Raw genomic sequence first — 98,790 nt, 5'->3', positions numbered from 1 at the left:
CTGTCAAGGCTTTCGTCGCCTCGCCAACGCTCGGCGAGAAACCCAAAACCCCAACGGCAACAAGGACTTGCCTCACTCTCCACCGCCTGCAACGTGTGCTCGTCGCTGGCAGCGGAGGCGTACTTTACGATCTGACGGACGCGAACACAAGCCCTGGCGGTGAAAAAAGTCGCGAAGTTTCAGCGCGCCGGTCGGAAGCGCCCGTGGGCCGCCCATCGCCCCGGCGCAGCGCGGGCCCTAAAACCCGTGGCAATAACGCCAACGCCCGCGCAGGGCGGGCGTCAATGAGAAAGAGAGCAGGCTTCAGTGCTTGGGCTTTTTCACTTTGCGCATCAACGCCATGAGCGGGCCCGACACCACATAGCTGCCAAACAGAATCAGCAACATCACCGAAGGCTCCAAGGAAATCACCACGAACCCCAATACAATCGCCAACAGGGCCACGAAGGGGACGGGCCCTTTCAGATCGATCTCCTTAAAACTGTAATAACGGATGTTGCTGACCATTAGTACACCGGCTGCCGCCACCACCAAGGTCATCAGTAACTTGAAGCCGAAGCCCTCTGCATCGAAGTTATGGAATACCCAGACACAGCCAGCAACAACCGCCGCCGCCGAGGGGCTGGGCAGGCCGATGAACCACTTCTTGTCGGTCGAGCCGATCTGGACATTAAAGCGTGCCAACCGCAAAGCCGCACAGGCCACGAAGATGAAGGCGGCAATCCAGCCAATCTTGCCGACATCCTGCAGAATCCAGGTGAACGCTACCAAGGCGGGCGCCACACCGAACGACACCATATCCGCCAGGCTATCGTACTCTGCACCGAAGGCGCTTTGCGTATTGGTCATACGCGCCACTCGCCCGTCGAGGCCATCGAGTACCATCGCCACGAAAACGGCGATAGCCGCAGCGGCGAAGTCACCGTTCAGGGCCGCCACCACCGAAAAGAATCCCGAGAAAAGTGCGGAGGTGGTGAACAGGTTGGGCAGCAGGTAGATACCTCTGCGCCTGACTCGCTTACCGTTCTCGACGGTTTCCTCAATGACTTCGGTGTCCTGCTGGAAGGAACTGGCACTGCCAGCGAAGAAGGCCTCCTCTCGTTCCTGTCCGGCACCCTCGCTTGAGTCTGGCCCAGCACTTTCGCTGATGTCTGGCTCGGTATTGCGGGAATCTTGAATCATAGGTCTCGTCCATTGCCACGGGAGAAGCAAGCTCTTCGTATTATCGATTCTACACTCTAGGAGCATGGACGACAGTGCGCCTGCAAAGCCAGCGTCTTCAGACACCATAAAAAAAGGGCGCGGAATCCGCGCCCTTTCGATCACCCCGAGAGGATCAGTTCTTGCTCTTGTCGACCAGTTGGTTGGCGGCGATCCACGGCATCATGGAGCGCAGCTTTTCACCGACTTGCTCGATCGGGTGCTCGGCATTAAGGCGACGACGAGCGGTCATCGACGGATAATTGGTGTTGCCTTCCTGAATGAACATCTTGGCATATTCGCCGGTCTGAATGCGCTTGAGTGCATTGCGCATCGCCGCGCGAGACTGGTCGTTGATGACTTCCTGGCCAGTCACGTACTCGCCGTACTCCGCATTGTTGGAGATCGAGTAGTTCATGTTGGCAATGCCACCCTCGTACATCAGGTCGACGATCAGCTTCAGCTCGTGCAGACACTCGAAATAGGCCATTTCCGGCGCGTAGCCCGCTTCGGTCAGCGTCTCGAAGCCGGCCTTGACCAGTTCAACGGCGCCACCGCACAGTACCGCCTGCTCACCGAACAGGTCGGTTTCGGTCTCATCCTTGAAGGTGGTTTCGATGATCCCGGTACGTCCGCCGCCGACGCCAGCAGCATAGGACAGGGCAATTTCCTTGGCCTGGCCGGAGGCATCCTGGTGAATGGCGATCAGGTCGGGAATCCCCCCGCCCTTGACGAACTCGGAGCGTACGGTGTGGCCCGGCGCCTTGGGCGCAATCATGATCACGTCGAGATCGGTACGCGGCACGATCTGGTTGTAGTGGATGTTGAAGCCGTGGGCGAAGGCCAGCGTCGCACCCTCTTTCAGGTTCGGCTCGATTTCCTGCTCATAGATGGCTTTCTGATTTTCGTCGGGAGCGAGGATCATGACCACGTCGGCGGTCTTGCAGGCTTCGGGCACGGAAGCGACCTTTAGACCCGCCGCCTCGGCCTTGGCGGCGGAGGAAGACCCCTGGCGCAGGGCGACGGTAACCTCGACGCCAGACTCCTTGAGGTTGTTGGCATGAGCATGCCCCTGGGAACCGTAACCGACGATGGTGACCTTCTTGGCCTGGATCAGGGAAAGATCGCAATCCTTATCATAATAAACGCGCATGTCGAACTCCGTAGCGAAACGTAAAAGTGAAGGGATGTCAGCGTTGATGGCGTGCGCCGTCTATCGCGGCGCTGATGAGGCCACCTTACGTCAGCCCATGCATTGCGTAAAATGCTATATTTGCAACATTATATTTCATGAGAAGAAATGCTCAGCATGGACCTTCGTTCCTTGAAGCAGTTCCTCAACCTGGCCGATACCTTGCACTTCGGCCGGGCCAGCGAGGCCTGCCACATCAGCCCCTCGACGCTTAGCCGCACGATTCGCCAACTCGAGGAGGCAACAGGCGCAACGCTTTTCGAGCGCGACAATCGCAGCGTGGTGATGACCGCCGAAGGTCGCCTGTTCCAACAGTACGCCAGGGAAACGCTGGAGCACTGGGAGCTGTTCCGCCATTCGCTGATGGAAGAAAATCGCGAGCTGGCCGGCGAAATCAGCATCTACTGTTCGGTGACCGCCAGTTACAGCTTCCTGTATGAATTGCTCAGCGAGTTTCGTCTGCAATATCCACGAATCGAACTCAAGCTGCATACCGGCGACCCGGCGGATGCCATCGTGCGTGTCATGAGCGGCGAGGAAGACATGGCAATCACCGCGCGCCCCGAGCACCTGCCCACGCAGCTAGCCTTCAAGCCCATCGCGACCTCGCCCTTGGTATTCATCGTCCCGGGCGAGAAGGCCGATTGGCTGCCAGCTACGCTGGCAATGCCGCGCGCAGAAGAGTGGGCAGAGACGCCCATGATCCTGTCGGAATCGGGGCTGGCGCGCGAACGTGCGGACCGGTGGTTTCGCGACCTCGGCATCAAGCCGCACATCTATGCCCAAGTGGCGGGCAATGAAGCGATCGTCAGCATGGTGGGGCTGGGTTTCGGTGTCGGCGTGGTGCCCAAGATCGTGCTGGACAACAGCCCCTTGGCCGATCGCGTGCGCATCCTCGAGGTGCAGCCACACCTCTCGCCCTATGACGTCGGGTTATGCGTGCTGGAGAAAAAGCTGCGCAACCCGCTGATTCGCGCCTTGTGGGCCCAGGTGCACTGAAAAGTTCGCCAAGCACAAAAAAGCCGCTCCGAAGAGCGGCTTACAGACAGGGATAATGCTTAGAGGCTCAGCACCTTGTCGCCGCGGGCGATGCCCGAGACACCGGTACGCGCCACTTCGAGGATGCCCACCGGCCCCATAGCCTGCAGGAAGGCGTCGAGCTTGGCGCCATCGCCAGTAATCTGCACGGTATACAAACTCGGGGTCACATCGACGATCTGCGCGCGGAAGATATCCACCGTCCGCTTGACCTCGTCGCGGCTCGCACCGAGCGCCTTGACCTTGACCAGCATCAGCTCGCGCTCGATATGCGTGCCTTCGGTCAGATCGACCAGCTTGACGACATCGATCAGCTTGTTGAGCTGCTTGGTGATCTGCTCGATTACCCGGTCGTCGCCCTGAGTGGTAACGGTCAGGCGCGACAGCGTCGGGTCCTCGGTGGGGGCGACGTTGAGCGTTTCGATGTTGAAGTTACGTTGGGAGAACAGCCCCACCACACGTGACAGGGCGCCAGGTTCGTTTTCCAAGAGTATCGAGATGATGTGGCGCATCAGGTCCGCTCCGTCTTCGAAAGCAGCATGTCACGCATGGAGCCGAGTGGCATATGCATCGGATAGACGTGTTCGCGCGGATCGACATAGATGTCGAGGAACACCAGCTCGTTCTTGTCGGCAAACGCCCGCTCCAGCGCCGGCTCGAGATCCTCGTGACGCTCGACCTTGATGGCGGTGAACCCGTAAGCCTCGATCAGCTTCTGAAAATCGGGCAGCGACTCCATGTAGGAATGGGCATGACGCGACTTGTAGTTGAGGTCCTGCCACTGGCGCACCATTCCCAGCGAGCCGTTGTTGAGGTTGATGATCTTGACCCCGATAGCGAACTGCTTACAGGTCGACAACTCCTGCATCATCATCTGGAAACTGCCTTCGCCGGTAAAGCACACCACATCATCGTCCGGGTAGTTGAGCTTGATGCCCATCGCCGCCGGAAAACCGAAGCCCATGGTGCCCAGGCCGCCGGAAGTGATGAAGCGGTTGGGCTTGTCGAACTTGTAATACTGGGCGGCGAACATCTGGTGCTGACCCACGTCGGTGGTCACAAACGCCTCGCCACGGGTGACGCGGCACACGGCCTCGACGACCTGCTGCGGCTTGAGCGGCTCGCCCTCGGTGGCGGGATCGTAAAGCTTGCCCACACGTTCGGCCCGCCAGCCCTCGATCTGTTCCCACCATGCCTGCACGGCCTCGGCATTGGTAACCTCGTGCCCCTGCAGCAGGCTGATCATCTCGTTGATGACGCTACCGGCCGGCCCGACGATGGGAATGTCGGCACGTACGGTCTTGGAGATCGAGCTGGGATCAATATCCACATGAATGATCTTGGCGGTAGGACAGAACTTGGAGGTGTTGTTGGTCACCCGATCGTCGAAACGCGCGCCGATGGCAATGATCAGATCGGCATGATGCATGGCCATGTTCGACTCATACGAGCCGTGCATGCCCAGCCAGCCCAGCGACTGACGATCGCTTTGCGGATAGGCGCCGATCCCCATCAAGGTGGTGGTAATCGGATAACCGAGACGCCGCACCAGATCGGTCAGCCCCTCGCTGGCGTCCCCGGTGACCACGCCGCCGCCGGTATAGAACACCGGGCGTCGCGCCTTGAGCATCATGTCGACGGCTTTCTTGATCTGGCCGGTATGGCCGCGCGTCACCGGATTGTAGGAGCGCAGCTTGACCTTCTTGGGGTAGCTGTACTCGTAACGCTCGGTGGGCGCAGTCATATCCTTGGGAATATCCACCACCACCGGCCCGGGACGGCCGCTCGCGGCGAGATAGAAGGCCTTCTTGAGCACCGCCGGGATTTCCGACGGATGCTTGATCGAAAAGCTGTGCTTCACGATCGGCCGGGTCACGCCGACAATATCGGTTTCCTGAAAGGCGTCCTCGCCGATCAGGTGGCTGGCGACCTGGCCGCACAACACCACCATCGGAATCGAGTCCATGTAGGCGGTGGCAATGCCGGTGACGGCATTGGTCGCGCCGGGTCCGGAAGTGACCAATACCACACCCGGCCTGCCCGAGGCACGGGCATAGCCGTCGGCGGCATGAGTTGCTGCCTGTTCATGACGTACGAGAATGTGTTTGACATCGTCCTGGCGGAACAGTGCATCATAAATATGCAGAGCTGCACCACCTGGATAACCATAGATATATTCAACGCCCTCATCCTTCAGGAAGCGAGCGAGCATATCGGCGCCGGAAAGCAATTCCACTGATGAGTCTCCCCTGGAGGTCTCGAGTGCATTCACGGTGCAGTACGCACCGGAGTTCGAGGGCGACAACGTCGCCTGCCGCGGCCCGTGGCCAGCGACACCCTGATGCCAGACCCTGGCGTTCTTCAGTCCGGTTAGGACCTGCACTCTTTCGCGCATCAGATCGATGCGTCGGGGCAATAGTCAGACGAGGCGGATGACGCCTTGCCCGGTAAGTCCTTCGACAGGTGGATAGATATCGCTTCTATCCTGCGCGCGGAAGCCGGGGATCGCCCGGAGCGCTCCGCGCCCGAAATCAGGAACGTTAAGATTCCATTAGCCTTCATAGGGTGTCAACCGCGAATGCATTATCTGGGCATTAAAACGCCGCTTGTTTCCCATATTGAACCCGCGTTACCACGGCATGATGCTTGAAAGGAAGCACCACTCCCCATACGTCTCTAGACTCATCCGTATAGACTAAAGTTTGAATCCGAACGGAGATGCGCAATGCGAGCTCTGACGCACAATACATGGCCGCTTCTGTCGCCGGCCCTCTCCTACGCCGGCGTTGCGTGCGCGCCAGAGTACGCTCAGCACGCAGACGCATGCATAAAGCCGCTGTCGTACCTGATGACCCCGCTGGAGACCCAGATCACCCTGCCTCCCAACTTGCTGTGGGGCGAACTTTTCTATGCCGTGCAGGGCCGCCAGATCTTTGCCGACAGCAAGACCTTCGTGGACCTGGTGCCGCGCGAGCTGCCGGATACCATCCTCCAGGAATACCAGCGGCTCAAGGTGCAGCCGGGCTTCGATGACGCCGCATTGCGCGCCTTCGTCGAGGCTCACTTCGAGTCCGAGGCGCCACCGCGCGAGGCCTATCGCGCCACGCCCGAGCGCGATGTCATGGCGCACATCGATGACCTCTGGTCGGAACTGACACGCCAGCCGCTGCTCGAATCGCCGCCTCTGACGTCACGCCTGCGCTTGCGCTATCCCTATCTGATTCCCGGAGGACGCTTCAACGAAATCTACTATTGGGATTCTTATTTCATCATGCTCGGGCTCGAGGAGAGTGGCCGTCACGATCTGGCGTGCAACCTGGTGCACAACCTCGCGCACCTGATTCAGGAATATGGCCACGTGCCCAACGGCACCCGCACCTATTACCTGACGCGCTCGCAGCCGCCCATGTTTTCCAGCATGGTCAAGCGTCTTGCCGATTATCACGATCAGCACGCCTACCAGCGTTTTCTGCCCGAGCTGGAAGCGGAATACGCTTATTGGATGAGCGGTGAAGCGACTCTTGCACCCGGCCAGGCGCATCGCCGACTGGTACGGCTCAGCGATGGCACCTTGCTCAACCGCTACTGGGACGACGTATGCACGCCGCGTCAGGAGTCCTATCACGAAGACGTCTGCACCGCCGAAGCCGATTCACGGCCCAACGTCGATGTCTGGCGCAGCTTGCGTGCCGCCACGGAAAGCGGTTGGGACTACTCTTCGCGCTGGTTCGCCGACGACGAAACCCTGTGTACTATTCGTACCATCGATATCTTGCCGGTGGACCTGAACACACTGCTCTACCATCTCGAAACCACGCTGGCCCACGCTCAGGCACTCAACGGCAACGATGAACGCATGCAGTTCTACCGCGCACGAGCTGATGCCCGCCGTGAAGCGCTCCTAACCCTGTGCTGGGATGAAGAGCGCGGCCTGTTCGGTGATTATCTATGGCGCGAGGGCAAGCTGACCAATAGCATCAACGGCGCCATGGTTTTCCCCCTGTATTATGGCGTTGCCTCGCCATACCAGGCCGAGCGTGTGGCGCGTACCCTTGAGCGTGAACTGCTCAAGGCGGGAGGACTCGCCGCGACCACTCGGGAAACCGGGCAGCAATGGGACGCTCCCAATGGCTGGGCACCGCTGCAGTGGCTCGCCATCATGGGATTGCGGGACTACGGCGAACACGAGCTGGCCCGCCGCGTCGCCGAGCGCTGGATCGCCACCAACCTGCAGCGCTACGTGCTGGAAAACAAGCTGATCGAAAAGTACGACGTGATTACCAACAAACACGCCGGTGGCGGCGAATATCCCGCCCAGGATGGTTTCGGCTGGACCAACGGCGTATTGCGCAAGCTGATGTCCCTCTATCCTGCCGCTCCGGTACCCTCAGGACTGGTGGCCACATCCGCCGAAGGTCACCGCTAGCCCCCATGCTCCCAGGGTCACCATGTGACCCTGGGATTTGCCCTCCCCCAGCCACTCCTGTCCGCCGAACCACACCCGCAATACGCGGCTTATGGCGACCGCACGCCGGCGTGTCACAAGTGTCATTTCATTGGTTCCGTGCGTCCCGCTCGCATCACTTGTCGCCTACGCTAATGTGACGAAGCTGAAATAGAGAGAGGGATTGTGATGCCAATATTCTCAGCAATGCGGCGTGATCGGAGGATCCTGTTGAGTCTCGGCTACCTTGCATGCCTGAGCCTTGCCAGCCCGGCGGCGGCGCTAGCCAACGCCACACCGACGGCCCAGCCCGACAGCCAGGAGGCGGTGGCCTCGGGGACGATTCCCCAAACGCCGGCAACGTCGTCTTCGCCAACGCGCCAGGTGCCACCGCCGCCCGACCTGCTCTGGGGCGATCTCTTCTATGACGTACAGACCCAGGCGATATTCGAGGACAGCAAAACCTTCGTCGACCTGATTCCCCAGGACACGCCGCAAGCCATTCTGCAGGCGTATGAACAGGCCCAATTAGCGCCCGGTTTCGATGAGCAGGCCCTGCGCGACTTCGTCGATGCGCACTTCACCTCGGAACAGGCCGGCAATCAGCACTACACTCCCGCCCCCGGCCAGGATGTACGTGCCCACATCGATGCCCTGTGGCCCGTGCTCACCCGCCAACCGGATGGCAAGGAGAGTCCTTACTCCTCGCGCCTGCCACTGCCCTACTCCTATGTGGTGCCGGGGGGCCGCTTCAACGAGATCTATTACTGGGATTCGTACTTCACCATGCTAGGCCTGATCGAGAGCGGCCGCGCAGACAGCGTCCGCGACATGGTGAACAACTTCGCCTACCTCATCGACAGCTACGGTCATATTCCCAACGGCAACCGCACCTACTATCTGACGCGCTCGCAGCCGCCCTTTTTTGCCAGCATGGTCGACCTGCTCGCCACGCTCGACGGGAATGGCACCTATCTGCGCTTGCTGCCCGAGCTGGAAGCGGAATACGCCTACTGGATGGATGGCGCCGAATCGCTTACCGCCGGCCAAGCCTATCGTCGTGTGGTAAAACTGGACGATGGCACGCTGCTCAATCGCTATTGGGATGATGCCAACACTCCGCGCCAAGAGTCGTTCCGTGAGGACCTTGCTACGGCGGAGCGATCTGCGCGGCCCAAGACCCAGGTGTGGCGCGACCTGCGCGCCGGCGCGGAAAGCGGCTGGGACTTTTCCTCGCGCTGGCTGGCCGACGGAGAAACGCTGGCGACGATTCGCACCACCGACATCGCCCCGGTGGATTTGAACAGTCTGCTCTATCATCTCGAGGCGACCCTCGCCAAGGCGCACAAGCTTGCGGGACACACTGATCAGGCCCAAGCGTATCAGGCACGCGCCGACCAGCGCCGGCACGCCATTCAAACATTGCTGTGGAATACCCGGACAGGCGCCTTCGGCGATTATCTGTGGCGCGAGGACCGGCTCACCGATAGCCTGAGCACGGCCACGGCATACCCGCTGTTCTATGGCATCGCCACTCCGCAGCAGGCCGCCCAGACCGCCATCACCCTGGAGCGAGAGCTGCTCAAGCCCGGCGGTCTTGTCACCACCAACCGCGACACCGGCGAGCAGTGGGACGCCCCCAATGGCTGGGCACCCCAGCAGTGGCTGGCGATCAAGGGATTGCGCGACTACGGCAACACCCGCCTGGCGCGCATGATTGCCGAGCGCTGGATCGCCACCAACCGGTCGCAGTACCAGCAGGAAAACAAGCTGGTCGAGAAGTACAACGTGCTCGCCGGCACCCGCGGTGGCGGCGGGGAATACCCCGCCCAGGACGGTTTCGGCTGGACCAACGGCGTGCTGCGCAAACTGATGGCACTTTATCCGCAGGCCGATAGCGCCTCGAACTGACCCCGCGCAGTGCTGACACGGAAAGGCCCGCACGCAGCGGGCCTTTGATCGATACCGTGGCAAAGGGAAAGTTACGCCTTGTCGAATACCAGGCGCCCCGCTTCGGTCGTGACCTTGATGGTATCGCCGGGGCTAAAGCGTCCTGACAGCAGATCCTGCGCCAAGGGGTTTTCCATCCGGCTCTGGATCGCGCGCTTGAGCGGACGCGCCCCGAAGACCGGGTCGAAGCCGACCACCGCCAGTTGAGCCATGGCATCGTCGCTGACTTCCAGCTTGAGATCGCGCTCGGCCAACCGCGCGCGCAGGCGGTCGAGCTGGATCGCGGCGATTGCCTGGATCTGCTCTTGCCCCAGGGCATGGAAGACCACCACTTCGTCGATGCGGTTGATCAGTTCCGGACGGAAGTGGTTGCCTACCACGGTCATTACCGCCTCCTTCATCGACTCGTAATCGCTCTCATCCCCGCCCATGCGCTGGATGATTTCGGAGCCCATGTTGGAGGTCATCACGATCACGGTGTTGCGAAAATCCACCGTGCGTCCCTGGCCATCGGTCAGGCGGCCGTCCTCCAGTACCTGCAGCAGGATATTGAATACATCCGGATGCGCCTTCTCGACCTCATCGAGCAGCAGCACCGAATACGGTTTGCGGCGCACCGCCTCGGTCAGATAGCCCCCCTCCTCATAGCCGACATAGCCGGGAGGCGCACCGATCAGCCGGGCCACGGAATGCTTCTCCATGAATTCCGACATGTCGATGCGGACCATGGCTTCCTCGGTATCGAAGAGGAAATTGGCCAGCGACTTGCACAGCTCGGTCTTGCCCACCCCGGTCGGGCCCAGGAACAGGAACGAGCCATTGGGACGATTGGGATCGGCCAGCCCTGCGCGCGAACGGCGCACCGCATTGGCCACCGCGGTCACTGCCTCGTCCTGCCCGATCACTCGCTCATGCAGCGCCTCCTCCATGCGCAGCAGCTTGTCCCGTTCCCCCTCGAGCATCTTGGCCACCGGAATGCCGGTCCAGCGCGACACGACCTCGGCGATCTCCTCTTCGGTAACGTTGGAGCGCAGCAGCTGATGGCGCGAGGTATCGGCCTCATCGCTCTCTCCCGCCTCGGCGATCTTTTTCTCGAGGTTGGGAATCACCCCATATTGCAGCTCGGACATGCGCCCCAGATCACCCTGGCGGCGTGCTGCCTCGAGATCGATACGTGCCTGTTCGAGGTCGGCCTTGTACTGCGCCGCGCCCTGAATGCTGGCTTTCTCAGACTTCCACACTTCTTCGAGATCCGCATACTCGCGGGAAAGTTCGCTAATCTGCTCCTCAAGGCTCTCCAGACGCTTGCGCGACGCCTCGTCGGTTTCCTTCTTGAGCGCCTCACGCTCCATCTTGAGCTGAATCAAGCGTCGGTCGAGGCGGTCCATCTCCTCGGGCTTGGAATCCAGTTCCATGCGAATGCGCGACGCCGCCTCGTCGATCAGATCGATGGCCTTGTCGGGCAGCTGGCGGTCGGTGATATAACGAGTCGACAGCTTGGCCGCGGCAATGATCGCCGAGTCAGTGATATCGACACCGTGGTGCACCTCGTAGCGCTCCTTCAAGCCACGCAGGATGGCGATGGTGTCCTCCTCGCTCGGCTCGTCGACCAGCACCTTCTGGAAACGGCGCTCCAGCGCAGCATCCTTCTCGATGTACTGACGATACTCGTTGAGCGTGGTCGCGCCCACGCAGTGCAGCTCGCCGCGCGCCAAGGCCGGCTTCAACATGTTGCCGGCATCCATGGCGCCCTCGGCCTTGCCGGCGCCGACCATGGTGTGCAGCTCGTCGATGAACAGGATCACCCGGCCCTCCTCCTTGGAGAGCTCGTTCAACACCGCCTTCAAGCGCTCCTCGAACTCGCCGCGAAACTTGGCCCCGGCCAGCAACGAGCCCATGTCGAGTGCCAGGACGCGTTTGTCCTTGAGCCCCTCGGGCACCTCGCCGTTGATGATGCGCTGAGCGAGCCCTTCGACGATGGCGGTCTTGCCCACCCCGGGCTCGCCGATCAGCACCGGGTTGTTCTTGGTGCGCCGCTGCAGGACTTGGATCGTGCGACGGATCTCGTCGTCACGGCCGATCACCGGATCGAGCTTGCCGTCGGCGGCCCGTGCAGTCAGGTCGGTGGTGTATTTATCCAACGCCTCGCGGTTCTCCTCGGCACCGGCGTCGTTGACACTGGCGCCGCCCCGCAGGCTGTCGATGGCCGTGACAACCGCCTTGCGAGTCAACCCGGCCCGGGTCAGCACCTTGGTCACCGCGTGGTTCATTTCCAGCGCCGCCAGCAATACCAGCTCACTGGCGATGTATTGATCGCCCCGCGCCTGGGCCTCGCGATCGGCGAGGTTGAACAGCCTCGCCAGATCCTGCGACATCTGAACATTGCCGTCGAACTGGCCAATCACGGGCAAATTGCTGAGATACTCATCCAGACCGCTGCGCAACTGACCAAGGTCACCGCCGGCTTTCTGAATCAGTCCCTTGAGCCCGCTGTCTTGGGCGTCGAGCAGTGCCAGCAGCACGTGTCCGGGATCCAGCTGTCCGTGACTGCGCCCCACCGCCAACGACTGAGCGTCGGCGAGCGCGTTCTGCAGCTTGCTGGTCATTTTATCGATTCGCATCGAATTCCTCCCTTGGGGCACGGCGGCGTTCGGACGCGCCGGCCCGGTCATTTAGCATTGACACAAAAATGGAGGTATGTTGGGGGACTTTCAAGGCGGGACGCGTGGAAAACTCACGCACCTTGACGCAACGCAAGCCATGACGGGCGTACCCGTCTGATCAGTCAGGGCCGGCCGACGCGCAGCAGACCGTGAACGCGGGATCTCAGCGCAACCAGATCACGCTGGCCATCCGCCCGGTTCTGCCGTCATCGCGCCGATGGGAGTAGAAGCGCGGTTCGCTGGCGGTGCAGAAATGTCCGCCACTGATATGCCCCACTCCCAAACGCTCCAGGCGCAGGCGCGCCAGGCGGTAAAGATCGGCCATGTAGTGCCCAAGCCGATAGGGGCTGGGTTCGAAGGCGCTGGCCGCCTCTTTCTGGACCGCGACGAAGGCGTCATAGACCTCGGCACCGACTTCGAACTGGGCATTGGAAATGGCCGGCCCCAGCCAGGCCATGAGGTGCTGCGGCTCGCAGCCCAACGCCGCCACACTGGCCTCGACCACCCCGCCCGCCAGACCGCGCCAGCCGGCATGAGCGATGCCCACTCGTGAGCCCCGGCGATCACACAGCAACACCGGCAGGCAGTCGGCGGTCAGGACCACGCAGGCATACTGCTTATCGAACGCCACTGCAGCATCGGCCGGGGGCGTCGTGGCCTGATAGCTCTGCTGTACCCTTGCGCCATGCACTTGATCGAGCCACAGCAACGGCCGCTCGTCATCGAGCTGCTGGGTCAGTAGCTCCCGGCAGCGCGCCACGCTTGCGGCGTCGTCACCGACATGCGAGGCCGGATTGAACGCCGCGAAATCGCCTTGGCTGGGCCCCGTTTCACGGGTGGTGACGAAGGCTCCCACCGTACTCGGCGCCGGCCAGTCGGGTAGAATCAGGCTCGGTTGTGCACTCATTTTCGCGCCTCGCTATCGTCACGCAGGTAGTCGAGCAGCATCAGCAGATCATCCGGCAAGCCCGCCTGGAATTCCACCCGCTCCCCACTCGCCGGATGAATGAAGGCCAGCTTGCGCGCATGCAGAGCCTGGCGCGGAAACTCGCGCAGGATCTCCTTCAACGTCTGCGAGGCTCCCGCCGGCACCTTGAGACGCCCGGCGTAAAGCGCATCGCCGATCAGCGGGAATCGCTTGTGCGCCAGATGCACGCGGATCTGATGGGTGCGCCCCGTCTCCAACCGACACCGCACGTAGGTATGGCCACGAAAGCGCTCCACCACCCGGTAGTGCGTCACGGCCGGCTTACCCGAGGCCGTCACCGCCTGACGCTTGCGGTCCTTGGGGTGGCGGCCAATCGGCGCGTCGACGGTGCCGCCCGAGGTCATCACACCGATGACGATGGCGTCATACTCGCGGGACACGGTGCGGGCCTGGAGCTGTTCGACCAGCGCGGTCTGCGCCGCCAGCGTCTTGGCCACCACCATCAATCCCGACGTGTCCTTGTCGAGTCGGTGCACGATACCCGCCCGCGGCACGGCGGCCAGTGCGGCGCAATGATGCAATACGGCATTGAGCAGCGTGCCGTCGGGGTTGCCCGCGGCAGGATGCACCACCAACCCCACCGGCTTGTTGATCACCAGCACATGGTCGTCTTCGTAAACGATATCCAGATCGATGGCCTGGGGCTCCCAGCGTTCGCTCTCCTCCAGCACCGCATCGAGGATCAGCTGTTCGCCACCAAAGACCTTGTCCTTGGGCCGCGCCTGGCCGCCATCGAGAGTCAGCGCCCCCTGGTTGATCCAGCTCTTGAGACGCTCACGGGAGAACTCCGCGAACAATTCGGCGGCCGCCTGGTCCAAGCGCATGCCCAGCATGGAATCGGGGATGCGTTCAACGCGGTGCAGGATATCTGGCATAGGAGAGAATCTGTCCCATTTCGCCGACGCGGGCGTTTGCTTTATAGTGGGTCGAATTTGGCGGATTGTAGCAGCCTGCTGCATGTGACGCTGCCCCTGAACGACGGGTTTCCCTCGCGGGCCTTGAGACAGGCCAGCGGCACGTTTTTTCATAATACCGTCGGGGGCCGTTCACATCGGGAACGCTGCCGGTATGGCCGTCTTGGAATGTTTGACACGAGGATGACGATGCGACTCTCTTCCCTTGGCGCGCTGGTGCTCGCCAGTGCGCTGCTTGCCGGCTGTGCCAGCAATGAGCCTGCGCCCGACCTGCAGGAGCAGGATCTCTATCAACAGGCCCAGACTGCGCTGGACGCCGGACGCTACACCACCGCCGTGGAGCAGCTCGAGGCCCTCGACACGCGCTTCCCGTTCGGCCGTTATGCCGAGCAGGCCCAGTTGGAACTCATCTACGCTTACTATCAGGTCGAGAACTGGGAGGCTGCACGCGCCGCCGCCAGCCGCTTCATCCGTCTGCAGCCCGACCACCCTCAGGTGGACTATGCCTATTACATGCGCGGCCTGGCGGCATATCAGGCGGGACGTTTCAGCCTCGAGGGACTTGAGCTGATCGACATTTCCAAGCGCGATCTTGGCGCGAGTCGTGATGCCTATGTGGACTTCGGCGAGTTGGTGCGCCGCTTTCCGGACAGTCGCTACGCTCCCGACGCCCGCCAGCGCATCATCTATCTGCGTAATGTCCTGGCCCGCCACGAGTTGCAGATTGCCGACTTCTATCTGCGCAAGGGCGCCTACGTCGCCGCAGTGCAACGGGGTCGCTGGGTGATCGAGCACTACCCCAAATCCCCGGCGACGCGCGATGCGCTGGCAGTGATGGTCGAAGGCTATCTGGGGCTCGACATGCGCGATCGCGCCCGTGACGTCCTGGCCACGCTGATCGAGAACGACCCGGACAACAAGCGCCTGCGCGGCACGACCTTCCGCCCGCTGCATGTCGATGCCGAGCCACTGCGCCTGAACAACTAAGCTGTTGGCATAATCCTATCGACTACAGGGCCCCGCGTATGCGGGGCCCTTGGGTATTGGGCGGTCTTCCCGCTTATTCGCCCGGCTGCCAGCCGTTGACGATGGGATAGCGCCGGTCGCGGCCGAAACCGCGTAACGACACCCGCACCCCGACCGGCGCCTGGCGGCGTTTATACTCGGTACGATCCACCAGCTTCACGACCCGGTAGACATCCTCGCGGGAATAACCGGCCGCGATGATCGCCTCGGCGCTCATGTCACCTTCGATATAACGCTCGAGGATCGCGTCCAGCGTGTCATAGTCGGGCAGGGAATCGCTGTCCTGTTGATCGGCTGCCAGCTCGGCGGAAGGAGGCCGGTTGATGACCCGTTCGGGAATCGCCGGCTCCTGGGTATTGCGCCATCGGGCCAGCCGATAGACCCAGGTCTTGTAGACATCCTTCAGCGCGTTGTAGCCGCCGACCATATCGCCATAGAGCGTGGCATAGCCCACCGCCATCTCGCTCTTGTTGCCGGTGGTCAGCACCATCAGGCCCTTTTTGTTGGAAAGCGCCATCAGCAGCACGCCACGTACCCGCGACTGTAGATTTTCCTCGGTGGTATCACGTTCGGCCCCCGCAAAGCTTTCCGCCAGCGTCTCGGTAAAGGCCTCGACCATCGGCGCGATCGGCATCACCTCGTAATGCACGCCAAGCAGACGAGCTTGCTCGGCGGCATCCTGCTTGGATATCTCCGCCGTGTAGTGATAGGGCATCATCACCGCATGCACCCGATCCGCGCCGAGGGCGTCCACCGCAATCGCTAGCGACAATGAAGAGTCGATCCCTCCCGAAAGCCCCAGCACCACGCCGTGAAAGCCGCTCTTGTTGACATAATCACGCAGCCCCGTGACCAGCGCGCAATACAAGCCCTCCTCGGCGCCGAGTAGCGGTTCGCGTTCGCCGACCTGAGGCTGCCACCGGCCTGCGCCGCCGACGAAATGCACCGGCATCAGTCCCACCTGCCAGGAAGGCGCCCGCACACAGACCTCGCCTTGACTGTCGAGGGCCAACGAGCCGCCATCGAAGACCAGCTCGTCCTGTCCGCCGATCTGGTTGACGTATACCAGGGGGCATTGCACCTCGCGGACCCTCTCGGCGAACAGCCGTTCACGCTCGGCCGACTTGTCGCGATGGTAGGGCGAGGCGTTGAGGGTGACCAAGATGTCGGCCCCCGCGTCGGCGGCCTGGCGCACCGGCGCACCATCCCATAGGTCCTCGCAGACCAGTACGCCCAGCCGTGCACCTTTATGCTCGACGACCAACGGCGTATCACCGGAGGCAAAATAGCGACGCTCGTCGAAGACCAGATAATTGGGCAACGCCTGCTTGGCGTATTCGCCGATCCATTCGCCGTTACGCAGCACGCCGGCAAGGTTGTAGAGCCGACCGTCACGCCGACCGGGATAACCGACGATGACCATCACCTCGCGATTGACCTTCTGCGCCAGGCGTTCCCGAGCTTCGCTCAGGCGTGCTTCCATCGACTCGCGCAACAGCAGGTCCTCCGGCGGATAACCGGTCAGAAACAGCTCCGGCAGCACCACGATATCGGCTCGGTGCTCAATGCACGCCTCGCGAACCACCTCGATGGCACGCTGAGTATTGCCGGGAATGTCACCGACCAGCGGGTCAAGCTGGGCCATTACCAGAGTCAGGTCTTGCATGGGCGGGAATTCTCTCGATTGGCTGAGCGACACGGGGCCTATACACTGCCCCCTTGACCCTCATTGTCCCGCAAGGTCGCTGTCGAGGCAAAATGCCGCTGACCGCCACCGGGAGTAGAAAGGATGAACCTCTTGATCATTCGCCTGATCATTTTTGTGCTGTTGTTCTGGGCCGGGCTCAAGCTCTATCGCATGTACCGCGAATGGCAAGCCGACCGCGAAGGGCTGGACCGCGGCTCGCCGCCACCCAGCGAGCGCATGGTGCGCTGCGCTTACTGCCGCCTGCATCTACCCGAGAGCGAATCGATCCACCATGAAGCATTGACGTTCTGCTGCCGCGAGCATCGCGCGCACTTTCTCGAGCACGGCCCGGCCCGTGAGGATGAGACGGAACGCTGAGCCGTGCTCGGGTAGCGTCGCTAAAGCCAGTACGGCGCAGGGTCGAGAATCGGCTCGCGCCCCAGCAATTGATCGACCAGCAGTCGGGTCGAGGCCGGCGCCAGCACCAGACCATTGCGGTAGTGACCGGCATTGACATGCAGTCCGGCGATGCCGGGCACCGCACCGATCACCGGCACGCCATCCGGCGAACCGGGGCGCAGCCCTGCCCAGTGATGCTCCACCTCGCATTCGGCCAATCCCGGCACGATCCCGATCGCGCTTGCATACAGCGATGCCTTGGCCTCCTCGGTGGTGGCCTTGTCGAAGCCCACCTCCTCGAGCGTCGAGCCTGCCACCACCCGCCCGTCGCCCCGTGGAATCACATACCGCCCATCCATCAGCACGACACGCTCCACCAGCCCCGGTGGCGCCTTGAACAGGATCATCTGGCCGCGTACCGGCCGCACCGGCAATGCCACCTCGACACTTGCCAGCAGTTCACGCGCCCAGGCCCCCCCGCAGACGATGACGCGATCCGCCGTGACCAGGCCCTCCCGTGTCTCGGCACCTTCGATGCGGCCGCTGGTAGCGCGCAGCCCCGTCACCTCGACCCCTTCGCGTAAATCGACCCGAAGCATGGCCTGCAATCGGGCCCTCAGCGCCTTGCTCAAGCGCGGGTTGCGGATACTGCCCAGGGTGGGCATCCATAGCGCTTCTTCGAAACCCGGCGCCGCGTGGGGCTCCTTGGCATACAGGAAATCGGCATTGACCCGCTCCAGCGGCTTACCCACCTCGCGGGCCCACTCAAGCGCTCGCGCCTCGTCATCGACGCGCAGATAGAGCAATCCCTTCTGGCGGTACTCCGGATCGATGCCCGTCTCCTCCAACAAGCGCAACGCCAGTTCGGGATAAAAGCCCTCCGACCACGAGGAAAGTGCCGAGATCGGCGCGCTGTAGCGCCACGGGTAGAGCGGCGAGACGATGCCACCACCCGCCCAGGACGCCTCGCGCCCGCACTGGCCACGCTCCAGCAGCGTCACTTGGTGACCGGCATCGGCCAATTGCAGCGCCGTCATCATACCGATGACGCCGCCGCCGATAATGAGAAAGTCTGCGCTCGACACACCGACGTAGCTAGGATCCATCACGTCTGGCCATCCTTTACGAAATGTCACACATCGCTTGAAGCTTCACGGCGTTTCCCGGAAGCTTTGCTATCACTCACCAGTCTACTGCAAAGAGTTCTGACCACATGAGCGCGCTCCGCCTCCGAGGCTTCACCTTGATCGAGTTACTGATCGTGATCGCGATCGTCGCCATCCTCGCCACTTGGGCAGTGCCGAGTTTCACACAACTCGCCGCCCGCAGTGCTCTCGACCGTCAGAGTGATCGCCTTTGGCAGGCACTTTCCGCAGCACGCTTGGAGGCGGCAGAACGGCGTACCAAGGTCCATCTCTGCCCCACTCAAGATGGGAGGATATGCACCAGCAATTGGCAAGACAGCCTGATGCTTTTCATGGATGAAGACGGCAATGACAAACTCGACGGCTCGGAAGAGCTGATTCATCACTATCCCGCCATCAACGGCAAGTTCGCCATTAGCGTGAGTGGCAACGCTCTGCTCAATGGCCTGAGCTATAGACCGGACGGTTTCACCACCGAGTGGGGTACCTTCTCGCTCTGTCACCCCGATCTTGTGGCGCCGCCACGAGAAATTGTCATCAGTGCAGGTCGTCAGATTCGCCAGACCGGCACTACCAACTGTCCTACCAGCAGCTAGCCGGAGCCCGATTGCCGCTTTGACTGAACGTCAGCGTACCGCAGCTGTCGCTGGCCTGGCCTCCCTGCGGCGTTGCAGTGATGATGAAGTCGCCGCCCCCATCGGTGATATCGACGCTGATCTGATAGCGCACCATACCACTGGCCGGCACGGTATCCGGTGAGAGCGTCGGTACCATTTCAGAGGGCTTGCCGCTTTTTTCCGTACCATAACTGTAGGTCTGGCTATAGCGCCGCTCCAGGCGCTGGGCCATTTCCTGCATTGTCGCCTGCGCCTCGGTACGATGAGAACGCAACACGTAGCGCTCGTATGAGGGCCAGGCGATGCCCGCCAGAATGCCTATGATCGCAACGCAAATCATCAATTCGATAAGCGAAAAACCGTGTTGTCTGGCCATCAATGCTCCAATTCTCTCCAGGATACCCGCCCCAGCTTCAAGGGATTGACGGGCTTCCCATCATAGCTTTGCTTCTGCGCGGAGGTACTCACCGACACCAGATCCTCACTGTCGGCGTCAAGATCAGTATTGATAACCGGAGAGAACAGGGCTCCTTGAGTAGCGATACCGGCCGGGACGATACCGCCGGGCATTACGTCACCGTCATCCACGTCCCCGTCGCCATTGATATCGAACCCGGCCGAGGATAATGCCGTGCCAGTGAAGGCGGACAGTTCATAGAGATAGCCGCTATCCTCGGCGCCACACATCCCGTACCCTGGTATCAACGAGGTCAGTATCAGTCGCTTGCCAGACAACGTCGGCGTCTCGACCATACGCTCATTCCCATCGGGAAAATCGAAATACCAGCCACTCGCAGCCTCGCCTGTCGCGCTGTCGAAGTAGCGTACCGATACGGTGCTGCCACTCACGCCCTGTGTCTGGGCACTGTACAGACTCCGTGCCGCCAGGTCTTCACGGTCAAGCGGCAGGTTCTGGTCGGCATTCCACGTATCGCGAATGGCGTAGACGCTATCGACTGCACCACGCGATTGGGAGGTAGGCAGCGAGCGCCCGGGGCGACTGCCCGTGCCGAGGAATACCATCAGCCCGCCGTCAGAATGGCGCCCCACGTCGACGGCAGCGGTAATGGCCTGATTGACGCCGTTCTGCGTGGCCTTGAATAGCAGCGAGACTCCTGCCGTCCATGCGTCTGGCTGTTCGGCGCCAAGGTCGAAGCGCCACAGATTTCCCTGAAGGTCGCCGCCATAGGCGGCATCCATGCGTCCGTTCCCGTCACGATCAACCAACGACACCGTGGACAGACCGTTCTCGCCGGTATTGGCTACATCGTCAGGCACCAGGCGCAGGACATCGCCCGCCCCCAACACGCCATCAGCGGCGCCGTAGAGGAAGACGATGTATAGGGCGGCCTTGCCGGAAGGGCTGAAATAACCGTTGCCGAAGACTACGGCGAACCTGCCGTTCTCAAGTTGCACGATACTGGGCTGGCCATACACGTAGCCGAGATGCAGTTCGGCATTGTCACTCCCGAACAACGCCTGATCGACACGCGGCCCGTACTCGAACAAGGCGATGTTGGCGGCATTGTTTTCATTGAACGCCTTGGGGTCGGTGACATCCAACGCGAATATGCCCCGGCCGCCGGCCCCCAGGCCGCTAGCAAGCACCGAATGCCAGCCATCCTTACTCCCCCAACGCGCATCGAGAACCGTGGGACTGCCATCGACATAATAGCGATGCTTATATGCGGGGTCGGCCAGTTCACTTAGCGAGCCGAGCAGCATGCCGGGTACGTAAGCGATCGCCTCGCGGCCACTGCTAACCTCGAAACCATGTAGCATGCCGTCGTTAGCACCGACATAGACTATCGCGGGGCGGCCGGCATGTTCAGCGACAAAATTGGCATAAGAACCGTCCGTGGCGTTTTCTGGCACATAATAGCTGTCAGGTTTGCCGATCACGAAGGGGCGCGAGTCGATGATGTCACCTAGCACGGCATGCTTTCCATCCAGCCACAGCCGATCGCGATAGGTGCCGCCCTCGCTCTGCTCGTTGCTGCTGTCGCCACGCAGATAAGCGGCCAGTCCGGATAGTGTATCGTCGCCAGTATCCGATAGACTGCTGGTATTGAAGGGCACGCCCTGCCCGGTCGTTACGTCGAAGGTGATGATCTGACGAGCACCGATATTTTTCTCCAACAGCTCGCGGGCACTTTTACCACCCCAAGCTCGGCTCTTCATACCGCTGTCTAACGTGTAAGCGATCAAATCGCCCGACCAGCTGTTAAGATTGTTGTAGACGGTCTGGAAGACCAAGTTATCGATGTTGGCGCTATAGCCTAGTCCGGCGCCGGTTTGATTGTTAGTGCTCAGCACTTCGTCGAGTACTTTCTGCAATGAATTGGCGAGGTCACCGATATTGTTGACCTCGAAGTAGGCCTCGAGCCCCTTGTCGTTGCCATTTATGGCAGCGTAATAGAGCGGCGGTTCGAGGGCCGAGGCACCGGATGAAGCAAGAACTTTATAGCTTCGTTCGGTAGCACCATCCTCAGCATAGCAGCCGCTGCCGCAAAGTGACCTATTGTAGCCGTCAATCCCCGAATGCGCCGTGAAACCGTCACTGCTTTCGTCGATAATCTGGTTAGGATTGTTTAATTCATAACGTCCCCAAGTGCCGCTAAGGATGTAGCCAACCCCAGTCTTGCGACTGGAGGAATCATCGGTCACTTCGGTGGTTATAGTCAGCCGGTTATCGTTATCGTTCAGGTCGTAACTGAAATTCATCTCGATGTCTGAGTCGTAATCACCACCAAACTCGGCTACTTCCCAGGTAATCTCGAATTCTCCAGATTTGTCACTGATTGATTTCTGTCGGAAATCGACAATCGCACACTTGCCGTTATCGGTAACGTTCTCACAGGCGGGGACAATCTTGACCTTGCCGAGATCGATGATTGGAGTATTCGCCGACAGCCTGACCGCGTAAGTGCTAACCTTTCTGCCATCGCTGTCATCCTTATTTCTCACTATCTCTTTATCGTGGGCGTACTTGGCTAGCCCGGCAACGTTATAACTCCCCTCAAGCCCCGGCGCGCCGGGGCAGATTCCCTTGGCCTCCCCCAGATTGTCGATGGTCTTGGCGGTGCAAAGCTTGTTGTTATCGCCGCCCGCCTCGCCAATGAAATATTTTCCTGCAATTTTTTCTCCTTTTTCATTGACGATCTTGTTGGTCCAGTCCGTAACGCTACCATCACCAAGCAGATCGATATTGCTCAATTGGTCACTGTCGAAGGAGACCTCGCTGGAATTCATCAGAATCATGGTCTGGGCGGCGCACCAGGTCGAATCGGTGTCGTTTTCCCATTCCGGCGAGGTCAATCCGGTGACGTACTCGCTTTCGACACTGCCGGCACCAACGCTGAATGCCGAGGTTCTCTCGCCGCCGGTCAGATAGTTGAGAGTTTCCTCGACCATTTCGGCGAAAGGATTACCCCAGCTTGAGCATTCGCCGTTTTCGATGTCGCTTAGTTTCTTTCCCCAAGGGCATCCGTCATTGTCATACGTCCCATCAGAGTATCGGTAGCGTGAAATGCGAAACGCATCGAGGTTACTGACGATGCCGGTAACCTTGGAATCGAAGACCCCCGTATTGGCGTTAATCTCCTCATTGAAACTACGGATGTTCGCACGTAGCACACCGCCACTGAGGTTATTTTCATAGGATCCCGATACCAAGCCGAAGTCGATGCTATCGGCATATTCATGAAGCAACCCGGTAGGCTTCGACTCATTGGAACCAGGGTAGCTCTTGCAATTTTCCTCGTCGTGGGCACATACCTCGACGCGGGCGACATATTCCTTCTGGCCGAGCCCCGCACTATTTTTTTCTGGCCGTTTGCTGGCATATCCCGCGCTACGCCCCGACTCGTTACGCCAGGTACATTGCCAACGCTCGTTGGCAGCCCAGTTGGGCCACTCACCGGTGGCGACGCGAATCAACGGCGGCGCATCAACATCCTTTGACTCGCCACTGGTACGGTTATAGCCAGTGGTATTGCAGAACGACACCGCCGATGCACTACCGAAAGGCGTGAAATGACTGAGTACGCTTGAATCGTTCACCACCTTGACAAACGAATGCGCGTCATAGGGCAGATAGGCACGCTCCAGTATCGTCGAATGATCGGTATCGTCGCGATAACGCTTGCCGCCGTAGAGGACCTTGCGAACGATATCCATCCGGGTCATGGACAACCAGTTGAGGAAATTACCGCTCCACTGGCCGGAGCAAGTCCCATCATTGTCGGCTTCTGAGGCATGCTTAAAAGCACCCTCGGTCAGCGATTCGTCGTAGCTGTAGCAGGCCTGGTTGTCGAAATAGCCGTAATAGCGAACATCTTCGTTGAAGCTATCGTCGATATCCCCGTCGCCGTCGATATCACTCCAGTCGGTGTAGGCCTTGAAGAACAATTGATGATCATTGGACATCACGACCATCGAGCGTGGATTCACATCGGCCTGGGCATTTGCCGGCGTCTGATAGGGAATATCGGGATAGGTCTCGACCCACTCATCGGATGTACCGCTACTCCCGCCCCCACCGCTTACCGTTCCGCTGTCATCTTGATCATTTGCGGTTCCGTCACCGTCGCCTGCCGCCCCACCGCTATCGCCATCATTTGTTGCTCCGCCGCTATCGCTGTCGCTTACCGAATCACCATTATTCTCGTTATTGTCAGTCGTGCCATCTTCACTTTCATCGCCAGTATGGGTATTACCATTATCGCCATTGCCAGACCATGGAAAGCCGCTCATGGCATGGACTTGGGGAACGACACAAGCTTGCATCAACAATGCCGTCATCAGTGCGCAAATCAGTCTGTTACCCAATCCAATCTCTCCTCGCGCATTCAGGAAAACTGGCGCACGATACACTGATGGCTTGTATTCATGCCGCGTCAGCAGCCCATCAGAAGACATAACGCGCCTCGATTATTCGAGAAATATCGCCAGCCGGTCCGAATCCCTGGGCATAGATGCGAAAGAAGTGATAATCGTTGGCGGCAGTCTCGTTCTGGCCTTCAACCATGCTTGTCGTTGCGGTATAGCCCTCGATAGTCTCTTCATTGATGCAAGAGATAACATAGCGAGGCACTATGCTCAGTTTCACCCCCTGACCATCGCCCAGCAAGAAGTCTACCGTGACACCCTGCTTCAGGGCCGCCTCGATCGCTGCGTTGTTGTCATCGTAGAATTTACCGGTGCTGTCGATGGTGTAACGCTTTATGTTGTTGAGACAGAAGCCGGCCAATTGCGGCGCCGATTCGATCTCGTGCAACGCCTCGCGCAGTGCCGCTTCAGCCGCCTGGAAGGCTATTTCGCCGGACTGATCATTTCTGGCCAGGCGCTGCTGGAGTCGGGTCGTTTCACTACCGGAGAAGGCAAGCAAAGCCAGCAAGGCGATCAGCACAAGCGTGACCAGAAGCGCTACGCCACGTTGCCGTTGGGAGAAGCCTGAAGTCGTCACTACCCGCCCCTCATCCACTCTCGACATTACGCAGGGTGACGACGCGGGTGAGACGTGAACGCATCTTGCGATCATCGAACTTCTTCGCCCCGCCCGGCCAAGAGTAAGACTGTGCTATCGACTCGTCGTAGGTAAAATCCGGCGTCTCGACCAGCAGATCGATCTGCACGGCCCGAACCGTTGACCAGTCGGTGGCGCTCGGCGCCTGGAACTGGCCGGAACTATCCAAGTACGAAAACGCCAAGGCATTGACGCCATCGAGCAACGGTACGGTACTCATGTCCGTGCCGATAGATTGGCATTTCAAGCGACCCTGATCGTCGACATAGAGGCGCACCATGGCAATGCTATAGCCTTCCTTCACCTCTTTGTTACTGCAGGTCATGAGGGGGTGAGTAATATAATCGTTCGGCCGAGATCTCCGATAGCGAATCCAGACTTCATCATCCGCGTCGCTAGTGATCACCTGGCCATCAGCGAAGCTGGGAGCGTCATCCTGACCGCCATCGCTGGGGAAGACTTCGTTCGGATTCATCCAAGAGTCGCTGTAACCGGCCAGCATCAGCTGCCGCGCAAGCGCCTGCAGGACATAGCGCTGTGAATCGTTGAGTTCACTGGTCACCACAGTGGTCTGATAGCTCTGCCGGCTGGAGAGATAGTAGCTGGTCACCAATGTCACCAGTACTAGACCGATGGTAATCGAGATCATCAGCTCGACCAGTCCCACGCCGCGCTGGATGGCCGGCAGCCCTCCCGGTACTTGATGGGTCATAGACGAGACTCCAAGATCACGCACCCTCCCGAGTCGCTATCGACGCCACAACTAGGCAAGGGATCCTCATTGCTCGGTGCCGCCTGTCGCCATTGTAATGAAATCGTCACATGGTATACGCCGTTGGCTCCATTAACGGTGACTGCGGCCAGCCCATGCGGCAACTGGGTCGACACCGCGTTGAGCCAGTCCGCCACGCTATTACAGATATCGGCATCACTACCGCATGCTGCGGCCTGCGTGTCTCCGGAAGCGACCGCGAAGCCCGCAACATTGTTGGGACTCGCCCGGACACGCTCGAGCAGGCCAGCGGCCAAAGATACGGCCTCTATGCGCCAGCGTGCATCACGCGCATCTCGCAGCGTCGTCAGCTGCAACGCAGCCACACCCAGCAGCGCGATGCTGATCAGCAGCAAAGCAATCAAGGATTCGATCAGCGAAACGCCAGCCTGACGCAAGCAGCCTCCATAACTCGCTGGTAAGTATTGTTTCAGTATGTATCAGTAAACCACTTTTCTATAGAGGACAGACGTAAAAAAGCCGGGCTTTGCCCGGCTATTTCGTAGAGAAGCGTTCAGACTATCGGCCTACCCACTGGCAATCACCTTTTCCCGCAGCTCCTTGGGCATGGAGAAGGTGATGGTCTCCTCGCGTCCGGCGAGTTCCTCGGGAGCCTTGGCGCCGAGGCTCTGCAGCCGCTCGATGACGCCCTTGACCAGCACCTCGGGGGCGCTGGCACCGGCGGTGATACCGATGGAGTCGACGCCTTCCAGCCATTCGGGGCGAAGCTGCTCGGCATCGTCGATCAGATAGGCCGGTGTCCCCATGCGTTCGGCGAGTTCGCGCAGACGGTTGGAGTTGGAGCTGTTGACGCTGCCGACCACCAGCAGTAGATCGCTTTCGCTGGCGAGCTGGCGCACCGCGTCCTGACGATTCTGGGTGGCGTAACAGATATCGTCCTTGCGCGGTCCGTTGATGGCGGGAAATTTTCCACGCAGTGCGTCGATAACCCGGGCGGTATCGTCCATGGACAGCGTGGTCTGGGTGACAAAGGCCAGTTGCTCGGGATTGTTCACTTCCAGCTTCGCCACGTCCTTCTCATCTTCGACGAGATAGATATGGCCACCATGGGAAGTGTCGTAGCGCCCCATGGTGCCCTCTACCTCGGGATGGCCGGCATGGCCGATCAGGATGCACTCCTGGCCGCGCCGGGCATAACGCAACACTTCCAGATGCACTTTGGTGACCAACGGACAGGTGGCATCGAAAATCTTCAGCCCGCGCTGCTCGGCCTCTTGCTGTACGGCACGCGACACGCCGTGGGCGGAAAAAATCACGATAACGTCGTCGGGCACCTCGTGCAGTTCCTCGACGAAGATCGCCCCACGCTCACGCAGGGTGTCGACCACGAAGCGGTTGTGGACAACTTCGTGGCGCACATAGATCGGCGGCCCGAACACATCCAGCGCCCGATTGACGATTTCGATGGCACGGTCGACACCGGCGCAGAAGCCGCGCGGGTTGGCCAGCTTGATTTGCATGACTTACCTCGGTCGATGCGAAGTGGAGTGCCGTAAGGGCAAGCGAACATTTGCACTAAGTCTAGTGCGTGGTGGCGGGACGCACCTCGATGATTTCAACCTCAAACGTCAGGGTACGCCCCGCCAGCGGATGGTTGAAGTCGACTTCGACATTACGCTCGTCGAAGGATCTGACCACACCCGGCAACTCACCGCCGGCCGGGTCGGCGAACGACATGACCACGCCTTCCTCGAGCTCCTCATCGCCGAAGTTGTCACGCCCCAGCGTCTGCACATTCTGCGGATTGTGCTGGCCGAAGCCGTGCTCGGGACTGATGGTATAAGCGCCGCTGTCGCCATCGGTCAGTCCCTTGAGCGGCGCCTCGAACCCCGGCGGCAAATTGCCGTCGCCGACCTGGAAAGTGGCCGGCGCCTTGTCGCGCGTCGAGTCTACCACGGTGCCATCTTCAAGCTTGACGGTGAAATGCAGGGTCACCTCCATGCCATCGCCGATACGATAATCGCTCATGTCTTGTCTCCTTGGCGGTGCAGATGCTCGCTTGTCTCCACCCTAGCGCTCAGGTCGCCGGGCGGCGAGCATCACGCACCGAATCGATAATCAGGCCAATCGCCCCCAGGGTGATCGCGGTATCCGCCAGATTGAAGGCGGCGAAATAGTACCCACCCCAGTGGAACGAGAGAAAGTCGATGACGTAGCCATGTACCACTCGATCATACAGGTTGCCCAGCGCCCCGCCGATTACCAAGGCGAGGGAGACCGCCGTCAGCCGCTGATCGGCCTTGAGCCGGGACAGCCATACCGTCAGCCCGATGCTCGCGCCTATCGCGATGACGGCGAATAGCCAGCGCTGCCAGCCGGTATGCTCGGCCAGAAAGCTGAACGCTGCGCCGGTATTGTGCAGCAGCGTCAGGTTGAATACCGGCAGGACCTCGAGCGGGCGACCATAAATCAACTGGGTGCTCGCCAAGGCCTTGGCGCCGAGGTCGAGCACGATCACCAGTGCCGACAGCCATAGCCAGCGCAGCGGATGAGCCATCGGCTTGGCCTGGAACTCAGGCATAGTGCCGCTCTTCACCAGGGCCGTCCGGCAGGTTGGCGATCGAACGTGCCGATAAGGTCGGATGCTCGGGATGTGTGCCTACGTCGGGACGGCGCTCCCAACTGCGCTCATCCTTCTCGTAGGGACTCATGCGCACCGCAACCTTGAGACCGTCGAGTTCGGTGGCATTGGCATCGGTCGCTTCCGCCAGCGGCTTGAGTGTCGCCTCGGAGGTGATCAGCACGAAGCGCAGCTCGTCCTCGAGACGCGTCAGCAGATCATGCAACTCGCCATTGACGAAGAGCGTCACTTCACTGTCCAGTGCGCCCTTGATGATGCCTGCGTTGCGCGCATCCTCGAGCTGCTTGTTGACCGCTTGCTTGACCGTCATGACCCGCTCCCAGAACTGGCGCCCCATCGGCTCATTCTCCGGCAGGGTGACAAGCCGCTGATAATAGGTCTCCAGCAGCACGCTCTCGCCACGCTCCCCCGGGATGTGCTCGTAGATCTCCTCGGCGGTGAACGAGAGAATCGGCGCCACCCAGCGCGCCAGCGCTTCGATGATGTGATAGAGCGCAGTCTGGCAGCTGCGCCGCGCCAAGGAGTCGACCTGAGTGGTGTACTGGCGATCCTTGATGATATCGAGATAGAAGCCGCCCATATCCCGAGCGCAGAAGTCGTGGACCTGCTGATAGACGTCGCGGAAACGGTAGTCGGCATAAGCCGTCTCGATGCGCTCCTGAAGCACCGCGGCACGATCCACCGCCCAGCGATCGAGCGCCAGCATGTCGTCGAAGGCAACGGCATGGCTGGCCGGATCGAAGCCGGTCAGGTTGGCCAGCAAAAAGCGGGAAGTATTACGGATGCGCCGGTAGACGTCGGCGGTACGCTTGAGGATTTCGTCGGAAACCGCCATCTCGCCGGAGTAGTCGGTGGAGGCGACCCACAAGCGCAGGATGTCGGCACCCAACTTGTCCATGACTGCCTGTGGCGCCACCACGTTGCCCATCGACTTGGACATCTTGCGCCCCTGAGCATCGACGGTGAAGCCGTGGGTCAGCAGGCCCTTGTACGGCGGATGACCATCGATGGCGCAGCCGGTCAATAGCGAGGAGTGGAACCAGCCACGGTGCTGGTCGGAGCCTTCCAGGTAGAGATCGGCAGCCGGCCCTTCGCCCTGTCCGGGATGGTCGAAGACGCCCGCATGCGACCCGCGCAGCACGTGCCAGTGGGTGGTGCCGGAATCGAACCAGACATCGAGCGTGTCGGTGACCTTCTCGTAGTCGGCCGCCTCGTCGCCCAGCAGTTCGGCGGGATCCAGACGGGACCAGGCATCGATGCCTTCCCGTTCGATACGGCCTGCCACCGCCTCCATCAGCTCCACGGTGCGCGGATGCAGCTCGCCGGACGCCTTGTGCAGGAAAAACGGAATCGGCACGCCCCAGTTGCGCTGACGCGAGATGCACCAGTCGGGACGGTTGGCGATCATCGAATGCAGGCGAGCCTTGCCCCAGGCAGGGATGAACTGGGTCGCCTCGATGCCCTCCAGGGCGATCTCGCGCAGGGTCCGGCCATCCTCGCGCTGGCGGTCCATGCCCACGAACCACTGCGCCGTGGCGCGATAGATCAATGGCGTCTTGTGACGCCAGCAGTGCATGTAACTATGCGTGATGGTCTCGTGGGCCATCAGTGCACCGGCCTCGTCGAGTTCGCGGATGATCGCCGCGCCGGCCTTCCAGATCATCTGTCCGCCGAACAGCGGCAGATCGTCGGCGTAGACGCCATCGCTCTGTACCGGGCTGAGGATCTCCTCGAAGTCCATGCCGTAGGCACGGCAGGTGACGAAGTCGTCCACGCCGTAAGCCGGTGCCGAGTGCACCACGCCGGTACCGGCGTCGGTCTCGACGTAATCGGCAAGATAGACTGGCGACACTCGGTCATAAAGCGGATGGCGAAAGCGGACATGCTCAAGACTTGTCCCCGGCGCCGTCGCCACGGCTTCGCCTTCCAGCCCGAAGCGCTGCAGGCTGCTCTCCACCAGCTCCTCGGCCAGGACCAGCAGACGCCCACCCACGTCGACCAGCGCATAGCTGACCTCGGGATGCACGTTCAACGCCTGGTTGGCGGGAATGGTCCAGGGTGTGGTGGTCCAGATCACGATGGCGGCCGGCTTGGCCAGGCTATCCAGGCCGAAGGCCTCGGCCAGCGACTGCGGCTCATCGGCCGGAAAGGCCACGTCGATGGCATCGGACTTCTTGTCGGCATATTCGACTTCGGCCTCGGCCAGCGCCGAGCCGCAATCGAAGCACCAGTTGACCGGCTTGAGCCCCTTGAACACGAAGCCGCCCTTGACCATTTCCGCCAGCGCCCGGACCTCGCCCGCCTCATTGGCGAAATCCATGGTCCGGTAGGGATGCTTCCAATCGCCGACCACGCCCAGGCGGATGAACTCCTGACGCTGCCCATCGACCTGCTCGGCGGCATACTCCCGGCACAGCGCGCGCGCCTTGTCGGCCGGCAGATGCTTGCCATAGGTGGTTTCCACCTTGTGCTCGATGGGCAGACCGTGACAATCCCAACCCGGCACGTAGGGCGCATCGAAACCCGCCAGGGACTTCGACTTGACGATGATGTCCTTGAGGATCTTGTTGACCGCGTGCCCGATGTGGATATTGCCGTTGGCGTAGGGAGGGCCGTCGTGCAGCACGAAGGTCTTGCGCCCCTGCCCCGCCTCGCGCAGACGCCGGTAGAGATCGATTTCATCCCAGCGCGCGATACGTGCGGGTTCCCGCTTGGGCAGGTTGCCACGCATGGGAAAGTCGGTTTCGGGCAGATTCAGGGTATGCTTGTAATCGCTCATTGGGGTCCGTCATCATCGCGTCCGGCGGCCGGTGGGCCTGCCGAGGAATCGGTGTTCACAGGCTCGGGTGCCAGAGGCGCCGAGGCCAGCGGGAGTGTAGAACAGAACGCTGCTGCAGGTTGGCGGGTGCCGCACGCTGCGGCCTCGCGGGGAGTCGCCTCGAAGTAGCGGCGCGCCTGGGCCAGGTCGGCGTGAATCTGACGCGTCAGTGCCGCGATCCCGTCGAAGGTCACTTCCCCGCGCAGCCGCGCGCAGGGAATGACGACGAGACGCTGGCCATAGAGATCCTCGTCGAAGTCGAAGAGATGCACTTCGAGTACCGGGCGTGACGATCCCACCGTGGGACGCCAGCCGATATTGGCCACGCCCCGGCATTCGCGGCCGTCAGGCAGGCCCGCCATCACGGCGTAGACACCGCGCAGCGCCAGGGGACGCGGCGGCAACGGAAGATTGGCGGTGGGTACGCCGATGGTTCGCCCCAACTGGCGGTCCGCGACCACGCGCCCGGTCAACTGGTAGGGACGGCCCAGCATGCGCGCCGCCTGGGCAAAATTGCCGCTGGCCAGCAAGGTACGCACCCGGGTGCTGGAGACCCGCTCGTCATCGAGGGTAAAGGTTCGGGTGTGCTCCACCCCAAAACCGCATTCAGGTCCGACCTGCTGCAACAGGGCAAAGTCGCCGGCGCGATCGCAGCCGAAGCGGAAATCGTCACCCACCACCAGATGCCGGACACCCAGCCCATCGACCAGCACGCGATCGATGAACTGGCGTGCGGTCAGGCTTCGCAGGGCGGCATTGAAGGGCAGGCAAAGGATACGCTCGGCACCGTTGGCCGCCAGCAGTTCGACCTTATCGCGCAGCCGCGTCAAGCGTGGCGGCGCCTGGTCGCCGGCGAAGTACTCACGGGGCTGCGGCTCGAAGACGACAACCGTCACCGGTAGCCCGAGCGCCACGGCGCGGCCCTTGAGCTGATCCAGAATCGCCTGATGGCCACGATGCACCCCATCGAAGTTGCCGATGGTGGCGACACAGCCCCGGTCCGTCCGGTGTAGATTGTGCAGTCCCCTGATCAGTTCCATGCGCAGTTCACGGTTGAGTAAAGTGTTCGATTATAACCAAGGGGCCCCGCCCTGACAGTAGATGGCACAGGACTGGCTTATCCTTGCAAGCGAAAGTGTCTCAGGCGTACACCACAGATGGCCAGCCATACGAAGTACGCCGCGCCGCCGCCAAGTACCAGCCCCGCCAGGTGCCAGATACGCTGCCACACGTCCCACTCCAGCCAGACATGCCAGTCAGGCGCCCCCCAGATCAGTGCCAGGGCCAGCACCCCGCAGGCACTGCCCAACTGCCAGGCAAAACGCCCCCAACCCGGCTGGAAGCGCAACACCTTCTGACGCCGCAACCCGCGCGCCAGCAAGCCGGCATTGAGATACGCCGACAACGCCGTGGCCAACGCTAAGCCGGCATGCGCCAGCGGCCAGATCAGAATGAGGTTGAAGACCATGTTGGCCCCCATCGCCAGCATGCCGATGACCACCGGCGTGCGCGTATCCTGTCGTGCGAAGTACCCCGGCGCCAGCACCTTGATCAGCATGAAGGCCAACAGACCGGCGGCATAGGCGCGCAGGCTCTGGGAGGCCATGGCGATGTCATGATCGGTCATGGCGCCATAGTGGAACAGGCTGATCAACAGCGGCTCGGCCAGCAGTTCCAGCGCCAGGGTTGCCGGTAGCCCGATGATCAGCACCGCCCGCAGCGACCAGTCGAGCATGCGCGCGAAGTGCTCGGGCGACTTTTCGGCATGGCGTTTCGACAGTGCCGGCAGAATCACGGTGGCAATGGCGATCCCGAACACCCCCAGCGGCAATTCCACCAAGCGATCCGAGTAATACAGCCAGGACACGCTGCCTGCCGCCAGGAACGAGGCCAATACGGTATCCAGCAGCAGATTGATCTGCGAGACCGAAACCCCGAACAGCGCCGGCGTCATCAGTTGCAGGATACGCCGCACCCCCGCATGGCGGAAATTCGGCCATGGCCGAGGCAGCAGCCCCAGGCGCGCCAGAAACGGCACTTGGAACACCAACTGTGCCGCGCCGGCGATCAGCACGCCCCATGCCAGCGCCAGTGATGGCGTCTCCATCCATGGCGTCAACCAAAGCGCAGCGCCGATCAGACACACGTTCAGTAACACCGGCGTAAAGGCCGGCACCGCGAAACGCTCCCAGGTATTCAGCACACTGCCCGAGAAGGCCGTCAGCGAAATCAGCAGCAGATAGGGAAAGGTCAGCTGCAGCATATCGGCGGTGAGTGCCAACTTGCCCGGATCGTCACTGAAACCAGGCGCAAACAACCAGGCCAGCCAGGGCGCCATGACGATGGCCAGCGCAGTGATCAATGCCAGTACCACTGTCAGGCTGCCGGAAACTGCATTGAGCAGCTCGCGCACTTCGGCGCGGGAACGCTGAGTGGCGTATTCCGACAACACCGGCACGAAGGCCTGGTTGAAGGCGCCCTCGGCGAACAGGCGGCGCATGAAGTTGGGAATCTTGAAGGCCACGAAGAAGGCATCGGCACCACTACCGGCGCCAAGCAACGTGGCGATCACCATATCCCGCGCCAAGCCCAGCACTCGCGAGACCAGCGTCATGGCACTGACGATCAGCCCAGACCGCAGCAGCCCGCCACGCCTGGGCCCTGGCGTCCGGCTGGCGCGAGCCGCGACGGGATCGTCTCGACTTTCCTCCGCTACGTTTGCCGCGGGTTCTTCCGACACCAGCCTCTCCTTACCCTGAGCTCTCGCCCCATGTCCGCCGGATGCAACCCATGCCACACCACCGACGCAGCGCCCTCTTCACTCGGCCACTCGGCATATTCGATTCGGATCGACATCCACAAAAAAACCGGCCGAAGCCGGTTTTTTTGCAGGTAGCAACCGGCTTAGGCAGCCAGCGCCTTAATTCGCTTGTTCAGACGGCTCTTGATGCGCGCCGCTTTCTTCTTGGAAAGCGCATCCTTGTCGGCCACACGGTCGATAACCGGCTGGGCCGCCTGGAACTCGCTCATCGCCGTGGCGTGATCGCCACCCTGGATAGCCTTGATGACGCGCTTGATATGGGTACGCACCATGGAACGCTGACTTGCGTTGTGCTTGCGGCGCTGTTCTGACTGGCGCGCGCGTTTTTGAGCCTGCTTGGTATTCGCCACCGTCTACTCCCTGGAGTTTTGGACAGTAATTTCGATAAAAGATTGATTTAACCGAGCTTTAGCACCGCTCGATCAATCGGCCATAATCGCTGCCGAAGCTTTTCAGCGTCAGCTTTCAACGGGCCATGTCTGAGAGGATGCGGCATTCTATCATGCAGTCCCCGCCCTTGCTACAGCCCGCACCGCTCCTGAGCGACACACCCGCGAGGCGGGGCCTTACGAGAGCGCCCCAACGGCTGCTTGCCGGCAATGATCCACAACGCTTTTAAAGCACGACCAGATTGTCGCGATGAATCAATTCCGGCGCCTCCATATAGCCCAACAGCGCCTCGATCTGATGGCTGGGCTTGCCGAGGATTTGCCGGGCCTCGTCGCTGCCGTAATTCACCAGCCCCTTGGCCACCCGCTCGCCGTTCTCATCGACGCACACCACCATATCGCCGCGCCTGAACGCCCCACTGAGCGCCTTCACTCCGACAGGCAGCAGGCTCGACCCGCGCGCGCGCAGCACATTCACCGCCCCGGCATCCAACGTCAGCGTGCCACGCACCTGAAGCCGCCCAGCCAACCAGCGTTTGCGCGCCGCCAGCGGTTCATGCTCGGGCCGCAGCAACGTCCCCAGTCGCTCGCCTGCGGTCATCAGGCGCAACAGCACCTCAGGCTGACGGCCACTGGCGATAGCGGTCACCGCACCGGAGCGCGCCGCCAGCTTGGCGGCGCGCATCTTGGTGGCCATGCCACCGCGCCCCAACACGCCACCACCTCCCGCCATGGCGGACAGGGCGGGATCATCGGCGCGCCCTTCGTGGATCAAGCGCGCCCCGGGATTGTGTCGCGGGTCGGCATCGAACAGCCCCTCCTGGTCGGTCAGGATGACCAATGCGTCCGCCTCGAGCAGGTTGGCGACCAGCGCGCCGAGGGTATCGTTGTCGCCGAAGCGGATCTCGTCGGTAACTACCGTATCGTTCTCGTTGATGACCGGAATGACGCGCAGATCGACCAGCGTGCGCAGCGCCGAGCGCGCATTCAGGTAACGCTTGCGATCGGAGAGGTCGTCGTGAGTCAGCAACACCTGTGCGGTACGCAGGCCGTGGCGGGCAAAATACTGCTCGTAGCACTGCGAAAGCCCGGTCTGCCCCACCGCTGCGGCGGCCTGCAGCTCGTGCACCGCCGACGGTCGCACCCGCCAGCCCAGGCGTGCCATGCCCTCGGCCACGGCGCCCGAGGACACCAATACCACTTCCACACCGCGCTCATGCAGCGTGGCGATCTGCTCAACCCATCCGGCAATGGCCGCCTCGTCCAGGCCGCGCCCGTCATTGGTCAACAGGGCGCTGCCGATCTTCACCACCACGCGCCGGGCTTGAGTCAACGCGCTACGCTCGGGGACCTGTTCGCTACCTGTCATGCCCGCATCCGCTCCTGCTCAAGGCGCATATTCTACTTCGACGTCATAGTCGTCATCGTCGAAATCTTCATCGTCGTCATCATCCTTGCGCCGGCGCCCCAGACGCGTCTCGGCACGTGCCACCGCTTCAGATTCCATGCGCACGCGTATCTCGCGCTCGCGCTCGGCGGCGTCTTCATCCTCGGCTTCCAGTTGGCGCTGCTCGGTTAACCAGCGATAGGCGGCCTGTACCAGCGCATCGGTACCCTCGCCACTGATCGCAGCGATGCGGAACACCGGCCCTTCCCAACCCAAGCGCTCGACAATGTCATTCGCCCGCGCCTCACGCTCTTCCTCGGGCAACAGATCGAGCTTGTTGAGCACCAGCCAGCGCGGCCGCGCGGCCAGCGTCTGCGAGAACTGCTCGAGTTCACGGGCGATGGCCTGCGTCACTTCCACCGGGTCGGAGTCATCGAACGGCGCCACATCGACGACATGCAGCAACAGGCGGGTCCGGGTCAGGTGCTTGAGAAAACGTAACCCCAGGCCGGCCCCTTCCGATGCGCCCTCGATCAACCCCGGCACATCCGCCATCACGAAGTGCTGATGCGTGCCCAACTTGACCACGCCCAGATTGGGCACCAGCGTGGTGAAGGGGTAATTGGCGACCTTGGGCTTGGCGGCCGAGACGGCTCGGATCAGCGTCGACTTGCCGGCGTTGGGCATGCCCAGCAGCCCTACGTCGGCCATCACCTTCATCTCCAGACGCAGATTGCGACGCTCGCCATCGGTACCGGTCGTCGTCCGGCGCGGAGCCCGGTTGGTCGAGGATTTGAAATGCACGTTGCCCAGCCCGCGGCGACCGCCTTGAGCCACCAGCACGACCTGACCGAGCTCGGTCACATCGGCAATCACTTCGAGAGTATCCTCATCGATGACGGTGGTTCCTACCGGCACCTTGACGTGTAGATCGTCCCCCGCCTTACCGCTCATCTGACGCCCCTGCCCCGGACGCCCGTTCTGCGCCTTGTAGAAGCGCTGATACTTGAAGTCGATCAAGGTGTTGAGCGCGTCGTCGCCGATCAGGTAAACGCTGCCACCATGGCCGCCGTCGCCACCGTCCGGGCCACCCTTGGGCACGTATTTCTCACGCCGAAAACTCAGGCACCCGCTGCCGCCATTGCCGGCTTCCACGATGATCGAAGATTCGTCGACGAATTGCATGTGACATTCTCCCGACGGCTGACATGCCGCCATGATACGAAAAAGCCCCGCCTGAGCGGGGCTTTTCTCGGCTTAACTTCACCGATGCCGTGCGTGGCGCCTCAGGCGGAAACGACACTCACGAACTTGCGGTTCTTGGGACCCTTGGTCTCGAACTTGACCACACCATCGCTCAATGCGAACAGGGTATGATCACGACCGATGCCCACGCCAGTGCCGGCATGGAACTTGGTACCGCGCTGACGGACGATGATGTTGCCGGCGGTGATGGCTTGACCACCGAACAACTTGACGCCCAAACGCTTGGATTCTGAATCGCGACCGTTACGGGAACTACCGGCTGCCTTCTTATGAGCCATTGCAAATACCTCGCTCTTTCAGGGGGTGGTTCCGCTTAGGCGGAAATCCCGGTGATCTTAACTTCGGTGAACCACTGACGGTGGCCCTGACGACGCATGGAATGCTTGCGGCGACGGAACTTGATGATGGTGACCTTGTCGCCACGGCCGTGGGATACCACTTCGGCAGCGACCTTGGCGCCATCGACGATCGGCGCGCCAACCTTGACGTCATCACCATCGGCAACCAGCAGCACCTGGTCAAATTCCAGCGTCTCACCCGTCGCGATTTCAAGCTTTTCGAGCTTCAGGGTCTGGCCTTCCTGGACGCGGTACTGCTTGCCGCCACTTTTGATTACTGCGTACATATGACTCTCCAAACACTCATCGGGGTGGGCTCTTCATCGGCCTGCTGCGAGTGGCGCCCCTTTTGACACCATCTGACAGGGAGCAGGATGAGTTGGGCCGCGGATTATAACTGCGACGACCCTCATCGGGCAAGCATCGGTCGCCTTAATGTGCTAGCCATTCATTTCACCATTTCTCATACTGCCTCGGTGCCTTGACGCCCTCAAGAGCGCCCCCTAGCATAGCGGCAGCCCAAGGCCCGCCTTCGCGAGGCCCAACCTTCGTGACAAGACGACTCATGCAGCCTGACGCATCGCCTATCCATGCGGCGGTGGCTGAGGATTTCGCCGCCGTCGATCGCACCATCCTCGCCCAGCTCGCCTCCCGGGTTCCGCTTGTCGAGACCATTGGCCATTATATCATCGAGAGTGGCGGCAAACGTCTGCGCCCCTTACTGGTGCTGCTTGCCGCACGCGCGCTGGGTTATGCAGGCGACAAGCACGTTACGCTGGCTACGCTGATCGAATTCATGCACACCTCGACGTTGCTGCACGACGACGTGGTCGACGAGTCGGGCATGCGTCGCGGCAAGGCCACTGCCAACGACGCCTGGGGCAACGCGCCTTCGGTATTGGTCGGCGACTTCCTCTACTCACGCTCCTTTCAAATGATGGTGGAAGTCGGCTCGATGCGGATCATGGAGATCCTCTCGGCGGCGACGTGCACTATTGCCGAGGGCGAAGTCCTGCAACTGACCAATGTCGGCAACCCCGACGTCGACGAAGCGGCCTACTTCGAGACGATTCAGGGCAAGACGGCGATGCTCTTCGAAGCCGCCTCTCACAGCGGCGCAGTGATTGCCGGCGCCACCTCTCGCGAAGAGGAAGCCCTGAAACTGTACGGTCGCTATCTCGGCCTGGCCTTTCAGCTGGTGGATGATCTTCTCGATTACCAGGGCGATGCGGCAACCATGGGCAAGAATGTCGGCGACGACCTTGCCGAAGGCAAACCCACCCTGCCACTGATTCAGGCCATGGCCACCGGCAACGCCGAGCAGGCCCAACTGATCCGACGCGCCATTCGCCAGGGCGGCCTGGAGCAGTTGCAAGAGGTGCTCGCCATCGTGCATGAAACCGGCGCCCTCGAATACACCCGCGCCCGTGCCGAAGAGATGGCAAGCCTGGCGCTCGCCCAGCTCGATACTCTGCAGGACAGTCCCTATCGTGACAGCATGATCCGGCTGGCGCATCTAGCTGTGGAGCGTCAAGCCTGACATGGCGCGCCGGGGATATTTTCTGCGGGAAGCCCTGACGAGGGTTGCATGCCACGGCATGATGGGTATAATTCTCCCCCGTCGAGCCAAGCGCTCGACAGCGTCGGAGTGTAGCTCAGCTTGGTAGAGCACTGTCTTCGGGAGGCAGGGGTCGTAGGTTCAAATCCTATCACTCCGACCAGTAACACTAGAGGCCTGCGAGCAATCGCAGGCCTTTTTTATTACCCAGATTCAGCGCACCCACACCATCAGGCCAACGCTGGCGGCAATCTCAGCGCTCCGAGCAGCCCCCTCTGTTAGCCTAATCTTCATCCCGCAGCCAAACGAAAAGCCCCAGTGATTTGGCCAGGATTTGGAATTCATGCGACACCATTTATAAAAAACCAGGCGGCTCAGACTGCATTATTCAATATCATCCATTCGATGATCAGCCTGTCTTCGAAGTTGTGACATTCGCTGTTGATCAACACAGGAATCTCGACTCCCTCCTTGGAGAGCAGGGTCAGGTGAATTTTCTCAGCCTTTCCATGCAAGCGGATCATTTGAAAAAAGTACATTTGATAAAACAATATACTCGACGCCGTCAGGATCGAGTCGACTGACCGGCCTTGAACCTCCTCGCCGCGATAACCAAGCCACTGCAGCAACTTGTCGTTTAACGCTAAAATCTTTCCATCCAGATTAAACGACAGGAAACCACATGGCAGCTGCCATTGCTCGCTTAGCCTTCCTGCCGCCGAAGGCGGCCTGCCGGGCAGGTATTCTCTCATCAGGTCAATGATTTCCTGAGGGTGACTCATGTGCGGGCAGTGCCCCGTTGCCTTCAGGAGCTTAAAGGTACTCTGCGGCATATGCTGGTGAACATACTCACCCACCGCAACCGGAGCGATGGTGTCTTCGGAGGACTGCAGCACCAGCGCCGGAGCAGTCGCCTTGGGCAGGTCATCGCGGTTATCGGAAAAGAAGGTCACTTTGGCAAAGTTACGGGCAATAGCAGGATCAGTCGCGCAGAAACTCTCTTCCAACTCTTGCGTCAGCGCCGGACGCTCGGAGTTCCTCATGATGACAGGCGCTAGAAAGCCAGCCCAGCCAACTTTATTCTTCTCCATCATCTCCAGCAGGCCTTCCAGAGAATCCCGCTCAAAGCCTCCCTGGTAGCCGGACGCCTCGCTCAGATAACAGGGAGAAGGGCCGATCATAATGATCCGCTCAAAACGCTCAGGCTCTTGAATCGAAGCGAGCAAACCGATGATGCAGCCCACCGAATGCCCTACGAAGATCACTTTATTGGCGTCCAGCGCGGCGAGCACATCAAGCACATCCTGGGCATAACCGTGAAGATCAGCGTACTTTTGAATATCATAAGCTTCTACATCGGAGGCACCGGCGCCGACATAGTCGAACAACACGACGCGGTAGTCATCGGCAAACGATGGAGCCACAAACCGCCACATGTTTTGGTCGCAACCAAACCCAGCGGCAAAAATCATTACTTGCGTACCATGACCCGTGACCTTGACATTATTTCTTAAAATGATGTTTCTTTTTATGTCCTGCTGCACCCGCAAAGCCTCTTTGTGATTAGCCCTAGCCAGGGCTGCTTCCCCTAGGCGTAATGGATTGCTCTAGGCAAGGCCACAGCGCGATTAGCGACCAATGGATAGATCTCCATCACCATAAAGCAGGCAGTAAGCATATTCTGCTCATCGCGCTTGATGGCTACTGCACTGCAACAATTTTTTCTTTATATGGCTGCGCTGTGGCATCGTTCTCATTGATGTCCTGCACGACCCCTTCGCGCTGGATACGCTGATAAATTTCTTCGCGATTAACGGCAACGTTCCTCGGAGCATTGATGCCGATTCGCACCTGACTGCCTTTTACTCCTAGCACAGTGACGGTGATGTCATCGCCTATAACCAAGGTTTCCCCAACACGGCGGGTTAAAATGAGCATGTGATCTCCTTTTCAATATGGCTTTGCCGAGGCGCTCTTGGGTCGTATACCAAGCTGCTGCCAACGGCCCTTTAGCGGATGCAGGCCTGCTAGGCATTTATAAAAGTTTCCATCCAGAACAGACCGGTTAATACCTTTTCGTTAATACGTGAACTTACGCCACTGGCGAGGCATGCCTTCAAGGAAACCGGCATGAAAGTTCACTCACCGCACCCAAGGGGTCGTGACGCGAGAAGAACGTGCAAGTAGCGACAAGCGCAGCAGAGCCCAACCTCAGCACCAGGCTGTCCGGTGTTGCGGAGCAACCTCTTCGGTGGCGGCGCGGTTGTCATCAGGCATCCTTGTTTGACCGCTAGCGGGAGGGAACCCTTCCAGAAGAGACATAACGCAAGCACCTATAACCTCATAAGCAACATCCATGCCAGGCCGATCCCATACACGAATCTAATGATCAATACGCTGTAGCGCTGAGGTCGCGGGGCTTACAGCAGCCACGAAGCGCCTGAGGCGATTGTGATCCCGGCTCCCGGATGTGAAAATGACAGATCAATTTGACAGCCCAGCGCCCGAAGACATCAAAATGACATCCTTTCTCCTGACATTACAGGACCTGCTCGCTCGACTTAATGCAGGCCAGCCTGCAGAGGCGCTTCGTGTCCCGTGGACACGCTTACTCGAGGCGCTGATCGGCGGATACCCTGCCGATGCCAGCATGTTGATGGTCGCAAATGACGACGGCCTGCACCCGGTCGCGGCCCTCGGCCTGCCCAAGGACGTCTGGGGCCGGTGTTTCACGCTACAAGCACACCCCCGCCTGGCCGCAATCGCTCAGCAATCCGGCGTCTGCCGTTTCACCCCGGATTGCGCCTTGCCTGACCCTTTCGACGGCCTGATCGATGAGTATCTGACCCAGGTGCACGATTGCATGGGAGTGGCGCTGCGTGACGGTGACCGTCTCATTGGCATATTGATCCTGGGCGCACTCGAGTGCGATCAGCTCAACGGGCTCAAAGAACACGAGCTCCATGCAGCGGCAAGCCTACTGGCCACTTGTCTATGTCTGGCCACTCAACTCAGCATGACCCGCTCCCGACTCAGCGAAGCGCTGACGGCCCAGCATCCATCGCCTGCGCCGTCTCAGTGGTACAGCCCGGCCATGCGCCGGCTCAGCGCGGCCCTCGACTTGGTCTCGCCAACCGACATGAGCGTCCTGCTGCACGGTGAAACCGGCGTCGGCAAGGAGCGTGTCGCGCGCCAGCTCCATGCACTGTCGACACGTCATCAAGGACCGCTGGTCCAGGTGAATTGTGCAGCCCTGCCCGAACACCTGATCGAAAGTGAGCTATTCGGCCATCATCGAGGCGCCTTCTCCGGGGCCATCAAGGATCATCGTGGCCATTTCGCCATGGCCGACGGCGGTACGCTGATGCTCGACGAGATCGGTGAGCTGCCGCTGGCACTCCAACCCAAGCTGCTGCGTGTACTTCAGGAAGGCGAGATACAACCGTTAGGCAGCGAACGCCCACAGCGGGTAGACGTGCGCATCGTGGCTGTCACCAACCGCGACCTCGCCGCCGAAGTGGCCGCCGGGCGTTTTCGCGAAGATCTTTTTCACCGGCTTAGCGCTTTTCCCTTGCAGGTACCGCCGCTGCGCGAACGCCGCGAGGACATTTTGCTGCTCGCCGGCAGCTTCCTCGAGGAGAACCGCATCCGCCTGGGCTTGGCCAACCTGCGCCTGGCGGCAGAGGCCGAAGCGGCACTTCTGGCATGGCACTGGCCCGGTAACGTTCGCGAGCTCGAGCACACGCTGAGCCGTGCCGCGTTACGAGCGCTGGGCGAAACGCTGCAAGAAAGGCCTGCCCCCCCAAGTCAGCATCGCCATTGGATTACCGCACGCATCACCTGTGATCATCTGGATCTGCCCCAGGAGGCCTCGCGAGGGTGTGAGGATTCCGCGGCCTCGACAATCGCCTCGCCTCTCAAGGAGAAGCATGACTGGAGGGCTCTGCGCCAGGCAACCGACGACTTCCAGCGCCAGTACATTCATCATGCCCTGGCCAGCCATGGCGATAACTGGGCGGCGACGGCCCGCGTCCTGGCTACCGACAGCGGCAACCTGCACCGCCTGGCCAAGCGCCTAGGGTTGAAATAAGCGCCCCGGCCCCGGCAACCCTACCGCTTCGCCTTGCTGAAAACTTAACCTATGCCCCTCGTCCCTTGGGGTCGGGGCGTGTTTCAGTTCGCATCCCGGCCAGCTATATTCGACTTCTCTTACCCAAGAACATGCCCGCGACCTTACGCCTCGAAGACTGGCGAGGCTGGAGCGCTACCCCGGACTGTGCCGCGGGGATACGCCTTACGCTGCATCGCGGTCAGCACGGCCAGCGTCTGATCGCGAGCCGACGTATCCTTTCATAGCCAGATACGATTGAAGGCATCGGCAAAATCTTCCGGCATCCGCCGCCAAGCCACCGCATACTGGGGCAAAAGCTTTGGCGATGGGAGCCTGACCATGCAGCGCCTTTCTCTTGGTGAATCCGTGCTGCGTGTCCTCGACCTTGATGGCATGCAGCAATTCTTCAGTAACACACTGGGCCTCGAACTGCTGTTACGTACCCCAACGGCGGCGTGCTATGAGCTGGGACAGCATGCCAATGGCAACTCTCAGGTGTTGATGATAATAGCCAACGGCCTGCGGACACCGTCGCAGCATCTCAGCCTCGAAGTCTCCGCCGACGAGTTCGACGCCCTCCGCCCACGCCTCTGCGAAGGTGGCGCGCATCTCTTCGAGGGATTGCATAGTGCATCACGCAGCTGTGCCTGGCGGGTACTGCGCTGCTCGCTACCGGAGGGCCATAGCGTGGCGGTGGCGAGTATCGATCCGCGTCGTTGCTCGCCCTCGGTGGCAAGCTCCGCAGGCGCCTTTTGACGGCATCAATCACAATACGATGCAGACCCGCGATACCCGCCGGTTTCCTGTCCTTGCCAACTCTCACCGTGCCTTGCGGGCACGCTCATGGGCCGCCTTGCGCATCTTGTTGCGGCGATAATGACGTACCAGGGCCAACCACAAGGCGATGATCAGCATGACGGCAAGCGTCACGCCTTGCCAGACACGGGCCGCATCGCCTAGCCAGGTTTCGAGCAGGATGATCAGAGTGAAGCCGGTGGCCTGACTGGCAATCGCCATTACGCGAAGGCGGTCCGATCCGCGACCGGGAAAGTGGACCATAGAAGCTCCCTTGTCTCGTGCGGCCATTGCACCGCAATGCCATTATACGGCTTGGCATTGTATCCTGACCGCCAGTCAGAACCGACCCTTACTGTTCCCAACAAGAGCCCAGCCCCACTGATGGATGCCCTTGCCCTTGGCCCGCTGCTCATCTCCCTGCCGCGCGTCTACGCCTTTGCCGCCGCCCTCGCGCTGCTATTGTCCAGCGTGGTGATTTTGCGGCTACCTCGCAGCCTGCACGCCCGCTGGTACAACGGCCTGCTGCTGACGGCCATCGTGGGGGCGCGTCTCGGCCATGTTGCGGCTCACTTGGCGGCGTACATGGCAGCCCCCTGGGACATCCTCAAGTTCTGGCAACCCGGTTACAGTCCTGTCGGTGGATTGGTCGCCGCCGCGTTGTGGACAGTCTGGGTACTGCGCCGCCGGCTGATCGCCCTGGCCGAAGCCCTGCTGCTGCTGCTGAGCGCCGGCGTGGTATGGATGCTGCTAATGATGTGGAATCCGCTGGCTGACGAGATGCCCCTGGCCGAGTTGCCCGACCTGACGCTGGAGCGGCTCGATGGTCGCCAGGTCAACCTGAGCGACCTGGCCGGGCAACGACTGGTGATCAATCTTTGGGCGACCTGGTGTCCGCCCTGCCTGCGCGAGATGCCGCTGCTCGCCGAGGCGGATGCTCGCGACGACGTAAGCGTGATCATGATCAACCAGGGCGAGTCACTGTTGCAGGTGGTCCGCTTCCTGGATGATCAGGGCTTGAGCTTCGAACACTCGCTGCTCGACCCACGCCAGCAATTGATGGCCCTGACTCAATCACCAGGCCTGCCTACCTCGCTGCTGTTCGATCGCCAAGGACGGCTGCAGAATCGCCACGTCGGCGAACTGTCCCGCAGCCAACTGCAGGAATGGTTAGCCCACTGACGGCCGACCTCTCACGAATGGCACAAGCATTCCGCGGGTACACGCAAAAGCCGGGCCTGCCCCCTTAAGCAGAGCCGCGCTTTCCGGTAAGATACCGCGCCCTGTTGTCGGGACACCCGGCCGGATAACGTTTCCTTCCGGGTGACGACCGCCATGCATCGTTTCACCACATCCCGAGGCACAATGAGCGAATTCATCCCCGGCCAGCGCTGGATCAGCGATGGCGAGGCCGAACTGGGCCTGGGTACCATCCTGAGCTGCGATTTCCGTACTGTCACCGTCCTGTTCGCCGCCAGCCAGGAAACTCGCACCTACAGCATTCGCCAGGCACCGTTGACCCGCGTCGCTTTCGGCAGCGGCGACCGTATCGAGTCGGCAGACGGCGGCACCTTGATCGTCGACGACACCAAGGAAGTCGATGGACTCATCGTCTACATCGGCGAGGACGCCGACGGCACGCTGCGCGAGCTTCCCGAGGCCCGCCTCAACGACAGCATGCGCTTTCACCAGGCACGCGATCGCCTGCTGACCGGGCAGGTCGACCGCAACGATTGGTTCGATCTGCGCTATCGTACGCTGCACCACCATCACCGCATCGAACAGCACCCTGCTCTCGGCCTGGCCGGGCCGCGCATCGACCTGATCGAGCACCAGTTGTACATCGCCGACGAGGTTGCGCGCCGGCATGCCCCGCGGGTAATGCTGGCCGACGAGGTGGGGCTGGGTAAGACCATCGAGGCCGGGTTGGTGCTCCACCGCCTACTGCTCAGTGGGCGTGCCGAACGGGCCTTGATACTGGTGCCCGACAGCCTGACCCATCAGTGGCTGGTGGAGCTGTTGCGGCGCTTTTCGCTAGAAGTGACGCTGCTCGATGAACAACAGAGCCAGGCCCATGGCAGCGCCAACCCCTTCGAAACGGGCCAGTTGATCCTCGCCAGCCAGCAGTGGCTGTTCGCCAACCCGCATCGTCAGGAGCAGGCCGAGCGCAGCAGCTGGGATTTACTGATCGTCGACGAGGCACACCACCTGGAATGGACCCCACAAGCCAGCGATACGGGATATGCCTGTGTGGAGCGTCTCGCCTCGGCCGTCCCCGGCTTGCTGCTGTTGACCGCCACGCCCGAACAGATGGGCCTGGAGAGCCATTTCGCCCGCCTGCGTCTGCTTGACCCGGACCGTTATCACGATCTGGAGCGTTTCAAGGCCGAGGAGAGCGGCTATGTCCAGGTGGCCGAGGCGATCGATGCCCTGGATCGGCTGCCGGGCAATGCCGCCGAGCGCGACGCCGTGGGTGCGGTCATCGACGACGCTGACAGTCAGGCCCTGCTCGACACGCTGATCGAGCCGGAAAGCGATGAGGCCCAGCGCGACGCCGCCCGCCAGCAGCTACGCGAACAGCTCCTCGACCGGCATGGTACCGGCCGGGTGATGTTCCGCAACAGCCGGCGCCACGTCGGCGGCTTTCCCGAGCGCCACTTGCATATCAGCCGTCTCGAGCTGCCCTCATCCTACCGCCGCGTGTTGCGCCGCTTGGCACGCGACGAGGACTACCTCGACGAGTTACTGATCGAGACCGGTCTCGACCATCCCGATGTGGTGCTCTATCTCGATGCCATGTATCGCGCCCTGCCCGAGGACCCGCTCAACACCGAGCCGTGGTGGCAATTCGACCCCCGCGTGACCTGGCTGCTGGAGCAACTCACCGACAGCGGGCGCGACAAGATGCTGGTGATCGCTCACGATCGCGAAACGGCCATCGAACTGGCCGAAGGCCTGCGTGTGCTCGGTGGCGTGCATGCCCCGGTATTCCATGAAGGCATGAGCCTGGTGGAGCGTGACCGGGCAGCGGCCGCTTTCGCCGACGAGGAGGAAGGCAGCCAACTGCTGGTATGTTCCGAAATCGGCTCCGAAGGACGCAATTTCCAGTTCTGCCGACATTTGGTGATGTTCGATCTGCCGGTGCATCCCGACCAGCTCGAGCAGCGCATCGGCCGCCTCGACCGTATCGGCCAACGCCATGCCATCGAGATCCATGTCCCGGTATTCGCCGACAGCCCCGGTGAACGCTTGCTGCGCTGGTATCATGAAGGCATGGATGCCTTCAGCGCCCCGCATGGCGTCGGTAGCGATCTGTATGCCGCCTTCGGCGACACGCTGGCCGACGCCCTGCTCGATGCGGAGTCCCTCGATGAGATCATCACCGAAACCCGCACGCTGTTCGAAACCCGGCTGGGCGAGCGCGATGCCGGACGCAACCGGCTGCTGGAACTCAATGCCTGTCGCCCGCAGCGCGCCCGAACGGTGGTTGACGCGATCCGCGAGCTCGACCAGGACCCCGTTCTGCCGCGCTATATGGAACAAGCGCTGGACATCTTCGGTGTCGATAGCCAGGAGATCGGCAACGAACTCATGCACCTGCTGCCCGGTTCGCACATGCTCGACGGCCTGCCAGGCCTGGCCAAGGGGGAAGAGGGGTTCACGGCCACCTATTCGCGCTCCCGGGCACTGGCACGTGATGACGTGCAGCGGCTCTCCTGGGAACATCCGCTGGTCCGCGAGATGATGGGACGTATCCTCGAGGGTGCCATGGGCAACACGGCGCTGGCGCTGCTGGCGCATCCGGCGATTCCCGGCGGACGACTGATGGTCGAGCTGGTGTTCCGTACCTACTGCCCGGCCCCGTCACGCCTGCACATCAGTCGCTTCCTGCCGGCAACCGCGGTGCGCGTGCTACTCGATGAGTCAGGCACCAACCTGTCCGCCAAGGTCTCCTTTGGCGGGCTGGCAAAGAACCTCAGAAAGGTCAAGAAGGCCGTGGCCCGCGATCTGATCAAGTCGCGCCATGATCAGCTGCGGGAGTTGATGAGCCAGGGCGAAAGCGAGGCAGAGCGTGAACTGCCGAGCATCATCGAGGCGGCCCAGCAGCGTATGCGCGATACGCTGGATACCGAGCTTTCCCGTCTGCGCGCCCTGGCACAGCACAACCCGGCGGTGCGCGATACGGAGATCGAGGCGCTCGCGAATGAGCGCCAGGCACTCGACACGGCCATCGACGGTACCCGCCTGCGGCTCGATGCAGTACGGGTGATCGTGACGGTCGATCCCGAGCGCTGATTTGCATCAGGTCCGGCCCAGCCGGACCTGCCGTTTTCAATCGCCGAGAATCGCATCTAACGCTGCATCCAGCGTCGGATAACGAAAACTGAATCCGGCATCCTCGAGACGCGCCGGGTACATCCGCGCGCCGGTCAGCAGTAACCGCGACATTTCGCCCAACCCCTGTTCCAGCATGAACGCCGGCACCGTGAACAGTGCCGGACGGTGCAGATGACGGGCCAAGGTACGGGTAAACTCGGCATTGGTGACGGGATGGGGAGCCGAACCATTGAAAGGGCCGACCAGCGTCTTGCGCTCCAGCAGGAACAGGATGATGCGTACAAGATCCTCACGATGAACCCAGGGCATGTACTGGCGCCCGCTGCCCAGTCGTCCTCCCAGCCCCAGCTTGAAGGGCCATTGCAGTTTGGCCAGGGTACCGCCGCCTGCGTCGAGAACCAGTCCTGTCCGCAATAGGGCGACTCTGACCCCCAATGACTCGGCCTCCTGAGCGGCGCTCTCCCAGTCGGCACACAAGCGGTGCGCGAACTCATCGTGAGGGGGTGTCTGCTCGGTGACATCACGGCTACCCTGATCGCCGTAATAGCCCATGGCCGAACCTGAAATCAGCACCTCGGGCGGGGTTTCCAGCGTTTGGCAAAGCTCGACCAGTTGATCCGTGATAGCGACGCGGGATTCCCGCAACCGGTATTTTTGCGCCTCGCTCCAGCGCTTGCCGGCAATCGGCTCGCCGGCCAGATTGATGATGCCCTCGGGACGCGCCGCGGCGAAAGCCATGACGGAGTCGCGCACGTCGCAGCCCTCCGGCAACAAGGCGCGCGTATTCTCGGGACGGCGCGAGACCACCAGCAGAGCATGGCCGGCCTGATGCAAACGCTGGCACAGCAGCTGCCCGACGAAGCCGCTGCCACCGGTAATCAGAATCCGCATGCTTCGCCTCCTGCAAGGTGTCCAAGGCGCTCTAGGGTCTTGCTAGTCTAGTCAAGGAACCTCGCGATTACGCCATTGCCCACCAATCGAGCCCCTGTCGGCGTATCTTCCCAGCGACGCCCGCTGGCGCGAGCCCTTTGAAGATTTAGAAGCCTCGCTTCAGCCACGCCTGGCGATGCCGGCGCGCGCAGGCGCTTCGCAAGCCTCCACTGAGAACGCGCGGTTTGCCGCCTCCCAAGCCGACGATCAAGGCTAGGACGAAGAAAGCTGCTCCATGAGGCGGGCCTCGACATCGGCGGCCGGCTCCGGACGCGCATACAGGAATCCTTGTACCAGCGGGCAGCCCTGGGCTATCAGGAAGTCCCGCTGCGCCGGGGTTTCCACCCCTTCCGCGACGACTTCGAGCTTGAGCCCGCGCGCCATGGCCAGCACCGCCGAAGTGATGGCCGCATCCGCGCGGTCCTCGGGCAACGCTCGCACGAAAGCCCGGTCGAGCTTTAGCTTGTCGACCGGTAAGCGCTTGAGATAGGCCAGCGAAGAGTAACCGGTTCCGAAGTCATCGATGGCGATCTGGTGGCCATTGGCACGCAGCGCCCCCAGCCGGGGGGAAATATCGCCCGCCCGCTCATCCAGCAGGACGGACTCCGTCAGTTCCAGCCCGAGCATGGCTGCCGGTACGCAATGCCGGGTCAGGGCAGCGGCGAGGCGCGCCTCCATATCGCCCTGAATCATCTGCAGTGCGGAAATATTGATCCATAAAGGAACCTGCGGCATGCCGCTGCCACGCCATGCCGCCAGCTGAGCCACCGCCTGGTCGATGACCCAGTTGCCCAAGGCGGGCATCAGGCCGTGACGTTCGGCGAGGGGGATGAAGTCCGCAGGCGATACCATGCCATGCTGCGGATGTTTCCAGCGCAGCAACGCCTCCATGCCGACCAGGCTACCCTCCACGAGGCGATGCTGGGTCTGGTAATACAGCTCCAGTTGGCTTCCGTGGGCCAGGGCCTGGCGCAACTCGTTGAGTAGCGCCAACTGACGGTCGCCTTCTATGTCCAAAGATGGCCGAAAGCGCCGATCATGGTTGCGGCCATGGCGCTTGGCGGTATACAACGCCGACTCCAGGCGCTGAAACAGCACCCCCGACTCGTTACCATCTTCCGGAGCGCGGCAACTGCCGATGGTTAGTCCCAGGCGCATCGAGGCGTCATTGATCTCGAACGGCTCGCTCAGGTGAGCGCGCAACCCCGCGACCCACTGTTCGTGATCGTCGAATGTCGTGGTGCGGATCACCATGAACTCGTCGCCACCCAGCCTTCCTACGACGCCTCCGGCGACATGCGACGCCAGACGCTGACCGAAGCGAGCTAACAGGCGGTCGCCATTGTCGACGCCGAGACCGTCATTGATCGATTTGAAACCGTCGATATCGATCAACGCCATATCGAGGACTTCACCGGCGCGCAGCCGGCGCAGGCGCGAAGCAAGCAGATCGTGCAGGCGGCGGCGGTTGGGCAGACCGGTGAGCGGATCCTCGAAACCGATGCGGCGTAGATCCTGCTCGCGCGCCTTATGGCGGCTGATGTCGGTAAACAGCGCGACATAATGCGTGACGCGACCTTTATGGTCCTGATAGGCCTGCACCCGCAGCCATTCGGGATATTGATCGCCATGCTTGCGCTGGTTCCATATCTCGCCCTCCCAGCGTCCGGTGGCTTGCAGGGACTGCCAGTAACGCTCATAGAAGACCTTGTCGTGACGTCCCGAGGAGAGTACCGACGGATCAAGCCCCAGCACCTCCTCACGGGTGTAACCGGTAATCTGGGTAAAGGCGGGATTGACGGTGACGATGCGGTTGTCGGCATCGGAAATCACCACCCCGTCATGCGACAGCTTGAGCGCCTCTTCGGTCAGGCGCAGACGGCGGCTTTCGCGGCAGACCTGACGCCAGGCGTCGTACAGCCCTACCGCTACCAGCAGCAGCGCTACCAGGCGCAGCACCGGGCCGGGTAGCCAGCTCAACGCCACCAGCGCCGCCAGGGCGATCCAGATGGAGGGACGATTAAGTGAAAAGGGAGGCCACATGGCATCTCATCGATCGAGGGGTCTCTGTAGTCTTTTTAGAGATGAGGAAACTGCACGCATCATGCCCCGCCTATTGCGGACAACGCAAGCCACGAGCCGGCGTACACCGCGATTGAACGCGGAGCTTAGCCTCGTTAGGCTGGGCCTCGCGTGCATTCACCGGGTTCAACCAGTAGACTAAGACGCGTATCGCACGATGCGAGACACAATAATTTCGACTCTCGGAACAACTCAGTGACCAAGCAACACTCTTTCAGTTATGACGAGCTGCTCGCCTGTAGTCAGGGTGAGCTGTTTGGCCCAGGCAACGCTCAGCTACCGGCGCCCAACATGCTGATGCTCGATCGCGTCAAGCACATCCACGAAGAGGGTGGAAAATACGGCAAGGGCGAACTGGTCGCCGAGCTGGATATCCATCCCGACCTGTGGTTCTTCCAGTGCCACTTTCCCGGTGATCCGGTGATGCCGGGCTGCCTGGGGCTTGACGCCATGTGGCAGCTGGTCGGCTTTTATCTGGGCTGGCTCGGCAACCCTGGGCGCGGTCGGGCTCTGGGGTGTGGCGAGGTCAAGTTTTCCGGCCAGATTCTGCCGGACGCAGGCAAAGTTACCTATCATATCCATATGAAAAAGGTGATTGCTCGCCGCCTGATTCTCGGCCTTGCCGACGGTACCGTGGCCGTGGACGGCCAGGAAATCTATCAGGCCAATGACCTGCGGGTCGGTCTGTTCACCTCCACTGCGAACTTCTGATCGGGAGGCTCCCATGCGACGAGTGGTGGTCACCGGCCTAGGTATCGTTTCGTGCCTGGGCAATGACGCACAACAAGTCCTCGACGCGCTCAAAACCGGGCGCTCCGGCATACGTTTCAAGGAAGAATATGCCGAACGAGGTTTCCGTAGCCATGTTGCCGGCGTAGTCGATATCGACCTCGAGGCGCATATCGACCGTAAACAGCTGCGCTTCATGGGCGATGCTGCGGCCTATGCCTATATCGCCATGGCTCAAGCCATCGCTGATGCGGGGCTGAGCGAAGAGCAGGTTTCCCATGAGCGGACCGGGCTGATCGCCGGATCGGGCGGGGCTTCCAGCGCCAACCAAGTGGAAGCTGCGGATATACTGCGCGAAAAGGGGCTGCGACGTGTCGGCCCGTACCGCGTCACCCGAACAATGGGCAGCACGGTTTCCGCCTGTCTGGCCACCCCCTTCAAGATCAAAGGGGTGAACTATTCGATCTCCTCCGCCTGCGCGACTTCTGCACACTGTATCGGTAGTGCGATCGAGCAGATCCAAATGGGCAAGCAGGATGTCGTGTTTGCCGGCGGTGGCGAAGAAGAACACTGGACATTGTCCTGCCTGTTCGACGCCATGGGCGCGCTAACCACCGGCTACAACGACACGCCGGAAAAGGCCTCGCGGCCGTATGACATCACCCGCGATGGGTTCGTGATCGCCGGCGGCGGCGGCATGCTCGTGCTCGAAGAGCTGGAACATGCCAAGGCCCGCGGGGCCAGGATCTACGCGGAAGTGGTTGGCTACGGTGCCACGTCCGATGGCTACGACATGGTGGCACCTTCGGGCGAGGGCGCAGCGCGCTGCATGCGGCAGGCGATGCAGGACGTCAAGGGGGATATCGATTACATCAACACCCATGGCACCTCGACCCCGGTAGGCGATGTCGCCGAGCTCAAGGCGGTCCGTGAGGTCTTCGGTAGCCAGACCCCGGCCATGAGCTCGACCAAGTCTCTGACCGGGCATTCACTGGGTGCTACCGGCGTGCAGGAAGCCATCTATTCCTTGCTGATGATGCAGCATGACTTCATTGCCGCGTCCGCCAACGTCACGCAGCTTGACGAGCAGGCCGATGGTTTCGATATCGTATTGGAACGCCGCGACAACGTACGGCTCGAGCGGGTCCTCTCCAACAGCTTCGGCTTTGGCGGAACCAATGCCTGTCTGGTGCTGGAGCGTTATCGGGACTGACGCTGCTCGATAACGCCGCCTAGCCAAAAGGGCGTCCCATAGGGGGCGCCCTTTTTTGGTTTCTGGAATCTGGCGGCTCAGACCGGCAATTTGGCCGGCTCCGGGTCGGTTGCGACATCCGGACGCGGCACCTCGGAAATCTCCTCGAGGCGCGCCTCGATCCAGGCTTCGACATCCGCCATCACATCTTCTGCCTTGCGCCCTTCCGTGGCGATAGGAGGCCCCACGACAACATTCAGACGCCCAGGATTCTTGACCCAGCGACGCCCGGGCCAGCGCTCGCCAGCGTTATGTGCCACCGGCAGGACCGGGACGCCGGCTCGACAGGCGATCACCGCCCCGCTCTTATTGTAGCGACGGCGCTGTCCCGGTTCGACTCGAGTGCCCTCGGGAAAGATCAATACCGATAGTCCATTCTGCAGCCGCTGCGTGCCCACCTGCAAAACCTGACGCATGGCGCGTGCCGGTTTCGAACGGTCCAAGGGAATCGGCTCTAACAGACGTAGCCCCCAGCCGAAAATAGGGATGCGCAGCAGCTCGCGCTTGAGCACCGTACAGATCGGTGACTTGAGCAGTTGAAGGTAGACGGTCTCCCATTCACTTTGATGATTGGCGAGTACCACACAAGGCCCATCCGGCACGTTCTCTCGGCCGACGATCCGGTAATGCACGCCGCAGGTCCAGGTCAGCCAGCGTAGAATGAAGCGATTGTAAAGATTGAACAGCCCATAGCGAGAACGCAGCGGTAACAGCGCCCCCACCGGGAGAAACAATACGCCGGAAACGATCAGGGCCAGAAAGTACCCCACATAGAACAGCAGGCTACGCAACAGGTTCATTGCTTGTGCTCCCGATAGGCCTCGCACCAAGTATCCAGCATACGTCCCAGCTCCAGTCGCCAGGGCTTTTGATGAACACCAAAGGCCTCTAGAACGCGCCGGCAGTTGAGTACCCGCCGCAGCGGCTGATCATGATGGTGTTTGAGTGCCGTCAACTCGCCCAGCGAGACGTCATGGCCGAGTCCCTCGAGCCGGGTTTGTAGTTGGGTGCGGACCATCGAGGCGAAGGCATAAGGACTGACCGGCTCGGTGCCGGCAAGATGATAAGCCCCCCAGGCCCCCGCCCCGCTGACTTGCTGCTGTAACATACCGATCAGAGCCATCGCCACGGCATCCACCGAGGTGGGACATACGATGATATCTTCTGCCGCGCGCACCTCCTGGTTGCTGACTAGCATGTCGATCAGCTCCGACAGCCAGGCATGCGCACCTTCGAGGGCAAACAACGGCCCCAGACGGATGATGAAGTGTTTGGCATGGCGCTGGCGGATACGATCCCCCGTCAGAATGAGCCGCTGAAGACTTTCATCGCGCGGAGTGGGGATCACGTGTTCGTCGATAGGAATATCCGCGCCATCCTCGTAGAGCTGATCGGCTACACACCAGACCAGTGGGATGTCTGCGCGATGGCAGGCCTCGAGGTTCGTCTCGACAGACTCGGCATGAGCAATGACGGCAGCCGGCTCCGCCCGGGCCGGCTCGGCCAGCGGGGGAATGATCAGCGCATCGGGAGTCAGTTGCCTAAGCTGCTCCGCAGTGGCCTGCTCGGTTTCCATGATCAGCAGCTCGGTATCGCTGCGTCGGTTGGCCTCGCGCGCTAGCGCCAAGTTAAGGCAGTGTCCCGCATCAACCAGCAACAGCTTCACAGATTACCCTCGATCGTTATGCAGTCTTTTCACCCAATACGGCGCAGGGCGCTTCCGGCGGCATGCGCCCAGGGCGCCCATACTTACACTTCCCTCGCGCGCTGTCATCCGTTGGTCCTATGCGACGTTTCTCAAGCGCATCACTTTACGGCACCATAAGGCCACATAGGATAGGCCAATTCGACAATACCACCGCGAGGATTCCCCATGACGGCTACGGCCTCCCCTGTCTGGACCGGGCGCACTCAGCTCGGCGAAGGACCGCTCTGGTCACCGGAGCACCACGCCTTACTGTTCGTCGATATTCGGGGCAGTCAGCTACTGGCTCACTTTCCGCTACGGGGTGAGACGCGCACTTGGCCGATGCAGGAGGCCTGCTGCTGGCTGGTACCTTGCACCCAGGCACCCGGTTTCATCGCCGGCCTGCGTTCGCGCATCGTGCATCTCACCTTCGACGCGGAAGCGGGGCCACAACTGCAACGCGAGATTGCCCACCCAGAAGCCGACCAACCCGACAATCGTTTCAACGATGGCAAGGCAGACCCGGCAGGACGCATCTGGTTCGGCTCGATGAACGATGCCGAGACGGCTGCCACGGGTAAGCTTTACCGTCTCGACGAGTGTGGCCCGGTTATGGTTGACGCACCCTATACCGTCACCAACGGGCCCGCCATCAGCCCCGATGGGACAACGCTCTACCATACCGACAGTCCATCCCGGACCGTGTATGCCTTCGACCTGAACCGCCAGGGTGAGCTGAGCAACAAACGCGTCCATATCCGCTTCGCCGAGTCCGAGGGCTATCCCGACGGCATGACCTGCGATGCGCAAGGCGGCCTATGGATTGCCCATTGGGATGGTGGACGCGTCACTCGCTTCCTGCCGGACGGCTCGCCCGAGCGTGTCATCGAAGTACCCGCCTCCCGGGTCACCTCGTGCGCCTTCGGAGGTGCTGAACTTACGGAGCTTTATATCACCACTGCCGCAGTGGATCGCGATGAGGAAGCGCTGGCAGGAAGCCTGTTTCGGGCGACGCCTGGAGTCAAGGGGTTACCCGCCAGCCGTTTTAGGGATTGAGGCCGGCAGGAGCCGATACTCTCGATGAGAGCGAGTAAATGTTTCTGTAACGCGTCATGCCATACGCCCCGAGGGAAATGGTATGACGACATTCAAGGCCTTTCTCCCCATCCGTATCGGTACTTGTCCTGCATCGCATCAACGGGCCGCGGAACTACAGCAGCCTGTTCTCATGGCAGATTTGACTTCGGGCCTTAAATAAGCGGCAAGAGTGCGCATATAGGAGGCTGTAATATGATGAGAGTCGCGGTAGATAAGTACATTGCCTCTTTGGGGAAAGCAGACCTTCTCATCACAGAAGAAGCGGGAAAGGTCGATGAACGAAACATTCTTCATCGTGGTTTGCAAATGCACCGCCGGATCGGTTCTTGCCAGCACTTCGGCTCTGGAGACCTGGCACTCCTCGGCAGCGACACCGTACATTTCGACGCATTTTGACGGTTCGAAGGGTAACCAGGGATTATCGCGCACGGCCAAGACGTTGATGTCATGCTTCTCCAGTTCTCGAAACCACTCTATGTATCCCTGCGGCACGTATTCATTCTCCCCCCCGTCTCGAGTATAGGTGGTAAACACCAGATCGGGCTCGGATGCGATCAACTCCTCCATCAGGCGGGCGTTCCACTGCGTACATGAGGGATACTGGTACACCTCGCCAAAGCCAGCAGGCGAGGAAAAAAGGCAGAAGCTTTTGGTGTAATTAACGATTTTAAAGTCGTCCTGTTCGGCAAAGACTTCGAAGGCAGGAAGCCATTGCGTAGAGTGTGATCCTCCCACAAGGGCTACGACCTTCTCTGCATTTTTCGGGCCATATTCGCAACGCAGAAGTTCGGCTCGCATCGACTGCTGTTGGCACTGGTCGGCATACGGCTTGGGTAGATCCCGGCTCGCATTGAGCGGACTGGGATAAAGACCGACACTCCCGGACGGCGGTGGCTCGCCCCAAGGCGCTCGGGCCCCCGGATGGTCGGGATCATTGACGTTCAACACTGCGACATCCGACAAGAGCGCTTGCTTAGTATAACCTGCCCATCCCCCTACTGCGGCGCCGGCCGGAAGACAAAAGAGCGTCATATAAACAAAGGTTTTTATCGGCTTGGCTCTTCCCAGCGACGAGTTCCTGACGGGACCTTCCAGTAAGCGCGTCGACACGACGGCGAGAGCGAAAGCGACCGTGAGCACCAGAATCCCTTCCAGCAAGGTGACGTCAGGGTCACGCGTCATATGCCGAAAGAAGATCAGCACCGGCCAGTGCCATAGATAAAATGCGTAGGAGACCGCCCCCAACCTGACGAAAGGCTCTTTCGACAATAATGCCGCAGCACTACCTCCCGTTCGCTGACTACCCGAGATAATGATACCCACCACACTCAGCGTCGGGAGCAAGGCGACATAGCCTGGGAACTGGTGCGATACATCCAGCACGAAGCCACACAGCAACAGCCCGCCCAGCCCAGCCCAGCCGATGACGAAGCTGGCCATCCGGTTCAGGCGGATACGGTTTATCCAAACCGCCAGCAGCCCCTAAGCCAAATTCCCATACCCTGGCCAGGGTATCGTAATAAGCAAACGGCTGGTTGTGATGAGTCGTGACGATTGAGTAGCACAACGAAGACAGCAATATGCAGGTAAATGCCACACTAAGGCGGCGCTTCGCGACATCCGGACTGCGAACACGCCATAGCAGCGCCAGTAACAGGGCAGGCCACAGGAAATAGAACTGTCCTTGTACCGAAAGCGCCCAGTAATGCTGATAAGGCGTTGCCTCCATACCTTGAGTCAGGTAGTTCACTGCATCGAAGGCCAGCCGCCAGTTCTCGGCGTAGACGATCGAAGCCGCGGCATGTCGAATGGTATCGACCCACAGCACCTGCGGCAGGATAAAAATTCCCGCTATGGCGGTGACGAAAACCACCAGAAATGCGGAAGGAAATAAGCGCTTTGTCAGATTCGCCCAAAAAGCCAGCGGCACGATACGTCCGTAGGCATACTGCTGAGAAAGCAACGATATGGTGACCAGAAAGCCTGACACGACGAAGAAGACATCCACGCCGCCCGACACTCCACCAAGCCATATATGAAACACTGCGACCAGAGCCGCGGCCAAGGCCCTAATTCCCTCGATTTCGGGACGGTATCCTTTTTTCGAAGAAGCGACGCTCATTCTGGCTCCGTACCTTGGGCTTAACTCTTAATACTCTTGCCCTATGGATACCTCAATAACCAAAATAACCCTCAAGCCCTCATCAGAAAACCCATCACGCCGGCGAACCTGCCCCCCCCCCGATGGCTTTTAAAGTGATCGCACTTCTTTCATTGGCTCTACGAGAGTGTGCAGATACACGCGAGGTGCTGCAAAAGCGACACTTAACGGCAATAAAAAAACCCGCCTATGGCGGGTTCACTTGGATGCACAATATTTTTCAATGAGTGTCCGCTAGAACGGAATCTCGTCATCGAAATCATCGAAACTTCCCGGATTAGGAGCGCCGTAGTTACCTCCCTGCTGGCCCCCCTGAGCGGGTGGCTGCTGAGCTGGGGGCTGTTGCGGAGCCGGGCGCGACTGACCGCCTTGAGCCGCCTGGCCATAGCCTCCCTGGGCGGCACCGCCATAATCGTTCCCCTGCGGCGCATTGCCATAACCGCCCTGATTCGCCTGCTGATTGTAATCGGAGCCACCGCCCTGCCCGCTACGCGAGTCGAGCATCTGCATGTCGTTGGCGACGATTTCGGTACTGTAGCGATCCTGCCCATCCTGCCCCTGCCACTTGCGGGTCTGCAGACGCCCCTCGATATAGATGCGCGAGCCTTTTTTCACATACTGCTGGGCGATTTCCGCCAGCTTGTTGAACATCACCACCGAGTGCCACTCGGTACGCTCCTGGCGCTGCCCACTCTGGCGGTCAGTCCAGGTATCGGTAGTGGCAATGCGCAGGTTGCACACCGGATTACCGGAGGGAAGAAAACGCACTTCCGGATCCTGACCGAGATTGCCGATCAGAATGACCTTGTTTACACCACGTGCCATCGTTGTCTCCTTGCGCTACCAGTCGGTGCAGCCGTTTGCCATTGCTATGTCTAAAGCCCTGTTTCGCCCTCAGGCGCAGGTCTGATCCCGTCTTGCTCCCACCACCCGAGCCAGAGCCTCACTGTCTAGAAGCTGACGGTCCACCTTGAGATAGACCACCCGCTCTTCGGGCACCAGCATGACATCTTCCACTCCCTTCACCGATGCGACACGATCAAGCAGGGCATCGAGCCCGCTCATGGCCTGCTCGTCGAGCGCCACGATCTCGCTGGACAGATGGCGTGGCGCCGGCATTTTCCAGACGACCAACAACCACACCGCTGCCAGCAGTGCGGCTCCCAGGAAAACCGCGTCACGCCCGAAGTGCTGCGATACCGCACCTCCCAACACTCCGCCCAGGAAGGCACCCAGGAACTGACTGGTCGAGTAAATCCCCATTGCCGTGCCTTTGGCGCCTGCCGGTGCCAGCTTGCTGATCATCGACGGCAGGGTGGCTTCGAGTAGATTGAACACCACGAAGAATCCCCACAACAGGGCAAACAATGTCCAGCGCTGCTCGGCCATTTCTCCCAGACCGAGCAGGACCAGCGCCATGATTGCGACCGCCGCCACAAATACCGCCTTCATCTTGCGATACTTCTCGGCGATGATCACCAGTGGCACCATGCCGATAAAGGCCAGTCCCATTATCGGCAGATACACCCAGCCATGCTGTGCGGCCGGAATTCCCAGCGCCTCCAACCGGAACGGGACGACGATGAAGCAGGCGGTGAGAATAAGATGCAGGGAGAAGATGGAAAAATCGAGTCGCAGCAGATCGACTCGCCCCAACGTGGCACGCAGTTGGGAGCGATCCAGACCGACATCGCGATGAGCACGAAGCGGTGCAGAGGGCACCAGACGCCAAAGCACCAGCAGGCTGACCGCCGCCAGCAGCGCCGTGAACCAGAACACTCCCGATAGCCCGAAAGGATCGGCAATCAATGGGCCCAACACCATGGCCACGGCAAATGCTACGCCAATCGATAAGCCGATAGTGGCCATCGCCGCCGTCCGCACCTCCTCTCGCGTCTGATCGGCCAGCAGGGCCATAATGGCGCCGGCCACCGCCCCGCTACCCTGTAGACAACGTCCGACCACGACGCCGGTTATCGTGGTAGCCTGCGCCGCCACGACACTGCCAATCAGAAACAGCAGTAGTCCCGCGGCGATAACCGCTTTACGGCCCAGGCGGTCCGAAAGCAGGCCGAAAGGAATTTGCAGGATAGCTTGGGTCAGGCCATAGCCCCCCAGGGCCAGCCCGACCAGCAAAGGAGTGGAGCCCGCCAGGCCGTCAGCGTACAGCGCCAGTACCGGCAACACCATGAACAGGCCCAGCATGCGCGAAGCATACAGACTCGCCAGTCCTATGATCGCACGGCGTTCGGTAGCAAACAGATGGGAGTTCATCATGGAATCGCGTCGTCGTTGCTCGCGTGTCATCCGGACTGGGAAAGTCCGAACGTGGACCCTACATTCTACCGGTACGGCTTCCCAAGGGAAAGTCACCCCTTCCTTTGCCCAAGGTTTGTTCGAACCCTTATAATTGACGTTTTGCGCTGCACATGAGGTGGGAATGGACAGGATTCTGGTCAGGGGTGCTCGCACCCACAACCTCAAGAACATCGATGTCGATCTGCCGCGCGACAAGCTGATCGTGGTCACGGGCCTGTCGGGGTCCGGCAAATCCTCGCTGGCGTTCGATACGCTGTACGCCGAGGGGCAGCGCCGCTACGTGGAGTCCCTCTCCACCTATGCCCGCCAGTTCCTGTCGATGATGGAAAAGCCCGATGTCGATCACATCGAGGGGCTCTCGCCTGCGATCTCCATCGAGCAGAAATCCACGTCGCACAACCCGCGTTCCACCGTCGGCACCATCACCGAAATCTACGATTACCTGCGCCTGCTGTTTGCACGTGCCGGCACACCGCGCTGCCCCGAGCACGATACCGACCTTGAGGCGCAGACCGTCTCACAGATGGTCGACCAGGTCCTGGCGCTCCCGGAGGGCAGCAAGCTAATGCTGCTGGCCCCGGTGATCAAGGGCCGCAAGGGCGAGCATCTGCAGTTGCTTGCCGAGCTGCGAGCCCAGGGCTTTGTCCGCGTCATGGTCGATGGGCTGCTCGTCGAACTCGACGATCTGGCACCGCTGGACAAGAACAAGAAGCACGACATCAGTGTGGTGGTCGACCGCGTCAAGGTCCGCGACGGCCTGCAGCAGCGCCTGGCCGAGTCCTTCGAAACAGCGCTCAATCTCGCCGACGGCATCGCCATGGTGCACTTCATGGACGGCGAGGCCGATGATATCGTCTTCTCGGCACGCTTCGCCTGTCCCATCTGCGGCTATTCCATCGCCGAACTAGAACCGCGCATGTTCTCGTTCAACAACCCGGCCGGCGCGTGCCCCACCTGCGACGGCCTGGGCGTGCGCCAGTATTTCGATCCCGAAAAATTGATCAGCCACCCCGAACTGTCCCTGGCCGAAGGGGTGATCAAGGGCTGGGACAGACGCAGCGTCTACTATTTCAATCAGCTTCAGGCAGTCGCCGCGCATTACCGTTTCAAGCTGGAGACCGCCTGGCAGGATCTCGCCCGTCATGAGCGCGATATCATCCTCAACGGCAGCGGACGCGATGTCGTCGCCTTCGATTATGTCAACGACCGTGGCCGCAAGGTCACTCGCGAACATGCTTTCGAGGGCGTGCTCCCCAACATGGAACGGCGCTACCGGGAAACCGAGTCGAGCATGGTGCGCGAAGATCTGGCCAAGTACCTGGCGGTGCAGCCCTGCCCCACTTGCCATGGCAGCCGTCTTCGCCGTGAGGCGCGCCACGTCTATATCGACAAGTGCACGTTGCCGGACATGGTGCGCCTGCCGATAGGCGAAGCCTGGGACTATTTTCACCGGCTCAAGCTGCCCGGCCGCAAGGGGGAAATCGCGGTCAAGATCGTCCAGGAGATATGCGCGCGCCTGGAGTTCCTGGTCAATGTGGGTCTCGACTACCTCAACCTCGAACGCAGCGCCGAAACACTCTCCGGCGGCGAGGCCCAGCGCATCCGTCTGGCCAGCCAGATCGGCGCCGGCCTGGTGGGTGTGATGTATATCCTCGACGAGCCATCGATCGGCCTGCATCAGCGCGATAACGATCGCCTGCTCAAAACACTGGTGCACCTGCGCGATCTGGGCAATACCGTGATCGTCGTCGAACATGACGAGGATGCCATACGCGCGGCCGATCATGTTCTCGATATTGGTCCCGGCGCAGGGGTCCATGGCGGACAGATCGTCGCCCAGGGCGCTCCCGAAGATATCCAGAATACCGCCGCCTCGCTGACCGGACAGTACCTGGCCGGTACACGACGCATCGAGATTCCGCCCCACCGCATCCCGGGCAATCCCGAGAAGAAACTACGCCTGAGCGGCGCCAACGGCAACAACCTGCATGATGTCACGCTGGAACTGCCGCTGGGTCTGTTGGTATGTATCACCGGCGTTTCGGGCTCCGGCAAATCGACCTTGATCAACTCGACACTGATGCCGATTGCCGCCCGTGAGCTGAACAAAGCCACCACTCTCAAGCCTGGCCCCTACCGGAAGATCGAAGGGCTCGATCAGCTCGACAAGGTCATCGATATCGACCAGAGCCCCATCGGCCGCACGCCTCGCTCCAACCCCGCAACCTACACCGGCATTTTCACGCCGATTCGCGAGCTGTTCGCCGGCACTCAGGAGGCGCGTTCGCGCGGCTACAAACCCGGACGCTTCAGTTTCAACGTCAAGGGCGGACGCTGCGAGGCCTGCCAGGGCGAGGGCATGATCAAGGTGGAAATGCACTTCCTGCCCGATATCTACGTTCCCTGCGATGTCTGCAAGGGCAAGCGCTATAATCGCGAAACGCTGGAAATCCACTACAAGGACAAAAGCATCCACGAAGTCCTCGAGATGACCGTGGAAGAAGCGCTGGAGTTCTTTAGCCCGGTTCCTGCCATTGCTCGACGACTCCAGACCTTGATGGATGTAGGCCTCTCCTATGTGCGTCTCGGTCAGAGCGCCACCACCCTCTCCGGGGGCGAGGCCCAGCGTGTCAAGCTGGCCCGGGAACTGGCCAAGCGGGATACCGGCAAAACGCTGTATATCCTGGACGAACCCACCACGGGTTTGCACTTCGAAGACATTCGCCAACTGCTGACCGTGCTCCATCGCCTGCGCGATCATGGCAATACTATCGTCGTGATCGAACATAACCTCGACGTGATCAAGACCGCCGACTGGTTGGTGGACCTAGGTCCCGAAGGTGGTTCAGGCGGCGGGCGCATTATTGCCGAGGGCACACCCGAGCATGTCGCCTCACTCGAGCATTCACACACCGGGCGTTTCCTAAAGCCGCTATTGGAAAAGTCCCGCCCGGCATGAGGCATCGACGACGCCACTTCCGACCGCGACGATAGACGCTCTCTAGCACGGATACAAAAAAACCGGCCCAAGGGCCGGTTCTCTACAGCTACAGCGATACCGCCGTGCTACCGGGATTACTCCTCGGCAGCCGCCTCCTGGGAGACCGGACGATCGACCAGTTCGACATAGGCCATAGGCGCATTATCGCCGGTGCGGAAACCGCACTTGAGAATACGGACATAGCCGCCCGGACGCTCAGCGTAACGCGGGCCCAGCTCATTGAAGAGCTTGCCGACCGTTTCCTTGGAGCGGGTACGGTCAAAGGCCAGACGACGATTGGCGACGCTGTCCTGCTTGGACAAGGTGATCAGCGGCTCGACATGACGACGCAGTTCCTTGGCCTTGGGCAGGGTAGTCTTGATAACTTCGTGCTCGACCAGCGACACACACATGTTCTTGAACATGGCATGGCGATGCGAGCTCGTACGATTTAAGTGGCGACCACTCTTACGATGACGCATGGTTGTGATTCCTTACCAAACTGGGACTCGAGTCAGCTTCACGCAGAAGCCTTGTCGTCCTTCAGGCTCGAAGGCGGCCAATTTTCCAGCCGCATACCAAGGGACAGACCACGCGCTGCCAGAACATCCTTGATTTCATTCAAAGACTTCTTGCCGAGATTCGGGGTCTTCAACAGCTCCACTTCCGTGCGCTGGATCAGATCGCCGATGTAATAGATATTCTCGGCCTTCAGGCAGTTGGCGCTGCGAACGGTCAACTCGAGATCGTCTACGGGACGCAGCAGTATCGGATCGATGTGATCCTCTTCCTGCTCGACTTCCTGTTCTTTGTCGGCTTCCAGATCGACGAACGCGCCCAGCTGCTCCTGCAGGATGGTCGCGCTGCGACGAATCGCTTCTTCCGGGTCCAGAGTGCCGTCGGTTTCCAGGTCGATGACCAACTTATCGAGGTCGGTACGCTGTTCAACACGTGCCGCTTCGACAGAATAGGAAACGCGGCGCACCGGGCTGAAGGTCGCATCCAGTTGGAGACGGCCGATGGCCCGGAACTCATCATCCGCTGAAGAGCGTGTATCCGCCGGCTCGTAGCCACGGCCACGTGCGACCTTGAGCTGCATCTTCACCTCGCCACTGTCATTGAGGTGAGCGATGATGTGATCCGGGTTTACGATCTCAATGCTATGATCACCGGCGATATCGCCAGCGGTCATGACACCGGGGCCCTGCTTATTCAGCGTCAATACAGCTTCATCGCGGCCATGCATCTTGATAGCCACGTCCTTGAGGTTGAGGAGGATTTCGATAACGTCTTCCTGAACACCCTCAATCGCGCTGTACTCATGCAAAACGCCTTCGATCTCTGCCTCCACCACGGCACAGCCGGGCATGGAGGACAGCAGGATGCGGCGCAGAGCATTCCCCAGGGTATGACCGAAGCCGCGCTCGAACGGTTCGAGCACGATCTTCGCGTGGTGCGCGCTGATCTCTTCGACCTTGATATCGCGAGGACGGAGAAACTCTGTCACTGAACGCTGCATAAGAACACCTTTCAGGCTGCCAAACGGATACTCGGTACTCCAAACCAGGACCGGCGTCAGCCGATCCCGGCATCGCGAGGATTACTTGGAGTACAGCTCGACGATCAGGTTTTCGTTGATGTCGGCAGTCAGGTCGCCGCGCTCAGGCAGAGCCTTGAAAGTGCCTTCCATCTTCTTAGAGTCGACATCGATCCAGACCACATCGCCACGTTGAGCGGCAATCGCCAGCGAAGACTGAATGCGAGCCTGGTTCTTGGACTTCTCACGGACGGACACCACGTCACCCGGCTTGACCTGATAAGAGGCCACGTTGACGCTACGACCGTTGACAGCGATGGCCTTGTGGCTCACCAGCTGGCGCGCCTCGGCACGTGTCGAGCCGAAGCCCATGCGGTAGACGACATTGTCCAGTCGGGATTCGAGAAGCTGCAGCAACACCTCACCGGTAGCGCCCTTCAAGCGAGCGGCTTCCTTGTAGTAGTTGCGGAACTGCTTCTCGAGTACGCCGTAGATACGACGCACTTTCTGCTTCTCACGAAGCTGCAAGCCATAGTCGGAAAGACGCTGACGGCGCTGGCCGTGCACACCCGGGATTTGCTCGGATTTGCACTTCTTCTCGAAGGGAGTGACACCGCTCTTCAGAAAGAGGTCGGTACCCTCACGACGAGACAGTTTGCACTTCGGTCCAATATAACGTGCCATGAGTCTGTCTCCTTAAACGCGGCGTTTCTTCGGCGGACGGCAGCCGTTATGGGGAACGGGCGTCGCGTCGGTGATGCTTTGCACGCGGAAACCGGCGGCATTCAAAGCGCGCACGGCAGACTCACGGCCAGGACCGGGGCCCTTGACCAGTACGTCGACGTTTTTCACACCATACTCGGCTGCAGCAGTCGCTGCACGCTCGCTTGCTACTTGAGCAGCGAACGGGGTGCTCTTGCGAGAACCACGAAAACCCGAACCACCGGAAGTCGCCCAAGAAAGTGCGTTCCCTTGGCGGTCTGTGATCGTCACGATCGTGTTGTTAAAAGAGGCATGGATATGCGCGATGGCATCCACAACCTGCTTTTTAACCTTTTTACGGTTACTGCGCGGGTTAGCCATGTTGATGTTTCTTCCTGTCTAAACGCCAGAACGTGCGTGTTATTTGCGAATCGGCTTGCGCGGGCCCTTACGGGTACGCGCGTTGGTCTTGGTACGCTGTCCACGCAGCGGAAGACCACGACGATGGCGCAGACCACGGTAGGCTCCTAAGTCCATGAGACGCTTGATGTTCAGCGTCACATCACGACGAAGGTCACCTTCAACGGTATATTTGCCAACTTCGGTACGCAGGGTGTCCAGCTCTTCAGCAGACAGATCCTGAATCTTAGAAGTCGGTGCGATGCCGGCAACAGCACAGATTTCCTGTGCACGTGTGCGGCCAATCCCGAAGATGTAGGTCAGCGAGATCGCCGCATGCTTGTTGTCCGGGATATTGACGCCTGCAATACGGGCCATCAGCTTACTCCGAATGTTGAGCGGCTTGCTCGTTTAGTCGTCCATAAAAGGCGCAATAGCATACTCCTTTTCCTCCCTTGGAGGCAAGGAGTATGCTGCGCCCACTTTTCAACAGCGAGAGGATTAGCCCTGACGCTGCTTATGCCGCGGTTCGGTGCAGATGACGCGGACTGCGCCACGGCGCCGAATAATCTTGCAATTACGGCAAATTTTCTTGACGGAAGCTCGAACTTTCATCGTTCTCTCCAAATGCTAGCAGGGCCGCGCTTAGCGCATCATGCCGCCGCTACCGTAGCCTTTCAGGTTGGACTTCTTCATTACCGATTCGTACTGATTCGACATCAGATGCGACTGGACCTGCGCCATGAAGTCCATCACCACCACCACCACGATGAGTAGCGAGGTGCCACCGAAGTAGAAAGGCACTTGCCAAGCCACGACAAGGAACTGAGGCATCAGGGAAACAGCGGTAATGTAGAGAGCGCCGAACAGGGTCAGGCGAGTCATCACCTTATCGACGTAGCGGGCCGTCTGCTCGCCCGGGCGGATCCCCGGCAGAAACGCACCTGACTTCTTGAGGTTGTCAGCTACATCCTTGGGATTGAAGACCAGCGCCGTATAAAAGAAGCAGAAGAATACCACCGCCGCAGCGAAAAGCAAGATATACAAGGGCTGGCCGGGGCCCAGCGCCTGAGACGCCGTTTGCAGCCACTCCATGCCACCACCCTGACCGACCCATTGCCCTATCGAGGCCGGGAAGAGCAGAATGCTCGAGGCAAAGATCGGCGGAATAACACCCGCCATATTGACCTTCAGCGGCAGGTAGCTACTTTGTCCCGCATACATCTTGTTGCCTACCTGGCGACGCGGATAATTCACCGTGATACGACGTTGGCCGCGCTCGATGAACACCACGAAAGCCACAGTAGCGATGCCCAGCACCGTGAGCGCCAACAGCGGCAGGATATTCCAGGCGCCATCATTGCGCGCCAGCTCGAAAGACTGACCTATCGCACTCGGCAACCCCGCGACGATACCCGAAAAGATGATCAGCGAAATACCATTGCCGATACCCTTCTCGGTGATTTGCTCGCCTAGCCACATCAGGAACACCGCGCCTGCCACGAAGGTCGCAATCGCCGTGAAATAGAAGCTGAAGTCGCCGGCATAGGCTACGCCTTGCCCGACCAGACCGACTGCCATGCCGGTCGCCTGGATCAAGGCCAGCACCACCGTACCGTAGCGTGTGTACTGGCTGATCTTGCGCCGGCCGGCCTCACCTTCCTTCTTCAGCTGTTCGAGCTGAGGCGAGACCGCCGTCAGGAGCTGCATGATAATCGACGCGGAAATATAGGGCATGATCCCCAGCGCGAAGATACTCATCCGCTGCAGGGCACCTCCCGAGAACATGTTGAACATGCCCAGGATGGTGCCCTGATTTTCCCTGAACAAGGCAGCGAGCTGGTCAGGATTGATACCGGGTACCGGGATGTGGGCACCGATGCGGTACACCACGATGGCGATGAACACGAAACGCAGACGCGCCCATAGCTCACTCAAGCCACTTCCCATGTTCGCCGGCATTTTTCCTGACTTAGCCATTTAATCCTCTACCTTGCCACCGGCAGCTTCGATCGCGGCACGGGCACCCTTGGTGACCTTGAGCCCTCGAACAGTAACCGCCTTGTTCAATTCGCCGGAGAGGATAACCTTCGCGTATTGCGTGGCATCCTTGAGCACGTTGGCTTTCTTCAGCGCGTCCAGGTCTGCGACGTCGCCGTCCACCTTGCCGAGTTCGGCCAGGCGAACTTCCTCGGACACCAGCGACTTCATCGAGGTGAAACCGAATTTCGGCAGACGACGCTGCAACGGCATCTGACCGCCTTCGAAACCGGGCTTCACCGTGCCGCCGGAGCGTGAAGTCTGACCCTTGTGACCACGGCCGCCGGTCTTACCCAGACCGGAACCGATACCACGGCCGACGCGCTTCTCGGCGTGCTTGGAACCCGGAGCCGGGCTCAGGCTATTAAGTTTCATGGATTACTCTCCCTCAACACGTACAAGGTAGTTAACCTTGTTGATCATACCGCGTACGGCAGGGGTATCTTCCAGTTCGACCGCATGACCGATACGACGCAGTCCAAGCCCACGCATGGTGGCCTTGTGCTTTTCCAGAACGCCGATGGTGCTACGGGTCTGGGTAACCTTGATCAAAGCTGCCATGATGCCTTACCCCGCGATCTCTTCGACAGACAGGCCACGCTTGGCGGCGATGTCTTCCGGAGCTTGCATGGAAGCGAGACCATTGATGGTCGCACGTACCACGTTCACCGGGTTGGTGGAGCCGTAACACTTGGCCAGGACGTCATGCACGCCGGCCAGTTCGAGTACGGAGCGCATGGCGCCGCCGGCGATGATCCCGGTACCTTCAGAAGCCGGCTGCATGTATACCTTGGAGGCGCCATGACGCGCCTTGACCGGATACTGCAGCGTATGGCCGCTCAAGCTGACCTTGATCATGTTGCGGCGCGCCTGGTCCATCGCCTTCTGGATTGCGACCGGCACTTCACGTGCCTTGCCGCGACCGAAGCCGACACGACCGTTACCGTCACCAACGACAGTCAAAGCGGTAAAGCCGAAAATACGGCCACCCTTGACCACCTTGGCGACGCGGTTGACCTGCACTAACTTCTCTTGCAGATCTCCGCTGTTCTGTTCGTTCTTCGCCATCGTTAAACCCTTTAGAATTCCAGACCGCCTTCACGTGCGGCATCGGCCAAAGCTTTGACGCGACCATGATATCTAAATCCGGCGCGGTCAAAAGCGACCTGAGTGATGCCCGCAACCTTGGCGCGTTCAGCAATCAGCGCGCCCACCTTGGCAGCAGCGTCGGCGTTGCCGGTAGCACCTTCACGCAGGCTCTTGTCGAGCGTGGAAGCACTGGCCAGGACCTGCCCACCGTCCGGTGAGATGATCTGCGCGTAGATGTGGCGCGGGGTACGGTTGACGCACAGGCGATACACGCCCAGCTCGCGAATCTTAGCGCGAGCACGGCGGGCACGACGGAGACGAGATTCTTTCTTCGCGTTCATAACCCTGCCTTACTTCTTCTTGGCTTCTTTGCGGCGGACTTGCTCGTCGCCGTACCGGATACCCTTGCCCTTGTAGGGCTCGGGCGGACGGAAGGCGCGGATTTCCGCGGCGACCTGGCCGAGCTTCTGCTTGTCTGAGCTCTTCAGCACAATAATGGTGTTCTTGGGCGTTTCCGCCGTGACACCCTCAGGCAGCGCATATTCGACCGGGTGAGAGAAGCCCAGTGTCAGGTTGAGCGTCTTGCCACTTGCCTGGGCACGATAGCCGACGCCATTGATCTCGAGGGACTTGGTGAAGCCCTCAGACGCACCAGTGACCATGTTCTGGACCAGTGCGCGGGTAGTGCCGGCCATTGCCCAACTCTTGGCAGACTCGCTGGGGTTGAAGGTCAGTTGACCCTCTTCCTGGCCGATCACCACATCGGGGTGAACGGTCATCTCGAGTGTGCCCTGACCACCTTTGATGGTCAGCTTGGCGCCGTCGAGTTTAGCCTCGACGCCGCTGGGCAGTTTAACCGGATATTTGGCTACGCGGGACATTCCAAACTCCTAGAATACGGTGCAGATGACTTCGCCACCGACACCGGCATGACGCGCCGCACGATCGGTCATCACGCCCTGGGAGGTGGACACGATCGCGACACCTAGACCATCCGCGACTTTCGGTAGCTCGCCCTTGCCCTTGTAGATCCGCAGGGACGGCTTGGAAACTCGCTGGATGTGCTCGATGACCGGCTTGCCCTCAAAATACTTGAGAGTCACGGTCAATTCGGGCTTGGTGCCTTCAGCGACTGCGAAGTCGTTGATGTAGCCCTCTTGCTTCAATACGCCGGCCACCTCGACCTTAAGCTTTGAAGACGGCATGCTAACCGTCTCCTTGGTGGCCATCTGCGCATTGCGGATACGTGTAAACATATCCGCCAGAGTATCTTGCATGCTCATTACGTTGCGCTCCTGATGTTTCGACGTGGCTTACCAGCTGGACTTCTTGAGCCCAGGGACATCGCCACGCATGGCGGCTTCACGCAGCATGTTACGGGCCAGCCCGAACTTGTTGTAGAAGCCGTGCGGACGGCCGGTGATACGGCAGCGATTACGCTGACGGACCGGGCTTGCGTCGCGCGGCAGCTTCTGCAGCTGCAGCTGTGCGTCGAAGCGCTCTTCGTCAGAAGCGTTCACGTTGTAAATGATGGCCTTGAGCTCTGCACGCCGAGCGGCATACTTCTCGACCAGCTTCGTGCGCTTGAGCTCACGCTCCATCATGCTTTTCTTTGCCATGATCCCACCCTTATTTCTTGAACGGGAAGTTCAGCGCGCTCAGCAGCGCACGGCCTTCGTCATCGGTGTTGGCGCTGGTGGTGATTGTGACATCCAGTCCCCGAATTCGATCGATCTTATCATATTCGATCTCCGGGAAGATGATCTGCTCACGCACGCCCATGGAATAGTTGCCGCGTCCATCAAAGGACTTGGGGTTCAAGCCACGGAAATCGCGCACACGCGGAATCGCGATATTCACCAGACGGTCAAGAAACTCCCACATGCGTTCGCTGCGCAGAGTTACCTTGATTCCGATCGGCCAGCCTTCACGCACCTTAAAGCCGGCAATTGACTTGCGCGCCTTGGTGACGATCGGCTTCTGACCGGAGAGCTTCTCCAGGTCACCGATGGCATTTTCGATCAGCTTCTTGTCGCTGGTCGCTTCGCCAATGCCCATGTTCAGGGTCACCTTAGTGATCCGGGGCACCTGCATAACGTTGGCATAGCTGAACTGCTCTTGGAGTTGAGCCATCGCCTCGTTTTGATAACGTTCTTTCAAGTTCGCCATTTTGCTACCCGACTCGCGTTAGGCGTCGATCTGCTTCTGCGTCGACTTGTAGATACGTACCTTGGTACCGTCTTCCTTAACCTGGAAGCCGACGCGATCCGCCTTGCCGGTCTCCTGATTGAAGATGGCCACGTTGGACGCGTGAATCGGGGCCTCACGCTCGACGATACCCCCCTGGTTGCCCAGCATGGGGTTGGGCTTGGTGTGACGCTTAATCATGTTCACACCGGACACGACATAACGCTCGTCCTGGAGGACGCGCTTAATCGTGCCACGCTTGCCCTTGTCCTTGCCGGCAATGACGATCACTTCGTCGTCACGTTTGATCTTGTGCATATCCGCCTCGCTCCTTACAGCACTTCAGGCGCCAAGGAAATGATCTTCATGAACTTCTCAGTACGAAGTTCACGGGTTACCGGTCCGAAGATACGGGTACCGATCGGCTGGTCGTTGGTATTGTTCAACAGAACCGCCGCATTTCCATCGAAGCGAATCAGCGAGCCATCTGAACGACGGACACCACTGCGTGTACGAACAACCACTGCCTTGAGAACCTGGCCTTTCTTGACCTTGCCTCTCGGAATGGCTTCCTTGACTGTCACTTTGATGATGTCGCCAACGCGGGCATAGCGACGGTGTGAACCGCCCAGCACCTTGATGCACTGCACCCGGCGCGCGCCGCTGTTGTCGGCGACATCCAGCATTGTCTGAGTCTGAATCATCGGTTTTCTCCAAACCTAATCTGACTGCACTGGTTTAGAAGGCGCTTGTCGGGCTCAGCCCTTGGCTTGCTCGACCACCTCGACCAGCGTCCAGGCTTTCTTCTTGGACAGCGGACGGCATTCCTGAATGGAAACCGTATCGCCAGTCCGCGCCTGGTTGGACTCGTCATGGGCGTGCAGCTTGGTGGAGCGCTTCACGTACTTGCCGTAGATCGGGTGCCGTTCACGGCGCTCGATCATCACGACAATCGATTTTTCCATCTTGTCGCTCACCACCTTGCCGGTGAGCGTACGGGTTTTCTTTTCTTCGGCCATCTCAGTCACCTGCCTTCTCGTTAAGCACAGTCTTCACGCGGGCGATGTCCCGGCGTACCTGCTTGAGCAGATGGCTCTGGTTCAGCTGGCCGGTGGCCTTCTGCATGCGCAGGTTGAACTGCTCACGAAGGAGTTCGAACAGCTGCTCTTGCAGCGCCTCGACTGACTTCTCACGAATTTCCTGGGCTTTCATCACATCACCGTCCGTTTCACAAAGGTGGTGGACAGGGGCATCTTCTGCGCCGCCAGGGAGAACGCTTCACGCGCCAGCTCCTCGGAAACGCCTTCGATTTCGTAGAGCACCTTGCCCGGTTGAATCTGGGCGACCCAGTACTCGACGGAGCCCTTACCCTTACCCATACGAACTTCCAACGGTTTGTTGGTAATCGGCTTGTCCGGGAAGACGCGGATCCAGATCTTACCGCCACGCTTGACGTGACGAGTGATCGCACGACGACCCGCTTCGATCTGCCGAGCGGTGATCCGCCCACGGCCGGTGGCTTTCAGGCCGTACTCGCCGAAGCTCACCTTGCTTCCGCGATGTGCCAGGCCACGATTGCGGCCTTTCATCATCTTGCGGAATTTCATACGCTTGGGTTGCAACATCGCCTACACCTCCCCTTACCTGGAACCTTTCTTCTTGGGTGCGTTCTGCGGCTGCTGCGGCTGCTTGGCCTTAGCACGCACCTCTTCGATGCCCCCGAGGATTTCACCCTTGAAGATCCATACCTTGACCCCGATGACGCCGTAGGTGGTATGAGCCTCGTAGGTGGCGTAGTCGATATCCGCACGCAAGGTATGCAGCGGCACACGGCCTTCGCGATACCATTCGGTACGTGCGATCTCCGCCCCACCCAGACGTCCAGAGAGCATCACCTTGATGCCACCGGCGCCGAGGCGCATGGCGTTCTGCACGGAGCGCTTCATCGCACGCCGGAACATGACGCGACGCTCGAGCTGGCCGGCGATGTTCTGCGCGACGAGTGCGGCGTCAAGCTCGGGCTTGCGAACTTCCTCGATGTTGACGTGCACCGGCACGCCCATCATCTCGGTCACTTCACGACGCAGGCGATCGACGTCCTCACCCTTCTTGCCAATCACGATACCCGGACGGGCAGTATGAATGGTGATGCGTGCGTTATTCGCGGGACGCTCGATGTGAATGCGGCTCACGGAAGCGTTCTTCAAACGCTTTTCCAGGAAGCGACGCACTTCGAGGTCGTTGTTCAGCTTGTCGGCGTAGGCACCGCGCTCGGCGTACCAGACCGAAGTGTGGTCCTTGACGATACCCAGCCGAATGCCTGTCGGATTTACTTTCTGACCCATGTGGTCGACTCCTACTTCTCGGCTACCTTGACGGTGATGTGGCAGGTGCGCTTCAAAATGCGATCCGCGCGGCCTTTGGCGCGCGGCTGGATGCGCTTGAGCGTCATGCCCTCATCGACGCAGATGGTCGAGACACGCAGCTCGTCGATGTCCATGCCGTTATTTTCTTCTGCGTTCGCGATGGCGGACTGCAGCACCTTCTTGACCAGCTTGGCGGCCTTCTTCGGTGAGAAGGCCAGCAGGTTCAGCGCCTCGGCGACCGGTTTACCGCGCACCTGGTCAGCCACCAAACGGGCCTTCTGGGCGGATAAACGAGCGCCACGCAACTTAGCAGCGACTTCCATCTCTCAATCCTCTCTGGCTTACCGTTTGGCTTTCTTGTCCGCCACATGCCCGCGATAGGTGCGAGTGGCAGCGAATTCGCCTAGCTTGTGGCCAACCATTTCCTCGGAAACATGCACCGGGACGTGTTGGCGACCGTTATGGACCGCAATGGTGAGCCCAACCATGTTCGGCAGGATCATTGAACGACGCGACCAGGTCTTGATCGGTTTGCGGTCGTTCTTCTCCACTGCAGCCTCAACCTTCTTCAACAGATGAAGGTCGATAAAAGGACCTTTCTTCAGTGAACGTGGCACAGCCGTTACCCCTTAATGTCTGTTACTTGGCCTTGCGGCGACGAACGATCAGCTTGTCGGTGCGCTTGTTCTTGCGGGTCTTGTGGCCCTTGGTCGGGACACCCCACGGCGTAACCGGATGACGACCACCACTGGTACGGCCTTCACCGCCACCGTGCGGGTGATCCACCGGGTTCATCGCCACACCGCGAACTGTCGGACGCACACCGCGCCAGCGCTTGGCACCGGCCTTGCCGAGTTGACGGAGGCTGTGCTCGGAATTGCCCACTTCACCGAGGGTAGCGCGGCACTCTGCCAGAATCCTGCGCATCTCGCCGGAACGTAGACGCACGGTGGCATAGTTGCCTTCGCGAGCCACGAGCTGGGCGCTGGTACCGGCACTACGCGCGATCTGGGCACCCTTGCCGGGCTTGAGTTCGAGGCAATGCACGGTGGAGCCCACCGGAATATTGCGCAGCGGCAGGGCATTGCCCTTCTTGATCGCTGCATTGACACCAGACTCGAGAGTCTCGCCCACGCTTACACCCTTGGGTGCAATGATGTAGCGACGCTCACCGTCCAGATACTTCAACAGTGCAATGTTCGCACTGCGGTTCGGGTCATATTCCAGACGCTCGACGATAGCGGGGACGCCATCCTTGTTGCGCTTGAAATCGACCAGACGGTAATGATGACGGTGCCCACCGCCCACGTGGCGAGTGGTGATGCGACCGTGGTTGTTACGTCCACCGGACTTGGAGTTCTTCTCCAACAGCGCGGCATGAGGCCGGCCCTTGTAGATCTCGTCGTTGACGACTTTGACAACGTGACGACGACCGGCGGATGTGGGTTTGGTCTTAACTACTGCCATGATCCGTACTCCTGCCTTACTCGGCGCCAGAGAAGTCTTCGAGCGTCTCGCCCGCAGCCAGAGTCACATAAGCCTTGCGATAGCCCTTGCGCTGACCGAGGCCATGCTGGGTCCGCTTGGTCTTGCCTTTCATGTTCAGAACCTGAACTCCGGCGACCTTCTTACCGAATAATGTTTCAACGGCTTTCTTGATCTCGGGCTTGGTCGCGTCGCTCGCTACCTTGAACACGTACTGGTTGTTCTCGGCGGCGAAAGCAGCTTTCTCTGTCACGTGCGGCCCAAGCAGAACCTTGAATACGCGCTCCTGGTTCATGCCAGCTTCTCCTCGAATTTGCGCAGGGCAGAAACGGTCACCAGCACCTTGTCGAAGGCAACCAGACTGACCGGATCAGCAGCCGCGACGTCCACTACATCCACATTGGGAATGTTGCGGGCGGCGAGATACAGCTTCTCGTCGACTTCCTCGGTGACGATCAGCACCTTCTCGAGACCCAGCTCGCTGAGCTTGGCCACGAGCTGCTTGGTCTTGGGCGCATCGACAGCGAAAGCATCAACGGCTACCAGACGCTCCTGGCGAACCAACTCGGACAGAATCGAACGCATTGCCGCACGGTACATCTTGCGGTTGACCTTCTGGGAATGATCCTGCGGACGTGCCGCGAAGGTCACACCACCACTGCGCCAAATCGGAGAACGGATACTTCCCGCACGGGCACGCCCCGTGCCCTTCTGACGCCACGGCTTCTTGCCGCCACCGCTGACTTCGGAGCGGTTCTTCTGAGCACGCGTTCCCTGACGACCACCAGCCAAGTAGGCAGTGACCACCTGATGAACGAGCGCTTCATTGAATTCTTTGCCAAAGGTTGCGTCGGACACTTCGACGGTGCCGGCATCTGCACCTGCAAGATTCAGATTCATCGGTCTCATACCCCTCAGCGAGCTTTCACGGCACGGCGAACGATCACATCGCTACCCGGCGCGCCAGGAACGGCACCCTTGATCAGCAGAAGATTGCGTTCGGCGTCGACACGCACGATTTCCAGGCTCTGGACGGTAGTCCGGGCGTTGCCCATCTGACCGGCCATTTTCTTGCCTTTGAAGACACGTCCGGGAGTCTGGCACTGGCCAATAGAGCCCGGCGCACGGTGGGACAGAGAGTTACCGTGTGTCATGTCCTGGGTGCGGAAGTTCCAGCGCTTTACGGCGCCTTGGAAGCCCTTACCTTTAGAGGTGCCGGTCACATCGATCATCTGACCAGCTTCGAAGAGGGATACGGTGAATTCGCCGCCCACCTGCGGAACTTCCTCACCTTCAGCAAGGCGGAATTCCATCAGTGAACGACCAGCTTCGACACCCGCCTTGGCATATTGGCCTGCGGCCGCCTTGGACAGATGCTTGGCTTTGCGGGAGCCGGTTGTCACCTGAACTGCGCTGTAGCCGTCGGATTCGACGGTCTTGACGCAAGTCACGCGGTTAGGCTCAACCTCGATAACGGTTACGGGCACGGATGCGCCATCTTCGGTGAAGATACGGGTCATACCGCTCTTCTTACCGACCAAACCGATAGTCATGTTCAGTCTCCTATAGTGTACGGGGCTATCACCCGCTATGGCTGCCCTTTCCAGAGCATTCCACTAGCACATTGTATAACGCCATCCCGGCGTGGCGGCTGCTGCTTGGTGTATTGACGTTACCAGGCGCTGGGCCGCGAGTGACTAGTGTGGTTAGTCGAGCTTGATCTGGACGTCCACGCCGGCGGCGAGGTCGAGTTTCATCAATGCATCAACGGTTTTTTCCGTCGGCTCGACGATGTCGAGCACACGCTTGTGTGTGCGAATCTCATACTGGTCACGCGCATCTTTATTGACGTGCGGCGAGATCAGAATGGTGTAACGCTCACGATTGGTTGGCAGCGGAATCGGCCCCCGAACCTGAGCACCCGTCCGCTTCGCGGTATCCACGATTTCTTGTGCGGACTGATCGATCAGGCGATGGTCGAAAGCCTTCAACCGAATGCGAATCTTCTGGTTCTGCATTAGCCCTAAACTCCAATGGATGTCGACGGCGCGAGCCGTCTACCCACGCATTTAAAGGATGCGCATTATAGGCATGCTGACGCTGGGTGTCAAACATGCGCAGAAAGGGGGCTCCTCTCGGAGCCCCCTTCGACCATTAAGGCGTCTGTACTAAGACTTACTCAACGATCTTGGCGACAACACCGGCGCCTACGGTACGACCACCTTCGCGAATCGCGAAGCGCAGGCCGTCTTCCATGGCAATCGGTGCGATCAGGGTGACAACCATCTTGACGTTGTCGCCCGGCATGACCATCTCGACGCCTTCCGGCAGTTCACAAGTACCGGTAACGTCAGTGGTACGGAAGTAGAACTGCGGACGATAGCCCTTGAAGAACGGCGTATGACGACCGCCTTCCTCTTTGGACAGTACGTAAACTTCCGCTTCGAACTTGGTGTGCGGAGTGATGGAGCCCGGCTTGGCCAGAACCTGACCACGCTCGACGTCGTCACGCTTGGTACCACGCAGCAGAGCCCCGACGTTCTCACCGGCACGACCTTCGTCGAGCAGCTTACGGAACATCTCGACACCGGTAACGGTGGTCTTGGTGGTGTCCTTGAGACCGACGATCTCGACTTCGTCGCCAGTCTTGACGATGCCGCGCTCGACACGACCAGTCACTACGGTACCGCGACCGGAGATGGAGAACACGTCTTCGATCGGCATCAGGAACGGACGGTCGATGGCACGTTCCGGCTCCGGAATGTACTCGTCCAGGGACTTGATCAGGTTGGCAACGGCGGTGGTACCCATGCCGTTGTCGTCCTTGCCTTCCAGCGCCATCAGCGCGGAACCGACGATGATCGGCGTGTCGTCACCCGGGAAGTCGTACTCGTTGAGAAGTTCACGAACTTCCATCTCGACCAGCTCGAGCAGTTCTTCGTCGTCGACCATGTCGGCCTTGTTCAGGAACACGACGATGTACGGAACACCAACCTGACGGGACAGCAGGATGTGCTCACGTGTCTGCGGCATGGGGCCGTCAGCAGCGGAACACACCAGGATCGCGCCGTCCATCTGGGCCGCACCGGTGATCATGTTCTTGACGTAGTCGGCGTGCCCCGGGCAGTCGACGTGCGCGTAGTGACGCGTTTCGGACTGATACTCAACGTGGGCGGTTGCGATGGTGATACCACGCTCACGCTCTTCGGGAGCGTTGTCGATGGTATCGAAAGCACGCCAGTCACCACCGAAAACCTCGGCAGAGACGCGAGTCAGAGCCGCGGTCAGAGTGGTCTTACCGTGGTCGACGTGACCGATGGTACCGACGTTAACGTGCGGTTTGGAACGCTCAAATTTTGCCTTAGCCACTGCTATAACCTCTTTACGTTAGCTAACGGTTAACCGTTCTGGTTGATGACAGCTTCAACGACGCTGGACGGCGCCTCATCGTACTTCGCAAACTCCATAGAGTAGCTTGCACGGCCCTGGGTTTGAGAGCGCAGGTCAGTTGCATAACCAAACATCTCGCCCAGCGGCACCAACGCGCGGATGATCTTGCCAGTGGAAGAATCATCCATGCCCTGCACCAGACCACGCCGGCGGTTCAGGTCGCCCATGACATCACCCATGGACTCCTCGGGCGTGACGACCTCGACCCGCATTATCGGCTCCAGCAGAACGGCCTTGGCCTTTCTGGCGCCTTCTTTGACCGCCATGGAAGAGGCGATCTTGAACGCAGTCTCGTTGGAGTCCACATCGTGGTAGGAACCATCGAACAGCGTGACTTTGACGTCAATCATCGGATAGCCCGCGATGACACCATTTTGCAGCTGCTCGTAGGCGCCTTTCTCGACGGCCGGCACGTATTCCTTGGGCACCGTGCCACCTACGATTTCGGACGCAAACTTGAAGCTCAGCTCCTCGTCTTCGCCCTTGTCTTCGGCCGTCAATGGCTCGATACGCAACCAGACGTGGCCATACTGGCCGCGACCGCCGGACTGACGTACGAACTTGCCTTCCTGCTCGACCTTGCCGCGAATCGTTTCACGATACGCTACCTGCGGCTTGCCGATATTGGCTTCCACCTTGAACTCGCGACGCATGCGGTCGACGATGATATCAAGGTGCAGCTCACCCATCCCGGAGATGATCGTCTGTCCGGTCTCGACATCGGTCTTGACGCGGAACGACGGGTCTTCCTGGGCCAGCTTGCCCAGTGCGATCCCCATCTTCTCCTGATCGGCCTTGGATTTCGGCTCTACCGCCACCGAAATAACCGGATCCGGGAATTCCATGCGCTCGAGAACGATCTTGTTGTTCGGGTCGCACAGGGTATCACCGGTGGTGACATCCTTGAGCCCGACACAAGCGGCGATATCGCCGGCATAGAGCTCCTTGATCTCTTCACGCGAGTTGGAGTGCATCTGAACGATACGCCCGACACGCTCCTTCTTGTCCTTCACCGAATTGTAAACGCCGTCGCCTGACTTCAGGACACCGGAATAGACGCGAATGAAGGTCAACGTGCCGACGAAGGGGTCGGTGGCGATCTTGAAGGCCAACGCCGCGAAAGGCGCACTGTCGTCCGCTTCACGCGTCTCGATGGTGCCTTCCTTGTCGTCCAGCTCGCCTTCGATGGCCTTGACTTCGGTGGGTGACGGCAGGTATTCGATAACCCCGTCAAGCACCGCCTGCACGCCCTTGTTCTTGAACGCGGAGCCGCAGGTGACCAGCACGATTTCGTTGTCCAGGGTACGACGACGCAGACCGGCCTTGATCTCTTCCTTGGACAGGTCGCCTTCTTCGAGGTACTTGTCCATCAGCTCTTCCGAGGCCTCGGCAGCGGCTTCGAGCATCTGCTCGCGCCACTCGGCGGCGGTGTCCTGCAGCTCAGCCGGGATATCGGCTAGCTCATAGGACATGCCCTGATCGTCCTCGCTCCAGACGATGGCTTTCATCTCGAGAAGATCGACGACGCCCTTGAACTCGTCTTCCGCGCCCCAGTTGATCTGAATGGGCACGGCATTGGCACCCAGACGAGTCTTGAGCTGGTCGACGACCATGAAGAAGTCGGCGCCGGCACGGTCCATCTTGTTGACGAACACCATGCGCGGAACTTCGTACTTGTTGGCCTGACGCCAGACGGTCTCGGTCTGCGGCTGAACGCCGGAAGAGCCGCACAGCACGACGACAGCGCCATCCAACACGCGCAGGGAACGCTCAACCTCGATGGTGAAGTCAACGTGCCCAGGTGTGTCGATGATGTTGATGCGATGCTCATCGAACTGCTTGTTCATGCCCTGCCAGAAACAGGTGGTGGCCGCGGAGGTGATGGTGATACCACGCTCCTGCTCCTGCTCCATCCAGTCCATGGTGGCCGCGCCATCATGGACTTCGCCGATCTTGTGAGACAGACCGGTATAGAACAGGACACGCTCGGTAGTCGTCGTCTTACCCGCGTCGACGTGGGCCACGATACCGATATTGCGGTAACGCTTAAGTGGTGTCTTGCGTGCCACGATGGGATTCCCCGTTGTTTAGAAGCGGTAGTGTGAGAAGGCCTTGTTGGCATCTGCCATGCGATGCACGTCTTCACGCTTCTTCACAGCAGCACCCTTGCCTTCGGCGGCGTCAAGCATTTCACCGGCGAGACGCTGCACCATGGTCTTTTCACCACGATTACGCGCAGCATCTACCAGCCAGCGCATGGCCAGCGCCTGGCGGCGAGAGGGACGAACCTCCACCGGCACCTGATAAGTCGCACCACCGACACGGCGGGATTTGACCTCCACCATCGGCTGGATTGCCTCCAGCGCTCTGTCGAAGATGTCCAGCGGCACATCTTTACTACGCTCGGCAACCCTGTCCAACGCACCGTAGACGATGCGCTCAGCTATGGACTTCTTGCCGCTGACCATCAGGTGGTTCATGAACTTTGCCAGGCGCTCACTTCCAAATTTCGGATCAGGAAGGATCTCGCGCTTTGCAGCAACTCTTCTTCTAGGCATGATAAGCCCTCAGGTAGAAGGGTCTTTCAGGTAAACCCGAGACAGCCGTCGAGGCGCTCGACCTTACTCTTATCAGACCGATAATATCTGTGTTGACCGAGAAGCCCGAATCACTTCGGACGCTTGGTACCATACTTGGAACGGCCCTGCTTACGGTTCTGGACACCGGAGGTGTCGAGAGCGCCGCGTACGGTGTGATAACGCACACCGGGCAAATCCTTGACACGACCGCCACGAATCAGGACCACGGAGTGTTCCTGCAGGTTGTGACCTTCACCGCCGATATAGGAGGTGACTTCGTAGCCGTTGGTCAGACGAACACGGCACACTTTACGCAGTGCTGAGTTCGGCTTCTTCGGGGTCGTGGTGTAGACGCGGGTGCAAACCCCACGCTTTTGCGGGCAAGACTGCAGCGCCGGCACGTCACTCTTGGCGACGGGACGCTTGCGCGGCTTACGCACGAGCTGATTAATGGTTGCCATGGTTTATAGCTGACTCCAATGGTTGCCTTGGCCTTTATCAACGGCACAGGGCACACCTGCCCATTGATTAAAGGCTGCGAATTCTACTGGCTGGTGGCAATGGCAGTCAAGGCCAGCCGCCTTTTACAGCGGCCGGTCTTGATGCATGCCTTACAACTCGTCGTCATCCGAGTCGAGCGCGGTGAGCTGAGCGCCCAATTCCTGCTCGACATCGAAGGCCGACGGATGGAGCGTACGCTCGACGCCTTCGCGCTTGCGACGACGCTCCGCATGGTGGGTCAAGCCGGTACCGGCCGGGATCAGACGGCCTACCACCACGTTTTCCTTCAGGCCGCGCAGGTAATCGCGCTTGCCGGTGACTGCCGCTTCGGTCAGCACGCGGGTCGTCTCCTGGAAGGAGGCCGCAGAGATGAACGATTCGGTCGCCAGCGACGCTTTGGTGATACCCAGCAGCAGGCGCTCGAACTTGGCCGGGAACTTGTCTTCCTGCTGCAGGCGCGCATTTTCCTCGACCACCCGTACGTACTCGACCTGATCGCCGGGAATGAAGCTGGAATCGCCGGAATCGGTGATTTCCACCTTGCGCAGCATCTGACGCACGATGACCTCGATGTGCTTGTCGTTGATGCCCACGCCCTGCAGACGATAGACGTCCTGAATCTCCACGGTGATGTACTTGGCCAGCTCCGTGACGCCCAGCAGGCGCAGGATATCGTGCGGGTTGCTCGGCCCGTCGGAGATCACTTCGCCCTTCTCGACGGTCTCGCCCTCGAAGACTGCGATCTGGCGCCATTTCGGGATCAGCATCTCGAACGGATCGCCACCTTCCGGGGTGATCGTCAAGCGCCGCTTGCCCTTGGTCTCCTTGCCGAAGGTCACGGTACCGTCGATCTCGGCGAGAATCGCCGGCTCCTTGGGCTTGCGCGCTTCGAACAGATCGGCGACGCGCGGCAGACCCCCGGTGATGTCCTTGTTGCCCGACGCCTCCACCGGAATACGCGCGATGACCTCGCCCACGGCGCTGTCGGCACCGTTCTCCACCGAGATGATGGCGTTGCCCGGCAGCAGGTACTGGACCGGTGTATTGGAGCCCGGCAGGGTCACGTGCTCGCCGTTCTCGTCCTGCAGCATGATCATCGGACGCTTGTCGCGCCCCGCGGCAGGACGTGCCGCCGCCTCGATCACCTCGATGGAGGATAGCCCGGTCATCTCGTCAACCGTACGGTGAATCGAGATGCCCTCCTCCATGTCGATGAACTGTACCTTACCCTCGACCTCGGCGACGATGGGGTGAGTATGCGGATCCCATTTGGCGACCAGCGCACCCGGCTCGACATGATCCCCATCCTTGACCGACAGCTCGGCACCGTAGGGCAGCTTGTAGTACTCGCGTTCACGACCATGATCGTCGGCCACCGCCAGCGCACTGGAGCGCGACACCACGACCAAGCGGCCATTGGCGCGCTCGACGGACTTGATGTTGTGCAGGCGCACGGTACCGCCATGCTTGACCTGGACGCTGTCCGCCGCCGAGGCGCGTGACGCTGCCCCCCCGATGTGGAACGTACGCATGGTCAGCTGGGTTCCCGGCTCACCGATCGACTGGGCGGCAATAACCCCCACCGCTTCGCCGATATTGACCTGATGCCCACGCGCCAGGTCGCGACCGTAACAGCAGGAACACACGCCATGTGCGGTGTTACAGGCGATGGTGCTACGCACCACGATCTCGTCGACACCCATGGTATCGAGCCGCTCGCACCACGCCTCGTCGAGCAGCGTACCTCGCGGAATCAGTACTTCGTCGGAGGCCGGATCAACGACATCCTGGGCGACCACACGCCCCAACACACGCTGCGCCAGCGAAACGATGACATCGCCACCTTCGATGACCGGATGCAGCGTCAGACCTTCTTCGGTGCCGCAGTCGGTTTCGGTGATCACCAGATCCTGAGCCACGTCGACCAGGCGTCGTGTCAGGTACCCCGAGTTGGCCGTCTTCAGCGCCGTATCCGCGAGACCCTTACGCGCCCCGTGGGTCGAGATGAAGTACTGCAGAACGTTCAAGCCTTCACGGAAGTTCGCGGTGATCGGCGTCTCGATGATCGAACCGTCCGGCTTGGCCATCAGACCACGCATCCCCGCCAGCTGACGGATCTGGGCCGCACTACCACGCGCCCCGGAGTCGGCCATGATGAACACGCTGTTGAACGAGTCCTGCTCGACTTCGTTGCCTTCGCGGTCGACGACGGTCTCCTTGGAGATCCCTGTCATCATCGCCTTGGCCACCTTGTCGTTGGCCTTGGACCAGATATCGATGACCTTGTTGTACTTCTCACCCGCCGTCACCAGGCCTGAGGAGAACTGATCTTCGATCTCCTTGACCTCGTCCTCGGCGGCGTCGACGATCGCCTTCTTCTCGTCGGGAATGACGAAGTCGTTGACACCGATCGACGCCCCGGACCAGGTCGCCAGACGGAAGCCGGTGTACATCAGCTGGTCGGCGAAGATTACCGTGTCCTTGAGCCCCGCGCGGCGATAGACTTCGTTGATCAGCCCCGAAATCGCCTTCTTCTTCATCGGCTGGTCGACCAGCTCGAAGGGCATGCTCTTGGGCAGGATGCGGAACAGCAACGCACGCCCCACGGTGGTATCGAAGATTGACGTCTTCTCGACCAGCTCACCCCCGAGCTCTTCGGCCAGGTACTCGGTCAGGCGGACCTTGACCCGCGCATGCAGCGACACGCTGTGGGTACCGAAGGCACGCTCGACCTCGTTGAGGTTGGCGAACACCATACCCTCGCCCTTGGCGCCGATTTTTTCGCGGGTCATGTAGTACAGACCCAGCACCACGTCCTGGGACGGCACGATGATCGGCTCACCGTTGGCCGGTGACAGCACGTTGTTGGTCGCCATCATCAGCGCGCGCGCTTCGAGCTGGGCTTCCAGCGTCAACGGCACGTGAACGGCCATCTGGTCACCGTCGAAGTCGGCGTTGTAGGCCGCACATACCAGCGGGTGCAGCTGAATCGCCTTGCCCTCGATGAGCAGCGGCTCGAACGCTTGAATGCCCAGACGGTGCAGGGTCGGCGCGCGGTTGAGCAGCACCGGATGCTCACGGATGACATCGGCAAGGATGTCCCACACTTCCGGCAGCTCACGCTCGACCATCTTCTTGGCGGCCTTGATCGTCGAGGCCTGCCCCGACAGCTGCAGCTTGGAGTAGATGAACGGCTTGAACAGCTCGAGCGCCATCTTCTTGGGCAGACCGCACTGATGCAGACGCAGGGTCGGGCCCACGGTGATAACCGAGCGGCCGGAATAGTCGACGCGCTTGCCCAGCAGGTTCTGACGGAAGCGCCCCTGCTTACCCTTGATCATGTCGGCCAGCGACTTCAACGGACGCTTGTTGGAACCGGTGATGGCCCGGCCGCGACGCCCATTGTCGAGCAGCGCGTCCACGGACTCCTGCAACATGCGCTTCTCGTTGCGCACGATGATGTCCGGCGCATTGAGGTCGAGCAGACGCTTCAAGCGGTTGTTGCGGTTGATCACCCGGCGGTACAGATCGTTGAGATCCGAGGTCGCGAAACGGCCACCATCCAGCGGCACCAGCGGACGCAGGTCCGGCGGCAGTACCGGAAGTACCTCCATGATCATCCACGCCGGTGCATTGCCGGACTTGTAGAAAGCCTCCAACAGCTTGAGGCGCTTGGAGAGCTTCTTGATCTTGGTCTCGGAGTTGGTCTGCGGAATCTCTTCGCGTAGACGCTCGGTCTCCTCGGCCAGATCGATATCCTTGAGCAGCGCCTGGACCGCTTCGGCGCCCATGCGCGCGTCGAAGTCGTCACCGAACTCTTCCAGCGCTTCGAAATACTGCTCATCGTTGAGCAACTGGCCACGCTCAAGCGTGGTCATGCCCGGGTCGATGACCACGAAGCTCTCGAAATACAGCACCCGCTCGATATCGCGCAGGGTCATGTCGAGGAACATGCCGATACGCGACGGCAGCGATTTCAAGAACCAGATATGCGCCACCGGGCTGGCCAGCTCGATATGGCCCATACGCTCACGGCGCACCGCCGCCTTGGTGACTTCGACGCCACACTTTTCGCAGATGATACCGCGATGCTTCATGCGCTTGTACTTGCCGCACAAGCATTCGTAATCCTTGACCGGCCCGAAAATCTTGGCGCAGAACAGGCCGTCACGCTCAGGTTTGAACGTACGGTAGTTGATGGTTTCCGGCTTCTTGACCTCGCCATAAGACCAGGAGCGGATCATGTCCGGTGACGCGAGCGTAATCTTGATCGCGTCAAATTCTTCGGACTGTGCCTGCGATTTGAGGACTTTCACCAAATCTTTCATGGGGTCGGCTCCGTTGCGGAGTTGTCATGAGCGGGGCCCAAACAGCGGGCCCCGCGGACCGTCATTCTCGACAGCGTCAGGCCTTAGCCTTCCAGCTCGATATCGATGCCCAGCGAGCGGATTTCCTTCACCAATACGTTGAAGGACTCCGGCATGCCTGCCTGCATGGTGTGATCACCGTCGACGATGCTCTTGTACATCTTGGTACGCCCTTCGACATCGTCGGACTTGACCGTGAGCATTTCCTGCAAGGTGTAGGCCGCGCCGTAAGCTTCCAGGGCCCAGACCTCCATCTCACCGAAGCGCTGTCCGCCGAATTGCGCCTTGCCGCCCAGCGGCTGCTGGGTGACCAGCGAGTAGGAGCCGGTGGAGCGCGCATGCATCTTGTCATCCACCAAGTGGTTAAGCTTGAGCATGTACATGTAGCCCACGGTGACCGGACGATCGAACTTCTCGCCGGTGCGCCCGTCGGATAGCTCCATCTGTCCCGAATCGGGTAGATCGGCCAGCCTGAGCAGATGCTTGATCTCGTGCTCCTTGGCCCCGTCGAATACCGGCGTGGCAATAGGTACGCCACCGCGCAGGTTCTTGGCCAGGGTGATGACTTCCTCGTCGGTGAGCGAGCCAATATCCTCCTGCCGCGTTCCCGGAGTGTTGTAGACCTGCCCCAGGAACTCGCGGATTTCGGCAATCTGCTGCTCGCGCGCATCACGCAGCATGCGGTCCAGCTTATTACCCAGTCCGCGTGCCGCCAGCCCCAGGTGGGTCTCGAGGATCTGTCCCACGTTCATGCGCGAGGGTACACCCAACGGGTTGAGCACCACGTCGACGGGCTCGCCGGTATTGTCGAAGGGCATGTCTTCGATCGGCATGATCGCCGAGATAACCCCCTTGTTACCGTGACGACCGGCCATCTTGTCGCCCGGCTGGATGCGGCGCTTGACCGCCAGATAGACCTTGACGATCTTGAGCACGCCCGGCGCCAGGTCATCGCCCTGAGTGAGCTTGCGCTTCTTGTCCTCGAAACGCTCGTCCATCTCCTTGCGACGATTCTCCAACTGCTCGTCGGCCTGGGCCAGCAGCTCGTTGAGCGTCTCGTCCTGCAGGCGCAGCTTGAACCACTGCTGACGCGGCAGTTCGTCGAGATACTCTTCGGAGAGCCGATCATCTTTCTTGAGCCTGGGCCCGCCGTTGACCGGCTGATCCAACAACGTGCGCTTCAGGCGCTCGAAGGTGGCGTCCTCGGCGATGCGGTAGGTCTCCTGGAGATCCTTGCGCACCTCATCGAGCTGCATCTGCTCGATGGACAGCGCCCGCGAATCCTTCTCGACACCGTCGCGGGTGAATACCTGCACATCGATCACCGTCCCCTTCATGCCGGTCGGTGCGCGCAGCGAGGTATCCTTCACGTCCGAGGCCTTCTCGCCGAAGATCGCACGCAGCAGCTTCTCCTCCGGCGTCAGCTGGGTCTCACCCTTGGGCGTGACCTTGCCGACCAGGATATCGCCGGCGCCAACCTCGGCCCCGATGTAGACCACACCGGCCTCGTCGAGCTTGCCTAGTGCCGACTCGCCGACGTTGGGAATATCCGAGGTAATCTCCTCGGCGCCCAGCTTGGTGTCGCGCGACACACAGGTCAGTTCCTGGATATGAATGGTGGTGAAACGATCTTCCTGCACCACCCGCTCGGAGACCAGGATCGAGTCTTCGAAGTTGTAGCCGTTCCAGGGCATGAACGCGATACGCATGTTCTGCCCCAGCGCGAGATCGCCCATGTCGACGGACGGGCCGTCGGCAAGGATGTCGCCGATGGCCACCACGTCGCCCGGACGCACGATGGGGCGCTGGTTCTGGCAGGTGTTCTGGTTGGAGCGCACGTACTTGGTCAGGTTGTAGATATCGACGCCAGCCTCACCGCCGATGATCTCTTCCTCGTTGACCCGCACCACGATGCGCTTGGCGTCGACCGAGTCGATCACCCCGCCGCGGCGCGCCACGGCGCACACGCCGGAATCACGCGCGACGAAGCGTTCCATGCCGGTCCCCACCAGCGGCTTGTCGGCACGCAGGGTGGGTACCGCCTGACGCTGCATGTTCGAGCCCATCAGGGCGCGGTTGGCGTCATCGTGTTCAAGGAACGGGATCAACGCTGCGGCGACCGAGACCACCTGGCGCGGCGACACATCCATCAGGGTCACCTTGTCAGGCGCCATGAAGGTGGTCTCGCCCTTGTGACGCACCTGGACCAGATCGTCGACCAACTTGTTGCCTTCATCGACGGTGGCCGAAGCCTGGGCAATGATGAAGTCGCCCTCCTCGATCGCCGAGAGATGCACCACGTCATCGGTAAGCTGACGATCCACGACCTTGCGATACGGCGTCTCGAGGAAGCCGTAGCTGTTGGTGTGGCTGTAGGTCGCCAGCGAGTTGATCAAGCCGATGTTAGGCCCTTCCGGCGTCTCGATAGGGCACAGGCGACCGTAGTGGGTGGCGTGTACGTCACGTACCTCGAAGCCGGCACGCTCACGGGTCAGGCCACCCGGGCCGAGTGCGGATACACGACGCTTGTGAGTGACCTCGGAGAGCGGGTTGTTCTGGTCCATGAACTGCGAAAGCTGGCTCGAGCCGAAGAACTCCTTGACCGCCGCCGCCACCGGCTTGGCATTGATCAGGTCCTGCGGCATCAGGCCTTCGCTTTCGGCCATCGACAGACGTTCCTTGACCGCACGCTCGACACGCACCAGGCCTACGCGGAACTGGTTCTCTGCCATCTCGCCCACGCAGCGGATGCGACGGTTGCCGAGGTGGTCGATATCGTCGACGTCGCCGAAACCGTTACGAATGGCGATCAGCTCCTTGAGCACGTCAAGGATGTCGTCATTGACCAGGACGCCCGGACCTTCATCGCTGTCCCGGCGCAGGCGACGGTTGAACTTCATGCGACCGACACCGGATAGATCGTAGCGATCTTCGGTGAAGAACAGGTTGTGGAACAGCGTCTCGGCCGCCTCCTTGGTCGGCGGCTCGCCGGGACGCATCATGCGATAGATCTCGACCAGCGCCTCGAGCTGCGAACGCGTGGTATCGACCTTCAGCGTGTCGGAGATGAACGGTCCGCAATCGAGATCGTTGGTATACAGCGTCTCGAGAGACGTCACTCCGGCCTGTCCCAGCTTCTCGAGCAGTTCCGGAGTGATTTCGGTATTGCACTCGCAGATCAGTTCGCCGGTATTGGGATCGACCTGATCCTTGGCCAGCGTCTTGCCAAACAGGTACTCCATCGGCACGTCGAGACGCTCGAGGCCCGATTTTTCCATCTGCTTGATATGCTTTTGGGTAATGCGACGGCCTTCCTCGACGATCAGGCTGCCATCGACATCCAGGATATCGAAGGTTGCAGTCTCGCCGCGCAGGCGCGAAGGCACCAATTCCACGGAGAAGCCAGACTTCTCGATGTGGTAGGTACTGGTGACGAAGAATGTCTCAAGGATCTCTTCGGAAGTCATTCCCAGCGCACGCAGCAACACCGACGCCGGCAGCTTGCGACGACGGTCGATGCGTACGAAGACGTTATCCTTGGGATCGAACTCGAAGTCCAGCCAGGAGCCACGGTAGGGAATGATCCGCGCGGAATAGAGCAGCTTACCGGACGAGTGGCTCTTGCCCTTGTCATGGTCGAAGAACACGCCGGGAGAACGGTGCAGCTGGGACACGATGACACGCTCGGTGCCATTGATGACAAAGGTCCCGTTCTCGGTCATCAGGGGGATTTCCCCCATATAGACTTCCTGCTCCTTGATGTCCTTGATCGCTTTGTTCGACGATTCCTTGTCATAGATGATCAGGCGCACCTTGACCCGCAACGGCGCCGAGTAGGTCACTCCGCGCAGCTGACACTCCTTGACGTCGAACGCCGGCGTACCGAAACGGTAGCTGACGTACTCAAGGGCAGCGTTGCCGGAGAAACTCTCGATGGGGAACACGGACTTGAAGGCTGCGTTCAGGCCAACATCAAGACGCGCCTCGGGCGCCCGGTCCTGCTGGAGGAAGTCGTAGTAGGAATCAAGCTGGATGGCCAGCAGGTAGGGCACATCCATTACTTGTGGCAGTTTGCCGAAATCCTTGCGGATGCGTTTTTTCTCAGTGTATGAGTAAGCCATCTGTATTCCCCAGCTTGTTCACCATGGGTGACCGATGCGTGGTCGGCGCCACCTGGCGGGACGAACCCACCCCGTCAGGCGCTGACGGCAAGCCCCCATCGGAGGGCTCGCCGTCGAAATTCATCTAGCGGCGGTCTGACAACGCCAGGCTAGTCACAACAGAAAAAGGCCGGTAGCGGGAAGCCCGCCACCAGCCGTGGAAGCTTACGCAGCGCGCGAAGCCATGGACACAAGAGTTACTTGAGTTCCACGGTGGCGCCAGCCTCTTCCAGTTGCTTCTTGGCTTCTTCAGCATCGTCCTTGGACATGCCTTCTTTGATGGTTGCCGGCGCGCCATCGACGGCTGCCTTGGCTTCCTTCAGACCCAGGCCAGTGATCGTACGAACAACCTTGATCACGTTGACCTTCTTGTCACCGGCGCCCGTCAGCACCAGGTCGAATTCGGTCTGTTCTTCAGCGGCTTCGCCCGCAGCGGCCGGGCCAGCGACGACGGCTGCAGCTGCAGAGACGCCGAACTTCTCTTCCATCGCAGAGACCAGCTCAGCGACTTCCATAACGGACATTTCAGCAACAGCGTTGATGATGTCTTCTTGAGTCAGTGCCATGATAATGTTCCTAAACTTTGCGGAGCGCGTCCCGGTGAGGTAGCGGCGCTCGATAAACCCATTGACGATTCAGACAATTCGCGGAGAAGGCGCTTACGCCGCCTCTTCCTGCTTCTTGTCACGCAATGCTGCGAGGGTACGGACCAGCTTGCCGGCAGAAGCCTCCTTCATGACCGACATCAGCTTGGCGATCGCCTCATCGTACGTCGGCAACGTGGCCAGACGATCAAGATCGGAAGCCGGAATCAGCTCGCCTTCGTAAGCCAGCGCTTTGACTTCGAAGTCCTTCTGCCCCTTGAGGAACTCCTTGAACAGACGGGCAGCAGCGCCCGGATGCTCATAGGAGAAAGCCAGCAGGGTCGGACCCGAGAAAGTCTCGTCCAGAATCTCCCAAGGAGTTCCGGACAGAGCGCGGCGTGCCAGTGTGTTGCGTACAACACGAATCTGGACGCCATTCTCGCGTGCCTGTTTACGCAGATCGGTCATCGCGCTGACAGTCACACCACGAGAATCGGCAACAACGACGGAGAGAGCGTCCTTAGCGGCTTCACTGACCTCAGCAACGATTGCCTTCTTGCCTTCGAGACCTAGTGGCACAGTGTTCACTCCTTCGTGCCGGGGCCATTCGTCACGCAAGCCCCGGTGGTTACCATCTCTCCCACTGCCTGACGGCAAGGGAGTCTTGGGCGATGGTGCTCACCAGCGAACTGGCGGGCCACACCATCTGCGCAGGCCACTCGACCTACCGGCCCTAGCCGATATCCCGAGCCATTAAGCCGCCGTCAGGCGGCACCTGCGGTCTTTGACGGTGCCCCGCCGACGCTTGTCGAGCCTGTACTGGCCGAAATAGCGCACGGGGACCGCAAAGTTACTGCTCGGTTGACCTTCAGGTCCACGCAGAGTGGTCGACGGTCAGACCCGGGCCCATTGTCGTGGACAGGGTCATTTTCTTGAAATAGATACCCTTGGACGTGCTGGGCTTCAGACGCTTGAGATCGTTGAACAGCGCATCCAGGTTGCCGCGAATGGCCTCGGCGGTGAAATCCACCTTACCCAGGTTGGTGTGGATGATACCGTTCTTGTCGGTACGAAAACGCACCTGGCCCGCTTTGGCATTACGCACGGCGGTGGCGACGTCAGGCGTCACGGTACCCACCTTGGGGTTGGGCATCAGGCCGCGCGGGCCGAGAATCTGGCCCAACTGACCAACGACACGCATCGCGTCGGGCGAGGCGATAACGACGTCGAAGTCCAGATTGCCTTTCTTGACCTGTTCGGCCAGATCGTCCATACCGACGATGTCGGCACCCGCTTCCTTGGCTGCATCAGCGGCAGCGCCTTGAGTAAACACCGCGACACGGACGTCTTTACCCGTACCATTGGGCATGACGGTAGCGCCACGCACGACCTGGTCGGATTTACGCGGATCGACACCGAGGTTAATGGCCACCTCGACGGATTCCTTGAACTTGACCGTAGAGACCTCGGCAAGCAGCGCGACCGCTTCTTCCAGTCCGTAGACCTTGGACGCATCGACTTTCTCGCGGATCATCTGAGCACGCTTGGACAGTTTCGCCATGATCAGAGTCCCTCCACATTGAGGCCCATACTACGGGCGCTGCCAGCAATGGTACGAACCGCCGCGTCAAGATCAGCAGCCGTCAGATCCGGCTCCTTGGTCTTGGCGATATCTTCGAGCTGCTCGCGGGTCACGGTGCCGACCTTGGTCTTGTTCGGCACGCCAGAGCCGGATTTGATGCCGGCTGCCTTCTTCAGCAGCACGGCCGCAGGCGGCGTCTTGGTCACGAATGTGAAACTACGGTCGGAATAGACGGTGATGACGACCGGCGTCGGCAGACCCGGCTCGGCATCCTGCGTAGCCGCATTGAAGGCCTTGCAGAATTCCATGATATTGACACCGTGCTGACCCAGTGCCGGGCCAACGGGGGGACTCGGGTTCGCCTTGCCAGCTGCAACCTGCAGCTTGATGTAGGCTTGAACTTTCTTCGCCATGATACACTCCAGTTGGGTATTAGCGCCTTGCGGCTCCCCGGGTTATAGGCCGGCGCCCTGTTATCAGGGCGCATTCACACTCCGGTTTACTCTTTCTCAACCTGTGAGAATTCAAGCTCTACCGGGGTGGAACGGCCGAAGATAAGCACGCTGACCTGCAGGCGGCTTTTCTCGTAATTGACTTCCTCGACGGCACCGTTGAAATCGGCAAACGGCCCATCGACGACACGCACCATCTCGCCCGGCTCGAAGAGCGTCTTGGGACGGGGCTTGTCGCTACCATCCTGCACGCGCAGCAGAATGGAATCCGCTTCTTTCTTGGTAATCGGCGCAGGCTTTTCCGGCGTACCGCCGATGAAGCCCATAACGCGAGGCGTTTCGTTGACCAGATGCCATGTCTCGTCATTCATTTCCATCTCGACCAGCACATAGCCGGGATAGAACTTGCGCTCACTCTTGCGGCGCTTGCCGTCGCGCATCTCAACGACTTCTTCGGTTGGCACCAGGATCTCGCCGAACTGATCCTCCACGCCATACAGCTTGACCCGCTCGATTAACGAGCGCATCACATGCTTCTCGAAGCCGGAATAGGCGTGAACGACATACCAACGCTTGGACATGGAAACTCCTAACCAATAATGCCGGACATCGCCCAGCCAAGAGCCGTGTCGATCAACCACAGCATTAGACCTACCACCAGCACAGCCGCCAGTACGATCAAGGTCGTTTGCAGGGTTTCCTGACGCGTCGGCCAGACCACGCGCTGGATTTCTTTACGCGAATTACGCGCCAAGTCCATCAGCGCCTGCCCCTTTGCAGTGGTCAATGCGATAGCGGCAGCGGCGGCACCTAACACCACCACACCCAACACGCGATACAGCAAGGCCTGATCGGCAAAATAGGCATTACCGGTGACGGCGAGCCCAACAAGGATGACGACAGCCGCCCACTTGGCCACGTCGTGGCGCGAACCCTGCACCTCGGCGCTGTGTTTCATGGAAAGGAACTCCTCAAGTCAAGGCGCGGCAATCGAGAACAAGAAATTATAATGGAAATAGCCAGCCTGGGGAAGACTGGCAGGCCAGGAGGGAATCGAACCCCCAACCTGCGGTTTTGGAGACCGCTGCTCTGCCAATTGAGCTACTGGCCTGTATTTACTGCCTTCGCGGCGCTTCATCGCCTTGCAGCACGAGAAGAAACACCTATTCAACAGCGGGCGCTATGATAGCCAACACATTCAGGTTTGACAACCCCAACGTGCAAAGAAAAAGGCGGGCATGGCGCCCACCTTTCAAACTGGAGCTCATGGACGGATTTGAACCGTCGACCTCACCCTTACCAAGGGTGTGCTCTACCCCTGAGCTACATGAGCAAACACTGGAGCGGGCAGCGGGAATCGAACCCGCATCATCAGCTTGGAAGGCTGAGGTTCTACCATTAAACTATGCCCGCTACCTACTCTTACACCAACTCATCAGCGACGAGCCGGTAAAATCTGGTGGAGGGGGAAGGATTCGAACCTTCGAAGCTTTCGCGGCAGATTTACAGTCTGCTCCCTTTGGCCACTCGGGAACCCCTCCAACGTGGCGGCAAATATTACCACCTAGGACTGATTTGTCAAGCACTTACCAACTGTTCGTGTTTGCTTAACCAGACCTCCCCGAGGTCTCAACCCCGGAACGCGGCGTAGTGTGTCAAAGCAGCATGGAGAATGCAAGTCCCGTGCGTATTTTTTCCAGCGGGGCGGGGACCGGCACCCCCGGCGCACCGGAAAGGCGCCCGGCACGCTCGGCGCCTGTCAACGGAAAACAGGCTTCCAGCCCTGCATAGACCATATCCGGCCAGACAGCATGCGGCATCCTGATCCCTCGCGATACGACGCGAGCATCCCCCCCCGTCAGCAGCAACGGCAAGCTGACGCCTTCACGATCGCAGACTTCGCTATAGATGCGATTGACGGCGCTAACGGCCGCCATGTAGATGCCATGATTGACGGCTTCAATCGTATTGCGACCGGGCGCGAGCAGTTCATCCGCCTCACTGTCGGGATCGATGGCCACATTGCGCGTCCCCAGCTTGAGGCTTTCCTTCATCAGCCGCAGCCCGGGAAGGATATATCCCCCCAGATGACGGCCTCCTGGCAAGACGAAATCCATGGTAATCGCACTGCCGCAATCGACACTGCAACACCCTCCTGTTAGCTGATAACCGGCCAATGCCCCCATCCAGCGATCCACGCCAAGCCGCGCCGGCTCCTCGTAACCGCAGGTCACGCCGATGGCCTCGGGCACCGATCGGGCCACGTGTACCGCCCCGACACGGTGACGCAGCAGCGCTACCGTGTCCCGCAGCACCGCTTCGCGAGCCACACTGGAGATGCGCACCGCCTCGACCACGTCAAGGTCAGGAATATCTGCCCCTGGACGCCACTCCTCCCGCGTCCAGACCGCCCCACGCGAACGGATCTCACTGCTAGGAATATCCTTGAGACGCCACTTGGTTAATGTATTGCCGATGTCGAGATCAAGAATCATGAGAGTCCGCGCAAGCTGATTTCACCGCCGGCCAGCGTCTGCGTCCGGCCATCCTTGTGCACGAGCAGATTGCCCGCTGCATCCACCCCCTGGGCGACGGCCTGATAAACCGTCTGCCCCTGGTGCACCTCGATCGCCTCACCGGCATGCGCGTTGCGCTGATTCCATTCCTGGCGCCACGCTGCGAAGCCTTCCTGCTCGAAGCGTGGCAGCAGTTCCAGCAGCGCATCGATTATGGCAGCCGTTAATCTACTGCGGGAAATCTCGGGTACGACATCGCGCAGCCCGGCGGCGGGCTGCGCGATGCCATCTTTCAGCGCCTCGGGCAACGTCACGTTGAGCCCGATCCCGATGACCACCTCACAAGGGCCCGCAACGTCCCCGCTGACCTCGAGCAGGATTCCAGCCAGCTTGTAGCGCTGCCCGGCCTCCACCAGCAGTACGTCATTGGGCCACTTGAGCGCGACCTGAGCCCCGAGGCGCTCCAACACTTGCGCGAGAGCCACCCCGACAGCCAGACTTAGCCCTTCGAGCGCGGCAACTCCGCTTTCAAAACGCCACCCTATGGAAAAGAGCACCGCGCCTCCCCAAGGGGCCATCCAGTTGCGCCCACGTCGCCCGCGTCCTGCGGTCTGGCTTTCGGCCAGGCAAACTTCGGCATGTCCCGCTCCCTGCTGGAAACGCTCACGCAGAAAGCTATTCGTCGAAGGCAGCGCATCTTCGATGAACAGCCGCGTCAGGCCACGCCGGGAATGAGCTGTCAGCTCACTGACGATTCGTGTGCCATCCAATAGGTCAAGCGGCTGCGACAGTCGGTAACCCCGCCCCTTTACCGCTTCGAGCGGAAGCTCCATAGCCTCAAGTTTCTTGAGCTGTTTCCATACCGCTGTACGTGACACACCCAGCGCTTCGCCCAGCTGCTCTCCAGAATGATAATCACCGTCACTCAACAGACGGATCAGATCGCCGATGGTCATCAGTTGCCCCTGCCGGGAAAACCCCCATTCTAGCGGAACCATGCCATCCGCGGGAGCGTCAACGACCAAAGTGGGTTCTCACAGGGACAAACGGGGCGATAGCGGATGCCCGCATCGCCCCGGATGTCCGCTCTGACGACAACAATCAATATTGTGCGGACCAGCTCAGAGTATAGGTACGTCCCCGTCCCTGATAGTCATACAGATAGGCAGGACCGTAACCGGGCGAGTAGAAGCCGACCGCACGCTGGCCCCATGGCGTGGAGTACTGCTCATCGAGAAGGTTGGCAACACCCAGGCTGAACTTGCCATAGTCCGTTTGTTGGCTGCCCAGTAGATCCAGTGTCGTGAAGCCTTCGATTTCACTGTCCTGATAATCCGTGTAGTCCCAGGCGTGATTGGCCTGCAACCGGACTGAGCGCCGGTAATCCGACCAGCCGGCATGCAGCGTGGCGGAGTCCTGGGAGGGATAAGGCGCCACGGTAATGCCGCGATCCTCCCATTCATCGTTGATCTTCTGCTCCGAAGTCAGCACATGCAGAGTACCGCCGACCTCCCACCCATCCCCGAAATAACGGGTTACCGACGCTTCTAGTCCATAATCACGACGGTCATCATCTACCTGGGCGATATTCAGATCCTCGTCCAACTCGATCGCCTTATCGGACCATGAATAATACAGTGCCGCCTGAGTCAGCCAGTCATTGCCGCGATAGCGCCAACCCAGCTCGACCTGACGAGTCTTGATCCCATCCAGCGGATTGTCGCTGACCGTCTGTCCCGCGCGACCGTAGTACTTAGATGGATCCGGCAGCTCGAAGCCTTCGCTATAACTGGACCAAACCTGATGCCCATTATGGAACTCGTACAAGGCGCCAACGTTGAAAAGAGCGACATCATAGTCGTTTTCACCGCCCGGCACGCCGTTGAAGTCATCAACTTCGACGTCCATATGCTGCTGACGAGCGCCCGCAGACAACTGCAGCGAATCGGTGACCCACCAGGCGCTTTGGACGAATGCCGCCATGCTATCGACCTCAAACCCGGGATAGCGCGGCTGCACACTGCTGGCCTCCTGCACCAACCCTCCAGTAGCGTCGGAGATGGCTTTGCTGAAGATCATCTGGCTGGCATCGAACTCTTCATGATCGAAATCCAGCCCATAAGTCACGTTTAGATTCGCGGTGGGATCGGCTGAGAACAGTCCTTTTATGCCGCTCAGCTTAGTGTTTTGCTTGGACGCGGCAAAGTAGTAACCGCCGTTGGTGCGGTCAGCATAGGGGAAGGGGTGGAAGGCAGCCTCCTCCTCTCGATGGAAGGCTTGTAGATAAAAATCCTGTCCCAGCAAATCGGCATGATGATAGTTGAGATTAACCAGCTTACGCTCGGTACGCGGCTCGCGATCGGTTGAGAAACCGTCACTGATTTCGGCGGCGTTCAGATTCGGCGTCGGCGCTGTGAGGTTAGGGTAGTACACACCTCGATCATCCTCATAACCCGAATCGTAAAGCTGAGCGGTCACGTCCAAGGTCTGCTGCGCATCGATGTTGAACGCCAGATTACCCATGATATCGATGCTACGGTTGCCCTGCAGGTCGCTCTGTGCAATGTCGGGAAATATCTCGTCCCCCCCCGCATCATGCTGGCGACCGTTATCCTGATATGCCACGCCGATACGCCCCTGCACCCGCTCGCTGCCACCCGCAACGCCTATGGCAGCACGCCGGTCAAGATCATCGTTATCATTCAGACCAGACGTCAGGCTCAATTCCGTCTCAAGGGTCGGCGCACCAGTATGCCCTTTCTTGGTGACAATATTGACGATGCCCCCCGTTGCTCCACCACCATAAAGGCTACTGGCGCCGGACAGCACTTCAACGCGGGCGATGTTGAACGGGTCAATGGAATCGAACTGTCGGGACAGACCACGGGAACTGTTGAGGGAGACGCCATCTATCAATACTTGAACGCTGCGGCCGCGCAGATTTTGACCGGCATTGGTACGTCCCTGAGGGCCAAAGTCCAGACCGGGCACCAGCTTCCCCAAGGCAGTCTTAAGATCGACGCCGGTATGGATCTGTTGCTGAATATCCTCTTCTTCCACGACCCACACCGTGCCGGGAATCTGGCTGATCTGCGAGGGTGTGCGTGAGCCCACCACCACCATGGTGTCCTGTTCTTCTGCCGCCTGCAGCGCCGTGGAGGCAAAGCCGGCGGTCATACTAACGGCAAGTACGCATCTCTTCATTGGAGTCCCCTGCGGATCGCATGTCGTTGTGAGTCGCATACTAGGGAACCCCAATAGCCTATTCAATGATAATCATTATTTTTTGCATCAAAAAAGAGTTCTTTGCTTCTGAAAGCGAAGCGCAGCCTGAGAATAAATTTCAGCGCGGGAGAGATAGAAGATCATGGTGGGCAGGCGCGTCCTGATGCCCACAAGGGCAAGGGGGCCACCTCCCACGAGGCGGGGCCGACGCATGTCCGACGAGGGCGGCCTGCCGGCAATCGCCGCGCTGGGGCCCCAGACGACAAAACCCCCGGCCTCTAGGAGGACGGGGGTTTCGGAAGAAGTGCCTGACGATGACCTACTCTCGCATGGGGAGACCCCACAC

At 60.3% G+C, this 98,790-nt stretch carries 94 protein-coding genes, 5 tRNA genes and 1 pseudogene; 16 read left to right on the top strand and 84 right to left on the bottom strand.

Annotation, left to right across the window (positions count from 1 at the left end):
* Positions 1–303 precede the first annotated feature (303 nt).
* Together pssA and ilvC are read right to left on the bottom strand one after the other, a co-directional pair.
* On the bottom strand, positions 304–1,182 hold the full coding sequence (pssA, locus tag ACW4DH_RS17220; RefSeq protein ID WP_459637629.1) for a CDP-diacylglycerol--serine O-phosphatidyltransferase: 879 nt from the start codon (positions 1,180–1,182) through the stop codon (positions 304–306).
* 154 nt (positions 1,183–1,336) lie between these two features.
* On the bottom strand, positions 1,337–2,353 hold the full coding sequence (gene ilvC, locus ACW4DH_RS17215; RefSeq protein ID WP_459637628.1) for a ketol-acid reductoisomerase: 1,017 nt from the start codon (positions 2,351–2,353) through the stop codon (positions 1,337–1,339).
* A 156-nt stretch (positions 2,354–2,509) separates the two neighbouring features.
* On the opposite strand from ilvC, the gene ilvY reads away from it, so the two are divergent.
* Positions 2,510–3,391 (top strand): HTH-type transcriptional activator IlvY, encoded by an 882-nt coding sequence (gene ilvY, locus ACW4DH_RS17210; protein WP_459637627.1) that lies wholly within the window; start codon positions 2,510–2,512, stop codon positions 3,389–3,391.
* A 59-nt stretch (positions 3,392–3,450) separates the two neighbouring features.
* Here ilvY and ilvN read toward each other — a convergent pair whose 3' ends face one another.
* Together ilvN and ACW4DH_RS17200 are read right to left on the bottom strand one after the other, a co-directional pair.
* A complete protein-coding gene (gene ilvN / locus ACW4DH_RS17205) occupies positions 3,451–3,942 on the bottom strand; it encodes an acetolactate synthase small subunit (RefSeq protein ID WP_459637626.1) in 492 nt (163 codons plus the stop codon).
* Complete coding sequence (locus tag ACW4DH_RS17200) at positions 3,942–5,666, bottom strand: acetolactate synthase 3 large subunit (RefSeq protein ID WP_459637625.1); 1,725 nt, start codon at positions 5,664–5,666, stop codon at positions 3,942–3,944. The genes ilvN and ACW4DH_RS17200 overlap by 1 nt, the downstream gene beginning before the upstream one ends.
* A 489-nt stretch (positions 5,667–6,155) precedes the next feature.
* Here ACW4DH_RS17200 and treF (ACW4DH_RS17195) point away from each other — a divergent pair, with 489 nt between their 5' ends.
* Positions 6,156–7,856 (top strand): alpha,alpha-trehalase TreF, encoded by a 1,701-nt coding sequence (gene treF / locus ACW4DH_RS17195; RefSeq protein WP_459637624.1) that lies wholly within the window; start codon positions 6,156–6,158, stop codon positions 7,854–7,856.
* Here the strand turns inward: treF (ACW4DH_RS17195) and ACW4DH_RS17190 are convergent.
* Positions 7,818–7,982 carry a hypothetical protein gene (locus tag ACW4DH_RS17190; RefSeq protein ID WP_459637623.1) on the bottom strand — a complete coding sequence of 55 codons (165 nt, stop codon included), beginning with the start codon at positions 7,980–7,982 and terminating at the stop codon, positions 7,818–7,820. The two genes, treF (ACW4DH_RS17195) and ACW4DH_RS17190, sit on opposite strands and share 39 nt — an antisense overlap.
* A 123-nt stretch (positions 7,983–8,105) precedes the next feature.
* Here ACW4DH_RS17190 and treF (ACW4DH_RS17185) point away from each other — a divergent pair, with 123 nt between their 5' ends.
* On the top strand, positions 8,106–9,785 hold the full coding sequence (treF, locus tag ACW4DH_RS17185) for an alpha,alpha-trehalase TreF (RefSeq protein WP_459637622.1): 1,680 nt from the start codon (positions 8,106–8,108) through the stop codon (positions 9,783–9,785).
* Positions 9,786–9,856: 71 nt separating this feature from the next.
* Here the strand turns inward: treF (ACW4DH_RS17185) and clpB are convergent, their stop codons facing one another.
* The 3 genes from clpB to rluD form a co-directional block, all read right to left on the bottom strand.
* Positions 9,857–12,445, bottom strand: coding sequence for an ATP-dependent chaperone ClpB (clpB, locus tag ACW4DH_RS17180; protein ID WP_459637621.1), 2,589 nt, complete (start codon positions 12,443–12,445; stop codon positions 9,857–9,859).
* Between the two features lie 205 nt (positions 12,446–12,650).
* A complete protein-coding gene (gene pgeF, locus ACW4DH_RS17175; protein WP_459637620.1) occupies positions 12,651–13,394 on the bottom strand; it encodes a peptidoglycan editing factor PgeF in 744 nt (247 codons plus the stop codon).
* Entirely contained in the window at positions 13,391–14,350 is a 960-nt protein-coding gene (gene rluD / locus ACW4DH_RS17170) for a 23S rRNA pseudouridine(1911/1915/1917) synthase RluD (protein ID WP_459637619.1), read from the bottom strand. The genes pgeF and rluD overlap by 4 nt, the downstream gene beginning before the upstream one ends.
* 228 nt (positions 14,351–14,578) lie before the next feature.
* On the opposite strand from rluD, the gene ACW4DH_RS17165 reads away from it, so the two are divergent.
* Positions 14,579–15,376, top strand: coding sequence for an outer membrane protein assembly factor BamD (locus tag ACW4DH_RS17165; RefSeq protein ID WP_459637618.1), 798 nt, complete (start codon positions 14,579–14,581; stop codon positions 15,374–15,376).
* Positions 15,377–15,449: 73 nt separating this feature from the next.
* Here ACW4DH_RS17165 and ACW4DH_RS17160 read toward each other — a convergent pair whose 3' ends face one another.
* Positions 15,450–17,081 (bottom strand): NAD+ synthase, encoded by a 1,632-nt coding sequence (locus ACW4DH_RS17160; protein ID WP_459637617.1) that lies wholly within the window; start codon positions 17,079–17,081, stop codon positions 15,450–15,452.
* A gap of 123 nt (positions 17,082–17,204) precedes the next feature.
* Here ACW4DH_RS17160 and ACW4DH_RS17155 point away from each other — a divergent pair, with 123 nt between their 5' ends.
* On the top strand, positions 17,205–17,480 hold the full coding sequence (locus tag ACW4DH_RS17155; protein WP_459637616.1) for a PP0621 family protein: 276 nt from the start codon (positions 17,205–17,207) through the stop codon (positions 17,478–17,480).
* A gap of 20 nt (positions 17,481–17,500) precedes the next feature.
* Here ACW4DH_RS17155 and thiO read toward each other — a convergent pair whose 3' ends face one another.
* Positions 17,501–18,607 (bottom strand): glycine oxidase ThiO, encoded by a 1,107-nt coding sequence (gene thiO, locus ACW4DH_RS17150; RefSeq protein ID WP_459637634.1) that lies wholly within the window; start codon positions 18,605–18,607, stop codon positions 17,501–17,503.
* Positions 18,608–18,714: 107 nt separating this feature from the next.
* Between thiO and ACW4DH_RS17145 the strand changes: the two genes are divergently transcribed.
* Entirely contained in the window at positions 18,715–19,242 is a 528-nt protein-coding gene (locus tag ACW4DH_RS17145; RefSeq protein ID WP_459637615.1) for a GspH/FimT family pseudopilin, read from the top strand.
* Here ACW4DH_RS17145 and ACW4DH_RS17140 read toward each other — a convergent pair.
* The 16 genes from ACW4DH_RS17140 to rplU form a co-directional block, all read right to left on the bottom strand.
* Positions 19,229–19,639: a type IV pilin protein gene (locus ACW4DH_RS17140; protein ID WP_459637614.1), complete on the bottom strand. Its 411-nt coding sequence runs from the start codon at positions 19,637–19,639 to the stop codon at positions 19,229–19,231. The two genes, ACW4DH_RS17145 and ACW4DH_RS17140, sit on opposite strands and share 14 nt — an antisense overlap.
* Positions 19,639–24,183 carry a pilus assembly protein gene (locus tag ACW4DH_RS17135; protein WP_459637613.1) on the bottom strand — a complete coding sequence of 1,515 codons (4,545 nt, stop codon included), beginning with the start codon at positions 24,181–24,183 and terminating at the stop codon, positions 19,639–19,641. The genes ACW4DH_RS17140 and ACW4DH_RS17135 overlap by 1 nt, the downstream gene beginning before the upstream one ends.
* Positions 24,173–24,730: a pilus assembly PilX family protein gene (locus tag ACW4DH_RS17130; protein WP_459637612.1), complete on the bottom strand. Its 558-nt coding sequence runs from the start codon at positions 24,728–24,730 to the stop codon at positions 24,173–24,175. The genes ACW4DH_RS17135 and ACW4DH_RS17130 overlap by 11 nt, the downstream gene beginning before the upstream one ends.
* A gap of 10 nt (positions 24,731–24,740) precedes the next feature.
* The gene (locus ACW4DH_RS17125) at positions 24,741–25,502 is read right to left on the bottom strand and encodes a PilW family protein (RefSeq protein WP_459637611.1); all 762 of its coding nucleotides are present in this window, start codon (positions 25,500–25,502) and stop codon (positions 24,741–24,743) included.
* A complete protein-coding gene (gene pilV / locus ACW4DH_RS17120) occupies positions 25,499–25,960 on the bottom strand; it encodes a type IV pilus modification protein PilV (protein WP_459637610.1) in 462 nt (153 codons plus the stop codon). The genes ACW4DH_RS17125 and pilV overlap by 4 nt, the downstream gene beginning before the upstream one ends.
* A gap of 129 nt (positions 25,961–26,089) precedes the next feature.
* Complete coding sequence (gene ispH / locus ACW4DH_RS17115) at positions 26,090–27,043, bottom strand: 4-hydroxy-3-methylbut-2-enyl diphosphate reductase (RefSeq protein ID WP_459637609.1); 954 nt, start codon at positions 27,041–27,043, stop codon at positions 26,090–26,092.
* 61 nt (positions 27,044–27,104) lie between these two features.
* Positions 27,105–27,551, bottom strand: coding sequence for an FKBP-type peptidyl-prolyl cis-trans isomerase (gene fkpB / locus ACW4DH_RS17110; RefSeq protein ID WP_459637608.1), 447 nt, complete (start codon positions 27,549–27,551; stop codon positions 27,105–27,107).
* A gap of 49 nt (positions 27,552–27,600) precedes the next feature.
* On the bottom strand, positions 27,601–28,104 hold the full coding sequence (gene lspA, locus ACW4DH_RS17105; RefSeq protein ID WP_459637607.1) for a signal peptidase II: 504 nt from the start codon (positions 28,102–28,104) through the stop codon (positions 27,601–27,603).
* Entirely contained in the window at positions 28,097–30,943 is a 2,847-nt protein-coding gene (gene ileS / locus ACW4DH_RS17100; RefSeq protein ID WP_459637606.1) for an isoleucine--tRNA ligase, read from the bottom strand. The genes lspA and ileS overlap by 8 nt, the downstream gene beginning before the upstream one ends.
* A complete protein-coding gene (ribF, locus tag ACW4DH_RS17095; RefSeq protein ID WP_459637605.1) occupies positions 30,940–32,022 on the bottom strand; it encodes a bifunctional riboflavin kinase/FAD synthetase in 1,083 nt (360 codons plus the stop codon). The genes ileS and ribF overlap by 4 nt, the downstream gene beginning before the upstream one ends.
* 77 nt (positions 32,023–32,099) lie before the next feature.
* Entirely contained in the window at positions 32,100–33,623 is a 1,524-nt protein-coding gene (murJ, locus tag ACW4DH_RS17090) for a murein biosynthesis integral membrane protein MurJ (protein ID WP_459637633.1), read from the bottom strand.
* Between the two features lie 263 nt (positions 33,624–33,886).
* A complete protein-coding gene (gene rpsT, locus ACW4DH_RS17085) occupies positions 33,887–34,153 on the bottom strand; it encodes a 30S ribosomal protein S20 (protein WP_459637604.1) in 267 nt (88 codons plus the stop codon).
* Positions 34,154–34,418: 265 nt separating this feature from the next.
* Positions 34,419–35,561, bottom strand: coding sequence for a glutamate 5-kinase (proB, locus tag ACW4DH_RS17080; protein WP_459637603.1), 1,143 nt, complete (start codon positions 35,559–35,561; stop codon positions 34,419–34,421).
* An 18-nt stretch (positions 35,562–35,579) separates the two neighbouring features.
* Complete coding sequence (gene cgtA / locus ACW4DH_RS17075; RefSeq protein ID WP_459637602.1) at positions 35,580–36,764, bottom strand: Obg family GTPase CgtA; 1,185 nt, start codon at positions 36,762–36,764, stop codon at positions 35,580–35,582.
* Positions 36,765–36,865: 101 nt separating this feature from the next.
* Positions 36,866–37,123, bottom strand: coding sequence for a 50S ribosomal protein L27 (rpmA, locus tag ACW4DH_RS17070; RefSeq protein ID WP_459637601.1), 258 nt, complete (start codon positions 37,121–37,123; stop codon positions 36,866–36,868).
* A gap of 35 nt (positions 37,124–37,158) precedes the next feature.
* On the bottom strand, positions 37,159–37,470 hold the full coding sequence (gene rplU, locus ACW4DH_RS17065) for a 50S ribosomal protein L21 (protein ID WP_459637600.1): 312 nt from the start codon (positions 37,468–37,470) through the stop codon (positions 37,159–37,161).
* Between the two features lie 278 nt (positions 37,471–37,748).
* Between rplU and ispB the strand changes: the two genes are divergently transcribed.
* Positions 37,749–38,723, top strand: a complete 975-nt coding sequence (gene ispB, locus ACW4DH_RS17060) for an octaprenyl diphosphate synthase (RefSeq protein ID WP_459637599.1) — start codon at positions 37,749–37,751, stop codon at positions 38,721–38,723.
* A 104-nt stretch (positions 38,724–38,827) separates the two neighbouring features.
* Positions 38,828–38,904 (top strand) — tRNA-Pro (locus ACW4DH_RS17055).
* A 211-nt stretch (positions 38,905–39,115) separates the two neighbouring features.
* On the opposite strand, the gene ACW4DH_RS17050 is transcribed toward ACW4DH_RS17055, so the two are convergent.
* Both ACW4DH_RS17050 and csrA read right to left on the bottom strand, forming a co-directional pair.
* The gene (locus tag ACW4DH_RS17050) at positions 39,116–40,285 is read right to left on the bottom strand and encodes an alpha/beta fold hydrolase (protein ID WP_459637598.1); all 1,170 of its coding nucleotides are present in this window, start codon (positions 40,283–40,285) and stop codon (positions 39,116–39,118) included.
* 157 nt (positions 40,286–40,442) lie between these two features.
* Positions 40,443–40,679 carry a carbon storage regulator CsrA gene (gene csrA, locus ACW4DH_RS17045; protein WP_459637597.1) on the bottom strand — a complete coding sequence of 79 codons (237 nt, stop codon included), beginning with the start codon at positions 40,677–40,679 and terminating at the stop codon, positions 40,443–40,445.
* Between the two features lie 580 nt (positions 40,680–41,259).
* Here csrA and norR point away from each other — a divergent pair.
* Both norR and ACW4DH_RS17035 read left to right on the top strand, forming a co-directional pair.
* Positions 41,260–42,831 carry a nitric oxide reductase transcriptional regulator NorR gene (norR, locus tag ACW4DH_RS17040; RefSeq protein WP_459637596.1) on the top strand — a complete coding sequence of 524 codons (1,572 nt, stop codon included), beginning with the start codon at positions 41,260–41,262 and terminating at the stop codon, positions 42,829–42,831.
* Between the two features lie 360 nt (positions 42,832–43,191).
* Positions 43,192–43,608 carry a VOC family protein gene (locus ACW4DH_RS17035; RefSeq protein ID WP_459637595.1) on the top strand — a complete coding sequence of 139 codons (417 nt, stop codon included), beginning with the start codon at positions 43,192–43,194 and terminating at the stop codon, positions 43,606–43,608.
* A gap of 63 nt (positions 43,609–43,671) precedes the next feature.
* Here ACW4DH_RS17035 and ACW4DH_RS17030 read toward each other — a convergent pair whose 3' ends face one another.
* Positions 43,672–43,911: a hypothetical protein gene (locus ACW4DH_RS17030; protein WP_459637594.1), complete on the bottom strand. Its 240-nt coding sequence runs from the start codon at positions 43,909–43,911 to the stop codon at positions 43,672–43,674.
* Positions 43,912–44,031: 120 nt separating this feature from the next.
* On the opposite strand from ACW4DH_RS17030, the gene ACW4DH_RS17025 reads away from it, so the two are divergent.
* A complete protein-coding gene (locus ACW4DH_RS17025) occupies positions 44,032–44,829 on the top strand; it encodes a TlpA family protein disulfide reductase (protein ID WP_459637593.1) in 798 nt (265 codons plus the stop codon).
* Positions 44,830–45,012: 183 nt separating this feature from the next.
* A complete protein-coding gene (rapA, locus tag ACW4DH_RS17020; RefSeq protein WP_459637592.1) occupies positions 45,013–47,943 on the top strand; it encodes an RNA polymerase-associated protein RapA in 2,931 nt (976 codons plus the stop codon).
* A gap of 36 nt (positions 47,944–47,979) precedes the next feature.
* Here rapA and ACW4DH_RS17015 read toward each other — a convergent pair whose 3' ends face one another.
* Both ACW4DH_RS17015 and ACW4DH_RS17010 read right to left on the bottom strand, forming a co-directional pair.
* Positions 47,980–48,876, bottom strand: a complete 897-nt coding sequence (locus ACW4DH_RS17015; RefSeq protein WP_459637591.1) for a TIGR01777 family oxidoreductase — start codon at positions 48,874–48,876, stop codon at positions 47,980–47,982.
* Positions 48,877–49,128: 252 nt separating this feature from the next.
* Entirely contained in the window at positions 49,129–50,958 is a 1,830-nt protein-coding gene (locus ACW4DH_RS17010; protein WP_459637590.1) for a putative bifunctional diguanylate cyclase/phosphodiesterase, read from the bottom strand.
* A gap of 234 nt (positions 50,959–51,192) precedes the next feature.
* Here ACW4DH_RS17010 and fabA point away from each other — a divergent pair, with 234 nt between their 5' ends.
* Both fabA and fabB read left to right on the top strand, forming a co-directional pair.
* Positions 51,193–51,708, top strand: coding sequence for a 3-hydroxyacyl-[acyl-carrier-protein] dehydratase FabA (gene fabA / locus ACW4DH_RS17005; RefSeq protein WP_459637589.1), 516 nt, complete (start codon positions 51,193–51,195; stop codon positions 51,706–51,708).
* 13 nt (positions 51,709–51,721) lie between these two features.
* A complete protein-coding gene (fabB, locus tag ACW4DH_RS17000) occupies positions 51,722–52,939 on the top strand; it encodes a beta-ketoacyl-ACP synthase I (RefSeq protein WP_459637588.1) in 1,218 nt (405 codons plus the stop codon).
* 77 nt (positions 52,940–53,016) lie between these two features.
* Here fabB and ACW4DH_RS16995 read toward each other — a convergent pair whose 3' ends face one another.
* Positions 53,017–53,778 (bottom strand): lysophospholipid acyltransferase family protein, encoded by a 762-nt coding sequence (locus ACW4DH_RS16995; protein WP_459637587.1) that lies wholly within the window; start codon positions 53,776–53,778, stop codon positions 53,017–53,019.
* Complete coding sequence (locus tag ACW4DH_RS16990) at positions 53,775–54,644, bottom strand: sugar nucleotide-binding protein (RefSeq protein ID WP_459637586.1); 870 nt, start codon at positions 54,642–54,644, stop codon at positions 53,775–53,777. The genes ACW4DH_RS16995 and ACW4DH_RS16990 overlap by 4 nt, the downstream gene beginning before the upstream one ends.
* Positions 54,645–54,851: 207 nt before the next feature.
* On the opposite strand from ACW4DH_RS16990, the gene ACW4DH_RS16985 reads away from it, so the two are divergent.
* Entirely contained in the window at positions 54,852–55,721 is an 870-nt protein-coding gene (locus tag ACW4DH_RS16985; RefSeq protein WP_459637585.1) for an SMP-30/gluconolactonase/LRE family protein, read from the top strand.
* A gap of 138 nt (positions 55,722–55,859) precedes the next feature.
* Here the strand turns inward: ACW4DH_RS16985 and ACW4DH_RS16980 are convergent, their stop codons facing one another.
* The 4 genes and pseudogenes from ACW4DH_RS16980 to ACW4DH_RS16965 form a co-directional block, all read right to left on the bottom strand.
* Positions 55,860–56,795, bottom strand: coding sequence for an SGNH hydrolase domain-containing protein (locus tag ACW4DH_RS16980; RefSeq protein WP_459637632.1), 936 nt, complete (start codon positions 56,793–56,795; stop codon positions 55,860–55,862).
* Between the two features lie 135 nt (positions 56,796–56,930).
* Positions 56,931–57,885, bottom strand: a pseudogene (locus ACW4DH_RS16975) (acyltransferase family protein); the annotation flags it as partial.
* A gap of 273 nt (positions 57,886–58,158) precedes the next feature.
* Positions 58,159–58,749 (bottom strand): single-stranded DNA-binding protein, encoded by a 591-nt coding sequence (locus tag ACW4DH_RS16970; RefSeq protein ID WP_459637584.1) that lies wholly within the window; start codon positions 58,747–58,749, stop codon positions 58,159–58,161.
* Positions 58,750–58,818: 69 nt separating this feature from the next.
* Entirely contained in the window at positions 58,819–60,198 is a 1,380-nt protein-coding gene (locus ACW4DH_RS16965; protein ID WP_459637631.1) for an MFS transporter, read from the bottom strand.
* 166 nt (positions 60,199–60,364) lie between these two features.
* Between ACW4DH_RS16965 and uvrA the strand changes: the two genes are divergently transcribed.
* Complete coding sequence (gene uvrA / locus ACW4DH_RS16960; protein ID WP_459637583.1) at positions 60,365–63,202, top strand: excinuclease ABC subunit UvrA; 2,838 nt, start codon at positions 60,365–60,367, stop codon at positions 63,200–63,202.
* Between the two features lie 116 nt (positions 63,203–63,318).
* Here uvrA and rplQ read toward each other — a convergent pair whose 3' ends face one another.
* The 47 genes from rplQ to ACW4DH_RS16725 form a co-directional block, all read right to left on the bottom strand.
* A complete protein-coding gene (gene rplQ, locus ACW4DH_RS16955) occupies positions 63,319–63,705 on the bottom strand; it encodes a 50S ribosomal protein L17 (protein ID WP_459637582.1) in 387 nt (128 codons plus the stop codon).
* Between the two features lie 38 nt (positions 63,706–63,743).
* Positions 63,744–64,742: a DNA-directed RNA polymerase subunit alpha gene (locus ACW4DH_RS16950; protein ID WP_459637581.1), complete on the bottom strand. Its 999-nt coding sequence runs from the start codon at positions 64,740–64,742 to the stop codon at positions 63,744–63,746.
* An 81-nt stretch (positions 64,743–64,823) separates the two neighbouring features.
* Positions 64,824–65,444, bottom strand: a complete 621-nt coding sequence (gene rpsD / locus ACW4DH_RS16945; RefSeq protein ID WP_459637580.1) for a 30S ribosomal protein S4 — start codon at positions 65,442–65,444, stop codon at positions 64,824–64,826.
* Between the two features lie 12 nt (positions 65,445–65,456).
* Positions 65,457–65,843 carry a 30S ribosomal protein S11 gene (gene rpsK / locus ACW4DH_RS16940; RefSeq protein WP_048306656.1) on the bottom strand — a complete coding sequence of 129 codons (387 nt, stop codon included), beginning with the start codon at positions 65,841–65,843 and terminating at the stop codon, positions 65,457–65,459.
* Positions 65,844–65,882: 39 nt separating this feature from the next.
* A complete protein-coding gene (gene rpsM, locus ACW4DH_RS16935) occupies positions 65,883–66,239 on the bottom strand; it encodes a 30S ribosomal protein S13 (protein WP_459637579.1) in 357 nt (118 codons plus the stop codon).
* A gap of 123 nt (positions 66,240–66,362) precedes the next feature.
* Positions 66,363–66,476 carry a 50S ribosomal protein L36 gene (rpmJ, locus tag ACW4DH_RS16930; protein ID WP_077373351.1) on the bottom strand — a complete coding sequence of 38 codons (114 nt, stop codon included), beginning with the start codon at positions 66,474–66,476 and terminating at the stop codon, positions 66,363–66,365.
* 30 nt (positions 66,477–66,506) lie between these two features.
* A complete protein-coding gene (gene secY / locus ACW4DH_RS16925) occupies positions 66,507–67,841 on the bottom strand; it encodes a preprotein translocase subunit SecY (protein WP_459637578.1) in 1,335 nt (444 codons plus the stop codon).
* Complete coding sequence (gene rplO, locus ACW4DH_RS16920; protein ID WP_459637577.1) at positions 67,842–68,276, bottom strand: 50S ribosomal protein L15; 435 nt, start codon at positions 68,274–68,276, stop codon at positions 67,842–67,844. It abuts the gene before it with no gap.
* A 3-nt stretch (positions 68,277–68,279) separates the two neighbouring features.
* Positions 68,280–68,462: a 50S ribosomal protein L30 gene (gene rpmD / locus ACW4DH_RS16915; protein WP_459637576.1), complete on the bottom strand. Its 183-nt coding sequence runs from the start codon at positions 68,460–68,462 to the stop codon at positions 68,280–68,282.
* A 6-nt stretch (positions 68,463–68,468) separates the two neighbouring features.
* The gene (rpsE, locus tag ACW4DH_RS16910; protein ID WP_459637575.1) at positions 68,469–68,969 is read right to left on the bottom strand and encodes a 30S ribosomal protein S5; all 501 of its coding nucleotides are present in this window, start codon (positions 68,967–68,969) and stop codon (positions 68,469–68,471) included.
* 11 nt (positions 68,970–68,980) lie between these two features.
* Complete coding sequence (gene rplR, locus ACW4DH_RS16905; protein WP_459637574.1) at positions 68,981–69,331, bottom strand: 50S ribosomal protein L18; 351 nt, start codon at positions 69,329–69,331, stop codon at positions 68,981–68,983.
* A 9-nt stretch (positions 69,332–69,340) separates the two neighbouring features.
* Entirely contained in the window at positions 69,341–69,871 is a 531-nt protein-coding gene (gene rplF / locus ACW4DH_RS16900) for a 50S ribosomal protein L6 (protein WP_459637573.1), read from the bottom strand.
* Between the two features lie 9 nt (positions 69,872–69,880).
* Positions 69,881–70,273, bottom strand: coding sequence for a 30S ribosomal protein S8 (gene rpsH / locus ACW4DH_RS16895; protein ID WP_459637572.1), 393 nt, complete (start codon positions 70,271–70,273; stop codon positions 69,881–69,883).
* A 30-nt stretch (positions 70,274–70,303) separates the two neighbouring features.
* Complete coding sequence (rpsN, locus tag ACW4DH_RS16890; protein ID WP_459637571.1) at positions 70,304–70,609, bottom strand: 30S ribosomal protein S14; 306 nt, start codon at positions 70,607–70,609, stop codon at positions 70,304–70,306.
* A gap of 10 nt (positions 70,610–70,619) precedes the next feature.
* A complete protein-coding gene (gene rplE, locus ACW4DH_RS16885; protein WP_459637570.1) occupies positions 70,620–71,159 on the bottom strand; it encodes a 50S ribosomal protein L5 in 540 nt (179 codons plus the stop codon).
* Positions 71,160–71,177: 18 nt separating this feature from the next.
* Positions 71,178–71,495, bottom strand: coding sequence for a 50S ribosomal protein L24 (gene rplX, locus ACW4DH_RS16880; RefSeq protein ID WP_459637569.1), 318 nt, complete (start codon positions 71,493–71,495; stop codon positions 71,178–71,180).
* A gap of 14 nt (positions 71,496–71,509) precedes the next feature.
* Positions 71,510–71,881, bottom strand: coding sequence for a 50S ribosomal protein L14 (gene rplN / locus ACW4DH_RS16875; protein ID WP_459637568.1), 372 nt, complete (start codon positions 71,879–71,881; stop codon positions 71,510–71,512).
* A gap of 54 nt (positions 71,882–71,935) precedes the next feature.
* Positions 71,936–72,196: a 30S ribosomal protein S17 gene (gene rpsQ / locus ACW4DH_RS16870; RefSeq protein ID WP_459637567.1), complete on the bottom strand. Its 261-nt coding sequence runs from the start codon at positions 72,194–72,196 to the stop codon at positions 71,936–71,938.
* Position 72,197: 1 nt separating this feature from the next.
* On the bottom strand, positions 72,198–72,389 hold the full coding sequence (gene rpmC, locus ACW4DH_RS16865) for a 50S ribosomal protein L29 (protein ID WP_459637566.1): 192 nt from the start codon (positions 72,387–72,389) through the stop codon (positions 72,198–72,200).
* Entirely contained in the window at positions 72,389–72,802 is a 414-nt protein-coding gene (gene rplP / locus ACW4DH_RS16860) for a 50S ribosomal protein L16 (RefSeq protein ID WP_459637565.1), read from the bottom strand. Before rplP ends, rpmC begins: the two co-directional genes overlap by 1 nt.
* Positions 72,803–72,817: 15 nt before the next feature.
* Complete coding sequence (gene rpsC / locus ACW4DH_RS16855) at positions 72,818–73,522, bottom strand: 30S ribosomal protein S3 (RefSeq protein WP_459637564.1); 705 nt, start codon at positions 73,520–73,522, stop codon at positions 72,818–72,820.
* An 11-nt stretch (positions 73,523–73,533) separates the two neighbouring features.
* The gene (rplV, locus tag ACW4DH_RS16850) at positions 73,534–73,866 is read right to left on the bottom strand and encodes a 50S ribosomal protein L22 (RefSeq protein ID WP_459637563.1); all 333 of its coding nucleotides are present in this window, start codon (positions 73,864–73,866) and stop codon (positions 73,534–73,536) included.
* Positions 73,867–73,884: 18 nt separating this feature from the next.
* The gene (rpsS, locus tag ACW4DH_RS16845) at positions 73,885–74,160 is read right to left on the bottom strand and encodes a 30S ribosomal protein S19 (RefSeq protein WP_027337511.1); all 276 of its coding nucleotides are present in this window, start codon (positions 74,158–74,160) and stop codon (positions 73,885–73,887) included.
* Positions 74,161–74,182: 22 nt separating this feature from the next.
* On the bottom strand, positions 74,183–75,010 hold the full coding sequence (gene rplB, locus ACW4DH_RS16840) for a 50S ribosomal protein L2 (RefSeq protein ID WP_459637562.1): 828 nt from the start codon (positions 75,008–75,010) through the stop codon (positions 74,183–74,185).
* Positions 75,011–75,026: 16 nt separating this feature from the next.
* Positions 75,027–75,323, bottom strand: coding sequence for a 50S ribosomal protein L23 (gene rplW, locus ACW4DH_RS16835; protein WP_459637561.1), 297 nt, complete (start codon positions 75,321–75,323; stop codon positions 75,027–75,029).
* A complete protein-coding gene (gene rplD / locus ACW4DH_RS16830) occupies positions 75,320–75,928 on the bottom strand; it encodes a 50S ribosomal protein L4 (protein ID WP_459637560.1) in 609 nt (202 codons plus the stop codon). The genes rplW and rplD overlap by 4 nt, the downstream gene beginning before the upstream one ends.
* A 14-nt stretch (positions 75,929–75,942) precedes the next feature.
* The gene (gene rplC / locus ACW4DH_RS16825) at positions 75,943–76,581 is read right to left on the bottom strand and encodes a 50S ribosomal protein L3 (RefSeq protein ID WP_459637559.1); all 639 of its coding nucleotides are present in this window, start codon (positions 76,579–76,581) and stop codon (positions 75,943–75,945) included.
* 153 nt (positions 76,582–76,734) lie between these two features.
* The gene (gene rpsJ, locus ACW4DH_RS16820; RefSeq protein ID WP_035470365.1) at positions 76,735–77,046 is read right to left on the bottom strand and encodes a 30S ribosomal protein S10; all 312 of its coding nucleotides are present in this window, start codon (positions 77,044–77,046) and stop codon (positions 76,735–76,737) included.
* A 157-nt stretch (positions 77,047–77,203) separates the two neighbouring features.
* Entirely contained in the window at positions 77,204–78,397 is a 1,194-nt protein-coding gene (gene tuf / locus ACW4DH_RS16815; RefSeq protein ID WP_459637558.1) for an elongation factor Tu, read from the bottom strand.
* 29 nt (positions 78,398–78,426) lie between these two features.
* On the bottom strand, positions 78,427–80,547 hold the full coding sequence (gene fusA, locus ACW4DH_RS16810; protein WP_459637557.1) for an elongation factor G: 2,121 nt from the start codon (positions 80,545–80,547) through the stop codon (positions 78,427–78,429).
* Positions 80,548–80,565: 18 nt separating this feature from the next.
* Positions 80,566–81,036 carry a 30S ribosomal protein S7 gene (rpsG, locus tag ACW4DH_RS16805; protein ID WP_459637556.1) on the bottom strand — a complete coding sequence of 157 codons (471 nt, stop codon included), beginning with the start codon at positions 81,034–81,036 and terminating at the stop codon, positions 80,566–80,568.
* 110 nt (positions 81,037–81,146) lie between these two features.
* Positions 81,147–81,518 carry a 30S ribosomal protein S12 gene (gene rpsL / locus ACW4DH_RS16800; protein WP_459637555.1) on the bottom strand — a complete coding sequence of 124 codons (372 nt, stop codon included), beginning with the start codon at positions 81,516–81,518 and terminating at the stop codon, positions 81,147–81,149.
* A 150-nt stretch (positions 81,519–81,668) separates the two neighbouring features.
* Entirely contained in the window at positions 81,669–85,886 is a 4,218-nt protein-coding gene (gene rpoC / locus ACW4DH_RS16795; RefSeq protein ID WP_459637554.1) for a DNA-directed RNA polymerase subunit beta', read from the bottom strand.
* 83 nt (positions 85,887–85,969) lie between these two features.
* Complete coding sequence (rpoB, locus tag ACW4DH_RS16790) at positions 85,970–90,046, bottom strand: DNA-directed RNA polymerase subunit beta (RefSeq protein WP_459637553.1); 4,077 nt, start codon at positions 90,044–90,046, stop codon at positions 85,970–85,972.
* Positions 90,047–90,282: 236 nt separating this feature from the next.
* Complete coding sequence (gene rplL, locus ACW4DH_RS16785; RefSeq protein ID WP_459637552.1) at positions 90,283–90,651, bottom strand: 50S ribosomal protein L7/L12; 369 nt, start codon at positions 90,649–90,651, stop codon at positions 90,283–90,285.
* A gap of 93 nt (positions 90,652–90,744) precedes the next feature.
* Positions 90,745–91,248 carry a 50S ribosomal protein L10 gene (gene rplJ, locus ACW4DH_RS16780; RefSeq protein WP_459637551.1) on the bottom strand — a complete coding sequence of 168 codons (504 nt, stop codon included), beginning with the start codon at positions 91,246–91,248 and terminating at the stop codon, positions 90,745–90,747.
* 289 nt (positions 91,249–91,537) lie between these two features.
* On the bottom strand, positions 91,538–92,230 hold the full coding sequence (gene rplA, locus ACW4DH_RS16775) for a 50S ribosomal protein L1 (protein ID WP_459637550.1): 693 nt from the start codon (positions 92,228–92,230) through the stop codon (positions 91,538–91,540).
* Positions 92,231–92,232: 2 nt separating this feature from the next.
* Positions 92,233–92,664, bottom strand: a complete 432-nt coding sequence (gene rplK / locus ACW4DH_RS16770) for a 50S ribosomal protein L11 (protein WP_459637549.1) — start codon at positions 92,662–92,664, stop codon at positions 92,233–92,235.
* A gap of 86 nt (positions 92,665–92,750) precedes the next feature.
* A complete protein-coding gene (nusG, locus tag ACW4DH_RS16765) occupies positions 92,751–93,284 on the bottom strand; it encodes a transcription termination/antitermination protein NusG (RefSeq protein ID WP_459637548.1) in 534 nt (177 codons plus the stop codon).
* Between the two features lie 8 nt (positions 93,285–93,292).
* Complete coding sequence (secE, locus tag ACW4DH_RS16760; protein ID WP_459637547.1) at positions 93,293–93,661, bottom strand: preprotein translocase subunit SecE; 369 nt, start codon at positions 93,659–93,661, stop codon at positions 93,293–93,295.
* A 77-nt stretch (positions 93,662–93,738) separates the two neighbouring features.
* A tRNA-Trp gene (locus ACW4DH_RS16755) sits at positions 93,739–93,814 on the bottom strand.
* Between the two features lie 147 nt (positions 93,815–93,961).
* Positions 93,962–94,036, bottom strand: a tRNA-Thr gene (locus ACW4DH_RS16750).
* Positions 94,037–94,042: 6 nt separating this feature from the next.
* A tRNA-Gly gene (locus tag ACW4DH_RS16745) sits at positions 94,043–94,116 on the bottom strand.
* Positions 94,117–94,160: 44 nt separating this feature from the next.
* Positions 94,161–94,244: transfer RNA gene (locus ACW4DH_RS16740), tRNA-Tyr, on the bottom strand.
* Positions 94,245–94,358: 114 nt separating this feature from the next.
* A complete protein-coding gene (locus ACW4DH_RS16735) occupies positions 94,359–95,198 on the bottom strand; it encodes a type III pantothenate kinase (RefSeq protein WP_459637546.1) in 840 nt (279 codons plus the stop codon).
* Positions 95,195–96,175 (bottom strand): biotin--[acetyl-CoA-carboxylase] ligase, encoded by a 981-nt coding sequence (locus ACW4DH_RS16730; protein ID WP_459637630.1) that lies wholly within the window; start codon positions 96,173–96,175, stop codon positions 95,195–95,197. Before ACW4DH_RS16730 ends, ACW4DH_RS16735 begins: the two co-directional genes overlap by 4 nt.
* Positions 96,176–96,320: 145 nt before the next feature.
* Positions 96,321–98,462, bottom strand: a complete 2,142-nt coding sequence (locus ACW4DH_RS16725; RefSeq protein ID WP_459637545.1) for a TonB-dependent receptor — start codon at positions 98,460–98,462, stop codon at positions 96,321–96,323.
* Positions 98,463–98,790 lie beyond the last annotated feature (328 nt).

Source organism: Halomonas sp. WWR20 (assembly GCF_054602495.1).
The sequence above is the reverse complement of the archived record's forward strand: the minus strand, read 5'-3'. Positions and strand labels throughout refer to the sequence as shown.

Coding starts and splice junctions, on each gene's coding strand:
- pssA (WP_459637629.1), bottom strand. CDS start 1,182: ATGATTCAAGATTCCCGCAATACCGAGCCAGACATCAGCGAAAGTGCT.
- ilvC (WP_459637628.1), bottom strand. CDS start 2,353: ATGCGCGTTTATTATGATAAGGATTGCGATCTTTCCCTGATCCAGGCC.
- ilvY (WP_459637627.1), top strand. CDS start 2,510: ATGGACCTTCGTTCCTTGAAGCAGTTCCTCAACCTGGCCGATACCTTG.
- ilvN (WP_459637626.1), bottom strand. CDS start 3,942: ATGCGCCACATCATCTCGATACTCTTGGAAAACGAACCTGGCGCCCTG.
- treF (WP_459637624.1), top strand. CDS start 6,156: ATGCGAGCTCTGACGCACAATACATGGCCGCTTCTGTCGCCGGCCCTC.
- ACW4DH_RS17190 (WP_459637623.1), bottom strand. CDS start 7,982: ATGACACTTGTGACACGCCGGCGTGCGGTCGCCATAAGCCGCGTATTG.
- clpB (WP_459637621.1), bottom strand. CDS start 12,445: ATGCGAATCGATAAAATGACCAGCAAGCTGCAGAACGCGCTCGCCGAC.
- pgeF (WP_459637620.1), bottom strand. CDS start 13,394: ATGAGTGCACAACCGAGCCTGATTCTACCCGACTGGCCGGCGCCGAGT.
- rluD (WP_459637619.1), bottom strand. CDS start 14,350: ATGCCAGATATCCTGCACCGCGTTGAACGCATCCCCGATTCCATGCTG.
- ACW4DH_RS17165 (WP_459637618.1), top strand. CDS start 14,579: ATGCGACTCTCTTCCCTTGGCGCGCTGGTGCTCGCCAGTGCGCTGCTT.
- ACW4DH_RS17160 (WP_459637617.1), bottom strand. CDS start 17,081: ATGCAAGACCTGACTCTGGTAATGGCCCAGCTTGACCCGCTGGTCGGT.
- ACW4DH_RS17155 (WP_459637616.1), top strand. CDS start 17,205: ATGAACCTCTTGATCATTCGCCTGATCATTTTTGTGCTGTTGTTCTGG.
- thiO (WP_459637634.1), bottom strand. CDS start 18,607: ATGGATCCTAGCTACGTCGGTGTGTCGAGCGCAGACTTTCTCATTATC.
- ACW4DH_RS17145 (WP_459637615.1), top strand. CDS start 18,715: ATGAGCGCGCTCCGCCTCCGAGGCTTCACCTTGATCGAGTTACTGATC.
- ACW4DH_RS17140 (WP_459637614.1), bottom strand. CDS start 19,639: ATGGCCAGACAACACGGTTTTTCGCTTATCGAATTGATGATTTGCGTT.
- ACW4DH_RS17135 (WP_459637613.1), bottom strand. CDS start 24,183: ATGTCTTCTGATGGGCTGCTGACGCGGCATGAATACAAGCCATCAGTG.
- ACW4DH_RS17125 (WP_459637611.1), bottom strand. CDS start 25,502: ATGACCCATCAAGTACCGGGAGGGCTGCCGGCCATCCAGCGCGGCGTG.
- ispH (WP_459637609.1), bottom strand. CDS start 27,043: ATGCAAATCAAGCTGGCCAACCCGCGCGGCTTCTGCGCCGGTGTCGAC.
- fkpB (WP_459637608.1), bottom strand. CDS start 27,551: ATGAGCGATTATCGTATCGGCGATGGCATGGAGGTGACCCTGCATTTC.
- lspA (WP_459637607.1), bottom strand. CDS start 28,104: ATGCCTGAGTTCCAGGCCAAGCCGATGGCTCATCCGCTGCGCTGGCTA.
- ileS (WP_459637606.1), bottom strand. CDS start 30,943: ATGAGCGATTACAAGCATACCCTGAATCTGCCCGAAACCGACTTTCCC.
- ribF (WP_459637605.1), bottom strand. CDS start 32,022: ATGGAACTGATCAGGGGACTGCACAATCTACACCGGACGGACCGGGGC.
- proB (WP_459637603.1), bottom strand. CDS start 35,561: ATGACAGGTAGCGAACAGGTCCCCGAGCGTAGCGCGTTGACTCAAGCC.
- cgtA (WP_459637602.1), bottom strand. CDS start 36,764: ATGCAATTCGTCGACGAATCTTCGATCATCGTGGAAGCCGGCAATGGC.
- rpmA (WP_459637601.1), bottom strand. CDS start 37,123: ATGGCTCATAAGAAGGCAGCCGGTAGTTCCCGTAACGGTCGCGATTCA.
- rplU (WP_459637600.1), bottom strand. CDS start 37,470: ATGTACGCAGTAATCAAAAGTGGCGGCAAGCAGTACCGCGTCCAGGAA.
- ispB (WP_459637599.1), top strand. CDS start 37,749: ATGCAGCCTGACGCATCGCCTATCCATGCGGCGGTGGCTGAGGATTTC.
- csrA (WP_459637597.1), bottom strand. CDS start 40,679: ATGCTCATTTTAACCCGCCGTGTTGGGGAAACCTTGGTTATAGGCGAT.
- norR (WP_459637596.1), top strand. CDS start 41,260: ATGACATCCTTTCTCCTGACATTACAGGACCTGCTCGCTCGACTTAAT.
- ACW4DH_RS17035 (WP_459637595.1), top strand. CDS start 43,192: ATGCAGCGCCTTTCTCTTGGTGAATCCGTGCTGCGTGTCCTCGACCTT.
- ACW4DH_RS17030 (WP_459637594.1), bottom strand. CDS start 43,911: ATGGTCCACTTTCCCGGTCGCGGATCGGACCGCCTTCGCGTAATGGCG.
- ACW4DH_RS17025 (WP_459637593.1), top strand. CDS start 44,032: ATGGATGCCCTTGCCCTTGGCCCGCTGCTCATCTCCCTGCCGCGCGTC.
- rapA (WP_459637592.1), top strand. CDS start 45,013: ATGAGCGAATTCATCCCCGGCCAGCGCTGGATCAGCGATGGCGAGGCC.
- ACW4DH_RS17015 (WP_459637591.1), bottom strand. CDS start 48,876: ATGCGGATTCTGATTACCGGTGGCAGCGGCTTCGTCGGGCAGCTGCTG.
- ACW4DH_RS17010 (WP_459637590.1), bottom strand. CDS start 50,958: ATGTGGCCTCCCTTTTCACTTAATCGTCCCTCCATCTGGATCGCCCTG.
- fabB (WP_459637588.1), top strand. CDS start 51,722: ATGCGACGAGTGGTGGTCACCGGCCTAGGTATCGTTTCGTGCCTGGGC.
- ACW4DH_RS16995 (WP_459637587.1), bottom strand. CDS start 53,778: ATGAACCTGTTGCGTAGCCTGCTGTTCTATGTGGGGTACTTTCTGGCC.
- ACW4DH_RS16985 (WP_459637585.1), top strand. CDS start 54,852: ATGACGGCTACGGCCTCCCCTGTCTGGACCGGGCGCACTCAGCTCGGC.
- ACW4DH_RS16980 (WP_459637632.1), bottom strand. CDS start 56,795: ATGACGCTCTTTTGTCTTCCGGCCGGCGCCGCAGTAGGGGGATGGGCA.
- ACW4DH_RS16970 (WP_459637584.1), bottom strand. CDS start 58,749: ATGGCACGTGGTGTAAACAAGGTCATTCTGATCGGCAATCTCGGTCAG.
- ACW4DH_RS16965 (WP_459637631.1), bottom strand. CDS start 60,198: ATGAACTCCCATCTGTTTGCTACCGAACGCCGTGCGATCATAGGACTG.
- uvrA (WP_459637583.1), top strand. CDS start 60,365: ATGGACAGGATTCTGGTCAGGGGTGCTCGCACCCACAACCTCAAGAAC.
- rplQ (WP_459637582.1), bottom strand. CDS start 63,705: ATGCGTCATCGTAAGAGTGGTCGCCACTTAAATCGTACGAGCTCGCAT.
- ACW4DH_RS16950 (WP_459637581.1), bottom strand. CDS start 64,742: ATGCAGCGTTCAGTGACAGAGTTTCTCCGTCCTCGCGATATCAAGGTC.
- rpsD (WP_459637580.1), bottom strand. CDS start 65,444: ATGGCACGTTATATTGGACCGAAGTGCAAACTGTCTCGTCGTGAGGGT.
- rpsK (WP_048306656.1), bottom strand. CDS start 65,843: ATGGCTAACCCGCGCAGTAACCGTAAAAAGGTTAAAAAGCAGGTTGTG.
- rpsM (WP_459637579.1), bottom strand. CDS start 66,239: ATGGCCCGTATTGCAGGCGTCAATATCCCGGACAACAAGCATGCGGCG.
- rpmJ (WP_077373351.1), bottom strand. CDS start 66,476: ATGAAAGTTCGAGCTTCCGTCAAGAAAATTTGCCGTAATTGCAAGATT.
- secY (WP_459637578.1), bottom strand. CDS start 67,841: ATGGCTAAGTCAGGAAAAATGCCGGCGAACATGGGAAGTGGCTTGAGT.
- rplO (WP_459637577.1), bottom strand. CDS start 68,276: ATGAAACTTAATAGCCTGAGCCCGGCTCCGGGTTCCAAGCACGCCGAG.
- rpmD (WP_459637576.1), bottom strand. CDS start 68,462: ATGGCAGCTTTGATCAAGGTTACCCAGACCCGTAGCACCATCGGCGTT.
- rpsE (WP_459637575.1), bottom strand. CDS start 68,969: ATGGCGAAGAACGAACAGAACAGCGGAGATCTGCAAGAGAAGTTAGTG.
- rplR (WP_459637574.1), bottom strand. CDS start 69,331: ATGAACGCGAAGAAAGAATCTCGTCTCCGTCGTGCCCGCCGTGCTCGC.
- rplF (WP_459637573.1), bottom strand. CDS start 69,871: ATGTCCCGCGTAGCCAAATATCCGGTTAAACTGCCCAGCGGCGTCGAG.
- rpsH (WP_459637572.1), bottom strand. CDS start 70,273: ATGAGCATGCAAGATACTCTGGCGGATATGTTTACACGTATCCGCAAT.
- rpsN (WP_459637571.1), bottom strand. CDS start 70,609: ATGGCAAAGAAAAGCATGATGGAGCGTGAGCTCAAGCGCACGAAGCTG.
- rplE (WP_459637570.1), bottom strand. CDS start 71,159: ATGGCGAACTTGAAAGAACGTTATCAAAACGAGGCGATGGCTCAACTC.
- rplX (WP_459637569.1), bottom strand. CDS start 71,495: ATGCACAAGATCAAACGTGACGACGAAGTGATCGTCATTGCCGGCAAG.
- rplN (WP_459637568.1), bottom strand. CDS start 71,881: ATGATTCAGACTCAGACAATGCTGGATGTCGCCGACAACAGCGGCGCG.
- rpsQ (WP_459637567.1), bottom strand. CDS start 72,196: ATGGCCGAAGAAAAGAAAACCCGTACGCTCACCGGCAAGGTGGTGAGC.
- rpmC (WP_459637566.1), bottom strand. CDS start 72,389: ATGAAAGCCCAGGAAATTCGTGAGAAGTCAGTCGAGGCGCTGCAAGAG.
- rplP (WP_459637565.1), bottom strand. CDS start 72,802: ATGTTGCAACCCAAGCGTATGAAATTCCGCAAGATGATGAAAGGCCGC.
- rpsC (WP_459637564.1), bottom strand. CDS start 73,522: ATGGGTCAGAAAGTAAATCCGACAGGCATTCGGCTGGGTATCGTCAAG.
- rplV (WP_459637563.1), bottom strand. CDS start 73,866: ATGGAAGTCGCTGCTAAGTTGCGTGGCGCTCGTTTATCCGCCCAGAAG.
- rplB (WP_459637562.1), bottom strand. CDS start 75,010: ATGGCAGTAGTTAAGACCAAACCCACATCCGCCGGTCGTCGTCACGTT.
- rplW (WP_459637561.1), bottom strand. CDS start 75,323: ATGAACCAGGAGCGCGTATTCAAGGTTCTGCTTGGGCCGCACGTGACA.
- rplD (WP_459637560.1), bottom strand. CDS start 75,928: ATGAATCTGAATCTTGCAGGTGCAGATGCCGGCACCGTCGAAGTGTCC.
- rplC (WP_459637559.1), bottom strand. CDS start 76,581: ATGACTATCGGTTTGGTCGGTAAGAAGAGCGGTATGACCCGTATCTTC.
- rpsJ (WP_035470365.1), bottom strand. CDS start 77,046: ATGCAGAACCAGAAGATTCGCATTCGGTTGAAGGCTTTCGACCATCGC.
- rpsG (WP_459637556.1), bottom strand. CDS start 81,036: ATGCCTAGAAGAAGAGTTGCTGCAAAGCGCGAGATCCTTCCTGATCCG.
- rpsL (WP_459637555.1), bottom strand. CDS start 81,518: ATGGCAACCATTAATCAGCTCGTGCGTAAGCCGCGCAAGCGTCCCGTC.
- rpoC (WP_459637554.1), bottom strand. CDS start 85,886: ATGAAAGATTTGGTGAAAGTCCTCAAATCGCAGGCACAGTCCGAAGAA.
- rpoB (WP_459637553.1), bottom strand. CDS start 90,046: ATGGCTTACTCATACACTGAGAAAAAACGCATCCGCAAGGATTTCGGC.
- rplL (WP_459637552.1), bottom strand. CDS start 90,651: ATGGCACTGACTCAAGAAGACATCATCAACGCTGTTGCTGAAATGTCC.
- rplA (WP_459637550.1), bottom strand. CDS start 92,230: ATGGCGAAACTGTCCAAGCGTGCTCAGATGATCCGCGAGAAAGTCGAT.
- rplK (WP_459637549.1), bottom strand. CDS start 92,664: ATGGCGAAGAAAGTTCAAGCCTACATCAAGCTGCAGGTTGCAGCTGGC.
- nusG (WP_459637548.1), bottom strand. CDS start 93,284: ATGTCCAAGCGTTGGTATGTCGTTCACGCCTATTCCGGCTTCGAGAAG.
- secE (WP_459637547.1), bottom strand. CDS start 93,661: ATGAAACACAGCGCCGAGGTGCAGGGTTCGCGCCACGACGTGGCCAAG.
- ACW4DH_RS16735 (WP_459637546.1), bottom strand. CDS start 95,198: ATGATTCTTGATCTCGACATCGGCAATACATTAACCAAGTGGCGTCTC.
- ACW4DH_RS16730 (WP_459637630.1), bottom strand. CDS start 96,175: ATGACCATCGGCGATCTGATCCGTCTGTTGAGTGACGGTGATTATCAT.
- ACW4DH_RS16725 (WP_459637545.1), bottom strand. CDS start 98,462: ATGCGACTCACAACGACATGCGATCCGCAGGGGACTCCAATGAAGAGA.